General features: G+C 69.2%; 74 protein-coding genes, 4 tRNA genes and 2 pseudogenes. 46 read left to right on the forward strand and 34 right to left on the reverse strand.

What is annotated here, in order from left to right; translation table 11 throughout:
- Positions 1–710: pseudogene (locus NL1_RS39025) on the reverse strand (LCP family protein); the annotation flags it as partial.
- Between the two features lie 252 nt (positions 711–962).
- Positions 963–2105 carry a tRNA dihydrouridine synthase DusB gene (dusB, locus tag NL1_RS15960; RefSeq protein WP_067840179.1) on the reverse strand — a complete coding sequence of 381 codons (1143 nt, stop codon included), beginning with the start codon at positions 2103–2105 and terminating at the stop codon, positions 963–965.
- 194 nt (positions 2106–2299) lie between these two features.
- Here dusB and NL1_RS15965 point away from each other — a divergent pair, with 194 nt between their 5' ends.
- Positions 2300–2950 carry a hypothetical protein gene (locus tag NL1_RS15965; protein ID WP_084510638.1) on the forward strand — a complete coding sequence of 217 codons (651 nt, stop codon included), beginning with the start codon at positions 2300–2302 and terminating at the stop codon, positions 2948–2950.
- Positions 2951–3036: 86 nt separating this feature from the next.
- Here NL1_RS15965 and NL1_RS15970 read toward each other — a convergent pair whose 3' ends face one another.
- Complete coding sequence (locus NL1_RS15970) at positions 3037–4002, reverse strand: acyl-ACP desaturase (RefSeq protein ID WP_067840282.1); 966 nt, start codon at positions 4000–4002, stop codon at positions 3037–3039.
- 926 nt (positions 4003–4928) lie between these two features.
- A tRNA-Lys gene (locus NL1_RS15975) sits at positions 4929–5001 on the reverse strand.
- An 849-nt stretch (positions 5002–5850) separates the two neighbouring features.
- Between NL1_RS15975 and NL1_RS15980 the strand changes: the two genes are divergently transcribed.
- The 8 genes from NL1_RS15980 (at position 5851) to NL1_RS16015 (ending at position 10792) form a co-directional block, all read left to right on the forward strand.
- Positions 5851–6516 carry a TetR family transcriptional regulator gene (locus NL1_RS15980; protein WP_067840180.1) on the forward strand — a complete coding sequence of 222 codons (666 nt, stop codon included), beginning with the start codon at positions 5851–5853 and terminating at the stop codon, positions 6514–6516.
- Between the two features lie 94 nt (positions 6517–6610).
- Positions 6611–6683, forward strand: a tRNA-Glu gene (locus NL1_RS15985).
- A 29-nt stretch (positions 6684–6712) separates the two neighbouring features.
- Positions 6713–6786 (forward strand) — tRNA-Asp (locus NL1_RS15990).
- Positions 6787–6846: 60 nt separating this feature from the next.
- Positions 6847–6923: transfer RNA gene (locus tag NL1_RS15995), tRNA-Phe, on the forward strand.
- A 395-nt stretch (positions 6924–7318) separates the two neighbouring features.
- Positions 7319–8872 (forward strand): ComEA family DNA-binding protein, encoded by a 1554-nt coding sequence (locus tag NL1_RS16000; protein WP_067840182.1) that lies wholly within the window; start codon positions 7319–7321, stop codon positions 8870–8872.
- Between the two features lie 10 nt (positions 8873–8882).
- Positions 8883–9578, forward strand: a complete 696-nt coding sequence (locus NL1_RS16005; protein ID WP_067840184.1) for a HEAT repeat domain-containing protein — start codon at positions 8883–8885, stop codon at positions 9576–9578.
- A 69-nt stretch (positions 9579–9647) separates the two neighbouring features.
- Positions 9648–9830, forward strand: coding sequence for a hypothetical protein (locus NL1_RS16010; RefSeq protein WP_067840186.1), 183 nt, complete (start codon positions 9648–9650; stop codon positions 9828–9830).
- Positions 9831–10072: 242 nt separating this feature from the next.
- Complete coding sequence (locus NL1_RS16015) at positions 10073–10792, forward strand: polyprenol monophosphomannose synthase (RefSeq protein WP_281180828.1); 720 nt, start codon at positions 10073–10075, stop codon at positions 10790–10792.
- Positions 10793–10882: 90 nt separating this feature from the next.
- Here NL1_RS16015 and NL1_RS16020 read toward each other — a convergent pair whose 3' ends face one another.
- The 3 genes from NL1_RS16020 to NL1_RS16030 form a co-directional block, all read right to left on the reverse strand.
- Positions 10883–11323 (reverse strand): DUF6069 family protein, encoded by a 441-nt coding sequence (locus NL1_RS16020; protein WP_067840189.1) that lies wholly within the window; start codon positions 11321–11323, stop codon positions 10883–10885.
- A gap of 69 nt (positions 11324–11392) precedes the next feature.
- Positions 11393–12916, reverse strand: coding sequence for an HAD-IB family hydrolase (locus NL1_RS16025; RefSeq protein WP_084510639.1), 1524 nt, complete (start codon positions 12914–12916; stop codon positions 11393–11395).
- Positions 12913–15360 carry a glycerol-3-phosphate 1-O-acyltransferase gene (locus NL1_RS16030; protein ID WP_067840191.1) on the reverse strand — a complete coding sequence of 816 codons (2448 nt, stop codon included), beginning with the start codon at positions 15358–15360 and terminating at the stop codon, positions 12913–12915. Before NL1_RS16030 ends, NL1_RS16025 begins: the two co-directional genes overlap by 4 nt.
- A gap of 408 nt (positions 15361–15768) precedes the next feature.
- Between NL1_RS16030 and nbtS the strand changes: the two genes are divergently transcribed.
- Positions 15769–17082: a nocobactin biosynthesis salicylate synthase NbtS gene (nbtS, locus tag NL1_RS16035; protein WP_067840193.1), complete on the forward strand. Its 1314-nt coding sequence runs from the start codon at positions 15769–15771 to the stop codon at positions 17080–17082.
- 132 nt (positions 17083–17214) lie between these two features.
- On the opposite strand, the gene NL1_RS16040 is transcribed toward nbtS, so the two are convergent.
- The gene (locus tag NL1_RS16040) at positions 17215–18822 is read right to left on the reverse strand and encodes a (2,3-dihydroxybenzoyl)adenylate synthase (protein WP_067840286.1); all 1608 of its coding nucleotides are present in this window, start codon (positions 18820–18822) and stop codon (positions 17215–17217) included.
- Between the two features lie 154 nt (positions 18823–18976).
- Here NL1_RS16040 and NL1_RS16045 point away from each other — a divergent pair, with 154 nt between their 5' ends.
- The 4 genes from NL1_RS16045 (at position 18977) to NL1_RS16060 (ending at position 25509) form a co-directional block, all read left to right on the forward strand.
- Positions 18977–22501 carry a non-ribosomal peptide synthetase gene (locus NL1_RS16045; RefSeq protein WP_067840194.1) on the forward strand — a complete coding sequence of 1175 codons (3525 nt, stop codon included), beginning with the start codon at positions 18977–18979 and terminating at the stop codon, positions 22499–22501.
- A 66-nt stretch (positions 22502–22567) separates the two neighbouring features.
- Complete coding sequence (locus NL1_RS16050) at positions 22568–23446, forward strand: oxidoreductase (RefSeq protein WP_067840196.1); 879 nt, start codon at positions 22568–22570, stop codon at positions 23444–23446.
- Between the two features lie 222 nt (positions 23447–23668).
- On the forward strand, positions 23669–24142 hold the full coding sequence (locus NL1_RS16055; protein ID WP_067840198.1) for a carboxymuconolactone decarboxylase family protein: 474 nt from the start codon (positions 23669–23671) through the stop codon (positions 24140–24142).
- A 275-nt stretch (positions 24143–24417) separates the two neighbouring features.
- Entirely contained in the window at positions 24418–25509 is a 1092-nt protein-coding gene (locus tag NL1_RS16060; protein ID WP_067840199.1) for a 3-deoxy-7-phosphoheptulonate synthase, read from the forward strand.
- Between the two features lie 66 nt (positions 25510–25575).
- Here the strand turns inward: NL1_RS16060 and NL1_RS16065 are convergent, their stop codons facing one another.
- Positions 25576–26268: a class I SAM-dependent methyltransferase gene (locus tag NL1_RS16065; protein WP_067840201.1), complete on the reverse strand. Its 693-nt coding sequence runs from the start codon at positions 26266–26268 to the stop codon at positions 25576–25578.
- A gap of 77 nt (positions 26269–26345) precedes the next feature.
- The gene (locus tag NL1_RS16070; RefSeq protein WP_067840288.1) at positions 26346–26945 is read right to left on the reverse strand and encodes a GNAT family N-acetyltransferase; all 600 of its coding nucleotides are present in this window, start codon (positions 26943–26945) and stop codon (positions 26346–26348) included.
- Between the two features lie 106 nt (positions 26946–27051).
- Here NL1_RS16070 and NL1_RS16075 point away from each other — a divergent pair, with 106 nt between their 5' ends.
- On the forward strand, positions 27052–27972 hold the full coding sequence (locus tag NL1_RS16075) for a sigma-70 family RNA polymerase sigma factor (RefSeq protein ID WP_067840203.1): 921 nt from the start codon (positions 27052–27054) through the stop codon (positions 27970–27972).
- A 42-nt stretch (positions 27973–28014) separates the two neighbouring features.
- On the opposite strand, the gene NL1_RS16080 is transcribed toward NL1_RS16075, so the two are convergent.
- A complete protein-coding gene (locus NL1_RS16080) occupies positions 28015–28233 on the reverse strand; it encodes a hypothetical protein (RefSeq protein WP_067840205.1) in 219 nt (72 codons plus the stop codon).
- A gap of 178 nt (positions 28234–28411) precedes the next feature.
- Between NL1_RS16080 and NL1_RS16085 the strand changes: the two genes are divergently transcribed.
- Complete coding sequence (locus NL1_RS16085; protein ID WP_067840207.1) at positions 28412–29599, forward strand: pyridoxal phosphate-dependent aminotransferase; 1188 nt, start codon at positions 28412–28414, stop codon at positions 29597–29599.
- The gene (locus NL1_RS39490) at positions 29497–29793 is read left to right on the forward strand and encodes a dihydrofolate reductase family protein (RefSeq protein ID WP_245673296.1); all 297 of its coding nucleotides are present in this window, start codon (positions 29497–29499) and stop codon (positions 29791–29793) included. The genes NL1_RS16085 and NL1_RS39490 overlap by 103 nt, the downstream gene beginning before the upstream one ends.
- Before the next feature lie 16 nt (positions 29794–29809).
- Here the strand turns inward: NL1_RS39490 and NL1_RS16095 are convergent, their stop codons facing one another.
- From NL1_RS16095 to NL1_RS16105, 3 genes are all read right to left on the reverse strand, one after another.
- Positions 29810–30487, reverse strand: a complete 678-nt coding sequence (locus tag NL1_RS16095; RefSeq protein WP_245673298.1) for a CPBP family intramembrane glutamic endopeptidase — start codon at positions 30485–30487, stop codon at positions 29810–29812.
- 133 nt (positions 30488–30620) lie between these two features.
- Positions 30621–31310: a trimeric intracellular cation channel family protein gene (locus NL1_RS16100; protein ID WP_067840210.1), complete on the reverse strand. Its 690-nt coding sequence runs from the start codon at positions 31308–31310 to the stop codon at positions 30621–30623.
- A gap of 352 nt (positions 31311–31662) precedes the next feature.
- A complete protein-coding gene (locus tag NL1_RS16105) occupies positions 31663–32307 on the reverse strand; it encodes a LysE family translocator (protein WP_067840289.1) in 645 nt (214 codons plus the stop codon).
- Between the two features lie 241 nt (positions 32308–32548).
- On the opposite strand from NL1_RS16105, the gene NL1_RS16110 reads away from it, so the two are divergent.
- From NL1_RS16110 to NL1_RS16125, 4 genes are all read left to right on the forward strand, one after another.
- Entirely contained in the window at positions 32549–34207 is a 1659-nt protein-coding gene (locus NL1_RS16110; RefSeq protein ID WP_067840212.1) for a DNA repair helicase XPB, read from the forward strand.
- A gap of 41 nt (positions 34208–34248) precedes the next feature.
- Complete coding sequence (locus NL1_RS16115) at positions 34249–34917, forward strand: DUF3239 domain-containing protein (RefSeq protein ID WP_084510640.1); 669 nt, start codon at positions 34249–34251, stop codon at positions 34915–34917.
- A 58-nt stretch (positions 34918–34975) separates the two neighbouring features.
- Complete coding sequence (locus tag NL1_RS16120) at positions 34976–35614, forward strand: LysE family translocator (RefSeq protein ID WP_067840215.1); 639 nt, start codon at positions 34976–34978, stop codon at positions 35612–35614.
- A 71-nt stretch (positions 35615–35685) separates the two neighbouring features.
- Positions 35686–37077: a M1 family metallopeptidase gene (locus NL1_RS16125; protein ID WP_067840217.1), complete on the forward strand. Its 1392-nt coding sequence runs from the start codon at positions 35686–35688 to the stop codon at positions 37075–37077.
- A 6-nt stretch (positions 37078–37083) separates the two neighbouring features.
- On the opposite strand, the gene NL1_RS16130 is transcribed toward NL1_RS16125, so the two are convergent.
- The gene (locus tag NL1_RS16130; RefSeq protein ID WP_067840219.1) at positions 37084–37932 is read right to left on the reverse strand and encodes a hypothetical protein; all 849 of its coding nucleotides are present in this window, start codon (positions 37930–37932) and stop codon (positions 37084–37086) included.
- A gap of 281 nt (positions 37933–38213) precedes the next feature.
- On the opposite strand from NL1_RS16130, the gene NL1_RS16135 reads away from it, so the two are divergent.
- The gene (locus NL1_RS16135) at positions 38214–38741 is read left to right on the forward strand and encodes an LppU/SCO3897 family protein (protein ID WP_067840221.1); all 528 of its coding nucleotides are present in this window, start codon (positions 38214–38216) and stop codon (positions 38739–38741) included.
- Here NL1_RS16135 and NL1_RS16140 read toward each other — a convergent pair whose 3' ends face one another.
- Positions 38742–41039 carry a helicase-associated domain-containing protein gene (locus NL1_RS16140; RefSeq protein ID WP_067840223.1) on the reverse strand — a complete coding sequence of 766 codons (2298 nt, stop codon included), beginning with the start codon at positions 41037–41039 and terminating at the stop codon, positions 38742–38744.
- Positions 41040–41347: 308 nt separating this feature from the next.
- Here NL1_RS16140 and NL1_RS16145 point away from each other — a divergent pair, with 308 nt between their 5' ends.
- Positions 41348–41536, forward strand: a complete 189-nt coding sequence (locus NL1_RS16145) for a hypothetical protein (RefSeq protein ID WP_067840224.1) — start codon at positions 41348–41350, stop codon at positions 41534–41536.
- 83 nt (positions 41537–41619) lie between these two features.
- Here the strand turns inward: NL1_RS16145 and NL1_RS16150 are convergent, their stop codons facing one another.
- On the reverse strand, positions 41620–42249 hold the full coding sequence (locus tag NL1_RS16150) for a resuscitation-promoting factor Rpf1 domain-containing protein (protein WP_067840226.1): 630 nt from the start codon (positions 42247–42249) through the stop codon (positions 41620–41622).
- Between the two features lie 379 nt (positions 42250–42628).
- Positions 42629–42871: a hypothetical protein gene (locus tag NL1_RS16155; RefSeq protein WP_067840228.1), complete on the reverse strand. Its 243-nt coding sequence runs from the start codon at positions 42869–42871 to the stop codon at positions 42629–42631.
- A gap of 204 nt (positions 42872–43075) precedes the next feature.
- Here NL1_RS16155 and NL1_RS16160 point away from each other — a divergent pair, with 204 nt between their 5' ends.
- Positions 43076–43504, forward strand: a complete 429-nt coding sequence (locus NL1_RS16160; protein ID WP_174553422.1) for a cold-shock protein — start codon at positions 43076–43078, stop codon at positions 43502–43504.
- An 84-nt stretch (positions 43505–43588) separates the two neighbouring features.
- On the opposite strand, the gene NL1_RS16165 is transcribed toward NL1_RS16160, so the two are convergent.
- The 3 genes from NL1_RS16165 to NL1_RS16175 all read right to left on the reverse strand — a co-directional run bounded on the left by NL1_RS16165 (position 43589) and on the right by NL1_RS16175 (position 46806).
- Entirely contained in the window at positions 43589–44119 is a 531-nt protein-coding gene (locus NL1_RS16165) for a DUF2771 domain-containing protein (protein ID WP_067840231.1), read from the reverse strand.
- Positions 44116–45945, reverse strand: coding sequence for an MFS transporter (locus tag NL1_RS16170; RefSeq protein ID WP_067840233.1), 1830 nt, complete (start codon positions 45943–45945; stop codon positions 44116–44118). The genes NL1_RS16165 and NL1_RS16170 overlap by 4 nt, the downstream gene beginning before the upstream one ends.
- Positions 45946–46032: 87 nt before the next feature.
- Positions 46033–46806: a glutaminyl-peptide cyclotransferase gene (locus NL1_RS16175; RefSeq protein WP_067840235.1), complete on the reverse strand. Its 774-nt coding sequence runs from the start codon at positions 46804–46806 to the stop codon at positions 46033–46035.
- A gap of 17 nt (positions 46807–46823) precedes the next feature.
- Here NL1_RS16175 and NL1_RS40025 point away from each other — a divergent pair, with 17 nt between their 5' ends.
- Together NL1_RS40025 and NL1_RS16185 are read left to right on the forward strand one after the other, a co-directional pair.
- Positions 46824–48218 carry a DUF3027 domain-containing protein gene (locus NL1_RS40025; protein WP_084510642.1) on the forward strand — a complete coding sequence of 465 codons (1395 nt, stop codon included), beginning with the start codon at positions 46824–46826 and terminating at the stop codon, positions 48216–48218.
- Complete coding sequence (locus NL1_RS16185; protein ID WP_067840237.1) at positions 48215–51097, forward strand: sacsin N-terminal ATP-binding-like domain-containing protein; 2883 nt, start codon at positions 48215–48217, stop codon at positions 51095–51097. The genes NL1_RS40025 and NL1_RS16185 overlap by 4 nt, the downstream gene beginning before the upstream one ends.
- A gap of 11 nt (positions 51098–51108) precedes the next feature.
- On the opposite strand, the gene NL1_RS16190 is transcribed toward NL1_RS16185, so the two are convergent.
- Positions 51109–51723, reverse strand: a complete 615-nt coding sequence (locus NL1_RS16190) for a TetR/AcrR family transcriptional regulator (RefSeq protein ID WP_245673300.1) — start codon at positions 51721–51723, stop codon at positions 51109–51111.
- A gap of 126 nt (positions 51724–51849) precedes the next feature.
- Here NL1_RS16190 and NL1_RS16195 point away from each other — a divergent pair, with 126 nt between their 5' ends.
- Positions 51850–53901: a neutral/alkaline ceramidase gene (locus NL1_RS16195; RefSeq protein ID WP_067840240.1), complete on the forward strand. Its 2052-nt coding sequence runs from the start codon at positions 51850–51852 to the stop codon at positions 53899–53901.
- Here the strand turns inward: NL1_RS16195 and NL1_RS16200 are convergent, their stop codons facing one another.
- On the reverse strand, positions 53902–54144 hold the full coding sequence (locus NL1_RS16200) for a DUF2530 domain-containing protein (RefSeq protein ID WP_067840291.1): 243 nt from the start codon (positions 54142–54144) through the stop codon (positions 53902–53904).
- A gap of 63 nt (positions 54145–54207) precedes the next feature.
- On the opposite strand from NL1_RS16200, the gene NL1_RS16205 reads away from it, so the two are divergent.
- Entirely contained in the window at positions 54208–54645 is a 438-nt protein-coding gene (locus NL1_RS16205; RefSeq protein ID WP_067840242.1) for a MarR family winged helix-turn-helix transcriptional regulator, read from the forward strand.
- Between the two features lie 45 nt (positions 54646–54690).
- Here NL1_RS16205 and NL1_RS16210 read toward each other — a convergent pair whose 3' ends face one another.
- On the reverse strand, positions 54691–55092 hold the full coding sequence (locus NL1_RS16210; RefSeq protein ID WP_067840243.1) for a YccF domain-containing protein: 402 nt from the start codon (positions 55090–55092) through the stop codon (positions 54691–54693).
- An 83-nt stretch (positions 55093–55175) separates the two neighbouring features.
- Complete coding sequence (locus NL1_RS16215; protein ID WP_067840293.1) at positions 55176–56381, reverse strand: GNAT family N-acetyltransferase; 1206 nt, start codon at positions 56379–56381, stop codon at positions 55176–55178.
- Between the two features lie 176 nt (positions 56382–56557).
- Here NL1_RS16215 and NL1_RS16220 point away from each other — a divergent pair, with 176 nt between their 5' ends.
- Both NL1_RS16220 and NL1_RS16225 read left to right on the forward strand, forming a co-directional pair.
- A complete protein-coding gene (locus NL1_RS16220; RefSeq protein WP_174553419.1) occupies positions 56558–57361 on the forward strand; it encodes a TrmH family RNA methyltransferase in 804 nt (267 codons plus the stop codon).
- An 11-nt stretch (positions 57362–57372) separates the two neighbouring features.
- A complete protein-coding gene (locus tag NL1_RS16225) occupies positions 57373–57690 on the forward strand; it encodes a DUF2537 domain-containing protein (protein WP_067840297.1) in 318 nt (105 codons plus the stop codon).
- Positions 57691–57699: 9 nt separating this feature from the next.
- On the opposite strand, the gene NL1_RS16230 is transcribed toward NL1_RS16225, so the two are convergent.
- The 3 genes from NL1_RS16230 to serC form a co-directional block, all read right to left on the reverse strand.
- Complete coding sequence (locus NL1_RS16230) at positions 57700–58443, reverse strand: DUF6928 family protein (protein ID WP_067840245.1); 744 nt, start codon at positions 58441–58443, stop codon at positions 57700–57702.
- Between the two features lie 247 nt (positions 58444–58690).
- The gene (gene sepH, locus NL1_RS16235) at positions 58691–59788 is read right to left on the reverse strand and encodes a septation protein SepH (protein WP_067840247.1); all 1098 of its coding nucleotides are present in this window, start codon (positions 59786–59788) and stop codon (positions 58691–58693) included.
- A gap of 652 nt (positions 59789–60440) precedes the next feature.
- Positions 60441–61565 carry a phosphoserine transaminase gene (gene serC / locus NL1_RS16240; RefSeq protein WP_067840250.1) on the reverse strand — a complete coding sequence of 375 codons (1125 nt, stop codon included), beginning with the start codon at positions 61563–61565 and terminating at the stop codon, positions 60441–60443.
- A 155-nt stretch (positions 61566–61720) separates the two neighbouring features.
- On the opposite strand from serC, the gene NL1_RS16245 reads away from it, so the two are divergent.
- The 3 genes from NL1_RS16245 (at position 61721) to NL1_RS16255 (ending at position 64607) form a co-directional block, all read left to right on the forward strand.
- Entirely contained in the window at positions 61721–62416 is a 696-nt protein-coding gene (locus tag NL1_RS16245; RefSeq protein ID WP_067840252.1) for a hypothetical protein, read from the forward strand.
- A 45-nt stretch (positions 62417–62461) separates the two neighbouring features.
- Positions 62462–63103: a TetR/AcrR family transcriptional regulator gene (locus tag NL1_RS16250; RefSeq protein WP_067840254.1), complete on the forward strand. Its 642-nt coding sequence runs from the start codon at positions 62462–62464 to the stop codon at positions 63101–63103.
- Positions 63104–63191: 88 nt separating this feature from the next.
- Positions 63192–64607 carry a lipase family protein gene (locus NL1_RS16255; protein ID WP_067840255.1) on the forward strand — a complete coding sequence of 472 codons (1416 nt, stop codon included), beginning with the start codon at positions 63192–63194 and terminating at the stop codon, positions 64605–64607.
- Positions 64608–64756: 149 nt separating this feature from the next.
- Here NL1_RS16255 and NL1_RS16260 read toward each other — a convergent pair whose 3' ends face one another.
- Positions 64757–65905, reverse strand: coding sequence for a citrate synthase 2 (locus NL1_RS16260; protein ID WP_067840257.1), 1149 nt, complete (start codon positions 65903–65905; stop codon positions 64757–64759).
- Between the two features lie 155 nt (positions 65906–66060).
- Between NL1_RS16260 and pdxH the strand changes: the two genes are divergently transcribed.
- From pdxH to NL1_RS16295, 8 genes and pseudogenes are all read left to right on the forward strand, one after another.
- On the forward strand, positions 66061–66816 hold the full coding sequence (pdxH, locus tag NL1_RS16265) for a pyridoxamine 5'-phosphate oxidase (protein WP_067840259.1): 756 nt from the start codon (positions 66061–66063) through the stop codon (positions 66814–66816).
- A 67-nt stretch (positions 66817–66883) separates the two neighbouring features.
- Positions 66884–68160: pseudogene (locus NL1_RS16270) on the forward strand (MFS transporter).
- Between the two features lie 157 nt (positions 68161–68317).
- Positions 68318–69619, forward strand: a complete 1302-nt coding sequence (locus NL1_RS16275) for a citrate synthase (protein ID WP_084510644.1) — start codon at positions 68318–68320, stop codon at positions 69617–69619.
- 33 nt (positions 69620–69652) lie between these two features.
- Positions 69653–70012, forward strand: coding sequence for an FKBP-type peptidyl-prolyl cis-trans isomerase (locus NL1_RS16280; protein WP_067840261.1), 360 nt, complete (start codon positions 69653–69655; stop codon positions 70010–70012).
- A 262-nt stretch (positions 70013–70274) separates the two neighbouring features.
- Positions 70275–70853: a DUF3558 domain-containing protein gene (locus NL1_RS36575; protein WP_084510645.1), complete on the forward strand. Its 579-nt coding sequence runs from the start codon at positions 70275–70277 to the stop codon at positions 70851–70853.
- Positions 70854–70899: 46 nt separating this feature from the next.
- Positions 70900–71391 (forward strand): hypothetical protein, encoded by a 492-nt coding sequence (locus tag NL1_RS16285; RefSeq protein WP_067840262.1) that lies wholly within the window; start codon positions 70900–70902, stop codon positions 71389–71391.
- Positions 71388–72542, forward strand: a complete 1155-nt coding sequence (locus NL1_RS16290) for a WXG100 family type VII secretion target (RefSeq protein ID WP_067840264.1) — start codon at positions 71388–71390, stop codon at positions 72540–72542. The genes NL1_RS16285 and NL1_RS16290 overlap by 4 nt, the downstream gene beginning before the upstream one ends.
- Before the next feature lie 91 nt (positions 72543–72633).
- On the forward strand, positions 72634–73425 hold the full coding sequence (locus tag NL1_RS16295) for an ESX secretion-associated protein EspG (RefSeq protein WP_067840266.1): 792 nt from the start codon (positions 72634–72636) through the stop codon (positions 73423–73425).
- A gap of 9 nt (positions 73426–73434) precedes the next feature.
- On the opposite strand, the gene NL1_RS16300 is transcribed toward NL1_RS16295, so the two are convergent.
- From NL1_RS16300 to NL1_RS16320, 5 genes are all read right to left on the reverse strand, one after another.
- A complete protein-coding gene (locus NL1_RS16300; protein WP_067840269.1) occupies positions 73435–74607 on the reverse strand; it encodes a YhgE/Pip domain-containing protein in 1173 nt (390 codons plus the stop codon).
- Between the two features lie 192 nt (positions 74608–74799).
- A complete protein-coding gene (locus NL1_RS16305; protein ID WP_245673302.1) occupies positions 74800–76188 on the reverse strand; it encodes a sensor histidine kinase in 1389 nt (462 codons plus the stop codon).
- Positions 76189–76201: 13 nt separating this feature from the next.
- Positions 76202–76912 (reverse strand): response regulator transcription factor, encoded by a 711-nt coding sequence (locus NL1_RS16310; RefSeq protein ID WP_067840271.1) that lies wholly within the window; start codon positions 76910–76912, stop codon positions 76202–76204.
- Between the two features lie 37 nt (positions 76913–76949).
- Positions 76950–77336, reverse strand: coding sequence for a hemophore-related protein (locus NL1_RS16315; protein WP_067840273.1), 387 nt, complete (start codon positions 77334–77336; stop codon positions 76950–76952).
- A 125-nt stretch (positions 77337–77461) separates the two neighbouring features.
- Positions 77462–79540: an AMP-binding protein gene (locus NL1_RS16320; RefSeq protein ID WP_067840275.1), complete on the reverse strand. Its 2079-nt coding sequence runs from the start codon at positions 79538–79540 to the stop codon at positions 77462–77464.
- A 351-nt stretch (positions 79541–79891) separates the two neighbouring features.
- On the opposite strand from NL1_RS16320, the gene NL1_RS16325 reads away from it, so the two are divergent.
- From NL1_RS16325 to NL1_RS16345, 5 genes are all read left to right on the forward strand, one after another.
- A complete protein-coding gene (locus tag NL1_RS16325; protein WP_084510647.1) occupies positions 79892–83662 on the forward strand; it encodes a sensor histidine kinase in 3771 nt (1256 codons plus the stop codon).
- A complete protein-coding gene (locus tag NL1_RS16330; RefSeq protein WP_011207200.1) occupies positions 83659–84072 on the forward strand; it encodes a roadblock/LC7 domain-containing protein in 414 nt (137 codons plus the stop codon). Before NL1_RS16325 ends, NL1_RS16330 begins: the two co-directional genes overlap by 4 nt.
- A 7-nt stretch (positions 84073–84079) precedes the next feature.
- Positions 84080–84454, forward strand: coding sequence for a DUF742 domain-containing protein (locus NL1_RS16335; RefSeq protein WP_067840279.1), 375 nt, complete (start codon positions 84080–84082; stop codon positions 84452–84454).
- Positions 84435–85037 carry a GTP-binding protein gene (locus NL1_RS16340; RefSeq protein ID WP_174553420.1) on the forward strand — a complete coding sequence of 201 codons (603 nt, stop codon included), beginning with the start codon at positions 84435–84437 and terminating at the stop codon, positions 85035–85037. Before NL1_RS16335 ends, NL1_RS16340 begins: the two co-directional genes overlap by 20 nt.
- 100 nt (positions 85038–85137) lie before the next feature.
- Positions 85138–85881 (forward strand): acetyl-CoA carboxylase carboxyltransferase subunit beta (locus NL1_RS16345; RefSeq protein ID WP_281180829.1); only part of this gene is annotated, 744 nt, incomplete at its 3' end.

Here is an 85881-nt window from a genome sequence, read left to right on the forward strand (position 1 = left end):
CCGCCCGGTGCGGGCTTCGCGGGAGTGGCTTCCGGGGCCCGGCGTGGTGAGGCTTGCGTCCCGCTGCGCAGGGGAGCGTGCGGCGCACCGCGCTGCGGGCCCTCAGGGGCGTTGTGCGGCGGAGCCTTCGGTGCACCGCGCTGAGCGGTCTCGTGCGCGTTTCGCTGAGCGCCGTCGCTCGCCCGTTGTGGACCGTCAGCCGCGCGGCGCTGTGGACTCTCGGGCGCACCGCGCTGTGGACTCTCGGGCGCTCCGCGCTGTGGACTCTCGGGCGCTCCGCGCTGTGGACCCTCCGGCGCGCGACGCTGTGGACTCCCGTGCGCTCCGCGTTGTGGACCCTCGGGCGCACCGCGCTGCGGGCCTTCGGGCGCGCGGCGTTGCTGCGGAGCCGGTCCCTCGGGCGCGCGGCGTGCTGCGGTGGGATCTGCGGGGTGGACCGGTGCTGCGGGACCCGGCGCGCTCTCCGCGCGGCGATCGGGGCGGCCACCGTTGTCTGCGCGGCGCCTGCGGCCGATGCGCTCGCTGTCGACCTTCTCGACCAGATCCTGGACCGTCAGCGGCGTGGAGCCCGCGTCGGCCGCCGCTTCGGTGTGCCGCGAGCGGCGGGACGTCCGCGCGCCGTCGCGTTCGGGGTTCTCCTCCGTGGGATAGCGCTCCCACGGGGCGCGACCTCCGGGCCCTGGCGCACGCCCGTGCCGATCGTCACCCACCAACGAACCTCGCTTTTCCGTCTTTGCTGCCGCCGGCGCCGAGCTCGAACCAGCATGACCGATTTCGCCAATGATAACGATTCCGCCACGGCGGGCCAGTCCGGAGCGAGATCGAATACGCCGCAAAGCCGTTTGCAATTCGCTGTTGTTCGGTAACCGGATGGTAGCGAAATCAGCGCCGAAACAGCCGTTACCAGGCCGGTTCCGGCGTGTGTCGGTTTGCCCGTGCCGATGGCGTCGTGTTGTGCTCGGTCAGCCGCCGCTGTGCATCACGTCGGCCGCCGTCGGCACGGCGGGATCATCCGGATCGTCGAGCCAGCCGTGCGGCAGCGCGACCTTGCCGGGCGAACCCTGCCGCCCGCGCGGTCCCTCGGCGTCTTTCGGGAACGGTGCGGCCGGTTCGAGCTTGCCGATCAGGTCGCCCAGTTCGGTGAGACTGGACACGGTGGCGAAGGCGCGGCGCAGATCCGCACCGACCGGGAAGCCCATCAGGTACCAGGCCATGTGCTTGCGCAGATCGCGCATGGCCTTCTCCTCGCCGAGGTGTTCGGACAGCAGCGCGCCGTGCCGGTACAGCACCTCGCCGACCCGGCCGAGGTTCGGCGGCTCCGGCAGTTCCAGGCCGCGCAGCGCCGCCTGCAGCTCGGCGAACAGCCACGGCCTGCCGAGGCAGCCGCGACCGACGACCACGCCGTCGCATCCGGTCTCCGCCATCATGCGGACCGCGTCGTCGGCGGAGAAGATGTCGCCGTTGCCCAGCACCGGGATGGTGGTCACCGCCTCCTTCAGCCTGGCGATGGCCGACCAGTCCGCCTGGCCGGAGTAGCGCTGGGCGGCGGTGCGCGCGTGCAGCGCGACGGCCTTGGCGCCCTCGGCCTCGGCGATGCGGCCTGCGTCCAGGTAGGTCAGGTGCTCGTCATCGATGCCGATGCGGAACTTGACCGTCACCGGCACGCCCGCAGGTTCGGCGGCGCCGACCATGGCGCGCACGATCCGGCTGAACAGTGCCCGCTTGTAGGGCAGGGCTGCGCCGCCGCCGAGGCGGGTCACCTTCGGCACCGGGCAGCCGAGGTTGAGGTCGATGTGATCGGCCCAGCCCTCGCCGACGATGATGCGCACCGCCTCGCCGAGCGTGGCCGGGTCGACGCCGTAGAGCTGCATCGAGCGCGGGTGCTCGTCCTCGTCGAAGGACATCATGTGCAGCGTCTTCTCGTTGCGCTCCACCACGGCGCGCGCGGTGATCATCTCGCACACGTAGATGGAGGTGGCGCTGCCGAACTCGCGGCACAGCTTGCGGAAGGCCAGGTTGGTGATGCCCGCCATCGGCGCGAGCACCACCGGTGGATCGACCGGATACGGCCCGATCCGCAGCGTGGCCGGCGCTTCGGTAGTCATCGTCACGCGTTCCAGTGTCTCATCAGGGCGTGCTCGGTCCGGCGGCGCCGTCGCGTGACGTGCGCTGATTCACTGGCCAGGCCGGGGAAGCTCTGGGTTCCGGTCAGGCGAGGCAACACCTCGACCGCGGCGGAATGCGTTCGACGGCTTAGTCTGGGACAGTCACCTGTATCCACACGACATCGGAGTATCCATTGCCAGCCGAGGACATCGAATCGGGCACGCCCGACGAGGACAAGGCCGCCGCCACGGAACAGCGTGAGAACACGTCGGACGTGCGCGTCGAGAAGAAGGACGATCCAGCCCCCGCCCCGAAGTCCGGCGCCACTGTCTCCATCCCGGTGTCGTCGGTGCTGTGGGGAGCCGCCGTCGGCTTTCTCGGCGTGCTGACCGTACTGTTCGCCGTCCTGTGGTGGTCGGCAAAGAGCGATCTCGACGAACAGAATCAGCGAGCGGCCGACGACCGCCGCGCCGAACAGGTCGCCACCGATTACGCGGTCGGCGCCGCGACCGTCAATTATCAGGACATCAATGCGTGGATCGGCAAGTTGAAGGCCAATACAACCCCGCAGCTTGCGAACAAATTCGACGCGACGGCGCCCAAGCTGGAGCAGATTCTGGTCCCGCTGAAGTGGACCTCCACCGCCTCGCCCATTTCCGCCAAGGTCGTTTCCGGGGACAACGGCGTCTACAAGGTGAATGTCTTCGTGAACGTCAGTTCCACGAATGCGCAGAGCCCCGAGGGCGCGCAGACCACGGTCACCTACAACGTCACGGTGGACGAGAACTCCGACTGGAAGATCACCGATGTCGGCGGTACCGACGGCGCATTGCCGTTGAACTGACATTGCCGTCGAACTGAATAGCGGCCGGACAAAAGGGCGCCGCCGCCGGAATGATTCCGGCGGCGGCGCTTGCTTTTAGCGATTCATCACATCGCGGCGGCACCGGCGAGTTCGCGCTTCTTGGCTTCGCGGGCCAGCATGCGGTCGCGCTGCTCCTCGAACTTGTCGACGTCCTTGCTCAGCTTCTCCAGGAAGTTGCCGAGCCGCTCGCGGACTTCCTCGCCGCGCGCGGTGAAATCATCGCGCTCGAAGATGTTCCACTTCTTCAGCACGGGCTGCACCACCTCTTCGAGGTGCTGGCGCAGGTCGTAGATGCCGTGCTTGGCCATCAGCACGCCGTTGCGGCGGAAGTTGGGCATGCCGGCGCCGGGCATCTGGAAGTTCTCCAGGATCAGCGTGATGGCCTCGATGGCCTGGTCGGGCGCCAGGTCGAGGGCCGCGCCGCACATGTTGCGGTAGAAGATCATGTGCAGGTTCTCGTCGGCGGCGACGCGCTGCAGCATGCGGTCGGCGATCGGGTCGTCACAGACCTTGCCGGTGTTGCGGTGCGAGACGCGGGTGGCGAGTTCCTGGAAGGTCACGTAGGCCACCGAGTGCAGGAAGCCGGCGTCGGCCTCGGTGGGGGAGGCGAAGCCGTTGGTCATGTGGACCATGCGGGCCTCTTCGAGGGCGACCGGGTCGACGCCGCGGGTGACCACCAGGTAGTCACGCATGACGATGCCGTGCCGGTTCTCCTCCGCGGTCCAGCGCCCCACCCAGGTGCCCCACGCGCCGTCCATGGAGAAGTTCTCGGCGATCTCGCGGTGGTAGGAGGGGAGGTTGTCCTCGGTCAGCAGGTTCGTGATCATGGCCGCCTTGGCGACCTCGCTCAATCGGGACTGCTCCGGGTCCCAGTCGACACCGCCGAGTGCCGCGAAGTTGCGGCCGTCGTCCCACGGGACGTAGTCGTGCGGATGCCATTCCTTTGCCAGGGAGAGGTGCCTGTTGACGTTTTGTTCGGCAACCGGCTCCAACTCCGTGAGCAGCTCGAGTTGAGTCAGATCCCTTGCCATGTAATAGCCCTTCATTGAGTGCGTGCACGCTTGCAGGTCGTCCCCCCGGGTAGACCGTGCTGATGCGGCCATACCTTACGGCACCGTAGGTGTGATGCGAAGCGCATACAGCGGACAATCGGTGCCCGGTGATGCACTTCATACGTCGTCATTGACGGTCGGCGCACCAAACGAGTGTAAGCCGCGTCGAGCTTTGCGTCCGGTGACAGAAGACACGTAGGCCCGCAGCGATCTGTCTATCGCTGCGGGCTCGATGGCGTTAGCTCACCGTGGCGCGAACTCGGTCTCGCAGCTTTTGTCGCGGAGCGCGGTGCCCAGTTCGCCGCCCACGAGGGTGGCCCCGCACCTTGTCCAGCGCAGCGCAGGGCACGCCGGGGCCGGTCGCCTTCTCGACCGGCGCCGCCCCGATCGCGCCGCTCTCGCTTGCCGCTGCCGCCCTCTTGGGATGCCGCCGAGGTGAGGTGCGCCGATCACGCCGCCCGACGAGAGGGCTTGCGCCTGCGGGGTGGTCGCAGTGCCGCCCGCCTGCTCGGCCGAATAGTCGACACGATCTGTGAGGGTGGGCAGCAGCTGGGCCATCACCTTCGACCGAGCCCGGGTCGCGCTGGTCCGGGGGCGCCCCCTCCTGTTGCGCGTTCGGCCTGCGCGCCCCCGAATGGGAGCTGGGGCGCGGTGGCCTCGTCGACATCGAGCTTTGCGTGATCCGGGCAATCGGAACATTGGAGGGCAATTCGTCGAAGGAGTCATCGGCTCCGCTTCTTTCGACGGATGCTCCGGGTCTGCCGGTGACGCACTCGGGATAGGGGAAAGCCGCTCGGAGTGTGGGTTTCGCGGTTGCTGCAGAGAAGCGCAATACCCCGGCGAGAACGGCGCTACTCCGGAAACGCCGCAGGCGCCCGGAGCGATTCCGGGCGCCTGCGGCGGTGTGCCCCCAGTAGGGCTCGAACCTACGACCTGCGGATTAAAAGTCCGTAGCTCTACCAACTGAGCTATAGGGGCGCGAAGGGCAAGTGTAGTGCGCTGTGTCCGTATCGCCCAACTGGGGCGGCGGCTGGTCGGCACGCGCGGGGTTCGGCGGGTGGCGGTCGTGCGCGCGGCACGGTTCGACGCGCGCCCGCGGGTGCGGTAACAAGGGAAGCGTGCGCGGCGATGCTGCCGGTAAACATTTGGCACCCAGCTTTGTTCATTCCTCCGATACCTGGATATCATCCAATCATGTTGGCTTCCAGGGACTTTGGATTTACAGAGGGCGGGAGACCGAAGCTCGGGGGAGCGCGCGGGCGGCGCGGGCGGTGGTCGCGCGGAGGGCGGACGGCCGCCGAGCCTGCCGGTCGGCTCGGGTGAACGGCGCTGGCATGCTGGCGAATTCGGAAATCCGGCATGCGCACGATTCTGATTGCGCAATGTTTGCTGTAACAGATATCCGAACTCGGCGGCTACCTGACTCTTCGGTTTGCCGCGTGTCGGTACGCGTTTCCGGGTACGGTGACGCCTTGGTGAATTCCGGAAGAATCGCCGCCACGCCCGGCGAACTGGAATTCGGCTTATCGTTGTTGTGCCCGAACGTGTCGCGACCGGTACGGCCGATCGTGGCGAACAAGGAGTCGATGCCGCAGGAGGCTGATCCGAGACGAGTTTGCCCGGGTGCGCACCCCCTGCGGCGCACCCGGGCAGGCAAACTATACCAGCTGGTGTGTTTCAGGTTTTTCGCAAGTTTTCGTACCGAAAGTTTGAAACTGGGCGAAAACCCGGTTTGAAGTATTGATAAAACTCATAACTTCGCGTCAAGGGTTCGTTCCTATGGGGGGCACCGATTGGCGGCGAGTAGGCTTCGGAGGCGTTTCGAGCATGGCACGGCAGCAAGAGCGGGCCCGCCGGACACGTGCGGCGATTATCAGGTCCGCCGCCGTTGAGTTCGGGAAGAGCGGCTATGCCGCTGCATCGCTCAACCGCATATTGGAAGGTTCACGCGCGACCAAGGGGGCGATGTACTTCCATTTCGATTCCAAGGAAGATCTGGCCCGCGCGGTACTGGAAACGGCGGTGGAGCGGTATCGGTCCTCGGCCGAACGCTGGCTCGCCAGAACCGATCTCGGCCCGCTGGACACCCTGCACGGGATGATCGACGAGATGGCACTGCGGCTGGAGCACGACATCATCGTGCAGGCGGAGTACCGCTTGATCATCGAGCCGGACTTCTACCGCGACGTGCAGACCGGCGGTGGTCGCATCCTCGGCCGCGCGACCAGGGTGCTGGCCGTGCGTGCCATCGAGCACGGGCAGCTGCGCGCTGACGCCGACCCAGACCGGTTCACCAGAACGCTGGCCGCCGGCCTGGCGGGGCAGCGCTACATGCTCGACCTCCTCGGCGGCGCGACCGATCTGCGCTCGCGCTTCCGGGAGGTGCTCGAGGTGGTGGTCGAGTCGATGTCCACCCCGGAGTGGGGCGCCGCGTTCCGGGCCGACGGGTGGCGGGCGTCCGCCCGGCTGGAAGAGCTCGGTCTGGGCCTCTGACCAGCTGATTTGGGAAACTCGGCGAGACTGTCATAAGCTATGCGAGCTCCCAACGGACACCCGTTGAAAGCCGGTCCGGAGAGATCCGGGACGAGCCCCCTTCGTCTAGCGGCCTAGGACGCCGCCCTTTCAAGGCGGTAGCGCGGGTTCGAATCCCGTAGGGGGTACGGTCTTCGGATCGTTGGAAGCACAGCAAGGCCCTGTGGCGCAGTTGGTTAGCGCGCCGCCCTGTCACGGCGGAGGTCGCGGGTTCGAGTCCCGTCAGGGTCGCAAGTAGGGGCGCCGGAGAAATCCGGCGCTTCGCGTATGGCATTCGGAGCGAGTGCCTGCGGCCAGGTAGCTCAGTTGGTACGAGCGTCCGCCTGAAAAGCGGAAGGTCGCCGGTTCGATCCCGGCCCTGGCCACCACATCCCCTCGCCGATCCGGTGGGGGGATTTTTCGTTTCAAGCTGTTGGCGCCATATGGGTAGTGGCCGGAGTGTGACATGGGTCTCCTCGGCGCCCGTGGTCGTCCGTAATGTCTGGGTCGTGTGGAGTATCGCCGCCCTGTCTGTTGTCAGTTGTGTCCTCATCGCCTACGGCTTCGCGGTTGGCCTACCGAAGGATTGAGCCCGGTGCGGTGGATCGGTCACTCCGCGTCCCCGCGCTGAAGAACCCGCTGTGTACTCGCGCCCACTGTGGCGCGTCTCAGGAAGACGGGTGGTCGACTACTCGTTCGGGCCGCCCCCGGCCTCCCTACCTTTGGATCACGTCGAATGCCGACCCGGTGTCGGCGAGACAGCACAGATCCCGGAGGTGTGGAGATGGACCACGACAGGGGAGCGGGACGCGTCGCGCGGAGGTCGGAACTCACGGCGGCGCGGCATCGTCTCGGACTGGACGTGCCCGCGCCGGTCGACCTGAATCAGGCGACTGTCCGCGAACTCGGAAATCAACCCGCGATCGGAAAGACGTTGGCGGGGAGGATAGCTCGGTGGCGGAAGGGCCGGACCGTGCGAACGCCCGCGGATCTGTTGCACGCGGGTCTGATCACGTCGCGGCGTCTGCGCGAGCTCGAGCACGTCGCGTACGGTGACGTGCCGGTGCGGCCGATGGTCACCGGCATCGAAGGCCCCTCGCACATCTACGTCGGCGAGGAGTTCGCGGTGGACGTCCGGTTCCGCGGCGGCATCGTCGCGGCGGCGATTCTCTCGCTCGACATCAGGTTCCCGTCGGGCGCGATGCGGCGCGCGCACTTCCGGCTCACGGTGGAGGAGATCGAGCGCGGTGCGATCACGGTCGGCGGCATCGTCTCGGGCGAGTCGGGCGAGCTGCACGTCTACGCGACGCTGCGGGATGCCGACGGCGGCGTGCACGAGTACGTGACGAGTTTCGGCGTGTTCACCAGGAATCCCGTCCAGATCTTCGTCACGCCAACGTACTTCACCCAGTCCGGGGTCGCGGGTGCGCCGAAGTTCGACTTCGGTCAGCGTCGCTGGTACTGCTACGCCGACGTCCGCTGGGTGAACGGCGAGAACCGGCCGGTCGATCTCGGCCGTGCCGTCACGGTACGGATGACCAATAGCGGTACGGAGATCGGCACGTTCACCTTCAACCTGTCGAGCAACGTCGTGATACCGGCACGCTCGACCGTCTACGGGAGCTGGCACACGTATCACGACGAGGGCAGTGCCGCGTTCAATGTGTTCCACGCCAAGGGCGATCTGACCTACACCTACAGCATGAGTGGCTCCGGATTCACGCCGACGCGCGCGCAGGTGTGGCGGACGATGCGCACCCTCGGCTACAACATCATCAGGGTCGGCGATTTCACCCAGGCCGAGCGCGACGAGTATCGCCGCGCCGCCGCCGACATCGCCTCCGGCATCTTCCGATCCCGCGATATGACAGTGCACGGCGTCGAGCTCTACCGGATCGAGGGCACGCCGGAGATGGACGCGGACAGGGCGCGGTTCCGCTTCATCGACAGTCAAGACGAGATCAACCAGCTGCGCAGCAGATACACGGTGGACAACTGGTATCTGGACGTCTTCTTCGTCGAGGGCCGCTGGGACGGCGCGTTCGGCAGTTCGCCCACCGACGGTCCCGTCGACAAGCAGGGCGACGGCAGCGGCCTGGTCCTGCGCAGGGACGGCGACACGGTGAATCTCGGACAGACCTTCGCCCACGAGGCCGGGCACTACCTCGGCCTCGAGCACGCCGACGAAGAGGACGGGTGTGCCGACACCGATCCCGCCTCGCCGGACATCGACGACAACTTCATCTTCTCGGCGTCGCGCCGGGACAGCGACGTGATCACCGGCTGCCAGATCAATCGGATGCGCAAGCACGGCTTGGTGCGCTCGGTAACCCCGTAGGGAGACAAACATGGACAAGCGTGACTTTCCGTCGGATCGTCCGGTTCCTTCCGAGCCGGCCAACGGATCGGCCGACGGCGTCTACGACGAGCCGCTGCCGCCGCGGGCCGCCGACGTGGGGCCCGAGGGGAACTGGACCGCGGGCGAATCGGATTCGCCCGCCGATCTGCGCCTGCGCGTCGAGCAGTTGCTGCTGCGGCGCGAACCGCCGGCCGCCGATACGTGGGAAGCCCTCGGCCCCGACGCGGCCGGATTGCTCGTGCGGATGATCGACGATCCCGCGATCGGACGCAGGCCCGCGCTGCGCGACCGGGTGATCGCGACGCTCGGGCAACTCGGTGTGCTCGGCGCGATTCCCCGGCTCGGCGAGATCATGCTCGATCGCGCGGAGGGCGCGGCCACGCGCGCGCTCGCCGCCAACGCGACCGGTCGAATCGGCGCGCGGGAGGGGACGGCGACCCTCGCGCGGGCGGCGGGAGACAAGGACGAGATGGTGCGCAGGCAGGTCGCCTTGGCGCTGGGGCGCATCGGTGACGTCGACGCCGTCACGCATCTGCTCGCGCTCAGCACCGACTCGTCGGCGATCGTGGTCGAGGCGGCGCAGGACGGATTGCGCCGTTCCGCGGCCGACATCGAGGTCCCAGACCGGCCTGACGCGGCCGAACGCCCCGAGCCTCGGTCGCCCGCCCCCGAGAAGCATCGCTGACGTTCGATCGGTCCGGTCCGCTGCCCGAAACTGCGGGCCGGGTGGTCGGCGAAATGGGATGCTGGGGTCATGGCTGAACGGTGGTACTACTGCTTGAAGCACCAGCGTGCCGAGAAGGGACGCCAGTGCTGGTTCCGGGATCGGATGGGCCCGTACCCGGACCAGGCCACGGCCGAACGCGCGCTGGACATCGTGCGGGCGCGCAACGAACGCGAGGACGCGCGCGACCGCGCCTGGCGCGACGGCGACTGACACCCTGCTGCGCGACAACCGATTTCGCTCGCGAAGCCGGGCGGATCGGGCCGCCGCCGAACCGTCGCCGCAGGTCCGTGACTTGATCTTGGTCCGGGTCCCGGCGCGCAATACCCTTGACACCGCGTGCAGCCGCTCAGGCGCCCATCAGGTCCATCGAGTACGGTTTCTCAGAATCTTACGAGTGCTCGGTGGTCCAGCGTGGGCTGCGGGCTGGACCAGGTGAGCAGGGAGGGCGACCCTTGAGGGTTACCGTTGTTGTGCCGACCTACAACGAGCGGGAGAATCTGCCGGTTGCGGTGGAGCGGCTGACGGCGCTGCCGGTGCCCGACCTGCACGTTCTCGTCGTCGACGACAATTCGCCGGACGGCACCGGGGAGGTCGCCGACAAACTGGCCGCCGAACTGCCCAACGTGGTCGGCGTGCTGCACCGCACGGAGAAGGACGGTCTCGGCCGCGCCTACATCGCGGGCATCACCCGGGCGCTGGACGAGGGCGCCGACGTGGTGATCCAGATGGACGCCGACCTCTCGCACCCGGCCGAGGTGATTCCGGCCATGCTGGAGAAGCTGCGCGACACCGAGGCCGGCGTTGTGCTCGGCTCCCGGTACGTGCCGGGCGGCTCCACCGCCGCGGAGTGGAAGTGGTACCGCAAGGCGCTCTCGGCCTGGGCGAACTTCTACGTGAACCTGATCCTGCGCCTCGGTGTGAAGGATGCCACCGCAGGCTTCAAGGCGTGGCAGGCCGACACGTTGCGCGCCATCGATGTGGCCTCGATCCGGAGCAACGGCTACTCGTTCCAGGTCGAGATGAACTACCGCACGGTCAAGCAGGGCTTCGCGATCGCCGAGGTGCCGATCCGGTTCGAGGAGCGCACCCTGGGCGCCTCGAAGATGAGCCTGAAGGTGCAGCTGGAATCGGCGCTGATGCCGTGGAAGCTGCTGTTCGGCCGCTCGGTCTGATCGCCAGGCTCGGGCACCGCAGACGACAGCGCCCCGCCTCCGGAGAACGGAGGCGGGGCGCTGGTGCGTCCGGGGATCGCTCGGGCGGGTTCACCGTTCGGTCAGCTGCTTGCGCAGGCCCTCCATACTCACCACGATGACCGGCACCAGCACCACGTGCATGACCGACAGGGCCACGGTCGACGCGGTGTCGAAGGTGGCCGCGACCGTGGCCGCGATAGTGACGAGGGTCAGCGCCGAGCCGACCACCTCGGCCACTCGCAGCACGCCCACCCAGCGGTAGGACAGCAGCGCGGCGGCGGTCAGTCCGACCAGCAGCGGCACGGCGGACATGACGATGACACCGCCCGGCGCCACGTCCTGGGTGGTCGTGCCGTCGACCATGATGAAGGAGCCGCCCGCCGCAGCGCCGATCGACCAGACGACGAGATTGGCCAGCACCGCCGCGGCCACCGCGCCCAGGACGGCGACCGGGCGGATCAGTGCGGGGATCTGGATGGTGTGTGCGGTGGTGACGTGCGCGACGGACATGACGGTCTCCTGAGGTGAAGCTGTGATTTCGTTGTGAGACCTATCTTGGAACCTCAAGATTTGTTGAGGTCAATCGCTGTGGCGCGCTGTGTGTTCCATCTCACCCGACGCGGTGACCGGCCAGTTCAGCAGCGTTTCGAGGAAGAGCCCGCGCACCGCCTCGACCTGCTCGTTCATCGCCGCGGGATCCCAGTCGCGCACATCGATCGGGGGGAGAATCGCGACGTCCACCGTCCCGCGGCGCGCGATCATCGAATTGCGCCAGGAGATTTCGCCCGCGTTGCGGATCACCACCGGGATCACCGGCACGCCCGCCTGGTGGGCGATGTGGAAGGCGCCCTTCTTGAACGGGCCGACTTCCGGTGTGTACGAACGGGTTCCCTCGGGTGAGACCGCGATCGACAGCCCGCCGCGCAGCGTCGCGACCACCGGCGCCAAGGCCGCCTTGGCGCGGTGGGTGTCCGAGCGGTCGATGAAGGTCACGCCGACGAAGCGCATCAGCGGCCCGAAGATCGGGTTGCGGGTCAGCTCCTTCTTGCCGATGCCGGTGACCGCGCCACCGAGCACCTTCGGCACGATGATCACGTCGAACTGGCTCTGGTGGTTGAACAGGAACACGGCCGGGCGCGGCGCGCGCGCGTGCTCGGCGCCGGTCACCCGGATGCGCACGCCCAGCGCCCGCAGCGTCGCGCCGGTGCCGTAGGCCATGAGCGCGTCGGCCATCTTCCTGCGCTGCCCGGTGTACGACTTGGCGAGCACGCCGAACACCGCGCCGCCGAGCAGCGCGGCGAAACCGGCGATCGTGCGCAGGTAGTCCAGCGGCCGCGGCGCTTGGCGCGGCCGGAAGGCCAGAGACGGCCAGGCGTTGCCGGTCGCCGTCGCGGCGAGCTTGCGTTCCGGGTTCACCGCGACGGGATGACCCACCAGCGCGAGCAGCGGCAGGTCGGCGACCCCGTCGGTGTAGGCGTAACTGCGGCTCAGGTCGATGCCGTTGGCCGCGGCGAACGAGCGCACCGCGTCGGCTTTGCCGTTGCGCCACAGGGTTTTCCCCTCGGCGTAGCCGGTCAGCACGCCGTCGCTGGTGGCCATCTCTGTGCACAGCACGTGTGCGATGCCGAGCGCCGTGGCGGTGGGCGCCACTTGGAACCGCGTCAGCGAGCTGGTCAGCACCACGGTATGCCCAGCCGCCTCGTGCGTCCGGATCAGTTGCCACGCTTCGGGATACAGGTGGCCGTAGATGGCGCGGCGGAACAGGCGCACGCCGAGCTCGTCGAGTTCGTCCTCGGTCCGTCCGGCCATGGCATGCGAGGCCTGCTGCAGGAAGCGGCTGTACTCGCCGTCGGTGAGGCCGTTGCGGATGCTGCCGAGCAGCGTCGCGGAAAGGCCTCCAGCGCCGCGGCCGCGCAGCGCCCTGCGATACAGCGGCGGCCGAGCGAAACCGTCGACGACGGCGCCGCCGAAGTCGAAGACGGCGGCGATTTCCGGCCCCTGCGGCCCGGACCGGATGGCGGACAGCATCGTGTCCAGATCGGTGGGTGAATTCGCGGGGCCGCCTTCGGAATCGGCGGCCGGGCGTGCGGCGGCCCGGCTCATCGCGTCCCCAGCCCCGGGATGTTGGAGGGGTCGAGGGCGGCGGCCTGCGCGATCCGCGCGCCGATGCCGCGCAGGTAGTCGGCGAATTCGATACGGCGCGAGGTCAACTCGGCGCGGTCCTTGGCCGAGGTGGCCGCCGGCCCGAGCAGTCCGCGGTTGTCGGCCAGTTTCAACGCGCTGCCGAACAGCTCGGTGGACACCGATTCCGGGCTGTGCAGGCGCTGCTGGAGCAGCATCTGCCTGCCCACCGACACGCATTCGTCGAGGAACTCCTTGTGGTCGATGGCGACGCCGGGGTCACGGGCGGCCAGCCGCTCGGCGACCACCAGTTGCGCATCGAAGAACGAGCGCAGCACCCGGTGGGCCATCGTGAATCCGGACGCGGTGAGCTTTCCGAGAATGTCGGTGCCGAGGGTGTCCTTGCGGCTGCGCGCGTTCCAGTCCGGATCGACGAGCAGCACTTCGGCGGTGATCTGGGCGGTGAACTCCGTGCGGTCCGGGAAGAAGAACTCGAACTTCAGCAGATCGCGCAGCCGGAACGCCTCGTCCCAGCCGGTGCTGAGCTGGTCGGGCGTACCCGAGTCCACCGCGGCCAGGATCGACAGCTCCAGAATCGCCCTGTTCACGAACCAGTGCACGGCGCTGTTGCGGTAGAAGGCCGCCTCCAGGTGGGCGCCGCTCTCGATCGAATACACCGGCTCCAGACCGCCGCGATAGACGGTCACCACCTTGGCCAGCGAAAGCTGTTCCAGCACAACGGCCAAACTCTGCTCGTCGCGCAACGCGTCGAGTTCGCCGCTGGGCAGTCCGCGCTTCTCGATATAGCCAAGCACCGGCGCGAGCAACGCGCGCACCTCGCCGAGGGTGAGCGCGCGCTCGTCGACGCCGAGCAGGGCCAGCGTGGCCAGCGCGTTGACGGTGATCGGGGTGACCGCGTTGATCCCGACGGCGATCTCGAAGGCGAGGCGCTGCACCGCCTTTCGCTCCCGCTGCGCGGTCTCCGGATCGGTGTCGGCGATCGGCTCGGCGACGGAATCGGTGTGGTGCAGGGGAATCGAGACGCGCGGCGGGGTGAGCGGGTCGCCGTTCGCGGCCAGCCGTTCGCGCGCCGAGAGCGGCGCGCCGAAGCGCACGTAGACCCGGCCCGCCGAATGCTGCTGACTGCGGATGTAGCGCGCCATCCAGGCCAGCCCCTCCGGCTTCTTGGTGCCGCCCGACTGTTCGGTGGCGATGGCGCCGAGCTCGTTGAGCCGCTCGTAGGTGATCGAGACGGGCACCAGCAGCACGTCGTCGACGCGGTCGGCGCGCACCGCGGCGGCGAGGTAGTTGAGCAGGCCGAAGCGCGGCGGGCGCAACTTGCCGGTGCGGGTGCGGCCGCCCTCGAAGTACCACTCCAGGTTGAAGCGCTTGGCCACCAGGTAGGCGAAGTACTCCTCGACCACCGCCTTGTAGACCTCGTCGTCGCCGAAGCTGCGCCGGATGAATACGGTGCCGGTGCGCCGCGCGATCGGGCCGAGCGGCCAGAACCGCAGATTGGCGCCGCCGATCACGTGGTTGGGTGGAAAGTCGTTGCGGGCCAGCACATCGCCGAGCACGAACGCGTCCACGTAGGAGCGGTGCGAGGGTAGGAAGATCAGCGGATGGCGGCGGTTGAGCGCGCGCAGCGCGGCCAGCCCCGACTCGTCGGTGTCGACCTTCCACGTCGAGGCGTGCACCGGGCGCATGGCCTGGGTGAACAGGTCGGAGACCAGCCTGCTCTGCGCGGCGACGAGTTCGTTGAGCGCCTTCTCCGCGCGGCGGTACACCTCCTGGGGCTCGGCGCCGATCCGGTCGGCGATCAGCTCGAGCCTGCGCAGGAAGTCGGGGGAGTCCAGGATCTCCTCGGCCACCAGCCGCGGCACTTTGTAGCGGTCTCCGATGACGGAGCGTTCCGCGCGCTCCAGCGCGACGACGGCGGCGCGCAGGATAGCGCGGGCGAACGGCTCGGACGTTCCCGCCGCGTGCAGGGCCGCGGCCTCGGGGTTGTTGGCGCGCAACTCGCTCAGCAGGGCGGGCTGTCCGGTCAGGATGACGTGCCGGTCCGGCGATTTGCGCACCAGCCTGCGCTGGGCGAGGCGGTGCGGTTTGCGTGGGTTGGTGAGCAGCGCCAGATCGGCGAAGGTCATCCGGCGCACGCCGTCGCGCTCGGGCGGCAGCCACAGCACCCGGATCGGCACCACCAGCGGATCGTCGCGGCGTCCGACCAGCCTGCCCGCGATCGCGCCCGCGTCCAGGTCGAGCTGGGTGATCGGCGCGTCGGTGCCGATCTCCTTGGCGATGCCGCCGTCGCTGAGCCAGGCGCCGACCAATTCGCGCTCGACCCCGGAGGTGGCGTCCACCAGTGCCACCACCGACCGGGGCGCGGTAGCCGACTTCGTCGGCGAGCCGCCGCGGTGTTCGATCATCGATGTTCTTCCCTCCGCAGGTGACGCTTCTTTCATTCAAGCCGTTCGCGTCGCTGTGCGCAGGCACTCCGCGCGGCGAGTTCTATTCCGCTACGTAGATGGCGAAACTTCGGCGCGCGGGGGCGGGTTGCGCATGCGGTCTCCGAGCCTGCTCGTTCGGTAGGGCAGCAGCGGCGGGGGATCGGCTGTGCGCGCCACACTCTCGGCGACCCGAGGCCGATATCGCCGGGGCCGCCGACTGCCGGACGCCCGAGGTGCGCACCGAGCGGCTGTCGAGGTGGGACAACCGGTGTCGCCCTGGGAGTTTGCCGAAGGAAACATTCTGTGGCCGCGGGCACACTTTCGAGATGGCCAGGTAATGCTAACCTTACCTCTCGAAGTTAGGTCAGGGTTACCTTTGGAGGATCGTTGTCGACCACGGACGAGCGCTTGCGCGTGGAGTATGTGACCGATCCGGCGGCAGCGATGTCCCGGCTGGCAGCGGCGGATCGATTCGGCGAGTACGTGATGTACGAGCGTCCGGGGGAGTGGGTGTTCGCGGCCGATCCGATCGGCAGCATCGAACTCGACGTGCACGAACTGCGCGTCACCTGGGAGGGGAAGACCACCACCAGCAACTGGGCTGGCACGCCCGCGCGGGCGCTGGACGAGGCGCTCGGACTGCTGCCGCTGGACGGTCGCCGAGCCTACGGCTGGATCGGATTCGAGTTCTGCGCGTGGGCGCTGGACGCGACGGCGCACCTGGACGAGCGGACGTCCCTGGCGCACCTCATGATTCCGCGCATCGAGGTCCGCGTGGACGAGTCCGGCGTACGGATCTCGGGCGCGACGCCCACCGAGACCGGTGACATCCACGATCTCATCGCCGACGCGCAGGGCGCCGAACTGCCGCAGCCGCACCCCACCGACATCCGGGTGGACCCGACCGGCTACCGCGACCGGGTCGCCACCGCGGTCGACGAAATCCGTTCCGGCCGTTATCAGAAGGTCATTCTGTCCAGGAAGGTCGACCTGCCGTTCGCGGTCGACGTGCCCGGCACCTACCGGCTCGGCCGCGCCAACAACACCCCCGCGCGCTCGTTCCTGCTGCGGCTCGGCGGCCTCGAGGCCGCGGGCTTCAGCCCGGAGCTGGTCGCCTCCGTCGACGAGGACCGCGTGGTCACCACCGAGCCGCTCGCGGGCACCCGCGCCTTCGGTCTCGGCGAGGACGTCGACATGGCGGCCCGCGCCGACCTGGTCAGCGACCCGAAAGAGATCGTGGAGCACGCGATTTCGGTGCAGACCTCGTTCGCCGAGATCAGCGCGGTGGCCGACCCGGGAACCCCGGCGGTCTCCGACTTCATGGCGGTGCGCGAGCGCGGCAGCGTGCAGCACCTGGCCTCCACCGTGCGCGGCAGGCTGGCCGCCGACCGCTCCAGCTGGGACGCGCTCGAGGTGCTCTTCCCCTCCGTCACGGCGTCCGGCATTCCCAAGCGCGAAGGCGTCGATTCGGTCTTCCGTCTCGACGGGGCGCCGCGCGGCCTGTATTCCGGTGCGGTGGTGACCGTCTCGCCGACCGGCGCGATGGAGGCCACCCTGGTGCTGCGCGCGGTCTACCAGACCACCGAGGGCGCCTGGCTGCGCGCGGGCGCGGGCATCGTCGGACAGTCCCGTCCGGAGCGGGAATTCGAGGAGACCTGCGAAAAGCTCGGCAGCGTCGCGCCGTACGTGGTCAAGGCTTAGATCGGTCCCGAACGACACACGGGCCGCGCACCGTTCGGTGGGCGGCCCGTCGTCGTATTGCCGAAACCGCTGCGGCGCTGGGTGGAATTCGCGCCTGCGGCGCGGTGGAAGTACGCGCCGCGCGGCTCGTTTCTACTGGGCGCGCAGCGCCTTCTTGTCGATCTTGCCGACCGCGGTGATCGGCAGCGCGTCGGCCTGGCGCAGCATGTCGGGCAGCTTGTAGGTGGCCAGGCCGCGGTCGGTGAGGAAGGACTTGATCTCGGCCAGCGTGGGCATCGTGCCGTCCACGACCAGCACCGCGCAGACCTTTTCGCCGAGCGCCGCGTCCGGCAGCCCGACGGCGGCGGCGTGCCGGACGGCGGGATGGGCGAGCAGGTGCTCCTCGAGTTCGTCGCAGGAGATGTTCTCGCCGCCGCGGTTGATCACGTCCTTGATCCGGCCGGAGACCACCAGGTGCCCGGAGGGCAGGCGGCGGACCAGGTCGCCGCTGCGGTAGTAGCCGTCCGGGGTGAAGGCGCGGGCGTTGTGTTCGGGCGCGCGGTAGTAGCCGCGAATCGTGTAGGGGCCCTTGGTGAGCAGCTCGCCTTCTTCGCCCGGTGCGACGTCGTTGCCCTCGCCGTCCACCACCCGCACCTCGTCGGCGGGGGACAGCGGCCTGCCCTGCGTGGTGTGCAGGAGCTCGGCCGGGTCGTCGAGCCGGGTGTAGTTGAGCAGGCCCTCGGCCATGCCGAAGACCTGCTGCAGGGTGGCGCCGAGTGCGGGCGTGACCTCCACGGCGTTCACCTCGGCCAGGCGCGCGCCGCCCACCTGGAGCAGGCGCAGCGAGGCGAGGTCGGCGTCCTCCCATTCGGTTGCCGCGCACCACAGCTGGGCCAGCGGCGGCACCACGGCGGTGACCGTGACCCGGTGCTTCTCGATGGCGGCGAAGGCGTTCTCGGGGCTGGGATCGGTGACGAACGCGATCGCGCCGCCGACGCTGACGGTGCCGAGGATGCCGGGGCAGGCCAGCGGGAAGTTGTGCGCGGCAGGCAGTGTCGCGAGGTAGACGTCGTCGGCGGTGAGCTCGCAGACCGCGGCGCTGGCGGTGGCGTTGTAGGCGTAGTCGTCGTGCGTGCGCGCGATCAGCTTGGGCAGGCCGGTGGTGCCGCCCGAGACCAGCATGAGCGCGATGTCGCTCGGGTCGATCTCCGGCAGCGCATCGCCGTCGCGTGGCACGGTGTTCAGGTCGGTGAACGCGCCGGGCTCGCCGAGCACCAGGACGTGGCGCAGGCTGGGCACGGACTCGCGCACCGTGGCGGCCAGTTCCCGGTAGTCGAAATCACCCTGCCGGTCGACGATCACGTAGGCCACCGCCTCGGAAAGCGCCGCGAGGTGCTCGATTTCGGCCCTGCGGTGCGCGGGCAGTGTCAGCACCGGGATGATGCCCGCCCGCAGCAGGCCGAACAGCACCGTCAGGAACTCGGGCACGTTGGGCAGCTGGACGACCACACGATCGCCCGGCGCGATGCCCAGCGCGAGCAGGCCGTGCGCCATCCGGTCGGCGTCGGCGTCCACCCGCGCGTAGCTGTGGGCGCCGTCGCCGGTGATCAGCGCGGTGCGCTCGGGCGCGGAACGCGCGGTCTCGCGCAGCAGGTCGCCGAGCGCGCGGCCGGTCCAGTAGCCGGCGGCCCGGTAGGTCTCGGCCGCGTCGGGGGGGAAGGGGACGTAGCCCTCGCGGTGGGTGCTGGATGTGGTGGTCACGGTCTGCCTCACAAGGTCCGGACGGGTGGGTTGTCGGATCGAGTAATTAGGGTCTCTTTATATAGGTTAGGCAACCCTATCTCAGTGCGATACGCTAGCGCCGAGCAGTCTCGATCCGCCGGATTCGGCGGCGAACAAGGAGTGACAGCGGCACATGGAGCCAGCACAGCGACCGGGGGACGGGGCGAGAACCACCGCGAACGCGGTGATCGGCCGGGACGAGATCCGCGCCGCGATCGCCGGGCAACTCGGCATCGATATCGACGCGATCGCCGACGAGGACGATCTGATCCAGTTGGGGCTGGATTCCATTCGGACCATGAAGCTGGCGGGCGGCTGGCGCAAGCGCGGCGCCGACGTCAACTTCGCGCAGCTGGCCGCCACGCCGACCGTCGCGGAATGGTCCAGGCTGCTCGGCGCCGATGCCGCGCCCGCCGACCCCGCGCCCGCTGACGCCGCACCCGCCGACACCGCGACCGGCGCTGCCGACGAGTCCGAGCCCTTCCCGCTGGCGACCATGCAGCACGCGTACTGGATCGGCCGCTCCGACGAGCAGGACCTCGGCGGCGTCGCCGCGCACCTGTACGTCGAATTCGAGGGATCCGCAGTCGATCCCGAGCGACTGGAGCGCGCCGTCGCCGCGCTGATTGCCGCGCATCCGATGCTGCGCACGCGGGTGCTGCCGGACGGGACGCAGCAGACCATGCCCGCGCCGGGCCGCCCGGTGTTCTCCGTCGTCGACCTGCGCGCGGAATCCGCCGAGGCCGCCGATGCGGAGCTGGAGCGCCTGCGGGACACCAAGACTCACCAGCGGCTCGCGATCGAGGACGGACAGGTTCTCGACATCACCCTCAGCCTGCTCGCCGACGGCCGCAGCCGCCTGCACCTGGACGTCGACATGCTCGCGGGCGACGCCATGAGCTACCGCGTGCTGGTGTCCGACCTGGCCGAGCTCTACCACGGTGGCACGCTGCCCGCCGAGACCTACAGCTACCGCCGCTACCGCACCGAACGCCCGATCGACACGGCGGCGCGGGAACGCGACAAGCAGTGGTGGCAGGAACGCCTCCCGGAACTCCCCGGTTCGCCCGAGCTGCCGACCATTCCGGTCAGCGAGCGGGCTGACCCGCACCGGACCGTCCGCTACAACCACTGGCTGGAGCCGGAGGCCAAGCAGCGGCTGCTGGACGCCGCGCACGCGCGGGGCATCACCCCGGCGATGGCGCTGGCCGCGGTGTTCGCCGAGACCATCGGCGGCTGGTCCGCGCAGAGCCGCTTCCTGCTGAATGTGCCGCTGTTCCACCGGGAGCCGGTGCATCCCGGCATCGACCGCGTGATCGGCGATTTCACCTCCTCGATCATGCTCGAGGTGGACGTCAGCGACGACATGACGGTCGCCGACCGGGCCAAGGCGCTGCAGCGGTCGATGCACGAAAGCGGAGCACACACCGCCTATTCCGGCCTGGAGGTGCTGCGCGATCTCGGCCGTCACCGTGGCGAGCCGGTGCTCGCGCCGATCGTCTACACCAGCGCGCTCAACCTCGGCGAGCTGTTCGCCGATTCGGTGACCGAGACCTTCGGCGAGCCGATCTGGATCATCTCGCAGGGCCCACAGGTGCTGCTGGACGCGCAGGTCACCGAGGTGCGCGGCGGTCTGCTGCTGAACTGGGACGTGCGCGAATCCGCCTTCCCGGAGGGCGTGATCGACGCGATGTTCACCAGCTACACCGACGCCATCGCGCGGCTCGGCGCGGGCGAAGCGGGCTGGAGCGCCGAAGCGGCGGTCCGTCTTCCGCTCCCGCAGGCCACGGTGCGCGCGCAGGTGAACGCCACCGACGGCCCGGTGTCCGGTCGCGCCATGCACGAGGGCTTCTTCCAGCACGCCGCGGCGACGCCCGATGCCCCCGCGGTGCTGTGGCGGACCGACGACGTGGACGGCGGGTGGAGCTACGGCGAACTGGCCGCGCAGGCGCTGGCCGTCGCCGGTGCGTTGCGGGATCAGGGTGTGCAGCAGGGCGATACGGTCGCCGTTCAGCTGCCCAAGGGCCCGGACCAGATCCTCGCGGTGCTCGGCGTGCTCGCCGCGGGCGCGACGTACGTGCCGATCGGCTTCGACCAGCCGGTGGGCAGGCGGGCCGAGATCCTGCGCACCGGCGAGGTGGTGGCCGCGCTGACCGTCGACGGGGCGGACATGGGTCGTCCCGAGATCGCCTGCGTACCCGTCTCGGAGGCCAGGAACCACCCGAATCCGCTTGCCGCGCCCGTGATTCCGGATACCTCCGCGATCGCCTACGTGCTGTTCACCTCGGGATCGACCGGCCTGCCCAAGGGCGTCGACCTGCCGCACAGCGGCCCGATGAACACCATCGACGCCGTCAACGAGTGGTTCGAGGTCGGACCGGGCGACCGGGTGCTCGGCCTCTCGGCGCTCGAGTTCGACGCCTCGGTCTACGACATCTTCGGCATGTTCTCGGTGGGCGGCTCCGTCGTCGCGCTGAACCCGCGCCAGCGCGAGGAGGCGACCACTTGGGTGGAACTGCTGCGGCACTTCGGCGTGACGATCCTCAACTGCGTGCCGAGCATGCTCGACATGATCCTGGAGATCGGCGGCGAGGAGCTGGGCGATTCGCTGCGCGCGGTGACCCTCGGCGGCGACTGGGTCGGCGCCGATCTCGCCCGCAGGCTCGCCGCGCAGGTGCCGGGCTGCCGCTTCTCCGGCTTGGGCGGTGCGACGGAGACCTCCATCCACAACACCATCTGCGAGGTGAGCGACCCGCCCGCGCACTGGGCCACGGTGCCGTTCGGTGTCCCGCTGCGCAATGTGCGCTGCCGCGTGGTGAATTCGGCGGGCCGCGACTGCCCGGACTGGGTGCCCGGCGAATTCTGGGTCGGCGGCGCGAACGTCGCCGCGGGCTACCGCAACGACCCGGAGCGCACCGCAGAGCGGTTCGTGACGCACGACGACATCCGCTGGTACCGCACCGGCGACATGGCTCGCTACTGGCCCGACGGCACCATCGAATTCCTCGGCCGCGCCGACCATCAGGTGCAGATCCGCGGTTACCGGGTGGAGCTCGGCGAGGTGGAGAGCGCGCTGCGCACCGCGCCCGGCGTCCGGCACGCGGTCGCGGCCGTGGTCGGAACGGGCGCGCCGAAGCTGGTCGCCGCGGTGTCCGGGTTCCCTGGCAGCACCGTGGATCTGGTCGGCGCGATCTCGGATCTGTTGCCCAGCTACATGATTCCGACCCGCATCGAACTGCTCGACGACATGCCGCTCACCGACAACGGCAAGCTCGACCGCCGCGCGGTGGTCGCGCTGCTGGAGCCCTCGGCGCAGGAGACCCCGGATCTCGCCCCGCGCACGCCGCTGGAGGCGGCGCTCGCGGCGATCGTCGCCGAGGTGCTCGGCGTGCCGCGGCTCGGCGTGCACGACGACTTCTTCGGGCTCGGCGGCGACTCGGTGCTCGCGACCACGGCGATCGCCCGTGTTCGCGAATGGCTCGACGTGGATCACGCGCTGGTCGCCGACATCCTGGTCGGCAGGACGGTGGCGGGTCTGGCCGAACGCCTGCTCGCGAAGGAGACCGAGGCGGGCACGCCGGACCGGCTCGACGAGGTTGCCCGGCTGTACCTGGAGGTCGCGGCCATGACCGACGAGGAGATCCTCGCGCAGGCCTGAGCCGCTCCCGTCGCCCCGGTTCCGATCGGGGCGACGGGACGTTGCGGCAGGACTAGACTCGGCCGCATGAGTCGTTGGGACACCTCGAACATCCCAGACCAGAGCGGCCGGACGTTCATCGTCACCGGCGCCAACAGCGGACTCGGCGCGGTGGCCGCGCGTGCGCTGGCAGGGGCGGGGGCCGACGTGGTGCTGGCCTGCCGCAATGTGACCAAGGGCGAGCGGGTGGCCGCGGAGATCGGCGAGCGCGCCACGGTGCGCAAGCTCGATCTGTCCGACCTCTCCTCGGTGCGCGAGTTCGCCGATTCGGTGGACCGCGCCGACGTGCTGATCAACAACGCGGGCGTGATGGCGGTGCCGGAAGGCCGCACCACCGACGGCTTCGAAATGCAGGTCGGCACCAATCATCTCGGCCACTTCGCGCTGACCGGTCTACTGCTGGACAAGATTTCGGACCGCGTGGTCACCGTGTCCAGCGGTGCGCACAACATCGGCAGGATCGATCTGGACGACCTGAACTGGGAGCGAAGGAAATACCAGCGCTGGGCCGCCTACGGACAGGCCAAGCTGGCCAACCTGATGTTCGCCTACGAACTGCAGCGCAAGCTCACCGCGGCCGGTTCCGCCAAGATCTCGGTGGCCGCGCACCCCGGCTACGCCGCGACCGAATTGCAGTCGCACACCGAATCGTTGCTCGACCCGATCATGTCGATCGGCAACCGCCTGCTCGCGCAGAGCGCCGAAATGGGCGCGCTGCCGGAGCTTTACGCCGCCACCGTCACCCCGATCGAGCCGGGCGCCTTCTACGGACCCACCGGGCTGGCAGGCATGCGCGGCTACCCGGGCACCTCGGGCTCGAGCAAGCAGTCCCGCGACGAGGCTGTCGCCAGGGGTCTGTGGGAGCTGTCGGAGAAGCTCACCGGCGTCACCTACTCGTTCTCCTGACGGCATACCTCGGGCGTCCGATCCGCCCGGCACCCGGCCGCGCTGATCCACCGCTCCGGCCTTGGCCGAGCCCGCGGGGCAGGCACGGCCCGGGCCTGCACGGAGTTATGACCTGGCTCACAACAGGTGATGTCACACCTCGCGGAGCTGGGGCGTCGTATTGGTGTACGACGCTCCGGCACCCCCGCCGGAGCATCGATCCGGCAACCCGAGGAGCACACCATGGAAGCGCGTTTCGACTACTACGGCACCGAGATCGGCGCGAAGTTCACCAAGCGCATCGGTAACGCCGGGTTGGTGGTCGATCAGTCCACCCTCCCGCGCGCGACCCAGGAGCTGGTCAAGCTGCGGGCCAGCCAGATCAACGGCTGCGGCTTCTGCGCCGACATGCACAGCAAGGACGCGCTGCACGCGGGCGAGGATCAGGTGCGGCTGAACCTGGTGGCCGCCTGGCGCGACGCCACCGTGTTCACCGACGCGGAGCGGGCGGCGCTGGCGCTAGCCGAGGAAGGCACCCGGCTGGCCGACGCGCACACCGGCGTCAGCCACGAGACCTGGGCTCAGGTCCAGAAGCACTACGACACGGACCAGATCGCCGCGCTCATCTCGATCATCGCGCTGATCAACACCTACAACCGGATGAACATCATCGCGGGCACGCCCGCGGGCAGCTACCAGCCCGGGCAGTGGGGCTGATCGTTTCCCGGCCGCACGGCGGTAGCCGGCGAGCATCGATGTGACGACCGACGCCATCTCGATCATGGAAGTTGGCCGCTGCGTCACCCGGCTGCCAGCGCCTGGTACAGTCGCCGACGTGCAGTGCGCGTATTTCTGGTTTAGCAAGCCGGCCCTGGGTGGGTCGGTCTGCGGCAACCACGTGCGCTGACTTTCTTCCACCCCGAGCCGGATGATGGACCGGCTCGACGGTATTCACGTCCGTGGGTCGGCCTGAGGAAAAGGAACCCACACAGATGACAACCGCAGCCGACGTCGATGCGCGGCATTCCGATCTCGACGACCAGCGCACCCTGTCCGTGAGCCCGTTGCGCTCGCCGGCCGAGGTGCGCATGGTGCACCCGATCACCGATCCGCTGGCCGACACCGTTCGCGCGGGCCGCAAGGCCACGGTCGACGTGCTCGACGGCGCCGACGACCGCCTCATGGTGATCGTCGGCCCGTGCTCCGTGCACGATCCCGCGGCGGCGCTGGACTACGCGCGGCGCTTGGCCGAGAAGGCCGCCGAGCTGGACGACCGGCTGCACGTGGTGATGCGGGTCTACTTCGAGAAGCCGCGCACCAGCCTGGGCTGGAAGGGCCTGATCAACGACCCGCACCTGGACGGCTCCTTCGACGTCAACACCGGCCTCGGCATCGGCCGCAAGGTGCTCGTCGACATCACCGCCCTCGGTCTTCCGGTGGCGTGCGAGTTCCTCGACCCGATCACCCCGCAGTACATCGCGGACCTGGTCTCCTACGGCGCGATCGGCGCGCGTACCGCGGCGAGCCAGGTGCACCGCCAGCTGAGCAGTGCGCTGTCCATGCCGGTCGGCATCAAGAACGGCACCGACGGCGACGTGCAGGTGGCCGTGGACGGCGTGCGCGCCGCGGCGGCCAGCCACGTCTTCCCCGGCACCGATCTCGACGGCCGCTCCGCGCTCATCCGCACCACCGGCAACCCCGACTGCCACGTGATCCTGCGCGGCGGCAGCAACGGCCCGAACTTCGACGCGGCCTCCGTTGCCGAGGCCTGCCTGCGCCTGGAGAAGGCCGCGCTGCCGCAGCGCATCGTCGTGGACGCCAGCCACGGCAACAGCAACAAGGACCACAACAAGCAGGTCGACGTGGTCACCGACATCGCCGATCGGATCGCCGCGGGCGAGCGCAGCGTGGTCGGCGTCATGCTGGAGAGCTTCCTGGTCGCGGGCCGCCAGGACCTCACCCTCGGCCACGCCGCGGACCTGACCTACGGCCAGTCCATCACCGACGCCTGCATCGACTGGTCCACCACCGCGGCCCAGCTGGACCGCCTCGCCGACGCCGTCGCCCAGCGCCGCGCCGGCTGACACACGCCTTTTCGACGCCTCACAGGCCGCGCGAGCCTGTGAGGCGTGGGGACGGTGTGTGGGGAACTAACCCAGCACGGCGTGCACGCAGAGCAGATCGCCGCAGGCGGTGCTGCGAACGGTGAACCCGGCCTCGGTCAAGTGCTCGCCGAGCCGTCCCTGCGGCGGCTTCGGGGAGGTCGCCGCGCCGTCCGGGTCGCCGTACCCGTAGCACAGGTACAGACCGCCGCCGGGCGCGAGCAGCTTCTTGATGAGGGTCAGCTCTGCGGTGGGCCGCTTGGTCCAGAACATGTTGACGTTGACCGCGAGGATCTTGTCGAAGCCGTCGATCCCGAAATCGTCGAGCACCTGTTCCGGCCGCAGCTTGGTCAACTCGGCGTGTACCAGACCGACGCGGCCCGAATCACTGTGCGCCGCTTTGCCTTCGCGCGGCTCGGTGCCGCCTGTCGACGCACTGCGCGTGGCCATGGCAGGGGCGCCGCCGCGCGTCGCGGTCCGATCTGTCGACGCGCTTCGGGTGGGCGTACCCGCGCCGGGCGCTGCGCCGTGGATCGATGGATCGTGCCCGGCTGCGCGCAACCGTTCCGCCGCGCGGGTGATCGCCGTCGCGGAGCGCTCGACCCCGATGACGCGCCCCTCGGGCACCCGCTCGGCCAGTAGCGACAGCGACGGGCTCGCCCCGGGCCCGATCTCCAGCACCCGATCCGCGCGCCTGAGCGTCATCGTGTCGGCGAACCAGTGAAAGCGTGCGTCACCCACGGCCGACCGCCCTTTCACATTCGGCTCGGGAGGTATCGTCGGCGGGCCCGTGCGCCACGAACCAGCGATTCCCGTCGTCACCCATGGGAGAAAGTCTCGCGGTTCGCCGTGAACTCCGCGGGCCAATCGTGCGCAGGTCCCGGCGGATCGCTGTGCAGGCGCGCCGCCAGCCACTCGTCGCGCCGGACGCCGCGCTGCCACCCGCCGAGCCGCGCCAGACCCTCGTAGCGAAAGCCGTTGCGGCGCACCGCGGCCGCCGACGGGTAGTTACCGGCGTACGCGCGCCAGCTGATGCGAGCCAGCCCCATGCCGTCGGTGGCGAAGCCGAACCCGCAGACCAGCCCCACCGCGCGCGACATGTGGCCGCGGCCGCGGTGCTCGGGTGCGAGCCAGAAACCGATCTCACACGCCGTCGGGTCTTTTTGCTCGAGGCCGATCATGCCGATGACGGGTCCGTCCGCCGCGAGGCGCAGCGCCCAGGTCGGGCTGTTCGCGGCCCAGCCCGGCACGACGAAGTCGGCGAAGAACTTCTCGGCGTCCGCCGGGCCGTAGGGCACCGGGATCGTCGTCCACTCGCTGATGGACGGGTCCTGGCAGCAGGCGATGATGGCATCGGTATCGGCCGCGGTGGGCGGGGAAAGCCAGACCGCGCCGTCCGAGAGCGTGCGGATCTCCATCGAGCCATCGTGACACGGACGGGTCGGCACGAGCATCCGGTTATCGGATGACCGGATGGATACGCCGCGGTGATCGCCCGGCCGAGCGGGCCGTAGAATCAGCCCGATGGTTGCCGCTCTTCTCGCCGACTTGTTCGAATCGCATCGGGCACATTTGCTTTCTGTCGCCTACCGGCTGACGGGCAGCGTCGGCGACGCCGAGGACGCGGTGCAGGAGAGCTGGCTGCGGTTGGCGGGGACGCATCAGTCCGAGATCGACGATCTGCGCGCCTGGCTGACGACCGTGGTGAGCCGAATCTGCTTGGACCACTTGCGCAGTGCCGCGACGCGGCGGGAAACCTATGTGGGGCAATGGCTGCCGGAGCCGGTCGTCACCGGCGTCACCCCGTCGAGCACGCCGGATCCGCTGGAATCGGTGGTGCGCCGCCACGAATACCGGATGGCCGCGATGGTCGTGCTGGACACCATGACCCCGCCGCAGCGGGTGGCCTTCGTCCTGCACGACGGACTGGCCGTGCCGTTCGACGAGATCGCCGAAATTCTCGGTGTTTCCGCGGATGCCGCGCGCCAGCTGGCGGTCCGGGCGCGCAAGGCCGTCGCGGGCGTACCTGCTCCGGTGTCCGACGGCGAACACGAGGCGGCCGTCCGCCGGTTGCTCGCGGCGCTGGCCACGGGCGATGCAGGCACGGTCGCCAAGGCGCTGCACCCGGATGCGGTGCTCATCGGCGACGCCAACGGCACCACCTCCACGGCGGTGAACATCGTCGGCGGGGCCGAGAAGATCGCCCGCTTCATGCTGGGTCTGATCGACAAGTACGGCATCGGCGACTCCGACGACGCCGCGACGCGCTACGAATTCGCCACGGTGAACGGGCAATTGGGCCTCGTCATGAATCTGGATTCGGAGACCGAGGAGCAGGATTGGCATCCGGCGCGGGTCGTCGGGTTCGCGGTGCGCGACGGATTGGTCTGGGGCACTTACGATCACGCCAACCCGGCCAAGCTGACGGGCGTGCGGCTGTCCTGAGCCGCCGGGCCGGACCCTCATCGCCCGACCCGGCGGGGTAGGTCAGGGAGTCGTCGAACCGGTGAACCAGTCACCCGTCGACGATCCGGTGCCGCCGTTGCCGGTGGTGGACCCGGTGAACCAGTCGCCGGTCGACGATCCGTTGAACCAATCGCCGGTGCCTGCGATCAGATTGTGTGCGACTTCACGAATCAGACCGAGTACGGATCCGGCGACCTCCGACGCGGCCGGCTGCAGTACGAGGTCGAGATACGAGGCCATGAGCGCCCCTTTCGAGACACCGCCGCGGGAGCGGCAGCTTGTGAGATAGAACACGGCGAGGCTAGCTCTCCGTGGGAAAACGCACAACCGCCCAGGTAGAAGCTCCAAAATGAATGTGAAACATAGCCTTTCGCTATCGAATGGCAACAATGGCGACCGCTCCGCTACTCTCCGGGGTATGCCTGCACGCCCCGCGACCGTCGCTCGCCTCCGCCCCTTTGCCGCCACGATCTTCGCCGAGATGACCGATCTGGCCGTCCGGCACGATGCGGTGAACCTCGGCCAGGGCTTCCCCGACACCGACGGCCCCGCGGGCATGTTGGAGGTGGCGCGGCAGGCCATCGCCGACGGCGTCAACCAGTACCCGCCGGGCCGCGGCATGCCGGTGCTGCGTCGCGCCATCGCCGTCGACCGGGCTCGCCGCTACGGCACCGACTACGACCCGGAGCGGGAGGTGCTCGTCACCGTCGGTGCCACCGAGGCGATCAGCGCCGCCATGCTCGGACTCGTCGAGCCGGGCGAGGAGGTGGTGCTGATCGAGCCCTACTACGACTCCTACGCGGCGGCGGTCGCGCTGGCGGGCGCGCAGCGGCGCACCGCGCGGCTGGTGGCCGAGGGCGACCGTTTCGTGCTCGACCTGGACAGCCTGCGCGCCGCGATCACCCCGCGCACCAAGATGCTGGTGGTCAACTCGCCGCACAATCCCACCGGCACCGTGCTCGGCATGGCCGATCTCGCCGCGATCGCCGAGCTCGCCTGTGAGCACGACCTGCTGGTGCTCACCGATGAGGTCTACGAGCATCTCGTCTACGACGGCAACGAACACATCAGCCTGGCGACGCTGCCCGGCATGGCCGAGCGGACCGTCGTGGTGTCCAGCGCCGCAAAGACTTTCAGCGTCACGGGCTGGAAGATCGGCTGGGCGTGCGGCCCCGCGTACCTGATCGACGGCGTGCTGGCCGCCAAGCAGTTCCTGTCCTTCGTCGGCGGCGGCCCGTTCCAGCCCGCCATCGCGCACGCGCTGACCAACGAGCTCGACTGGGTCGCCCGGCTGCGAGATTCGCTCTCGGACAAGCGCCTTCGCCTGTCGGCAGCGCTGGCCGACGCAGGGTTCGGCGTGAAGCCCAGCGGCGGAGGCTATTTCGTGTGCGCCGATCTCACGCCTACGGGCCACACCGACGGTCTCGAGTTCTGCCGCGAGATCCCCGGGCGGATCGGCGTGGCCGCGGTACCCGTCAGCGTCTTCGCCGATGACAAGCCCGCGTGGAACCACCTCGTGCGGTTCACCTTCTGCAAGCGCGACGAGACCCTCGACGAGGGCGTGCGGCGGCTGCGCGCGGGCGTAACGGCGAGCGGCAAACGCTGACCGGAGGCGGCGGCGAGCTGGCCGGTCGGTTCGCCGACGCGGGTCTGCTGGACGAGGTGATCGTTGGCATCACGCCGGTGACGCTGGGCGGCGGGGCGCCGCTGCTGCCGCGCCGCATCCTCTCCGACCGGATGCGGTTGGTCGACGTCGCGCGGATGGGGCAGTTCGCGCAACTCACCTACCAGCTGAGCTGATCCGGCAGCGGCGGGATCAGTTCGCGCCGTGGTACAGGAACCCGCCGAGGCCGATGGTGAAGGCGAGGCAGCCGTAGAGCGCGTGCTCGACCGAGACCACCAGCAGTGAACCGGTTCGCCGGTATCGGTAGCCGAACAGGACGCCGCCGACCAGGGTCAGCGCCACGGCGATCCAATTGCCGAAGATGATGTGCGCGAACCCGAAGGCGGCGGCATTCGCGGCGATCAGCACCCATCCGCTGCCGAAAGCCGGTGCGTACCGCTGGAACAGGAACTTACGGAAGAGCAGCTCTTGCGGGTATACCGAGAACAGCGGATAGAACACCATCACGAAAGCCCACAGCAGCGGTTCGGTGCGCGGCAGCGACAGCAGCCGCTCCGGGCTGAATACGGCGAGCGTCAGGGCGATGGCGATCGCCGCGACGATCCAGAGCGCCAGCATCGACGGCAGTTCGGCGCGCAGCGTGCGCAACTGTTCCCGTAGTCCGTCGGCTCGCACACCCTGGCGTCGCAACCAGAAGTGCGCGGCGACGGACAGCACGATCAGCAGCGGAATGGGGCTGCCCGGGCTGCCGAGTGCGGCGTAGCCGCCGACCAGCCCGAAGTAGAGCACCGCGAATTCGACTGCGCGCCGGGTCATCCGGCGACGATCACGCTCCAGTCGAAGGTCCTGCTCCAGCCCGATCGCAGCCACCCTTCCGAGGCTACGACCGCCGACCCGCACCCGCCATGTCCCTTTCGATCCGGTGCCACACGCCTTTCGCACGCCACACAGCCCCAGTAGTGCTGTGTGGCGTCGAATGCGTATGTGTCGCGGGTTCGAGGATTCAGTCCGACGAGGGATCGAGGCGGCCGGTGTTGCGGAGAGCTTGCGGCGCGCGCCAGTCGTAGCGGCGGGCCAGCAGGCGGAAGCCGATGGCGAGGAAGGCCGCGAGCAGTCCGGTCCACGCCCAGTACGCGTCGAAGTGCAGCAGTGTCGCGGTGGCGGCGGCGCCGAACAGCGCGGGCACGGCGTACAGCTCCTGGTCCGGGCGCAGCACCCGCGGCACCTCGCCGCCGAGCACGTCGCGGATGACGCCGCCGCCGATCGCGGTGACCATGCCGAGCAGCGCGGCCGTCGGCGCACCCACCCCTTGGGCATACGCGACCGCCGTGCCGGTCACGCAGAACAATCCGAGCCCGATGGCGTCGAAGACCTCGAGCGGGCCGCGGGTGAGCCGCTGCGAGGGGTGTTTGAAGAAGATCACCAGCGCGGTCAGCAGGGACGCGCACAGGTAGGTGAGGTCGGTGAAGGCGGCGGGCGGGGTGCGTCCGATGAGCAGGTCGCGGATGACGCCACCGCCGAGCGCGGTGCTGCAGGCCAGCACCGCCATGCCGAAGATGTCGAGGTTCTTGCGGACCGCGAGCAGCGCGCCCGACGCCGCGAACGAGATCACCCCGAGCAGCTCGCCGATGCGCTGGGCGGCGTTTACGGCGGAATCGAGCTGCGTGGCCATGATGTCCAACCCGGCGACCATGAACCGCTCCTTTCACCTTCCTCGCCCAGCAGGTTTGCACGTCGGTTGCGGTGTGATTTCCGCGACACCCGCTTCCCGGCTCACCAGTCGGCTCTGGGGCTATCAGAAGTTGCTGCGCGGACGCCCTGACGCGGCTGGGACCGCTGCTCGAGCTGCGCCGCGCGGTATCGAATCCGACGGACCGTTCGTCGCACACGCGGCCCGCGTGCTGATCGAGGCACGCTGACCCGCCTGAGACCAAGGCCCGCAGATGCGGTCGAGACGGAGCATGTCGAGCCGAGGCCCGTGCCCAGCCGGGGCCGGGCGGACCGGGCCCGCGCCGTGCCGAATAGCGCCGAGCCGAACCAGCGCCTCAGGCCGGTGCCGGGCGGGCACGATCAGTCGCCAACAGCACCGCGATCGACCCCAGCATCGTGCCCATCACGTACCGCTGGGCGCGCAGCCACAGTGGCCGACCCGTGAGGAAGCCCGAGATCGAGCCCGCGGCGAGAACGATGAGCCCGTTCACGGTCAGTGCGACGGTGATCTGGACCGCGCCGAGGCACAGGCTCTGCAGCCAGACCATCCCGTGCTCGGGCGCGACGAACTGCGGGATCAGCGCCAGGTACATGATCGCGATCTTCGGGTTGAGCAGATTCGTGACCAGGCCCATCGTGAACAGCCTGCGCGCCGGATCGGCGGGCAGCTCCGAGGGCGCGAAGACCGAAAAGCCGCCGGGCCGCAGCGCCTGCCAGGCCAGCCACAGCAGATAGGCGGCGCCCGCCAGCTTCACCGCGAGATACAACCCGGGCACCACCGCGAACACCGCGGTGATGCCCGCGGTGGCGGCGGTGAGATAGACGCCGAAGCCGGCCGCCACCCCGGTCAACGACACCAGCCCGGCCCGTCGCCCCTGGGACACCGTGCGGGAGACCAGATACATCATGTTGGGCCCCGGGGTGAGCACCAGGCCGAGCGCGGCCGCTGCCACGCCGAGGATTGCCGCCGTTTCGATCATGCCCATGATCGTCACCGACGGGCCGCCGCCGCGTCTCGGTCCACTTCGAGGCCGGTGGACTCCCATCGTGACCGGGGCAACGGAACAAAACGCCCGCGTGGGACGCTGGTATCTCCGGAGCCGACCCCCTGCGCGTACCCACCGCAGCCTGCGGGTTGTCGGTGGGTTCGGGGAGAATGGGCGCCGGAACCGGCGCGAACGGGCGAACCACGTCCGTACCCGCCCGATGCGAGGAGAGACTGTGACCGACGGTCCGCTGATCGTTCAGAGTGACAAGACGCTGCTGCTGGAGGTCGACCACCAGTCGGCCGATGCGGCGCGCCAGGCCATCGCGCCGTTCGCCGAACTGGAACGGGCGCCCGAGCACGTGCACACCTACCGGGTGACGCCGCTGGCGCTCTGGAACGCGCGCGCGGCCGGGCACGACGCCGAGCAGGTGGTCGACGCTCTGGTCAGCTATTCCCGGTACGCGGTGCCGCAGCCGTTGCTCGTCGACGTCGTGGACACGATGGCCAGGTACGGCAGGTTGCAGCTGGTGAAGCACCCGGCGCACGGGCTGACGCTGGTCAGCCTGGATCGCGCGGTGCTCGAAGAGGTGCTGCGACACAAGAAGATCGCCCCCATGCTCGGCGCGCGCATCGACGACGACACCGTGGTGGTGCACCCGTCCGAGCGCGGCCGGATCAAGCAGATGCTGCTCAAGATCGGCTGGCCCGCCGAGGACCTGGCCGGGTACGTCGACGGCGAGGCGCATCACATCGAGCTCGATTACGAAGGCGGCCACTGGCACCTGCGCGATTACCAGGAGATGGCCGCGGACTCGTTCTGGGCGGGCGGTTCCGGTGTGGTGGTGCTGCCGTGCGGCGCGGGCAAGACGATGGTCGGCGCGGCGGCGATGGCCAAAGCCAAGGCCACCACGCTGATCCTGGTGACCAACACCGTCGCGGGCAGGCAGTGGCGGCGCGAGCTGCTGGCCCGCACCTCGCTGACCGAGGAAGAGATCGGCGAATACTCCGGCGAGCGCAAGGAGATCCGGCCGGTCACCATCGCGACCTACCAGGTGATCACCCGCCGCACCAAAGGCGAGTACAAGCACCTCGAGCTGTTCGACAGCCGCGACTGGGGCCTGGTCATCTACGACGAGGTGCACCTGCTGCCCGCGCCGGTCTTCCGGATGACCGCCGATCTGCAGTCGCGCCGCAGGCTCGGCCTCACCGCCACGCTGGTGCGCGAGGACGGCCGGGAGGGCGACGTGTTCTCGCTGATCGGCCCGAAGCGCTACGACGCGCCGTGGAAGGACATCGAGGCACAGGGCTGGATCGCCCCGGCCGACTGCATCGAGGTGCGGGTGACGCTCACCGACGCCGAGCGAATGGCCTACGCGACCGCGGAGCCGGAGGAGCGGTACAAGCTGTGCTCGACCGCCCGCACCAAAATCGCTGTGGTGGAATCGATTCTGGCCAAGCACAAGGATTCACCGAGTCTGGTGATCGGTGCCTATCTCGACCAGCTCGATGAATTGGGCGCCGATCTGAACGCGCCGGTAATCCAGGGCTCCACGAAAACCAAAGAGCGCGAAGAACTTTTCGACGCATTCCGGCGCGGCGAGATTCCGGTCCTCGTGGTGAGCAAGGTCGCCAACTTCTCCATCGACCTGCCGGAAGCGTCCGTGGCGGTGCAGGTTTCGGGCACTTTCGGGTCTCGTCAGGAGGAGGCGCAGCGGCTGGGCAGGCTGTTGCGGCCGAAGCAGGACGGCGGGCAGGCGCACTTCTATTCGGTGGTGGCCCGCGACACCCTCGACGCCGAATACGCGGCGCACCGGCAGCGCTTTCTCGCCGAACAAGGGTATGCCTATCGCATTACGGATGCCGACGACCTGCTGGGACCTGCCATCGGATAAGTGGAGGCAAATCCTCCGCAACGTGTGCTAGGAAAGAAGACGTGCGACGCTTCGAATTCGCGGTGGACCGCAGGCATGCCCATGCGGTGAACGAAGTGTTCGCCGACCTGCGCCGGTTGCGCATCGTCGCGATCGCCGCCGCCGTCGTCGCCGCCACCGCGACGGCCTACCTGATCTGGCTGAACCACCCGTGGTCGTATCTGCTCGCGGTCGCCTTCGCGCTCGGCGCGGTGACCGCGCTGTGGGTCGCGCTGTGGGCGCCGCACCGGTCCAGCATCGATCGGCTCTACGCCGACGGCGAACTCGTGCCCGCCGTGGTCTCGGAGACCTATCCGACCGGCGTCGTGCTGCTCGCCCTCGTCGACGTGTCGACGCCCGAGGCGACCGATCCGCGCTATGCCCTGGTGATACGCAAGGTGCGGGATCTGCCCGGTCACCAGAAGCGCGCGGGCGAGCGGGTGCCTTCGGTCGCGATCCGCACCGACCGCGCGCCGCGCCAGGTGGGTGAGCGCTGGCAGTCGGTGAGCGCCATGCCGATTGCCTGGGGAACCAGGGACGGCCGGGTCATCGAGCGGGCGCGCGCCGCCATCAGCGAGGTCGAATGGCGGCTGCTCACCGACAATCTCGCGCTCGCCGCGCAGGTGCGCCGCACCTCGGCCAAACGCCTGCTGCTGAATCCGCAGCAGCTGCCGGGCGATCTCGGCAACTGACCGCGCCGGGCATCGCTCGACACGCCGCGCCACCGCCGCCGCGACCTACACTGCCCTGATGGTTCCCATGACCAACCTGTTGGCGTTCATGGCGGCAGCCACCCTCATCGTCGTCATACCCGGCCCCGGCGTGTTGTTCACCGTCGGGCGGGCGCTGGCCCTCGGCAGGCGGGCCGCGCTGATCTCGGCGGTCGGCCACTGCGCGGGCGTGCTGGTCTGCCTGGTCTTCGTCGCGATCGGGCTCGGCACGCTGCTCGCCGCGTCGTCGTTTGCCCTCACCGCGGTGAAGTTCGCGGGCGCACTGTATCTCGTCTATCTGGGCGTGCAGGCGATTCGAGAACGCAAGGCGCTGCGCGACGCGCTCGGTGCGAGCGCCGGCACCGGCGCCGGCGGCCGCGTCTTCCGGCAGAGCGTGATCGTCGGGGTGACCAACCCGAAGGGCATCGTCTTCTTCTCCGCCGTGCTACCGCATTTCGTCGATCCGGCCGCCGGTTCGCTGCCGTTGCAGTTCGTCGTCCTCGGGACGGTGTTCCTGGCCATCGCGCTGGTCTCCGACAGCGCATGGGCGTTGCTGGCCGCCTCGGCCCGCAGCTGGTTCGCCAAGTCGCCGCGTAGGCTCGAAGCCGTCGGTGGTGCGGGTGGCGCGATGATCGTAGGACTCGGCGCGTCGGTGGCGCTCTCGGGCACGGCGGACTGAACCGGCTACCATCCACCTGCGTAGTACGCCGGTACCGGGATCGGGGTGTGGTGGAAAGGGGCGGTAGTCGAATGAGGTTGTCCGGCTTGGTGTGTGCCGCGGTGGCCGCGCTGCTGCTGACGGCGGCGGGGCCCGCGAACGCCGATCCGTTCGTCGGCGCTCCCGGCTTGGGCGATCCCTACTACCCCCTGGACGGCAACGGCGGCTACGACGTGCGCCACTACGACGTCTCCATCGATTACGACCCCCCGAGCCGTCACCTCACCGGCAGCGCCCGCATCGATGCCGTCGCGACGCAGCCGTTGCGCGTGTTCAATCTCGACTTCGCCGGGCCGGAGGTGGGGATGGTCTCGGTCAACAATCAGCCCGCCTCCTTCGACCGCAACGGCGAGCACGAACTCACGGTCACCCCGTTGCTGCCGATCCTGCCCGGATTGCCGTTCACGGTGACCGTCGACTACGCGGGCGAGATGGTGAGCAGCGAGGGCGAGGGCTGGACCTTCGCGCCGAGCGGCGGCGCGTTCGTCGCCGGTGAGCCGCATTCGGCGACCACCTGGTACCCGCTCAACGACACGCCCTTGGACAAGGCCACTTTCGCGCTGCACACCACCGTGCCCGCGGAGTGGGAGGTCATGTCCAACGGACTGCGCACCCAGGACTCGGTGCATGCCGACAAGCGCACGGTCAGCTGGGAATCGCGCGCTCCGGTCATCGGGTACCTGACCACCGTCGCCATCGATCACTTCGTCTTCCTCGAGCAGCAACGCGCCAACGGAACCCCGCTGCTGAGCGCCTTCGCCCCCGACGCCCAGCACAACGTGGAGATCGAGGAGCGGTTGCCCGAGATCCTAGATTTCACCGAGCAGCTCTACGGGCCGTACCCGTTCGAGGCGGTGGGCGGCATCTACGTCGACGCCGCCATCCCGTTCTCGCTGGAGACCCAGACCCGCCCGATCTACTCGCCGCGCGCAGGCCTGCCGACCGTGGTGCACGAGATCGCGCACCAGTGGTGGGGCGACGCGGTGTCGGTGCGGCAGTGGTCCGACATCTGCCTGAACGAGTGTTTCGCCAGTTACACCGCCGACTACCTGTGGCCGGAGCGGATGGAGGGCGAGGACGTCGACGCCCAGTATCGCCAGACCATCGAGAAATGGTATGACGAGCAGCGGTTCTGGGATATCCCGCTGGAAAACCCCGGCGCCGGTTTCGAATTCACCTCGGTCTACTACCGCGGCCCGCTGTTCTTGCACGCGCTGCGCAAGCAACTCGGCGACGACGTGTTCTTCGGCGCGATCAAGGAATTCCTGCACAGGCACGCCTACGGGAACGCCTCGATGCCCGAGTTCCGCGCCTTCGTGCAGTCGAAGACCCGGACCGATCTGACGGGATTCTTCGACGCGTGGCTGAACCAGACCACCCCGCCCGCCGACGAATACCTCTACCCGGGCGACCTGCGACTCTGATCCGGGTCAGTCCCGCACCCGCTCCTGCGCCCGCTGTACCCCCCGCTGCGCCCGATCGAGCTGCCGCTGCGCCGCTCGCAGCTGCTCTTGTGCGCTGCGTTCGGCGGTACGGGCGAACTGCTTCTCCTGCTCGGCGTGCTCGAGTTCGGTGCGCAACCGGGTGATCCTGTCTTCGATCTCGGTGCGGCGTGCCGCGGTCTCGTCGGCCTCCCGCTGCGCCGAATCCCTTGCGGTTGCGGCTGATTCGAGGGTGGCGCGGGCGTCTTCGAGCTCCTGCTCGGCCGCCGCGTCGGGAGCCTTCTTCGCGCCCTGCGGTTCTTTGCGCACCTTCTTCTCTGCAGGAGCCGAGCCCATGCCATCGACCGCCACCAGCGCGGGCCCCGCCGGACCGAATCCCTCGTAGCTCGCGGCCGTGGCCAGCGTGCCGGTGCGCACCTGCTCGGCGACTTGTGGGTCGGCAAGTGCCGCCGTCAGGGTCTGGCCCACCTCGCGCAGCACGCCTTCGTTCACCGGTTTGCCCGCCTCGGCGGCCAGCGCTCCCGCCCGCCTGGACAATGCGTTGACCACCTGTTGCCGCTGCGTGGTGAGGGTGCGCAGCTGCTCACCGGACAGCTCGCGCTGCGCCGTGCGCAGGGCATCGCCGAGTCGCAGCAGGGCGTCCACGTCGTCCGGAGCCGAGCGGGCGAGCAGATTCACCGTCCACGCGGTCACCGTCGGCTTGCGCAGCTTGCCGATGGCGGACGCGAGCTCCTTGTCGCCGGACTCTCTGGCCTCGGCGACACGCGCGGCGCGCGCCGCGACGAATTCGGCGGGCTGCACCGAGTACAGCTCGTCGGCGACGTCCTCGAGCGTCATACTTGCCAAGCGTAACGACATGCACTCCGCGGACGACAGACCCGACGTATTGGACGAACGTCCACCAAGTGGGCGATCTGCGGAAGGCATTGCTAGTGAACTACTTTGGTCTGCAACTGCTCGGTCAACTGCTCCCGCGCGTGCTGGGCTTCGCGCTCCTCGGGATGTACGGCTCCGGTTTCTGAACCGGCCGTCAGCCGAGTTGATGCGGTCACCGCTACCGTGCGGGTATCCTCACCGCGTTCACGCCCGTGAACGAATTCGGTGAAAGAGGTTTTCCCGTGAAGTTCCCAGGAACGAGGCTGCTGGCACGCGTTGTGCTCGCCCTCCTGGCGGTGGCCGCCCTCGCGGTCGCGGTGACCGGCTGTTCTGCGATCGACAACGCAACCAAGTCCGACGTGGCCAAGACGAAGGTCGGTGACTGCATCAACATCACCGACAACTCGCCCACCGCCACCGAGGGTGAGCCGATCGATTGCTCCTCGCCCAAGGCCGTGTACAAGGTGCACCAGAGCTTCGACCAGCAGACCGAATGCGCGTCGAAGGAGTACACCAGCTACACCGAGCAGCTGGCCAGCGGCGGCACCGCGTTCCTGTGCCTTGCGCCCAACTTCGCGCAGGGCAGCTGCTACAACGACGTCGGCACCTCGCCGTACAAGTGGGTGGACTGCTCCTCGACCGAGGCCACGTTCAAGGTCGTGCAGCGCGTCGACGGCCAGACCGACGAACTGCTCTGCGAGAGCGCCGAGGAATTCATCACCGTCTCGGACCCGAAGACCCTGTTCTGCGTGGGCAAGCCCACCAGCTGATCATTCCAGCAGCGCGACCGACGCGATCCGGTGCAATGTGAAGTGCCGGACCGCGCCTGTCACCGGATCCAGCGCGTCGAGTTGTCCGTTGCCGACCTTCAGCGGCTCGACCACGCGCTGGGACGCGACGCCCGAGGCGTCGACATAGCCGATGTTCACCGGCCGCCGCACTCGCGCCGCCAATTGCAGCAGCGCGAGCGTGGCGGCCGTGCTGGTTCTGGTGCCGTCCGTGCGCACCGACTGGCCCGAGCGGGCGCTCGCCGCCCGCTCGCCCGCCCTGAGCTCGGCGACGAGCAGTTCGAGCTGTTCGGTGCTCGGCGGCGTCGGCCGGTATGCCTGGCGTGCGTTCGGCCGCACCGAGATACGGGCGCCGCGCCTGCGCAGGTCGACGATCGCGCCCGCCGAATCCTCACCCGCCGGTGCGAAACCGGCCGCGCGCAGCTGTTCGAGCACCTCGCCCAGCGGAGCCTGGGAGATCGCGACCGTCGGGGCCACCGCACGCAGCGCGAGCGCGGACGCGACCGGTGCGGCGAGCACCTGGGCGAGCAGCGTCGTGTCGTCGCTGCGCACGAACGCTTGCGCCATGCCCGCCCGCAGCCTGCCGTGCCTGCGGGCCACGTCATCGATGAGGTAGGTCAGCGCCTGCGGGATCGGCGTGCGGGAGTGCGTGGTGAACAGCGTGTGGAGCTCGGCGGCGGTGAGCCCGGCGTCGAGCGCGCGCCGCACCGAGTCCTCGCCGATCCGGTACACCGTTGCCGCACCGGCAGATTCGACGTCGGCGACGAGCGCTACCCGCTGCTGTAGCTCGGCCGTCAGCGGGCCCGGCGCGATCACCGTCAGGTCGGCCTGCACCAGCACGTGGTCGATCGGGGCGGGCAGCGCCGCCTCCATGGCGGTCTCGGCGTCGGCCACGCTGGTCACCCCGCCGTGCAGCAGGGCGCGGCCCGGCGACCCGAGCGCGCCGCGTCCGACGAGACCGACCTCGGCCGCTTCGCGCACCGTGTTCTCGACGGCCTCGCGCCGGAAGTGCCTTCGCCTGCGCGGCTGCCGCCAGGCCAGGATGCGGCCGATGTCGGCGGGATCGAGGGCCGCGCCGGACGGATACTCGGCGAGCAGTTCGAGCACGGCCCGCCGGTCGCGCGGCGCGGTCGGGGTGCGCAGCTCCAGCGAGAGCGCGGCCAGCGGTTTGTCGTTGGCATCGCGCATGCCGATCATCCACGGCATCCGGTCCAGGTCGAGCCACACCATGGCGAGCACCGTCCAGCGGCGCGCCGCCGGTCCCTCCAGCCAGCCGTCGGCGGCCGGGGTCGGCGCCCAGTAGTCGTCCACGGAATCGTAATCCGGCAGCGGGTCCGGCTGCCCCTTCTCGATCAGCTTCGCGGCCGCGAGCAGCTCGACGAGCAGGCCTGCCCTGATCTCGTCGATGCCGGTCTGCTTGGCGATGCGGCGCAGCTCGCGCACGCCGAGCCCGCCCGAGCGCAGGGCGGGGGCGGGCGTCTGGCCGAGCGCCTCCAGGATGTCGGTGCAGTGGCGCAGCAGCTCGCCCACCTCGCCGGCGGCGACGGCGTTGACGTCGGCGGGGGCGTGCTTGGTCAGCTCCGGCTTCGGGGGAGTGAGGGCATGCGGGTGGGTCACCGGCTCGCGGCGCAGCACCTGGCCGACCGTGATCGGCAGCTCCACGGTCTCGTCGTCGATTCGGTGCAAGAGCCGACGGGCGAGCAGCTGCTGCACCGGGCGGTCGGCGGGGGTTTCCGGTGCGGCGTCCCTGGTGCGGCCGCGCGGACCGGTGCTCGCCAGCTTCTCGAGCAGGGCGCGCTCGGCGGGGGCGAGCTGCGCCAGCGCCGCGGTGATCTCTGCTTCGGTGAGCGCGTCGGGCACCTCGGTGCTGCTGCCGATCGGCCAGGGCAGCGCCTCGGCCGCTGCGGCGGCCAGGTGCAGGTCGTCTCCGTCGAGCCAGACCAGCGCGCGGGCGGTCAGCCGGGCGAGCGACTCCTCGATCGCGGCTTTGGTCGCGCGTCCTTTCAGTTGCGCGTGCAACGCTTTTCGAGTCAGCGGCGCGCTGTCGCCCGGCGCCCGCGTCGCGCCGTGCACGGCGAGTGCTTCCACGATGGAGAAGTCGAGGGTGTTCAGGTCGTCGGTGGCGCGCAGCACGGAGGCGCGCTGTTCGGCCCTGGCCGCGAGCACCGCCATCGAGGACGGCAGCGGCACGGCGAGATCGGGCCGCAGTTGCAGCAGCTGCACCAGCTGGTCATCGCTGCGCGCACCGAGCCACGCGGCTAGGGCACTGGTCAGACTCATCCGACCCAGCTTATCCCGCCTCCCCGCGTTCAAGGCCAGACACAGGTGCGGGCTGGGGCGCGTTGACGGTTGGCGGTTGGGCGGAGGCTTGGTCGGCCCGACCATGCCGCAGCGGTACATCCTTGCGTCCCGGCAACCGTTGACATCCCCAACGCGACGACAGATTTCGCACGGCCCGGGTAACTCACCGGGTACGGGCCAACTCAGCCCGCCCCTCGCCGCCGGTCGCCAACGTCACCCAGCCCCGCACCTGAGTCTGGCCTTGACCGCGGGGAGGCGGAACAGCACACGCCCGCTAGCATGAGGCTGTGGTGAACAAATCTAAGAAACCCTATGTCGACAACGGTTGGCCCCAGGTGGCCGATGGTGACCATGCGGTCACCGAGCTCTCGTCGACCCGTTCCGGTGGCCTGTCGCCCTACGGCGAGGACACCGAGTTCCCGGTCCCGGCCGAGCAACTGGCCTACGTGCACCCGCACACGGTGATCAACCGCTGATCTCGCCGATCACGGCCGTAGGTACGAACAAGGCCCCCGCATCCTCGTTGATGCGGGGGCCTTGTTCGTGAACGACGCGAAACTCAGGAGGGCAGCAGGCCCTTGTTCGCCTCGTAGAAGTTCACGACCGCGGGGTCCAGCGTGACCCCGCTCGCCTTGGCGGCGTTGAAGAAATCGAGTGCGGGCTGCGGAATCTGCACGCCCTGCTGCTGCACCGTGGCGATCGCGCGGTCGACAGCCTGGAAGATTTCCTGGTTGGCGTCGGCGGCCTGGGCCTGCGGGGCGGAGGGTTCGGGGTTCCATCGCGGAGTGTCCACGGTGGACGGAGCGCTGCGCTGCGACGGGGTGCTCTTCAGCCCCAGCTTGGCCGAGCAAGAGGGCCAAGCGCCCCAGCCTTGCGAGGCCAGGACCTTTTCGGCGACGACGATCTGCTCTTCGCGGCTGGCCTGGTTGGCGCTGGCCGCGAATTCCCCGCCGCCGTGGGCATTCCAGGTGCTCGGGGAGAACTGCAGGCCGCCCTGGTAACCGTTGCCGGTGTTGATGCCCCAGTTGCCGCCTGCTTCACACTGCGCGAGGCGATCCCAGTCGGAGTCGGGAGCCGCGCTGGCGTTTCCAGCGAGGGCCACACCTGCGGTGCTGAAGATCGCGCCGGTGACGGCGACCTTGGCTACGGTGCGCCCGGTGGAGGTCGGCTTGCGATGGCGTCCACTCATATCGGGTGTCTTCCTCTCGTCCGCACCTGCGAGGATTCGCTCGGGTTCGGACTGAGAGGTCGTCCGTCCCGCCCACGCCCCTGTATCCGTCGGGGTCCGGTACCCGCGGGGCGAGGTTCGGTGCGGCGGGCCGGTGGTGCCGGGTGTCCCCGGCTGGGATAGACCGTACGTCGATCGGCGCGAAAAATCACCATTTGGTAACCGGCGTGTACTCGCGGGTCGCGATGTGGTCTCGGCGGGTGCGAAATCGCTTCGGCGCAGCTAGAGGCGCGTAGCGCGCGGCCGGTTCTGCTCCGTTGCCGGTCCGTGACCTGCTCGTGATGTGACGAGGATCACACCCGGGATTGGGTAACGAACAGCTCGGGTACCCGGTTTCAGGTCATCTGGACCGGCGGCCGGACCACAACGTGAACACCAGCGCGCAGAGGAAGCCGACCGGCGCCAGCATCGCGAGCAGATACAGCCACAGCCCCGGCTGCCCGTCGGTGAGTATCGGCGTCAGGAAGATCGCGATGATCGCCAGCAATCCGATCGCGAACAGAGCGAGCGCCAGCTTCAACAACCAGTCTCCGGAGCGGCGCGGCGAGCTGCTCGGCGGCGGCGGTACGGAAGGGTTCGTCACCTCTCGACGGTAAAACTGATGTGCTTCGGTTATCGCCACCGGGGTAGACTTCATAACAATCGCGTCCTACAGGCTTGTGGGGCGCGTTCTTTACGCAAACTGACAGGAGCTGCTCCCGGCGGGAATTCGCCGCGCAGTTTCGTGCAGACAGGGTGTGCTCGGACCGACCGGGTCCGGGTGTCGAATGATGAACGGGTGAGCGCAGTGCCGACCGGCAGGGTGAAGTGGTACGACGTCGAAAAGGGCTTCGGCTTCCTTTCCCAGGACGAGGGTGAGGACGTCTACGTCCGCTCGTCCGCGCTGCCCGACGGTGTCGAGGGCCTGAAGCCCGGGCAGCGTGTGGAATTCGGCATGGCCGCGGGTCGTCGCGGCCCGCAGGCGCTGAGCCTCAAGCTGCTCGAGGCGCCGCCGTCGGTGCGGCAGGGCCAGGATCGTGAGCGCGGCGCCCGCAAGGAACCCGTTGCCGGGCCGCGCCGCACGCCCGACGAACTGCACGGGATGGTCGAGGACATGATCACCCTGCTGGAGACCAAGGTGCAGCCGGACCTGCGCAAGGGCCGGTACCCGGATCGCAAGTTCGCGCGCACCATTTCCGAGGTCGTCCGCGCCGTCGCGCGCGAACTCGATCACTAGGACCGCGAGTCCGCGCTGCGCGAGGCGCTGCAGCGGAGTCTGGAGATCCGCCGGGATGCCCTGCGCGCCCGGCGGATCGAGCGGTCAGGCCGTGCGAATCGACCACGCGGCGTGCGGAACGGTTGTCTCCCTGCCGCTCTCGTCGATCGCGGGCACCGGCAGCTGCAATTCCACGCCGATGAGCCGAAGTTCGGGCAGCGGGCGCGAATCGATGGTCAGCGCCGGCGTGCCTTCGGGGTAATCGTTGTGGCTGATGATGCGGTCCACGATGTCGCCGTTGGGCAGCGCGTAGACCAGCTGCGCCAGCCATGGCGCATCGGCGATCGAGCGCGGCAGCGACAGTTGCAGCGGGTAGCCCGCAGGCACCTCGAGATCGATGGATTCGCCCACGCGGCAATTGGACAGGTCGAGCTGGTCGTCACCGACGATCCGGATGTCGCAGTACTGGTACGGCGGCACCGTGACCGACTTGCCGTGCGCGTAAGCGGTGATCTCGGGGTCGTGCTCGGGCGCGTTGCGCACTGCCACGGTCACCACGACGGCGACCGTGGCGGCGACGAGCAACAGCGCGACCGCGGCCAGCGCGGCGATGGTGCGGCCAGTGAGCTTGTTCACCAGATCGGATCTCCCGTTTCTCGTTGGATGCTGTCGCCGTGCGGTTTACGCGCCGCGGGCACTTCCTGTTCCGCATGCTGCGGCCGGTTCCCGCCGAGGCCGGGCAACAGCGAATGGCCGCGGTAGCTGACGAAGGTCTGGATCAGCCCGAGCACGAGTATTCCCGAGACGACAGCGAAGCCCTTCCAGTAGTCGGTCGGCAGCAGCACACCCGCCGCGCCGCCGACCACCCAGCTCAGCTGGAGCACGGTCTCCGAGCGGCCGAAGCCGGAGGCGATCGATTCCGGCGGCAGGTCGTCCTGGATCGAGGCGTCCAGCGACACCTTCGCCAGCGCGCTCGCGCCCGCCGCGACCAGCGTGGCCACCGCCGCGCCGAGCAGGTTGTCGGCGAACACCGCGAATATCGCGACCCCGGTGCACGCGGCGGTGCAGCCGAGCACGATGAGCGAGGGCTTGCCGAGCGCGATACGGGCGCCGGTGGCGTTGCCGGTGAAGTTGCCGATCGCGGCGGCCACGCCGACCACGCCGAGCATCGCCGCCTGCTGCACCGGACGGTGCTCGGTCGCCTTGGCCACGAACGCCACGTAGAAGGTGAGGAAACCGGTCAGCACGCGGATGGCGCTGTTGCCCCACAGCCCGGTGACGACGGCGCGGCCGAGCGGCTGTCTGCGTTTGCGCGCGGGCACCGCCGACTGCGCGCCCTCGCGCAGCACTTCGGTGTGCGCGTCGTCGCCGTGATAGCTCAGGGTCGCGGGCACCTCGCCCTCCGTCACCTCCACCCACCGCGGGATGCGCAGGCTCAGCGAGGTGCCAGCGCCCGCGATCAGGACGGCGAGCACGAGCGCGCCCGTGGAGCCCGCGATGGTCGCGATCAGCGCGGCGACGGTGCCAGCACCGATGGTGCCGCCGACCAGGCCGAAGACGGTGAGCCGGGAATTGGTGCGCACCAGGTCGATATCCGGTGGTAGCACGCGCGGCGTCACCGCGCTCTTGAGTACCGAGAACGACTTGCTGCCGATCATCATGCACAGTGCAAGCGGATAGAGCGCCCAGGTGTCGAACTGCACGATCAGCACCACCGCGAGCACGGCGCGCACGCCGAAAGAGGTCGCCAGCGCCAGCCTGCGGCCGCGCTGCAGCCGGTCGAGCAGCGGGCCGATCAGCGGCGCGATCACCGCGAACGGCGCGATGGTGATCAAGAGATACAGCGCGACGTTGGACTTGCTCTCCGCCGTCGCGCTGGCGAAGAACAGGGTATTGGCCAGCGCCACCGCGATCGCGGCGTCGAGCGCGAAGTTCGCCATGGTGGCGTAGGTCAGCGCGGTGAGGCCGGACTTGTCCGCTCCGTCGGCCTTGGCGGCGCGCTGGAAGGTGGCGATGCCCTTTTCGGTGAGCTCCCTGCCGCGCAGCGCGGCGACCCTGGTGACGGTCAGCTTGCGCGGGGTGCGCTGCTCGCCCGGCGGCGGGTCCTGCTGCTCGGGTTCGGGCGGCAGGTCCGGCGTCTCGAGACGCTTGGTGTCGGCGGGTTGCTGCGCCGGGGCCTGCGGGAAGACGCGGCGCGGGGTCTTGCGGGTCGGCTCGTCGGGCGGCCCAGGGCGGGCCGGCTGCCTGCGCGCTTCGGGCTCCGGCGGCGACGACTTGCGCAACGGACCGAGCGGGCCGCGCTGTGGCGCGTTGCGGCCGGGATTCAGCGGTGGCAGCGGCCTGCGCCGGGACGTCGAGTGGGGCGGGGGATACCGGTCGTAGCCGGGATGCCGTTCGATCGGGGCGTCCTCGCCATCCCACGGACCACGCTCGGGACCGGAGGGATCGCGCGGAGTAGTCACCCCTCAATTCTGTCGTACAGCGGCGACAGGAACTCACCGGCGCTCCACGTTCGGTGCAGAAGTGACGTTCCTCGCGTCCCGCCGGGCTCAGGCGGGCACGAAACGGACCTCGAACATGGCAGGCCAGTATTTCCCGGTGATCAGGAAGCGGTCGGTGCCCGGCAGCTGGGCGATGCCGTTGAGCACGTCGGCGCCGGCGCGCTGTTCGCGAGTGAGCAGTTCGGAGGCGTCGGCGACGCCGAGCACGACGCCGGAATCGGGGTCGATGCGCAGGATTCGGTTCGTCGGGTAATCGTTGGCGTAGACAGAACCGTCCGTGGCGCAGTCGAGTTCGTTCAGGTGCGCGCCCCTGCGGTCCCGCAGCGTGACCGCTCCGGTGGGCGCGAAGGTGCCCGGGTCGCGGAAGGTCAGCGTGTTCGTGCCGTCGCTCATCACCAGCCTGCCGTCGAAGGCGCACAGTCCCCAGCCCTCGCCCTGGTAGGCGGCCTCGGTCCGGGTTTCGAGGGTGACCGGATCGCGGGCGAAGGCGATGCCGTCCTGCCAGGTCAGTTGCCACAACGTGTCGCCTGTCCTGGCGATGCCCTCGCCGAAATACGGTTCAGGCAACTCGGCGCGGGCCAGCTCGGCGCCCGTCCGCAGATCGGTGGCGCGTACGTCGGAGCGGCCGCGCAGTCCGGTGCCTTCGTAGAGGATGTCGCCATCCACGTCGAGACCTTGGGTGAAGGCCTTCGGATCGTGCGGGCGGACGCCGACGACCTCGATCCGCAGCCGCGGCGGCTCCGGTTCGGCGCCGCCGCAACCGCTCGTCAGAAGCGACCCGACGAGCACACCTATGGCCAACGCACGCCGATTCAGCTTCATACGGCAAAATGTAGGTCGTGAGCGCAGTTTCTGTTTCGGAGCCCGACGTCCGGCCGGTACTCGCCGACGCCGTGGACTTGGCCCGCCGTGCGCTCCTGGAGCTGGAGCCTTCGGCAGTCGGCGCGCACCTCGGCGTCAGCGCCGAGGACGAGAGCGCGGCGACCCATCGATTCGAGGCCACCCTGCCCGGCTATCGCGGTTGGCAGTGGGCCGTGGTCGTGGCGGCGCCGCAGGACGCGGACCACGCGACGGTCAGCGAGTCCGCGCTGTTGCCCGGCCCGGACGCCCTCGTCGCACCCGACTTCGTGCCGTGGGATCAGCGCATCCGCCCCGGCGACCTGGCCCCCGGCGACCTGCTCGCCCCGCCGCAGGACGACCCGCGCCTGGTGCCCGGCTACGTGTCCGGCGGCGATCCCGAGGTCGACGAGACCGCGTTGGAGATCGGCCTCGGCCGCACCAAGGTGCTCAGCGAGGACGGCCGCTTCGCGGCCGCCGAACGCTGGTACTCCGAGTACGGCCCCGACACCGAGATGGCCAAGGCCGCCCCCTCGACCTGTGGCAAGTGCGGCTTCTACCTGCCGCTGGCGGGCGCCCTGCGCGCCGCCTTCGGCGTCTGCGGCAACGCGATGGGCGCTGACGGTCACGTGGTGCACGTCGAATACGGCTGCGGCGCCCACTCCGACGTGGTCGCGCCGACCGGCGGCGGCTCGCCGCTCTACGAGGCGTTCGACGACGCGGCGTTCGACGTGATTTCGCCCGAAGAGCTGGGCAAGTCCGCGGTTCGGGCCGACCGGGTCTCCGGTGACGAGGCGGGATCGGCGGAATCCGCGGACGCGACGCGGACGGCAGTGGCGGATACCGAAGCCGGAACTCCGGCCGAGACGGCTGCGATCGCCACCGAGCCGAGCGCGGAAGTCCGCGCCGAGGAGATCGTGACGGCCGATTCGTCGGCCGAGGCCGCGGTCGCCCGCGACGAGCAAGCAACGATCGAAGATGAGGCCGAGGCTCCGGGCATCGAGCAGGCGGACGCGCAGAGTGCGGCGGTCGCCGAATCCGTCACGGCCGAACCGCATCTGGACGCGGTCGCCGACGCTTCGGCCGCCGAGTCGGCAGTAGCCGCCGACGCCACGTCCGCCGCAGAGCCGAGCGCAGTCACTGAAACCGCAGCCGATGCAGCGCCTGTGGCTGAGCCGAGCGCGGTGACCGAAACCGCGGCCGAGTCGAGTGTGGTGAAGTCGGAGGCAGGCGAGGTGCAGCCGTCGGCCTCGGATGACGACGCCGCGGCCGAGCCGGATGCCGACGCGCCCGTGAACGGCATTGCCGCCGAGCAAGGTTCGGCGCCCGATGCGCAGGCGCGTGCGGACGAGGATGGACAATCGCGGCCGGAGTCCGGGTCATCGCCGCGGAATTGACCGGCTCGGCCGATCCGTTCGGCACCGAGGGGCTGCGTGCCGCCGTCCTCGCGTCCTGGCGTGATTCGCCGACCAGGCTCAGGGAGGACGCCGCCACCGAGGCGGATCTGGTCCGCGCGGGGTACCGCGACCGCCTGCTGACCGAGCTGGCGCAGAACGCCGCCGACGCCGCGGCCAAGGCGGGTGTTCCGGGCCTGGTCTCGGTGCGGCTGGACGGTCGCACGCTGTCCATCGCGAACACCGGTGCGCCCCTCGACCTTTCGGGCGTCCACGCCCTCACCGCCCTACGGGCTTCCGGGAAGGCCGAGGCCGCCACCGTCGGCCGTTTCGGCGTCGGCTTCACCGCCGTGCTCGCGGCGAGCGACGACATCGAATTCCGCTCCACCACCGGATCTCTGCACTTCTCCCGCACCAGAACTCGGGAGGCGCTGCGCGAGACCGGAATAGCCACGCCGGACGGCGGTGCCGCGTCGACCTTCCTGGCGCCGGCGCTTCGCTTGGTGTGGCCGGTCGAGGCGCCGCCCGCATCGGGCTTCGATACCGAAGTCGTGTTGCGCCTGCACGCCGACGTGGACGCCGACGCTCTGCTCGCCGTAATGCGCGACGAGGCTGCGAACCTGCTTCTGGAACTGCCCGCGCTGCAATCCATTCGGATCGCCGACGCCGAGTTCACCTCCGCGGTGCGCGAACTCGGCGACGGCCTGCAGGAACTCCGGGTGACCGGGCCGGACGAACACCGCACCTGGTGGCAATTCCGCACACCGCGCGCGAGATGGCTGCTGCCGGTGCGCAACGGCAAACCCCATGCCGCACCGCACGACGTACTGCGCGCGCCCACCCGTTCCGACGAGGAACTCTCGCTGCCCGCGCTGCTGATCGCCGACATCCCGATGCAGCCGGACCGCCGCCGCCTGCTGCCCGGCACTCGCGTCACCGAACTGGCTTCGGGCTACGCCGATTTCGCGCGAGCGCTGCCCCCTGGCGACCGGCTCGTGCTGGTCCCCGCACCGGGTTTCGCCCGCAGCGAGGCCGACGGCCTGCTCCGCGAGGCACTCGTCCGCGAACTGCAAACCCACTCGTGGTTGCCGGTGGTCGTCGCCGACGCGGCAGGGCGGCGCACCGAGTCCGATCCGGCGGACGCGGAAACGGCCGGTCTCGCCGATGGGCTCGGACACGGCATCGACTCCGACGGTGGCGCGGTACCCACGGCGGTACCGACCCGCGCGAGCGTCTTCCCCTACCTCACACCGGAATTGGCCCACCTCCTGGACGACGTGGTCGGCCCCCTGGTCATCCCCGGCCTGTCCGGCCGCGCCCACACCGAGGCACTCGCGGTGCTCGACGTACACCGCCTCGGGCTGGCCAGGCTCGCGGAGCTGTCCGGCGGTGTGGATCGCCCGCCCGCCTGGTGGCGCGACTGGTACGTGGCGCTGGAGCCGTTCGTCGTCGACCCGCTGACCGCCGAAGAGCTCGGTGCGCTGGCTGTTCCGCTGGCCGACGGCCGGCTGGTGACCGGCCCGCGCACCGTCGTCCTGGACGACATGCTCGAGGTACCCATCCCGCTGCACTGGGCGCGCCTGGTGCATCCGGAGGCCGCGCACCCGCTGCTGTCGCGGCTCGGCGCCCGCTCGGCGACCGCGGAGGAACTGCTCGCCGATCCGGCGCTGCACGCGGACCTGACGGACCACCCGGACGATCCCGACCTGATCGACGCGGTGCTGCGCTTGGCCGCGTACGCCGATCCGGATGCGCTGCCGTCCTGGCTCGGCATGATCGAATTGCCGGACACCACAGGCGAATTGCTCCCGGCCGACGAGCTGCTGTTGCCCGAGGCGCCGCTGTACGCGCTACTGGCCGAGGACGCGCCGCTCGGCATCGTCGCCAAGGAGGTCGTGGACGAGTACGGCGCGCAGGCGCTGCGGGCCGTGGGCGTCGGCTGGGATTTCGGCGTCGTCGCGGAGTCCGATCCGACCGGACCCGATCACCATCTGGACGACGAAGAGGCCTGGTGGGAGGGGCTGCCCGAGGAACCGTCCGAGTTCGCCGCCGTCCGCGATCTCGACCTGGTCGACGACATCGCCTGGCCGGACGCACTGCACCAGCTGCTGGCCGAGCCGCAGACGAGGCGTCTGCTGGCGGATCCGGACGGCTACACCGCGTGGTGGCTGCGCAGGCACGCCCGCCTGGACGGCGTGACGCTCGGCCACTACCGCCATCCCCGCGACACCGAATTCACCGGGCTACTACCGGAATTCGCGGTGCCGGGGCTGAGTGACACCAATCTGGAGGTGCTGCGCAGCGTCCTCGCGAATCCGGAGCAGATCACCACGGACCTGGCCGACGCCCTGCTCGCGGCGCTGGCCGATCCGGCGAACAACCCTGAGCCGGAAGTCGTTTCGCGGGCACACCGCCACTTGGCCGCCGCGGCATCCCGTTTGGACCTCACCGAGCTGGAGCTGCCGGAGCGGGTGCGCGCGCTGTCCGGCGCGGCGGTGCCCGCCATAGGCGCGATGGTGCTGGACCTGCCGTGGTTCGGCCTCGTGTTGCCGTCCGATCGCCTCGTGCTCGGTGATCAGGAGACCGCATCCGGGCTGGCGACGCTGCTCGACCTGCCGCTGGTGTCGGAGTCGGTCACCGCCGAGGTGCTCGGCGCGGGACGACGCACCTCCTGGTCCGCCGAACCGCTGGGAGTGGTTCTGCGCCAACTGTTCTCGCTCGCACCGCAGGAGGGCGAGCTGGTGTTGCACGAGGAGGACCTGCGCGTGCGCCTGTCGGGCGCGGTGGCCGGGACGGTGTCGGTGCCCTGGTGGCGATCGGGAACCGAGACGCACATCCGCATCCCGGTCGCCGTCGACGGAACGCCGCCCGCGACTTCGTGAGCGGCGGACTCCTACTCCGCGTACCCCGCGAGCATCTCGCTCAGCAGATCGAGCTGGACCCGCACCGCCTCGCTGTCGTTGTCGACGAGCCAGCGCAGTACGACGCCGTCGATGACGTTGAGCATGAAGCGGCTCAGGGTCTGCACCGGCACCGACCACGAGGTGGACGTGGCGTCGCGCGCGTGGTCGAGGAGGTCGGCGACCGTGGAGTCGTTGAAGTTGTACTGTTCGCGCGCGATGGCGAGCTTTTTCGGAGTCTGCTCTCCTTCGCGCAACGCATAAGTTGTTGTTTCGTAGGTGAGCAGTTGTCGTTCCGGCGTGGCTTCGATGTTGAGCCACATCAGTTCGAGCCCGGCGCGCACCAATTTTTGAAGCGCTTCTTTTCCACTTTCGACGTCTTGCCAAACTGTTTCATTGGCGTCGACGGAATCGCGTAATTCCATCGACAGCGCTTTGACCAGCTCGGTCATCAGCGCGTCCTTATTTTCGAAACAGTAATGCACCACACCGAGTGAGACACCGGCTGCTTGAGCGACATCGCGCGTGGTCACGCCCGCGACGCCCTTTTTTTCGGCAAGGCCGATAGCGGCCTCGATAAGGTGGGCCCGTCGTTCTTCGACGCTCAATCGGGAGGACACCTCAGCGAGTTAAGCGCCCGCGGAGCGTGCAGTCAATTCGCGGCGCCGAAAAATCTAGACTGGACGAACGTCCAGTTGTGTGGTTCGCTGCCAAACGGACGAAGGGAGGCACGGATGCCGGTGTCACGCAGAACGGTTCTCGCCCGGACCGCGGTAGGTTCGGCCGCACTAGCCGCTGCCGCGACCACCGGACCGGGCCTGACCGCCGGGCTCGGCACGGGGGCCGCCGCCTCGCCGGATACTGGTTATCAGGTGGGCGTCGGCATCTCCGACATCACCGGTCCGGCCGCCGAGTGCGGGATGATGGGCTACTCCCAGCTCGAGCAGACCACCGCGGGCATCCATCTGCGTCCGCGGGCGCGCGCGTACGCGATCGCGGCGGGCGGGCGGCGCGTCGTCTTCGTCGTCGCCGAGAACGGCATGATCTTCCAGTCGGTGCACCACGGCGTGCTGCTCGAGCTGGCCCGCCGCTTCGGCGATCTCTACACCGAGCAGAACGTGCTGCTCACCTCGACTCATTCGCACGCGACCTGCGGCGGCTCCAGCCACGACTACGCCTACAACCTGTCCATCCTCGGCTTCCAGCAGCAGGTGTACGACGCCGAGGTGAACGGGATCGTGGAGGCCATCGCGGCCGCGCACGCCGATCTCGCGCCCGCCTCCCTCGCGCTCGGCCGTGCCGAATTGCACGACGCCAGCGTCAATCGGTCGCGCGTCGCCTTCGACCGCAACCCCGCGGCCGACCGCGAGTACTTCCCCGCCGCCATCGACCCGGCCGTGACCACGCTCTCGATTACCAAGGGCGGCAAGCGTGTCGGCGCCATCACCTGGTTCGCGACGCACAACACCTCGATGACCAACGCGAACCGGTTGATCAGCGGCGACAACAAGGGCTACGCCTCCTTCGCCCACGAGCACACCGAACATGGCGTCCGATACCTCGACGGCGCAACGGATTTCGTGTCCGCCTTCGCTCAGACCAACGCGGGTGACATGTCGCCGAACCTCAATCTGCGCCCCGGTTCCGGACCGACCGAGGACGAGTTCGAGAACACCCGCCTCATCGGTGAGCGTCAGTATCGCGCCGCCAAGGACGCGCTGACCGCCGCGCGCTCGATGAGCGGACCGGTCGACTCCGTGCTCTGCTACATCGACCTGGCCGATATCGCGGTCGACGGACGCTTCACGCCGGACGGACAGCCGCGGCACACGGCCCCGGCCGCCGCGGGGGTCTCGCTGATCGCGGGCAGTGTCGAGGACGGGCCCGGCCTGCCGGGCGGCCCGATTCCCGAGGGTGTGCGCAATCCGTTTCTCGGCGCGCTCGGCGATCCGAACCAGCCGGCGCCCGCCTGGCTCGCGGATGCCCAGGCGCCCAAGGCGATTGCCGTGCCGCTCGGTCTGTTGCCGCCGGTGCCGTGGGTGCCGAGCGTGGTGCCGATCCAGCTGGTGCGGATCGGCGAGCTGTATCTGGCCGCCGCGGGCGGCGAGTTCACCATCGTGTCCGGGCTGCGGGTGCGCCGCGCCGTGGCGGACGCGCTCGGCGTCGGCCTGGAACAGGTGCTGTTGCAGGGCTATGCCAATTCCTACCACGAATACGTCACCACGCCCGAGGAATACGACGCCCAGCAGTACGAGGGCGCGTCGACGCTCTACGGGCGCTACACATTGCCCGCCTACCAGCAGGAATTCCATCGCCTGGCAACGGCTTTCGTGGCCCGCGCCGCGGTTCCGCGCGGCCCGGCGCCGCGAGACGTGTCGAACCTGCAGCCGAACTTCGTGCCAGCGCCGGGTCCGGACGCCACCCCGCCGGGACGCGGATTCGGGGACGTGCTGACCCAGCCTGCCTCCTGCGCCCGCGGGGAACGGGTTGTCGCCGAGTTCGTTTCGGCACATCCGAAGCACAATCCGCGACGCAACGGCACCTTCCTCGAGGTGCAGCGCCGGACCGGAACCGGCTGGGTGCGCGCCGCCAACGAGGGGGAGTGGGCGGTGCGATACCACTGGAGCAAGCGCGGTGCCGCGGAATCGGTGGCACAGTTCAGCTGGGACGTTCCCGACGGCGCGGAGCCGGGCGACTACCGGTTTGTGCACTTCGCCGACAGCCTCGGCGCCGACGGCGTGCTGCGGCCATTCACCGGGGTGAGCGCGGAATTTCAGGTGAGCTGATCACCGCAGACCGGTCTGCGCGCCCTTGTCGCCGCGGCGCGCGCCGCGGCGCTGGATCAGGAAGATGGTCAAGCCGATCAGGCCGACCACCAGACCCATCAGGCAGACCGGCCGCGCCCACTCCCAGCGTTCGCCACTGGCCCACACGACGATAGCGGCGACCACCCACAGGGCGCTGCCCACGGCGAGCACCGGCCGCGGATCGGTCAGCCGCGGCGGGATCTCCGGCACTTTCTGGGTCACGGGCTCAGCGTAGCGGCGGGAACCCACGTCCCGCAGCCAGCGGGTCCCGTATCGTTTGCCACTGTGACAACGCCATCGGATGTTCGAGCCCTCGCCGGTGAACTCTCGCTGGCGGTGGTTCGGCTGACGCGACACCTGCGGGGGCGTCGCGCCGACTCACAGATCTCGCTGACCCAGCTCTCCGCCCTCGCCACCCTGTCGCGCGAAGGTGCGATGACACCGGGCGCGCTGGCCGCCAAGGAGCGAGTGCAGCCGCCGTCGATGACCAGGGTGATCGCGTCGCTGTCCGATCTGAACCTGGTGGAGCGCAAGCCGCATCCGACCGATGGCCGTCAGATCATCGTCTCGCTCTCCGAATCCGGCCGGGCGCTGATCGCCGACGAGGCCAGCGCCCGCGAGGCCTGGATGACCGAGCAGCTCGGAGGCCTCACCGACGAGCAGCTCGTGGTCCTCACCCGAGCGGTCGCCATCATGAAACAGATAGTCACCGAATCGGAGTAGTTCGCTGCACGCCGCACACTGCGCGGGCACCGCGCACCGGCGTACTCACCGACCGGCGAAGGGCTGATCGCTGTCGACGATCTCGCGGCCGAGCGGGAAGAGCGAGAGCGGGATGAATTTGAGGTTGGCCCAGCCGAACGGGATGCCGATGATCGAGAGGAACAGCGGGATGCTGGTGAGCAGGTGGCCGAGGGCCAGCCACCAGCCCGCCACGATGAACCAGATGATGTTTCCGATCAGCGAGCCCGCGCCCGCGCCCTCCTTCTCCACCGTGGTACGGCCGAAGGGCCAGAGCACGTAGGCCGCGATGCGGAACGAGGCGATGCCGAATGGGATCGTGATGATCAGGATGAAGCAGATGATGCCGGCCAGGACATAGGCGAGCGCCATCCAGAACCCGGCGAAGATGAGCCAGAGGATATTGAGAACCAGCTGAAGCGGCTTCATATCTCCAGCATGCCAGCCTGCCGCCGACCGTGGGGATATTCCCGGGTCGAGCGCCTGACCTGCCCCGTCGGAAGAAGACGCGGTCAGAAGAACCAGCCGAGCACCGCGTCCCGATCGGCGCCGAACGCCTCCTCCAGTGCGCGCAGTTTGCCGGAATCCTTGGCCTGCAGCCGGTTAGCCGCCGCGAACGCGCGCGCCGGATACGCGCCGAGGTACATGCTGCCGAGGACGTCGATGCCGAGTTCGATGTCGGCGTCCCGTTCGGTGGGCGCGCACTCGGCGTGTCCGTTGCGCACGGTGAGCGCGAACGTGCCGCCCGCCGCGCGGAAGGGGTCGGTGACGGCCAGAACGACGTCGAGATCGGTCCGGTAGTCGCGGGCGGTCAGTGCGGCGGGGACGTCCATGAGCCGCAGCCAGAGGCCGTCGTAGCGGCCGGTCGTGCGGACCAGCCGAGGGTTTCCGAGCAGGTACGGGAGCGGGTCGTTGTCGCTGAGTTCCGCTTTGACGCGAGCCACCAGGTCCAGACCGCACAGCGTGCGCCAGAGCGCGGCGTGTGCGTCGGTGGTGACCGTGCGCATCTCGACGACGTCGACGACCATCTCCCTGCCTTCGTGGAAGTAGCGGTACAGCGCGTAGCCGTCCGGGTGCAGCAGCGTGAACAGATCCGAGCCACCGCCGCGGAACCGCTCCGGATCGGCGAACAGGTTGCCCCACGATGCTTCGGGGCGCACCTGAGCGCCCGGGGTCAGCCTGCGCCAGCGGTCGTAGATCTCGCACACTCGGTCGGTGACGTCGGCGAGCATCACGAGTTCGACACCACCCGGATCCGGTGTGGTCGGCAGGAATTCGGCGAACCTGCGATCGATCGTCGCCGCGTTCTGGCGCACCGCGGGCCCATAGCCGAACCGCCCGTAGATGCCGCCTTCGCTGGCCGTGAAGATGGTCAGCGGCAGGCCCTGCGCCTCGGTGCGGCGATGCTGCTCGGTGTACATCGCCCGCAGAATGCCGCGCCTGCGGTGCGTCGGCGCGACCCCGACCCCGGCGATGCCGCAGGCCGGCACGGTCCGCTCCCCGGGCACGGTCAGGATCATCTCCCGCGACCGGACATGTCCGACGACGCGATCCCCCTCCACCGCCACGACCGAGTCCAGCGGATCGAACAAATGCGCCGAGCGCTCCAGCCACGCCTCATCCGACCGGGTGCCGAACGAGGTCTCCACGAGCAACCGGACCCCGGCGGCGTCCGCCTCGGTCGCCGATCGGATGGTGATGCCGGGTATCAGCGTCATACGCCGATCGTGCCATGTGCCGACGTCGCCGTGCACCGGAATTTCCGCCCGATCAACTGCGCGCCTTCGGTTTCCGCACGGCGATCTCCGGCCGCGCCGCGGCGGGTATCGCCCATGGTCGCGAATGCGCCGGGTGCGGTGTCGGATGGGAGCGTGGCGCCCGGCAGGATATGGCGGTGGCCGAAGTGATCGATATCGATGATCCCAGCGATCCCCGGGTCGACGATTTTCGCGACCTGGCGTCGGCGGATCGACGGCCGGACCTGCCCGGCCGCAAGGGGCTGGTGATCGCCGAGGGCGTGGTGGTCGTGCAGCGGATGCTGGATTCGCGGTTTCGGCCGAGTGCCCTGCTCGGGGTGGCGCGCCGGTACGAGCAGTTGACCGAGGATCTGGCCGGGGTGGATGTGCCGTGCTACCGGGCGAATGCCGAGGTGATGGCGCAGATCGTCGGTTTCCATCTCAATCGCGGGGTGCTCGCGGTGGCGCGGCGGCCCGCGGAGCTGACCCTGGACGAGGTGACCGAGGGCGCGCGCACGGTCGCGGTGCTCGAGGGCGTCAACGACCACGAGAATCTGGGGTCGATGTTCCGCAATGCGGCCGGACTGGGAGCCGAGGCGATCCTGTTCGGCGATCGCTGCGCCGATCCGCTGTACCGGCGTGCCGTCCGGGTGTCGATGGGCCACGTCCTCCGGGTGCCGTTCGCGCCGGTGCCGGACTGGCCGAATGGCTTGGACCTCTTGCGACGCAAGGGATTTCAGATCATCGCACTCACCCCGAACCCCGCGGCGCCGAATCTGGCCACCGCCATGACGGGCGAACGGGTCGCGCTGCTGCTCGGCGCGGAGGGGCCCGGACTCACCGAGGAGGCGATGCGCGCGACCGATATCCGCGCGCGCATTCCGATGTCGCCGGGCACCGATTCGCTGAATGTAGCCACGGCCGCGGCGATGGCGTTCTATGAACGAGTGAGAACGTCGTGAGGGACGAGGACATGGTGGATCACCCGACGAACGGTGCGTACCGCCCCTATCCGCCCGCGCAGGACCCGACGCCGTGGGCGGCGGGCCTCACGGTGACGGTGATGGTCGCGCTGTTGGCGGCCGTGGCCGTCTACGCCTTCGGCATCGCCCTCGCCGAGGTGCATCCGCTGCTGGCCGTGGTGGTGAACCTGGTCGCGGCGGGCGGCGCGGCACCTACCGCGTGGCGCGCGCGATACACACCGGTGACCAGGTGGGTGCTGCTCGGCTGCGGGGTGGGCGTGGCGCTCGGCTGGCTGGCGCTCGTCATCGAGGGCTTGTCGGCGCTGTGAATATCCGGCTCAGCCGACCCGGTCGCCTCCGCGCAGCCAACCGAACAGACTTCGCCTCGGCTTGATCTCATGGTCGGACCTGTCGGAATCGACCAAGGTCGTGTGGTCGGGCGCGGCGCCTTTCGCGTACAGCGTGAACCCGCACACCGCGATATCACCGGGCACCAGCGCACCCTGGGCCGGGGCAGCGCGGTAGTGGAAGCCGAGCCATTCGTTGTTCGCGGCGTCGGCGAAATCGGGCGCGTCGAAGGGGAGCGTCTGCGGGTCGGGCAATTCCCCGGCATGCCAGCGAACGGGATGCTCGCCCGCCCAGTAGGGCCGCTCCCATACCAGCGGCAGACCCTCGTCCTCCAGGATGTTCACCCGGGTCGAGCTGAACGAACGGCGGAATTCCCCGCGCTCCCAGTGCGCGAACGCGCCCCAGCCCATGGCGGTGTCGAAGGAGATCAGGTAGGTGTGGTCCGAGGCCAGCGGGCGCACCAGCAGCTCCGCCAGTTTCGTCGGCCGCGGTAGTGCGGCCTGCGCCGAACACACCACGGTGACACCGGGATAGCAGCCGATGTACACCTCGTCGCGGTCCGGGCCCGCGCAGCCGCCGAGGGTGCCGACCATGATCGGCACCACATCGCGGTCGGCGTGGAGCTGCTTGGCCAGCGCCAGCGCGGCTTCGGGATCCGGGTCGTGATCGGCGCGCAGTACCGCCAACGGCTCGGGTGCGTCGATATACCAGAGGGACGAGGCTTTCGACAGCATTTCCGACACCTCCCGATGGTCGCACGAAACTACTCCGCGAACTTCCCGCTACCATTTGTGTCCGACGACGCCGCGCGCCATCCGGCCCACCTCGAAAAATCTACTCGCCTCGGACGACCCGTGGCGCAGCTTCCGTAACGGAACACGCCAGCGCGCCGAAAAATTCGGGACCAGCAAACTTGCCGAGGGATCCAGCAAACTTCGGATGAACAGGGAACGCGCCGAAACCGCGGCGCGTCATATCAACTCAGTGACCCGAGCTGCGCACGCCGAGCAGCACGTCCTCCCAGGACGGCATGGGCGCCTTCCCGCGCTTGGTGCGGTTCGGCTTCGCGGGCGCGGACTTGCCGTTGGCGTTGCCGGACTTGGTGTTCTCCTCGGCGGGCGCGGGGTTTGCGGCCGGTGCCGGGGTGTCGGTGGGCTGCGCGCTGTTGGTAGAGGCGCTCGCCGCCGGGGTGGTGGGTTTCGTGCTCGCGGTGGGAGTGGTGTTCGTGCTCGCCGCGGGCGCGGCATTCGCGCTCGCCGCCTGCGCCGGGGTGCTGCCGCTCGCGGCCGGGATCGCCGCGGCGCTGCCGCCTGCGGCGACGGCCCGCTGCTCGACGAAGTACTCGTCCAGCGTCGGCTGCGGCTGCCGGGCCGTCGCGGGACGCGCGGTGGGGGCCGCGGGAGTTTCCTTGCGCGGCTCGGCAACGGGTTCGGCCGGTGCGGGCGCCTCGAGCTCGGCCTGCGGCGGCAGGACGGTCGCCAGACCTCGCAGGGCACGGCCGAAATCGGGATCGATCAGATCCGCGGCGGGATCGTCGAGCGGCGAGACCGAACCGCCGTGCGCGTCGGGCTGGTAGCGCCAGTGCGCGGCGATCTCGGAACGCCCGTTCTGCCACTGCAACTGGGCCACCCAGTAGCCCTTTTCGTCCTTCCAGGCATCCCACTCGGCGTTCTCGAGCGTGTGCCCGCGCTCGGTGAACGCGGCGGTGACGATATCGATCAGGGTTTCCACGGCGGGGCCGTCGGGGCGCACCGGGTGCGCCTTCTGCGCGAGCTCGGCGGCGCGGGCACGCTCCAGCAACACCGGATACGCGAAACGCTCGACCCGGCTCGCGGGCATGCCGGATTCTTCGGTGACCTGTTCGACGGAGGCGCCGGCACGGATACGGGCCTGGATATCGCGGGGACGCATAGAAGCTTCCATTTCGATCTCGATCTGGCCGAATCGGGCAAGGTCTCCGCGCGCGGCGGCTCGTAGCTTGTCGTCTGCGGGCAGCCGGAACTTCTGGCCGGACTCGGTGTCGATACACACGATGTGCGTGGAGTCGGGCGTCACCCCGATCACTCGAAGTTCACGCACCGTTACCTCCTTATCGCGTCGACTCGCGACACCGCCCACTTTCCGAAACAGTAGTGCACATTCGATCATCTCGAGGCAAGACACGCGGCACCAAAATCTGCCGCCCCCGGTCAGAAACCGCTAATCTGTGATCTTTTTGCGCGCTGGCGCTGTGTTGTCGGCGCGCCGGGGCGCGCGGGTTCGCGGCCCCTTATGTCTCGCTTCCGAGCGGCCGAGACTCGCGACTTCGTCGCATGCGTCTCGACCGCTCGGAAGCGAGACGGCCGCGTACGGGCTCGTAAGACTCGCCCTCGGGGTGGCTGGGAGTGCGTGGATCGAGCGTTCGTTTCGGCGGGTTTGCGCCTATTGCGCTTCGGCCGCTCGGAAGCGAGACGGCCGCGTACGGGCTCGTAAGACTCGCCCTCGGGGTGGCTGGGAGTGCGTGGATCGAGCGTTCGTTTCGGCGGGTTTGCGCCTATTGCGCTTCGGCCGCTCGGAAGCGAGACGGCCGCGAACGGGCTCGTAAGACTCGCCCCGGACGGGGCTGGTGGTGCGGGGAATTGCGGTTTGTTCAGAGGGATTTACCGTTTTTTGCGGGCCGGTGCTGGCGCAAGGGTATTCAAAGCACAGTGCCCGTGGTCTCGGATGAGACCACGGGCACCGGGAAAGTTGCTCAGGAGAGCTTTTCGACGACCCAGTCGATGCTGCGGGTGAGCTGGCTCACGTCCTCCGGGTCGATGGCGGGGAACATGCCGACGCGCAGCTGGTTGCGGCCCAGCTTGCGGTAGGGCTCGGTGTCGACGATTCCGTTGGCCCGCAGCACCTTCGCGACCTGTGCCGCGTCCACCGAATCGGCGAAGTCGATGGTGCCGACGACCTGCGAGCGGTGCGCCGGGTCGGTGACGTACGGGGTGGCGTATTCGCTCGACTCGGCCCACGCGTACAGCCGCGAGGAGGAATCCAGCGTCCGCTTGACCGCCCAGTCCAGGCCGCCGTTGCCGTTCAGCCACTCGATCTGGTTGGCGAACAGCAGCAGGGTGCCCAGCGCCGGGGTGTTGTAGGTCTGGTCCTTGGTGCTGTTGTCGATCGCGACCGGCAGCGAGAGGAACTCGGGGGTCCAGCGGCCGCTGTTCTTGATCTCCTCGACGCGCTCCAGCGCCGCGGGGCTCATCAGCGCGACCCACAGGCCGCCGTCGGCGGCGAAGCACTTCTGCGGCGCGAAGTAGTAGACGTCGGCGTCGGTGATGTTCACCGGCAGGCCGCCCGCGCCGGAGGTGGCGTCGATGGCGATCAGCGCGTGCTCGGAACCGGCCGGACGCTGCACCGGAATGGCCACGCCCGTGGAGGTTTCGTTGTGCGCCCAGCCGATCAGGTCGGCCGACGGGTCGGCCACCGGCTCGGGGGCGCTGCCCGGCTCGGACGAGACCACGATCGGGTCGCCGATGAACGGGTTGCCCTTGGCCACGGAGGCGAACTTGCTGGAGAACTCACCGTTGGTCAGGTGCAGCGAGCGCTCGCGGATCAGGCCGAACGCGGCGGCGTCCCAGAACGCGGTGGTGCCGCCGTTGCCGAGGACGACCTCGTAGCCGTCGGGCAGGGCGAAGAGCTCGCGCAGGCCGTTGCGCACCCGCGCGACCACGTCCTTCACCGGCTTCTGCCGGTGAGAGGTTCCGAACACCGAGGCCCCCACCTTGACGAGGGACTCCAGCTGTTCCGGGCGCACCTTGGAGGGGCCACAGCCGAACCGTCCGTCGGCGGGCTTGAGATCGTCGGGAATGGTCGGGAACGCAGTGGTCATGGCCAACAGAATAAAGAGTGTCCGACCTGCTCGGTTCGTGCGGGTGGGTGCCCGAGGCCCGTGACGTCTCGGAAACCGGCCAAGGTGTGATCAATTACTCATAGGTTCGATGTATTGCTGTGGCGTGCGCCACAGTCCGGCTACCCTTTCCGCCCATGGGCATGGCGTCGGCTAACTCCGGGTGGCGGATACGCGCCCGGCGATCACGGAACTTCGGCCTGCGGGCGGGCGCGCTGTCGGGGGCGGCGCGGCGCGAATTGCTGATTCGCGGCACGGCGGGATCGGCGACCATTCTCGGCGTGCGGAAGGGTTCGGCCCCGGCGTTCGCCCGGCCCTTCGGGGCGGGTCCCGGGCCGCAGCCGCGGCGGGAGCCCGGCCACGTGTTCTGGGTTCGCGTGCAGATCGACGGGGAGCCGCCCTACGAGACCCGGGTGCGGCAGCGGGTGCGCGAGGAAGACCTGGAGTGGATGCAGCCTGCCGACGTGGTCGCCTGCCGCGTCGATCCCGGGGATCGGGACCGGCTGGTGCTCTACGTGCCCGACGCGGGCGAGGCGACCAGGGTGAGCATCGCCAAGGTTCTCGCCGACGGACGCAGGGCCGACGCGACCGTGCTGGCGGCCGCGCCGGTGGCGGCCGACTACTCCGGCCGCGACGATCCGGTGCTTCGCCTGGATCTCGAGCTGCGGGCCTGGGACGAGCCGGTGCCGTGGCGGGTCCGCCTGATCCAGCCGGTGCCGCTGGCCGCGATCGGCCTCGTCGACCTCGGCCAGCACCTCGAGGTGGCGTTCTTCGCCGTCGATCGCGGTGAATCCGTCGCGGTGGACTGGGCGGCCTCGCTCGGCGACGAATAACGCGTTCCGCGTGGATCGCGGCCTGTCGCACTAGGGTCGACCGGTGTGGGTGCGGTGCGGTCGAGACACAGTTACGCCGGGCAGTCGGTCGCGGAGCGGCAGGTCGAGCGGCGCGCGCTGTTCTTCGACGCGGCGCTCACGGTCTTCGCGGAGAAGACGTACGCGCACAGCTCCGTCACCGATATCTGCGCGGTAGCCGGGCTGTCGCGCAGGCAGTTCTACGAGCAGTACACCGACCGGGAGGAACTGCTCGTCGAGGTCTACGACCGGATTCACGAGCAGGCGCGCGACGCCGTCGCGCAGGCGCTCGTCACGGCGGGCGCCACCGAGCCGCGCGTTCTGACGGATGTGGCCATCCGCGCATACATCGAGGCCGTCGTCGGCGACATCCGCAAGGCGAAGGTTGCGTTCGTGGAGATCGTCGGCGTCAGCGAGGCGGTGGAGCGGCATCGCGCCGAGGTCAGGGATCGGTGGGGCGCCGTCGTCGAGGCCGCGGCCGCGTCGTTGCCGGGTGTGCGCACGCCGCCGGGTGGCTGGCGAGTAGCCATGGCGGCGTTCATCGGCGCGGTCAACGGCCTCGTGCACCAGTGGAGCCTCGATGATCCGCGCCCGCCCGTCGACGTGCTCGTCGACGTGCTGACCACGCTGCTCACCGCGCTGGCACTGCCGGGCGACGCGTCGGCCTGATTGCGATCCAGAACACATTCGTGCCATAGTGTGGCCCACATTGAGACGCGGGCGTCTCAATCGCGGAAATCGTGAGGATGTGGGGTCGATGAGGACCAGAACGAGGCCGGGGCGGATGCGCCGGTTCGGCATGGTGTCGATGAGCGCGGCGGTCGCCGTCTCGCTCGCGGGGGTCGGTGCGCAGGCGGGAGCGGAGCCGGACGCGCCGGTCACCCCTCCCGTCGAAGCCGCGCGGGTGTTGCCGCTGCCGCCCGAACTCGACCCCGGCTTCTACCGTCAGCCTGCGGAAGTGCTCGCCGCCGCGGCGCCGGGCGAGGTGATCGCGGTACGCCAGGTCAATCTCGCGAACTTCGGGCTCATCCCGCTCAACGTCGACGCCTGGCAGGTCTCCTACCGCTCCAACGACAGCAGGGACCAGCCCATTTCGGCCGTCGCCACGCTGATCAAGCCGCGCGGTGTCGCGCCGGAGCCGCGCAAGTTGCTGTCGTTGCAGATCGCGGAGGACTCCACCGCCGGCTACTGCACACCCTCCTACGCGCTCCAGCACCTCTCGGTCGCGCCGCTGCTCGGGCAGATCGTGGCGCCGGGCGAGTTCGTCTTCGCCCAGGCCGCGTTGCAGCAAGGCTGGGCCGTGGTCATCCCCGACCATCAGGGCCCGAATTCCGCGTATGCCGCTGGCCCACTCGGCGGCCGGATCACCCTCGACGGCATCCGCGCCGCGACCTCGTTCGCGCCGCTCGAAGTCGGCCCGGACGCGCCGGTCGGGCTCTACGGCTACTCGGGCGGTTCCATGCCGACGGGTCACGCCGCCGAAATGCGGGCCACCTACGCGCCCGAATTGAACATCGTCGGCGCGGCGCAGGGCGGCGTCGGCGCCGACCTCGGCGCCACGCTGAACATGGCCAACAACCAGGCCACCGCCGGACTGGTGTTCGCCGCCGTGATGGGTCTGGCCCGCGAGTACCCCGACTTCGCGGCATTTCTCGACCGCAACCTGAATCCGCTGGGCAAGGCGCTGGTGGCGGTCAAAGCGCCGCTGTGCGTGCAGTACCAGTCGGCCTTGTTCCCTTTCCTGAATCTCAAGGGACTCATGCAGACCCAGGGCGATCCGCTACACGATCCGGTGGTGGCCGCGATGCTGGAAGACACCAAGCTCGGCAAGACCGTTCCCGATGTGCCGATGTTCATCTGGCATTCGGCGTGGGACGAGATCCTGCCGCTCGGCTCGACCAACGACCTGGTGAACACCTACTGCCAGAACCCGGACGCGCGGGTGCAGTTCACCCGCGACCACGCCAGCGAGCACATCGTCGCCGAGGTCACCGGAGGCCCCGCGGCCCTGCTGTGGCTGCGTGACCGGCTCGAGGGCGTGCCCGCCCAGCCGGGGTGCAGCACCAGCGACATGCCCACGATGCTCGCCACCCCCGGTGAGCTGCCGTTCCTGGCCTCGGTGTTCGGCGAGACCGTCGCCTCGTTCTTCGGAAAGCCGATCGGCGCACGGTAATTCGGGTCCGCAGCACGCCCCGGGACATGCCTGGCACGTCCCGGGGCGGTGTCGTCTGTGGCGCTCCCGGAGGCCGAACGAGCCGGACGCCGTGGCGGGCAAGGAAACCCGCCGCGGCGTCCGGCTCGCGATCGTGTGCTGTTGCTGCCTCAGAGGTGGGCGATGGTGGACCAGCCCGCGACCTCTTCCGGCCTGCGCGCGGCGGGACCGGTGTAGATCGCGGCCGGGCGCACCAGCTTGCCCAGCTGCTTCTGCTCCAGGATGTGCGCGCACCAGCCCGCGGTCCGGCCGCAGGTGAACATGGCGGGCATCATGTGCGCGGGGACCTCGGCGAAGTCGAGGATCACCGCGGCCCAGAACTCGACATTGGTCTCGATGGCGCGGTCGGGGCGACGCTCGCGCAGCTCGGCGAGCGCGGCCTGCTCCAGCGCGGCCGCCACCTCGTAGCGCGGCGCCTGCAGACGCTTGGCGGTGGCGCGCAGCACGCGGGCGCGCGGGTCCTCGGCCCGGTACACCCGGTGACCGAAGCCCATCAGCTTTTCCTTGCGGTCCAGGATGCCCTTGACCAGTGCACGGGCATCGCCCGTCTTCTCGACCTCTTCGATCATCGGCAGCACGCGGGCCGGTGCGCCGCCGTGCAGCGGGCCGGACATCGCACCGATCGCGCCGGAGAGCGAGGCCGCCACGTCGGCTCCGGTGGAGGCGATGACGCGAGCGGTGAAGGTGGAGGCGTTCATGCCGTGCTCGGCGGCGGAGACCCAGTAGGCGTCGATGGCCTCGGTGTGCCGCGGGTCCGGGTCGCCTTTCCAGCGGGTCATGAAGCGCTCGGTGACCGTGGTGCACTCGTCGATCTTCTTCTGCGGCACCGCGGGCTGGTAGATGCCGCGCGCCGACTGCGCCACGTAGGACAGCGCCATCACCGAGGCGCGGGCCAGGTTCTCGCGGGCTTCCTGGTCATCGATGTCGAGCAGGGGCTGGTAGCCCCAGATCGGCGCAAGCATGGCCAGACCGGCCTGCACGTCGACGCGCACGTCGCCGGTGTGCACCGGAAGCGGGAAGGGCTCGGCGGGCGGCAGGCCGCGGCCGAACTCGCCGTCGACCAGCAGCGCCCACACGTCGCCGAAGGTCACCCGGCCCGCGACCAGGTCGTCGATGTCGACCCCGCGGTAGCGCAGCGCGCCGCCGTCCTTGTCCGGTTCGGCGATATCGGTGGTGAAAGCCACCACGCCCTCGAGTCCGCTCACGAAATCACTGGGTACGGTGGCCTGGCCACCGGGAACCGCGGGGCTGGTAGTCATGTTGTGACTCTCCTTGCACTTCGGGTCGCATGAGTTCTCGCCGCTGGCGACTGTTGCAGGTCGCTCGAGACAACACAGCAGAGGATGCTGCTCGCCGAGCACATGCCGATCACCAAAACCTTAGCTCCCTGCTACCGCGGAGTAACGTCTGGCCCATGCGTGACCTGGACAATTCAGCGTCGGATTCCGTCCTGCTCCCTACGGCCGCAGACGGGGACGCGATCGAGCTCCCGGCGAACACCGACCTGTCCGCGATGCGGGTGGAATACGGCGGCGCGCCGTTCGGCTCCGGCGAGGACGTCGACCTGGACGAAACCTGGCTGGCCGGGGGCTGGGAGCCGCTGCTGCGCCACTGGATCGAGCAGGCCACCGCCGTCGGCATCGCCGAACCCAACGCGATGATCCTCGCGACGGTTTTGCTGGTTGGCGGCACGCCGCGACCGGTCGCCAGAACGGTGCTGTGCAAAGGGCTGTCGCCGGAAGGTGTGACTTTTTACACGAACTACGACTCCGCGAAAGGCGCGCAACTGGCCGCCGTCCCGTTCGCGGCGGCGACGTTCTTGTGGCCCGCGCTCGGCAGGCAGGTGCACGTGCGCGGGCCCGTCGAGAAGTCCTCCGCCGAACAGACCGTGGTGTACTGGCGCTCGCGTCCGCGGGACTCCCAGCTCGGGGCGTGGGCCTCGCAGCAGTCCCGCCCGATCGGGTCGCGGGCCGAACTGGATCGCGCGCTGGCCGAGACCACTGCGCGCTTCGCCGACGTCGATGAGATCCCGGTGCCGCCGCACTGGGGCGGCTATGTGCTGCGACCCGACGAGGTGGAGTTCTGGCAGGGCCGACGAGGTCGGCTGCACAACCGGATCCGGGTGCGCGTCGCCGAGGGCCGGATGGTGGTCGACCGTTTGCAGCCCTGACAAGAGATGAATCATGTGATGAATCTCGCGTCGTCCGGCCGACCGGAAACTCGCTAACCTCCGGCCGGTGAAGCTGCTCGCCGACACCACCCCGCTGCGCAACCCCGACTACCGCAGGCTGTGGACGACCAACATCGTCACCGTCGTCGGCGCCCAGCTGTCGGTGGTCGCGGTGCCGCAGCAGATCTTCCAGATCACCGGAAGTTCCGGATACGTCGGGCTGTCCGGGCTTTTCGGCTTGGTGCCGCTGATCCTGTTCGGGCTGTGGGGCGGCGCCCTCGCCGACGTCATGGACCGGCGCAAACTCATGGTGCCGCGGGCACCGGCGTCACCGCGGTGCTGTTCTGGGCGCAGGCGGCGGCCGGGCTCGACAACGTCTGGGTGGTGCTGCTCCTGTTCGCCGTGCAGCAGGCGTTCTTCGCGGTGAACCAGCCGACCCGCAGCGCGGCCATCTCCCGCATCCTGCCGCCGGAACAACTCGCCGCCGCCAGTTCGCTGAGCATGACCGTGCAGCAGGTCGGCGCCATCGCGGGGCCGGTGCTCGCGGGTGCGCTCATCCCGCTGATCGGGCTGTCCACGCTCTACCTCGTCGACGCCATCGCACTGCTCGTCACCCTGTGGGCGGTGTGGCGGCTGCCCGCATTCCCGCCGACCGGCGACGCGCGCCGGGCCGGATTCCGCACGGTCCTTGACGGTTTCGCCTACCTGGCCACCCAGCGCATCCTGCTCGCCTCGTTCCTGGTGGACGTCATCGCCATGGTGTTCGGCATGCCGCGCGCGCTGTTCCCGCAGATCGCGCACGAGACCTTCGGCGACCCGGCCAGCGGCGGCGTGGCGCTCGGCCTGCTGTTCGCCGCCATGTCGGCGGGCGCGGTGCTCGGCGGCGTGTTCTCCGGGTGGATTCCGCGCATCCGCCGCCAGGGGCTCGCCGTGGTCGTCTGCATCGCGCTGTGGGGGCTCGCGATGGTCGGCTTCGGGCTCGCGGTCGGCTTGGCCGGGCAACTGTTCGGGCTCGGCGTCTGGCTGTGGATCGCGGTGGCGTTCCTCGCATTCGGCGGCGCGGTCGACATAGTCTCCGCCGCGCTGCGCACCACCATGTTGCTGACCGTCGCCACCGACGAGATGCGCGGTCGCCTGCAAGGCGTGTTCATCGTGGTCGTCGCGGGCGGGCCGCGGGTCGGTGATGTTGCCCACGGTTTTGCCGCGGCGAGCCTGGGTACCGCGGTCGCCGCGGCGGGCGGCGGGGTGCTGGTCGTGATCGGTGTCGTGCTGGCAGCGTTGGCCTTCCCGGCATTTGTTCGCTACCGGGTCGCTCGCGCGCACCCCGAATCGCTGCCCGCCTGACCGGCGAAACCTCACGTGACGACACGGCGTTTGTGAGGTCGCTAGGTGGGCACCCTCGTTCTCGGGCCGCGTGGACAGCGACTAGCGTCTAGGTAATCGCACCGCCGTGCCGACCGCACTCCGATGCCGACGGTCCTAGCCTGAGAGGGATCCTTCCGTGCCCGAGAACGACATCAACGACGCCAAACCGGTGCTGAGCTACCCGGGTGGCGAATACGCCATGACGATCACCGAAGCCTCCGAAGGCAACGACGGTGTCGACCTCGGCAAATTGCTGGCCAGCACCGGGTATGTCACATACGACCCCGGATTCATGAACACCGCCCCGACCAAGTCGGCGATCACCTACATCGACGGCGAAGCGGGCATCCTGCGCTACCGCGGCTACCCGATCGATCAGCTGGCCGGGTCCTCGACCTTCATCGAGGTCAGCTACCTGCTCATCTACGGCGAGCTGCCGAGCCAGGCCCAGCTCGACGAGTTCACCGACCGGATCCGCCGCCACACGCTGCTGCACGAGGACCTGAAGCGGTTCTTCGACGGCTTCCCGCGTAACGCGCACCCCATGCCGGTGCTCTCCTCCGCGGTCAACGCGCTGTCGGCCTACTACCAGGATTCGCTGGACCCGCGCGACCCCGAGCAGGTCGAGCTGTCCACCATCCGGCTGCTCGCCAAGCTGCCGACCATCGCGGCCTACTCGTACAAGAAGTCGGTCGGCCAGCCGTTCCTCTACCCGGACAACTCGCTGAGCCTGGTGGAGAACTTCCTGCGCATGACCTTCGGCTTCCCGGCCGAGCCCTACGAGGTCGACCCCGAAGTGGCGGCCGCGCTGGACATGCTGCTGATCCTGCACGCCGATCACGAGCAGAACTGCTCCACCTCCACCGTGCGCCTGGTCGGCTCCTCGGACGCCAACCTGTTCACCTCGGTGTCCGGCGGCATCAACGCGCTGTGGGGTCCGCTGCACGGCGGCGCCAACCAGGCCGTGCTGGAGATGCTCGACGACATCAAGGCTCAGGGCGGCAACGTCAAGGAGTTCATCCGCAAGGTCAAGGCCAAGGAAGACGGCGTGAAGCTCATGGGCTTCGGGCACCGCGTCTACCGCAACTACGACCCGCGCGCCTCCATCGCCAAGAAGCATGCCGACGCCATCCTGCGCAAGCTCGGCGGCGACGACGAGCTCTTCGACATCGCCCAGGCGCTCGAAGAGGCCGCGCTCACCGACGACTACTTCGTCTCGCGCCAGCTGTACCCGAACGTCGACTTCTACACCGGCGTCATCTACAAGGCCATGGGCTTCCCGACTCGCATGTTCACCGTGCTGTTCGCGATGGGCAGGCTGCCCGGCTGGATCGCGCACTGGCGCGAAATGCACAGCGAGCCGCTGAAGATCGGCCGCCCGCGCCAGGTCTACACCGGTTACGGCGCGCGCGACTACCGCGAAATCACCAACCGCTGACAATCCAATCCACCTATCGAAGGAGATAGCCGAATGACCAAGCCGGTTGTCGAATTTCAGGCGGGCCCCGCGCCCACCGAGCTCGTGATCAAGGACCTTGTCGTGGGCGAGGGCAAGGAGGCCGTCGCTGGCGGCACCGTCGAGGTGCACTACGTCGGTGTCGAATTCGACAGCGGCGAGGAATTCGATTCGTCGTGGAGCCGTGGCGAATCCATCAGCTTCCCGCTGCGCGGCCTGATCCAGGGCTGGCAGGACGGCATCCCCGGCATGAAGGTCGGCGGTCGTCGCCAGCTCACCATCCCGCCGCAGCTCGCCTACGGCCCGGCAGGTGCGGGACACCACCTCGCTGGCAAGACCCTGGTCTTCGTGATCGACCTGCTGAACGCGAACTGATCAGCTGACTACCCGATCGTGGCCCGCACTCCCCGGAGTGCGGGCCACAGTCGTCTTCGGGGGAATTGGATGGAACCAGAACGGGTTCCGTTGCGTCGAAGTTGGTGTGGGCATTGTTCGGCGCCGTCGGCCCTCGTCCGAGGGGGACCGCCGCCGCATGCTCTCCGGCCCACACCGATCGGTCGGATCTGCGGTGGGGGTATTGGATATAGTCGCCGGGAAACCTAGGCCGCGGAGGGGAAGCAGGGTGAGCATGCGAGCGATGAAGAAGGCCGTGCTGTTGGTGGGGGTGCTTGCGGCGGGGGTTGGGTTGGCGGGGTGTGGGGGGTCTACCGAAGGGGAGGCGCGGCCTTCCGGTGGTGTTACGAGCAGTGCGGCAACGGGTTCGGGGTTGGCTGTGGATGTGCCCACGAGTTACAACCCATGTACGGATGTGCCTGAGAGCGTTCTGAGTTCGGAACGGTTGGTGAAGGGAGTCGCGGACAACAAGGCGAATGCCGATGGGCCGGATGGTATCAAGTGGAGGGGATGTCGGTGGGTTCAGTCGAACGGATATGCCGTGAGCATCCAGGTAACCAACATGACTATTCCGTTCGTTCGCGAGCACTACTTCAATGACGTACGCGAACTCGCGATAGCGGGTCGCCCCGCAATCACTGCACGGCGAAGTGATACACGCAGCAGTGAGGTTTGCAGCATCAATGTAGAGATGAGAGGTGGCACGTTGGAGTTTCATCTCGACAATCCGCCGTCTCGTCGAGAAACAGGACGTATCGACACCTGCCAGTTGGGACTTGTCCTCGCCGAGAAGGTCGTTCCTACGCTGCCTACCGGCGCGTGAGCGCAGATATCAATGGGGAGATCGCACAGGGAGGGAAGAGAACGGCATGACGGAAAGTGCGCGGCCTATCGCGAACCTGATCACCGAAGCCCGGGAGGGACGGCTGACGCTGCGGATCGAACCGGAGGAGTTCGTCTACATCGATCGTGATTGCGAACGGTTCAAATTGCTGATCCAGTCGATGCAGGACGAGGCGCAAGCAATTTCGGAAATCGAGAAGAAGCAGTGGGGAATCGGTGCCGACAACACGATTCTGACCTCGGCGCAGACGCTGGTCGATCGGTTCCGTACGAAAGGCAAGGGTTCCGATAACAGTATCCATGCAGTCTTGGAATCGCATTACAAGATCGTCGACGATATCCAGACCTTGCATCGCGAAATCCGTCAGCGCTACGAACAGGCGGACGCAGATTTCGCGCGCCGCGTGAGCGCAATCATCGAGCGCCTCCCCGAGCAGGTGACACCGATCGATCCTGCCGTGAGCCAACCCGGGGTTGGCCACCCTGAAGTACTTGCGCCGCAAGGAACACCGTCGTGAACGAGAACGAACCCACACGCATCACCGATGGTGGCGAGCGCCCGAAGAGACTCAAGCACGTCGATATCAGCGGCGCGTTCAATCCGCTTCAGCCGACGCTCGCCCACGACATCGCGGGCCGCTACAAGAACCTCGCCACACAGTGGGAAGCAGGCGTCGAAGTCTTCTACTCCAGCATCAAGAAATCGATCGACGGCGCCTGGGAAGGCAATGCCGCCGACAAGGCTCTGGACGCGATCAAGCGCTACACCCAGTCCGCGCAAGATCTGACCACCCCTCTCACCAACCTCGGCGCCCGAGTCGGGGAAGCCGCCCAAGCCATCACCGAAACCAACAACCGCCTCCCCGACCCCGTCGAAGAAAAACCGTGGTGGCACAAGGATTCCTGGCCCTGGGTCGGCACGAACCGCGACGGTGTGATCGAAGACCGCCAAGAGGAAGCCCAGGCGGTCATGAAGGACTACTACGTCACGCCGTTCGTCAATCTCGACGGCAAGATCCCGGTACTGCCGCAACCGATCGATCCCACCAACCCGCTCGACATCTCGCAGCCCACCAAGGACAACGGCAACGGCAACGGCAACGGGAATGGGAACGGCAACGGCAACGGGGCGGGTGTGAACAACGGCGACGATCCGAAGACCACCGACGACCCCACCACGGAGGAGCCGGGGACCGAGGAAGACCCGACCGACGAGTCGACCACCGACGACACCTCGACCGATCCGAGTTCGACGGACACCACGCCGAGTTCGACGACCCCGACCGGTACCGATCCCACCAAGCCCGGCGCCAATCAGCCGACCGTGCCCGCGGGCACCAACCCGGCGGGTGTACCGGGCGGCCCGGGGCCCGGCGCTCCCGGGCCGGGTACCGGGACGCCGTCGCCGGGGCGAGGCATTCCCGGTGTCCTGGGCACCCCTGGCACGAATCCGGCCGCAGCCGCGGCGGCCGCGTCCTCCCCGGGCCGCGGTATGGCGGGCATGCCCGGCATGGGCGGGCTCGGTGCGCGCCCCGGCGGTAAGTCCGAGGACGACGCCGACCACAAGATTCCGGATTACTTGATCACCATGGAGAACACCGAGGAGTTGCTCGGTGAGATGCCGAAGACGGTGCCGGGCGGCGTGATCGGCGACCATCCCGTCGAGTAGTCCGCCGAGCGAACCGACCGCGCGCGAGGAGAGCCGCGCGCGGACGGCGCGTCACGCCCCCGACGACCAGCACGACGGAACGGACCCAACGATGCCCGAATGGAACTGGGACGCAGAAGATTTCGCAGCGCTCTGGTACAGCGACGCCAACGACCGGTTCCCACGCCCGCTGAAGTACCTCAGCCGTTTCGCCGTGCAGAACGATTTCGATCAACACCGTCTCGGGGTGCGGGCCCGTTACTCGCGCGACGAGCTGGAGGAGATCGAGTTCGCGATGCACACGCTGTCCACCTCGGACATGCGCATCGAAATCCTCGGTGGCTCTCGCAAACACAAGAACAGCACGGGCGACGTCAAGCAGTACCGCATCCTCGGTGCGCGCAATTTCTCGCACGCGGTGGTCGCGTTCCAGACCGTCCTCGGCGACGAAAACGGCCCCATCCGGTTGCGGACCTGCGGCCCGGAATCGCTTGCGGCCCAGCTCGTGCGGTCCATCCCGCCGTGCCAGCCGGGCAAACAGCCGCCCGCCACCTTCCATCCGGGCGACCTGCGCCCGAACCGGGACACCTACCTGCAGGACAATGCCCGCAACACCCCGCGCGAGCAGTATCAGCGCCTGCTCGGCCGGGCCGCCAATGGCGGGGGCTCGGCCGGCCTGCGCGTCGGTCCGCTGCACACCCGGCCCGACGCCGTGAATACGTTGCAGTGGTACGACATTTCCGACGACGGTCGCTACACCGAGGTCCGCGCCCAGCACATCAGCGTGCGGCCGACGAATCCCGCCGATCTCGCGGCCTTGTTCACGAAGTGGATCGACGGCGCCGTGCAGCGACTGCGGGACGCCGAGGACGAACGTCTCGACGACCCACGCCGGCCTGCGTAGGGGCCGCGCTCACTCGCGGACGATCTCGACCGGGTCGGTGAGCGCGAGCGCGATGGCGGACTGCTGGGTGGTGCTGCGCATCGGGAGGGCGTCCATGGCCTTGCCGGTCTGCGTGTTGAGGTTGGTCACGATCTGCTGGAGCTGGGTGACCCCGCCGGTGAGCTGGCTGATCGCGTCCACCAGTTGCGCGCCGCCCTGTTCGGCGAGCTGGGGGAGGCCCTCCGCGAGCTCGGCGCCTTCGTTCAGCTGGGCGCTGGCGGACTGCAGGCGGCCGACGACGGTGCGCAGCAGGGTGCCGAGGTCGGTGTTCGGGTCGACGGCGCCGCCGACGAGCAGGTCGAGACCCTCCAGCTGGGAGCCCGCCTGACCCGAAACAGCGCGTAGCGCATCGAGTTTGCCGATGATGTCGGCCAGCGCGGGATCGTTGGCGAAGGGCAGCGCGCGCAGCAGCGGCAGGATCTGGTCGAGGCCGGTGCTGACGGTGCCCGCGGTCTGCTGCACCTGTGCGATCGTGATCCCGGTCGAATCCAGCGCTTCGGCAAGCTGATTCGCCTGCACCGCCGCGCCGTCCACGGTGTCGTTGAGCATGGCGATGGCCGAAGTCAGTTGCGCGGAGCCCTCTTTCGCGAACTCCAGGAAGCCGAGGAGCTGGTCGGCGCCCGCGCTGAACTGATCCGCGCCCGAGGCCGCGGCGTTCACCCCGGCGCTGAGCAGCTGGGCGGTGAACTGCACTCCGGTGAGCTGGCTGCGAGCCTGGGCGACGGCGGCCAGCGCCGCGTCCACGCCGGTCGCGCCGATGCGATGCGTCACCGCCTGGACGGCGCCGTTCACCAGATCGCCGTCGGCGTTGTCGTGCGCGGCGACGGTGACGATGGCGCGCTGCGGTTGCGGACCGGCCAGCGTGCCCATGGACTCGGTGAGATCGGCGGGCAGCGTGATCACGGCCGCGTAGTCGTCGGCGTTCGCCTCGCCCGGTTTCGCCATGGTCCACTCGTAGCCCGCGCCGTTCTGCTCCAGCGCCTGCACGATGCGCGCCCCTGTCGGCCCGGTGTCGGCGTTGACCAGGGCGATTCCCGACGGCGCCGACCCGGGGCCCGCGCAGGCGGTGAGAGCACCTCCGATCGCTCCTGCGGTGACGATCCCAATGGCGAGCAGGGCCCAGCGGCCGCGATGTCCGATCACGACTACCGACCCTATGGATCGCCGCTAACGGCTCCTTTGGCGTTTCTCTGAGAGTTCGGTAAGGGCGCACGGGTTTTCGTTGCGCTCGATCGCACACCCGCGATGCGCGCCAGGGTGCTCAGAGCTCGAACCCTTCCGCACCCCGGGCACCGCCCGCCTCCCGCCGATCAGCGAGACTTCGAATAGCCCAGCTCAGCGGACGCGGGGCCCGTTGGGCGTGACCTGATCGCCTGTCCGATGCCGCTCCGGCAGGTCGAGGACCAAACGCGCCCCGCCGAGGGGACTGTCCTCGAAGTAGGCCCGCCCGCCGTGCAATTGGGCTTGCTGGGCGACCAGCGCCAGGCCGAGCCCGGAGCCGCCCTTGCTCGCCTGGCTGCCACGGTAGAACCTGGCGAAGACAGCGGCGCGTTCCTCGACCGGAATGCCGCGCCCGTTGTCGTCGACGGCGATCACGATGTGGCCCTGCGGCGTCCGATGCGCCGAGACCAGCGCCTCGGTGGCCCTGCCGTGCTTCACCGAGTTGGCGAGGGCGTTGTCCACCGCGAGGCGCAGGCCCGCGGGCAGGCCGCGGGTCACCAGTTCGGCGTCGGTCTCGATGCGCACGGTCAGACCGGGGAAGTGGCGCATGGCGTCGTGCGCGGCTTGGTCGCACAGGTCGCCGACATCGGTGTCCACGTGGTCGCGTTCGTTGGTGAGATCGCCGGTGGCCAGCCGTTCCAGCGCGGCCAGCGTTGTCTCCACCCGGCCCTGGCTGCGTTGCAGGTCGGCGAGGATCTCCGCGCGCTGCGCCTCGTCCAGGTCGAGGGTGCGCAACACCTCCAGATCGGTGCGCATGGCGGTGAGCGGGGTGCGCAGTTCGTGGGCGGAGACGGCGGCGAAATCGCGCGCGGTCTCCAGCGCGGCCGCGGTCTCCTCCTGCGCCTGGTCCACCCGCTGCAGCATGCGGTTCACCGCGTCGGCCAGTTCCTCGGCCTCGCTCATGCCCTTGCCGTCGACCGGTGATTGCGGATTGTCGGGATCGGGGAAGGCGCTGCGGGCGCCGACCTGACTGGTGAGGTCGACGATCGGCCGTACCGCGCGGCCCGCGAGCAACCAGCCGAGCGCGCCCGCGGCCGCCACCGCGAGCAGCGCGCCGCCCATCACCCAGCGCTGCTGCTCGGCCGTGGCGCGGGCCGCTTCGTCGGCCGGAATGCCCAGGGAGACAGTGCGATTCGGGGGCTGGTTCTCGGTGGTGGTGAGCACCCGGTACGGGACGTCGCCCACCGTGACGGTGCGCGATCCGGTGGACAGGTCGGGGAGCTGGACCGGGCTGCTCGCCACCAGAGAACCGCTGTCGCGCACCGTGATCGCCATGTCGTCGTTGAGTCCGGTCAGCCCGAGCACGCCCACCGCGATCACCGGGTCGAGCAGGACCAGGCGGGATGCGACCGAGAGTTGCTGGTCGCTCTGCTGCAGATTGGTGCGCTCGATGGCCTGCACGGTGATCGCGCTCAGTGCGGTCACGATGATGACGGCGCCCGCCGCTGCCGCACCCGCAACTCGGGTGCGCAGCGAAAAGGTTTTGCGCCCACGTGTTTTCACGGCGCCCACGGAATCATTTCGGCGCTCGCAGTACGAATCCCACGCCGCGGATGGTGTGCAATAGTCGCGGGGTATCGCCGATTTCGAGTTTGCGGCGCAGATAACCGACGAAGACGTCCACCACATTGGTGTCGGCGGCGAAGTCGTAGCCCCACACCAATTCCAGCAGACGCTCCCGGCTCAGCACCACGCCCACATTGCGCGCCAGCGTCGACAGCAGTTCGAATTCCCTTTTGGTGAGCTCGATTTCGGTGCCGTGCAGCAGCGCGCGATACCCGGCGACGTCGATCTCGAGCGGGCCGACGGTGATGGCGCCGGGGGTGGCGGGGGTGGGGGCGTCGGTGCGGCGGCGCAGTAGCGCGCGGATCCGCGCAACGAGCTCGGCGAGCACGAAGGGTTTCACCAGGTAGTCGTCGGCGCCGGATTCCAGCCCGGAGATCCGGTCGTCCACCGAGGCGCGGGCGCTGAGTACACAGATGGGCACTTCGTTACCCATGGCGCGCAGCGCGGTCACCACGCCCGCGCCGTCCAGCACCGGCATGTTCATGTCCAGCACGATGGCGTCGGGGGCGTGCTCGCTCACGCTGCGCAACGCCGCGGCGCCGTCCCGGGCGACCAGCACCCGGAACCCGGACAGTCGCAGCCCGCGCTCGACAGAAGCGAGCACGTCCTCGTCGTCATCGACAACGAGGACGGTCGGCGTCGAGGGGGTCACGTCGTTCATTCTGCCGGTCCCGGGCGCGGTCGTCGGTAGCGGGCGATCAGTAGTTGTGGCAGGTCGCCGCCACGGTCGCGATCGTCTCGCGCAGGCTCGCCGCGCGCGGATCGTTCTCCGCGTCGCGGGCGGCTTCCGGGTTCTCCTCGACCATGCGCTGGAAGTCGGCGCGGCGCTGCTCCACCGGCTGGTCGAAGCGGCGCTGCAGTTCCGCCTTCTGCGACGGGTTCGCGTCGAGCATCGCGGCCAGCTGCGGCGCCTTGTCGTGCAGCGCGGCGTCGACCTGGGCGAAGGTGCAGTTCGACGTGAGCAGCGGACCGACCAGCTCCGCAGGGTCGGCCGACGCGATCGCCGGGGAAAGGGACATCGCCACCGTGGCCATGCCGCCCGCGGCGAGCGCGGCAAGACCGGTGCGACGACGGACAGAGTTCATCGAGGGTGCCTCCAATTCTTCGAGGGACGGAGCGAGAGCGCATTCGACGCTATTGCGCAGCGCTGGCACGCGTGTGAGCAATCCCTGAGAAAGCTCTGAGGTCCCGGTTCGCCGACGGCGCGGAATCAGGACGGCGCAACAGGATCCGAATCGGGCAGGGTCGCCTCGCCGTTGTCCGCCGCCGCGTTCGCCTCCTCCTCGTCGGCCCTGGTGGTGATGATCTGATCCTCCAGCGCGGCGAGCACCGCGGGGTCTTCGATGGTGGAGGGCATGTCGTAGGTGTCGCCCGCCGTGATCTGCCGGATCGTCTTGCGCAGGATCTTGCCCGACCTGGTCTTCGGCAGCCCGGCGACCACGACCGCGTCGTGCAGCGTGGCGATCGCGCCGATCTGCTCGCGGACGAGGGCGATTAGCTCCTCGCGCAACCGCGCCGCGTCGATCTCGACGCCCTCCTTGAGCACCACGTAGGCGATCGGGCGCTGCCCCTTGAGCTCGTCGGGCAGGCCGATCACCGCGCACTCGGCCACCGCGGGGTGCCCGGCGATGGCGGCTTCGATGCTGCCCGCCGACAGCCGGTGCCCCGCCATATTGATCACGTCGTCGCTGCGGCCGAGGACGTACAGGTAGCCGTCCTCGTCGAAGTAGCCCGAGTCGCCGGTCAAGTAGTGCCCGGGGAAGGCCGACATGTATGAGCGGGCGAACCGTGGCTCGTCCTGCCACAGCCCGGTCAGCGTGCCCGGCGGCATCGGCAGCCCGATGACGATGTTGCCTTCGGTGCCCGCGGGGACCGGGTTGCCCTCGGCGTCCAGCACCCGCAGCCGGAAGCCGGGCACCGGCACCGAGGCCGAACCCGGCTTGATCGGCAGCTCCTGCAGGCCGAGCAGGTTGGCGCAGATCGGCCAGCCGGTCTCGGTCTGCCACCAGTGGTCGACGACCGGGCAGTCCGGCCGTCCGGCCAGCAGGGTTCCGGTCGCCCACTCGTAGGTGGCCGGGTCGAGCCGCTCGCCCGCGCAGAACAGCGCGCGCAGCGAGGACAAGTCGTAGTTGCGGGCCAGCTTCGCCTCGGCATCGGCTTTGCGGATGGCGCGCAGCGCGGTCGGCGCGGTGAACAGCACGCGCACGCCGTGCTCGGCGACCACGCGCCAGAAGGCGCCGGAATCGGGGGTGCCGACCGGCTTGCCCTCGTAGAGCAGCGTGGTCGCGCCGACGAGCAGCGGCGCGTAGACGATGTAGGAGTGGCCGACCACCCAGCCGACGTCGGAAGCGGCCCACATCACCTGGCCAGGCCCCACGTCGTAGATGTTGCGCATCGACCAGGCCAGCGCCACCGCGTGGCCGCCGTTGTCGCGCACCACGCCTTTCGGCTTCCCGGTGGTGCCCGAGGTGTAGAGGATGTACAGCGGATCGGTGGCCGCGACCGGGACCGGATCGGCGGGCTCGGCACCGCGCACCGCGTCCTCCCAGTCCAGCCACTGCGCCGCGACGGTGTCCTCGGAGCTCGGCAGCGTCTCGGTGGCCGCCTGGGGCGCGGCGAAGGTGATCGGGGTGAACTGGTCGGGGCGCTGCTTGACGATCACGTGCCGCGGCGCGGTGGTCTCCGCGATGTCCAGCGCCTGCAGCACGATCGGCGGGTATTCGATCTTGCGGCCCGGCTCGATGCCGCCGGAGGCTGTGATGATCAGCACAGGCTTGGCGTCATCGATGCGGGCGGCCAGCTCCGGCGCGGCGAAGCCGCCGAACACCACCGAGTGCACCGCGCCGATCCGCGCGCAGGCGAGCATCGCGATCACGGCTTCGGGGATCATCGGCAGGTAGATGATCACGCGATCGCCCTTGCGGACGCCGAGCCGGGTCATCGCGCCCGCGAAGGTGGCCACCTCGGCCAGCAGTTCGGCGTAGCTGAAAACGACCTTGGCGCCGGTCATAGCGGAGTCGTATATTAGGGCGGGCTGATCGGCCAAGCTTCCCTCGTCCGCGGTGCCGCCGCGCACATGGCGGTCGAGAGCGTTGAAGGAGGTGTTGAGGGAAGCATCGGGAAACCACCTGGCCACGGGGCGTGCAGTGGTGTCGACGATCTGGCCGGGGGGCACCTCCCAGTCGATCGCTTCGGCCGCGTCGGCCCAGAACTCGACGGGATCGACCAGGCTGGTCTGATAGACCGGCCGGTAGTCGTGTCCACCCGTCGTCCGGCCACCGCCCCCCACCGAATCACCTTGTGATGCTGTGCTCAACCGTGTGACTCCCTAGCTCGCCTCGATGCCCGCCTCGATAGATCTGCATGATTGTGGCAGACTTCACGCGACGCCCGGGTGGGTGTCGCGACCTTTGGTTTTGCCTGGAACGGGCAGGTCAAGGCCCGTGGCTATACTCGATGTCACCCAAGCTGTTATTGATCCGTTAGAATCTGATGTCACTTATTTGGGCCGTCGTAGACGAAGACGCAATTTCTCGGCCAGCCGCAGTTCTCGGCCAGCTCCACCCGTCGAGCCAAGCATGCGATTGTGGAGGTTCGCTGATGGCGCGTGGATGGGGCCAGTTTGGAAAGTGAGTGGGAGATGCGTGACGCCGCTAGGTCCGGCAAAAGGCGCTGGGAGCTCGGCAATTGGGACCTGCGCTGGAAGGTTACGGCGGTTCTCGCTGTGCCGCTGGCGGTCGCGGTGGGGCTCGGCGTGTCGAGGATTACCTCGGAGTTCACCGAAGCGAACCGCCTGGAAGGGGTCGCCGAGAACATCGCCGCGATCCCGGCCGTCACCGGCTTGAGTGCGAACTCGGCCACGGTCGCGGGTTCGCAGATGGTCTCGCTGTTGCCAGGCCAGAGCGTGGTGACCGACCAGAACCTCAGCGACCTGGACAAGGCGATCACCGCCGCGCAGAGCGCGGTGGGCAACCTGTCCGGACAGCCGAAGGCCGAGGCCGCGCTACAGAACATGATCGCCGAAGCCAAGGCGATCCTGTCCAGGGGCAAGGCGGCCGCCGACCCGGCGGAGGCGCTCGGCGGGATCGACCGGATCCGCAACGACAGCGTGCGCATCGTGGAGAGCACCGTCTCGCAGGTCTCCGACCCGGCGCTGGACGCCGCGAAGCTGCGCCTGGTCGACTCGCTCAACACCCGAGCCACCCTCGTCAGCGAGCTGGCCGCGTTCAACGACGTGTTGCACAGCACCGAGTCCGGTATCCAGTCCTTCCTGATCGCTGCGAACTCCGAGCGGCAGCTGCTGAACGTGCTCGCGCACCGCTTCCCCGACGGCGACGCCTCGATCGCGGATCTGCGTGCGGGCATCGACAACCGCGTCTCGCTGCTGGGCAGTCCGGAGGCGCAGGCGGGCAAGATCCCGCTCGGTGAGCTGAAGAACTCGCTGACCGGCAGCGTCGACGTCTACGAACTCGTGGTCGCCAAGGCGACCAAGGACATCGACAGCGCGATGGACAAGCTGGCGGCCACCGCCAACCGGGACGCGTGGAGCTACACCGCGGTCGTCATCGCCACCATCCTCGCCGCGCTGCTGCTCGCGGTGTTCGTCGCGCGCTCGATGATCGTGCCGCTGCACCGCCTGCGCCTCGCCGCGCTGCGTGTCGCCGAGAGCGATCTGCCGCACGAGGTCGCCCAGCTGCGTAACGGCGCCAAGCCGGAGGACGTGCCGCTGGAGCCGATGCCGGTGCGCAGCACCGAGGAAATCGGCCAGCTGGCCCGCGCCGTCGACGATATCCACGGCCAGGCGCTGCGCCTTGCGAGCGACCAGGCGCAGATGCGTCGCCAGGTGAACGATATGTTCGAGACCCTGGCCCGCCGCTCCAAGTCGCTGGTCGACCATCAGCTCAGCCTCATCGAGGCGATGGAGTACGACGAGAAGGACCCCCGCCTGTTGGAGAACCTCTTCCGGCTGGACCATCTCGCCGCCCGTATGCGCCGTAACGGTGACAACCTGCTGATCCTGGCGGGCACCGTCAAGCAGCGCCGAGGCAAATCCGTGCCCGTCGAGGTCGCCGACGTGCTACGCGCCGCGATCTCCGAGGTCGAGGACTACGAGCGGGTCAAGCTCGGCGCCACGCCGCGCGGTTCGCTGAAGGAACCGGCCGCCTCCGACCTCGCGCACCTGTTCGCCGAGCTCTTGGACAACGCGCTGCGGGCTTCCCCGCCCGAGACCGACGTGAAGTTCACCTTCGCGCAGGCGCACGACCAGGGCATGCTCATCGAGGTCGCCGACCGCGGCATCGGTATGCCGCCCGCGGAGATGGTCGAGATCAACAGGAAGCTCGAGCAGACCGCCGAGCCCGGTCCCGACACCGCACGCCACATGGGTCTGTTCGTGGTCGGCCGCCTGGCCGAGCGCCACGGCCTGACCGTGCGGCTGCGCCCGACCTTCGACACCGCGCGCGATCCCGGCGTGACCGTGACCGTGCACGTTCCGGTGGGACTGATCGTCGCCGGGGTGGAGATCTCGCCGCAGGCCGTGACGCCCGCGCCCGTCACTCCGTCGCCCGCCGCGCCGCAGCGACAGTCCACGCCGTCGTCGTCCATGCAGATGCGCGGGATCACCCGCACGCCGGGCGGCAACATGATGGTCACCGTCGACCCCGGGGTGAGCGGACCGATTCCGGTCAGCAAGCCCGCCGAGACGAGCGACGCCGCCGGACTCCCGCAGCGCCAGCCGGGTAACGCGGTGCCGACCGGGCTGCGTCAGGACTCGGCCCAGTCGAGTCCGACCCTGCGTCCGCAGCCCGGCCAGACGTCCAACGGTCCGCAGCGCGGCAAGCTCGCCGCGGCGAGCCTGCCCAAGCGCAGCCTATCCCCGGGCGGCCCGCAGCGGCCGCCGACGCCGCCGACCGTCAGCGGCGCGACGCCGAGCAGCGGTACGCCGCCGCAGCGCGAGACGCCGAAGTCCGGCGATCTCGCGCAGCGTCAGCCGGGCGCCAACGGCATTTCGAAGCCGGCAGCTGGAGGCGGTCTGCCGCAGCGCCAGCCCGGCACGAACGGTGCGCCTGCGCGGGACTCGTCCTCGGGTCTTTCGCAACGCGATTCGTCTGCCGGTGGTTTGCCGCAGCGCGATTCGGCCGCGGGTGGTCTGCCGCAGCGCGATTCCGCCGCGGGCGGTCAGCCGCAGCGTGGTCCGGGTGGCCTGCCGCAGCGTCAGCCGGGCGCCAATGGAATGCCGCCGCATCAGCCGTCTTCCGGTCTGTCGCAGCGCGAGAGCGCTTCGAACGGCCTGTCGCAGCGCGACGCGGCGCCGAGCGGTCTGCCGCAGCGGGAGCCCGGTGCGAACGGTGCGCCTGCGCGGGATTCGTCCTCGGGTCTTTCGCAGCGCAACCCGTCTGCCGGTGGTTTGCCGCAGCGTGACTTCGCCTCCGGTGGTTTGCCGCAGCGTGAGTCGGCGTCCGGCGGCTTGCCGCAGCGTGATTCTGCTTCCGGTGGTCTGCACCAGCGCGGTTCCGCGCCGGGTGGTCTGCCGCAGCGTGACCCGTCTGCCGGTGGTCTGCCGCAGCGCGACCCGTCTGCCGGTGGTTCGCCGCAGCGTGACTTCGCCTCCGGTGGTCTGCCGCAGCGCGACCCGTCTGCCGGTGGTTCGCCGCAGCGTGATTCCGCCTCCGGCGGTCTGCCGCAGCGTCAGCAGGGCGGCAACGGCCTGCCTCAGCGCGAGCCTGGCACCAGCGGCGCACCGCGGCGGGAGCCGACCCCGGGTGGTCTCCCGCAGCGCGAGGCCTCCAACGGGCTCGCGCAGCGTCCGTCCGCCGCACCGGCGCCCACCGGCCTGCCGCAGCGGGATCCGGGCGCCACGGTGCTGCCGCAGCGCGAGGTGCCGCCGGGAGTCGGTCTGCCGCAACGGGAACGGACCGTGCAGCCCGCCGCGACCCATGCGGAGCGGGAAGCCGAGCCGAGCACGCAGGCGGGCCGCGACCCCGGCAAGCACAGCTACAAGTCCAATCCGTCGAAGACGGCGTCGTTCTTCCAGACTCGCCTGCAGCCTGCAGCCGAGCCCGGTTCGACGATGGACAGCCCGATCTTCGCCGAGATGATGTCGGCGTGGCTGGCCGATCCGAACCCGGATCGGTCCCAGATCGCGGCCTCCTTCGAGTCGCCTGGCGACGAAGGTTGGCAGGCCGCACGCCGGGCCAGCGAGGCGCAAGCCGAAACAAAAACCGCTGCCGGCTTGCCTCAACGCAATCCGGGCGGGAGGCTGGTCCCCGGTGCCGTCAGCGGTACCGCGGATCGGGCGGCGAGCCGAGATCCGGAATCGATCAGGTCCAGCTTGAGCCGTCACCAGCAGGGCGTCCGGGATGGCCGTGCGATGAGAGAAATGAACCTAACCGGAGACAAAGGAGACCGATGAACCCCGATCTAGGTGGTACGAACCGTCAGCTGGATTGGCTGGTTTCGAACTTCGCCAACGAGGTTCCTGGCGTAGCTCATGCCGTCCTGGTCTCGGCTGACGGCCTACTCATGGCTGCGAGTGCCCAGCTGCCCGTCGATCGTGCTGAACAACTCTCGGCGGTCACCGCCGGCCTGGCCAGCCTCTCGGTCGGCGTCTCGAACCTGTTCGAGGGCGGCACGGTGCTGCAGTCGGTCGTAGAGATGGAGCACGGATACCTACTGCTGATGGCAGTCGGCGACGGCTCCTATCTCGCGGTGCTGACCAACACGTCCTGCGACATCGGACAGGTCGGATACGAGATGGCTTTGTTGGTGGAGCGTGTGGGCCAGACTGTGCAGGCCACGCCACGCGTCACGATGGGTTCCTGATGGTGGGATGGACATAGAAGATCACCGCGTGGGGAGCGCCGAGCCGAGCCTCGTTCGCCCATACTCGTTGACCGCGGGCCGGACCAGGCCCACGGTCGAGTTGGCGTTGGAGGCCCTTGTCGCATCGCATCCGGTCGCCATGGAGCGGCAGTTCGAACTGACCAACATCGAGACGTCAATCGTGGAGTTGTGCAGAGAATCGCCGTCCGTTGCCGAATTAGCGGCGCGACTCGGAATACCGATTGGTGTGGCACGGGTACTCGTGGCAGACCTGATCGAGGCCGGGCACGTGCGCGTTTCGGCGACTTTGAAAGACGATTCCAGCGACGATGAACGTCGCGAGCTGATCGAAAGGGTTCTCAGTGGACTCCGGCGTATTTGATTCGACGGCACAGGTCGACACCCGCACCAGCAAGCCCACTTCGGCGAAGATCGTGGTCGCGGGTGGCTTCGGTGTCGGCAAGACCACGTTGGTCGGTGCTGTCTCGGAGATCGTTCCGCTGCGCACCGAGGCATTGGTGACCAATGCCAGTACCGGAATCGACAATCTGACAGGCATTCCGATGAAGTCGACCACCACGGTGGCCATGGACTTCGGCAGGATCAGCCTTGCGGACGATCTGGTGCTGTACTTGTTCGGTACGCCAGGCCAGTACCGGTTCTGGTTCATGTGGGACGACCTCATCCGCGGCGCCATCGGCGCCGTGGTGCTCGTCGACACCCGCAGGCTGGAGGACAGCTTCGCGGCCGTCGACTACTTCGAGGCGCGCAACCTGCCGTTCCTGGTTGCGCTCAACGAATTCGACGACGCACCGCGTTATCCGGTCGAGGACATCCGTCAGGCACTAGCGATACCCGCGGACGTGCCGATCCTGTCCATCGACGCGCGGCGGCGTGAGCCGGCCAAGCATGCGCTGGTCTCGCTCACCGAATACGCCCTGCGCAAGGTGATGCAGGGCTACTGATCACGGGGGGACAGCCGCGGCTTTGCCGCGGCTGTCTCGTCTCCGATCGCTCCGCGGCGCGAGCGGCTGTGCCGTCCGACCGTGCGGATATGCTCGCGCGATGCGAATTTCGGCGCGGGAATGGCTCGGGCAACTGCTCGACGCGGAGTCGTTCGTCAGCTGGGATAGGCCGCCGCTCGAGGTGGCCGCATCTCCGCGGTATCGCGAGGATCTGCGCAAGGCATCGGCGACGGCGGGCACCGACGAGTCGGTGCTGACCGGCGAGGGTTTGCTGCGTGGCCGGCGGGTCGCCGTCATCGCCTGCGAGTTCGGGTTTCTGGCCGGCTCGATCGGCGTCGCGGCCTCCGAACGCATTGTCGTGGCCGTCGAGCGGGCCACCGAACTCGGTATCCCCCTCGTCGCGTCCCCTACCTCCGGTGGCACCCGTATGCAGGAGGGCACCGTCGCCTTCGTGCAGATGGTGAAGATCGCGGGCGCGGTCGCCGCGCACAAATCCGCAGGCCACCCCTACCTCGTCTACCTGCGCGACCCGACCATGGGCGGAGTGTTCGCATCGTGGGGTTCGCTCGGGCACATGACGTTCGCGCAGCCGGGCGCGCTGGTCGGTTTCCTCGGCCCGCGCGTCTACAAGGCGCTGTACGGCAAGGACTTTCCGGAGGGCGTGCAGGTAGCGGAGAACCTGTATCACCGCGGCGTCATCGACGGGGTGGTGCCGGTGCACGTCTTCCGCAGGATCGCCCATCGCGCGCTGAGCGTGCTCAGCGGCGAAGTGCGCGCGGCAGAGCCGACTGCCACCGCGGCGGAGCGGCGCGCGGGTTCGGAGTCGGCCGAGGCCGCCGAGGCC

It is taken from the genome of Nocardia lijiangensis NBRC 108240 (assembly GCF_001613045.1).
GTDB classification, from domain to species: Bacteria; Actinomycetota; Actinomycetes; order Mycobacteriales; family Mycobacteriaceae; genus Nocardia; species Nocardia lijiangensis.

Excerpts from the sequence above, each read along its gene's own strand:
- NL1_RS16105 (WP_067840289.1), bottom strand. The coding sequence starts at position 32,307 with ATGATCGAAACGGCGGCAATCCTCGGCGTGGCAGCGGCCGCGCTCGGC.
- NL1_RS16005 (WP_067840184.1), top strand. The coding sequence starts at position 8,883 with ATGGACAAGCGTGACTTTCCGTCGGATCGTCCGGTTCCTTCCGAGCCG.
- serC (WP_067840250.1), bottom strand. The coding sequence starts at position 61,565 with ATGACCACTGCGTTCCCGACCATTCCCGACGATCTCAAGCCCGCCGAC.
- NL1_RS16025 (WP_084510639.1), bottom strand. The coding sequence starts at position 12,916 with ATGAGCCGGGCCGCCGCACGCCCGGCCGCCGATTCCGAAGGCGGCCCC.
- NL1_RS16175 (WP_067840235.1), bottom strand. The coding sequence starts at position 46,806 with ATGAAGCTGAATCGGCGTGCGTTGGCCATAGGTGTGCTCGTCGGGTCG.
- NL1_RS16140 (WP_067840223.1), bottom strand. The coding sequence starts at position 41,039 with ATGAGTCTGACCAGTGCCCTAGCCGCGTGGCTCGGTGCGCGCAGCGAT.
- NL1_RS16255 (WP_067840255.1), top strand. The coding sequence starts at position 63,192 with ATGAGGACCAGAACGAGGCCGGGGCGGATGCGCCGGTTCGGCATGGTG.
- NL1_RS16080 (WP_067840205.1), bottom strand. The coding sequence starts at position 28,233 with ATGGCCTCGTATCTCGACCTCGTACTGCAGCCGGCCGCGTCGGAGGTC.
- NL1_RS16060 (WP_067840199.1), top strand. The coding sequence starts at position 24,418 with ATGACAACCGCAGCCGACGTCGATGCGCGGCATTCCGATCTCGACGAC.
- NL1_RS16010 (WP_067840186.1), top strand. The coding sequence starts at position 9,648 with ATGGCTGAACGGTGGTACTACTGCTTGAAGCACCAGCGTGCCGAGAAG.
- NL1_RS16325 (WP_084510647.1), top strand. The coding sequence starts at position 79,892 with ATGCGTGACGCCGCTAGGTCCGGCAAAAGGCGCTGGGAGCTCGGCAAT.
- NL1_RS16225 (WP_067840297.1), top strand. The coding sequence starts at position 57,373 with ATGGTGGATCACCCGACGAACGGTGCGTACCGCCCCTATCCGCCCGCG.
- NL1_RS16100 (WP_067840210.1), bottom strand. The coding sequence starts at position 31,310 with ATGGTCGCCGGGTTGGACATCATGGCCACGCAGCTCGATTCCGCCGTA.
- NL1_RS16215 (WP_067840293.1), bottom strand. The coding sequence starts at position 56,381 with ATGACGCTGATACCCGGCATCACCATCCGATCGGCGACCGAGGCGGAC.
- NL1_RS16120 (WP_067840215.1), top strand. The coding sequence starts at position 34,976 with ATGGTTCCCATGACCAACCTGTTGGCGTTCATGGCGGCAGCCACCCTC.
- NL1_RS16070 (WP_067840288.1), bottom strand. The coding sequence starts at position 26,945 with ATGGAGATCCGCACGCTCTCGGACGGCGCGGTCTGGCTTTCCCCGCCC.
- NL1_RS16310 (WP_067840271.1), bottom strand. The coding sequence starts at position 76,912 with ATGAACGACGTGACCCCCTCGACGCCGACCGTCCTCGTTGTCGATGAC.
- NL1_RS16085 (WP_067840207.1), top strand. The coding sequence starts at position 28,412 with ATGCCTGCACGCCCCGCGACCGTCGCTCGCCTCCGCCCCTTTGCCGCC.
- NL1_RS16000 (WP_067840182.1), top strand. The coding sequence starts at position 7,319 with ATGGACCACGACAGGGGAGCGGGACGCGTCGCGCGGAGGTCGGAACTC.
- NL1_RS16285 (WP_067840262.1), top strand. The coding sequence starts at position 70,900 with ATGACGGAAAGTGCGCGGCCTATCGCGAACCTGATCACCGAAGCCCGG.
- NL1_RS16295 (WP_067840266.1), top strand. The coding sequence starts at position 72,634 with ATGCCCGAATGGAACTGGGACGCAGAAGATTTCGCAGCGCTCTGGTAC.
- pdxH (WP_067840259.1), top strand. The coding sequence starts at position 66,061 with ATGCGTGACCTGGACAATTCAGCGTCGGATTCCGTCCTGCTCCCTACG.
- NL1_RS16050 (WP_067840196.1), top strand. The coding sequence starts at position 22,568 with ATGAGTCGTTGGGACACCTCGAACATCCCAGACCAGAGCGGCCGGACG.
- NL1_RS16230 (WP_067840245.1), bottom strand. The coding sequence starts at position 58,443 with ATGCTGTCGAAAGCCTCGTCCCTCTGGTATATCGACGCACCCGAGCCG.
- NL1_RS16245 (WP_067840252.1), top strand. The coding sequence starts at position 61,721 with ATGGGCATGGCGTCGGCTAACTCCGGGTGGCGGATACGCGCCCGGCGA.
- NL1_RS16125 (WP_067840217.1), top strand. The coding sequence starts at position 35,686 with ATGAGGTTGTCCGGCTTGGTGTGTGCCGCGGTGGCCGCGCTGCTGCTG.
- NL1_RS16130 (WP_067840219.1), bottom strand. The coding sequence starts at position 37,932 with ATGACGCTCGAGGACGTCGCCGACGAGCTGTACTCGGTGCAGCCCGCC.
- NL1_RS16315 (WP_067840273.1), bottom strand. The coding sequence starts at position 77,336 with ATGAACTCTGTCCGTCGTCGCACCGGTCTTGCCGCGCTCGCCGCGGGC.
- NL1_RS16210 (WP_067840243.1), bottom strand. The coding sequence starts at position 55,092 with ATGAAGCCGCTTCAGCTGGTTCTCAATATCCTCTGGCTCATCTTCGCC.
- NL1_RS16335 (WP_067840279.1), top strand. The coding sequence starts at position 84,080 with ATGGACATAGAAGATCACCGCGTGGGGAGCGCCGAGCCGAGCCTCGTT.
- NL1_RS16075 (WP_067840203.1), top strand. The coding sequence starts at position 27,052 with ATGGTTGCCGCTCTTCTCGCCGACTTGTTCGAATCGCATCGGGCACAT.
- NL1_RS16020 (WP_067840189.1), bottom strand. The coding sequence starts at position 11,323 with ATGTCCGTCGCGCACGTCACCACCGCACACACCATCCAGATCCCCGCA.
- NL1_RS16280 (WP_067840261.1), top strand. The coding sequence starts at position 69,653 with ATGACCAAGCCGGTTGTCGAATTTCAGGCGGGCCCCGCGCCCACCGAG.
- NL1_RS16260 (WP_067840257.1), bottom strand. The coding sequence starts at position 65,905 with ATGACTACCAGCCCCGCGGTTCCCGGTGGCCAGGCCACCGTACCCAGT.
- NL1_RS16150 (WP_067840226.1), bottom strand. The coding sequence starts at position 42,249 with ATGAGTGGACGCCATCGCAAGCCGACCTCCACCGGGCGCACCGTAGCC.
- NL1_RS16030 (WP_067840191.1), bottom strand. The coding sequence starts at position 15,360 with ATGATCGAACACCGCGGCGGCTCGCCGACGAAGTCGGCTACCGCGCCC.
- NL1_RS16045 (WP_067840194.1), top strand. The coding sequence starts at position 18,977 with ATGGAGCCAGCACAGCGACCGGGGGACGGGGCGAGAACCACCGCGAAC.
- NL1_RS16330 (WP_011207200.1), top strand. The coding sequence starts at position 83,659 with ATGAACCCCGATCTAGGTGGTACGAACCGTCAGCTGGATTGGCTGGTT.
- NL1_RS15980 (WP_067840180.1), top strand. The coding sequence starts at position 5,851 with ATGGCACGGCAGCAAGAGCGGGCCCGCCGGACACGTGCGGCGATTATC.
- NL1_RS36575 (WP_084510645.1), top strand. The coding sequence starts at position 70,275 with ATGAAGAAGGCCGTGCTGTTGGTGGGGGTGCTTGCGGCGGGGGTTGGG.
- NL1_RS16055 (WP_067840198.1), top strand. The coding sequence starts at position 23,669 with ATGGAAGCGCGTTTCGACTACTACGGCACCGAGATCGGCGCGAAGTTC.
- NL1_RS16195 (WP_067840240.1), top strand. The coding sequence starts at position 51,850 with ATGCCGGTGTCACGCAGAACGGTTCTCGCCCGGACCGCGGTAGGTTCG.
- dusB (WP_067840179.1), bottom strand. The coding sequence starts at position 2,105 with ATGACTACCGAAGCGCCGGCCACGCTGCGGATCGGGCCGTATCCGGTC.
- NL1_RS15970 (WP_067840282.1), bottom strand. The coding sequence starts at position 4,002 with ATGGCAAGGGATCTGACTCAACTCGAGCTGCTCACGGAGTTGGAGCCG.